This window comes from Massilia eburnea (assembly GCF_009720745.1).
Taxonomy (GTDB): Bacteria; Pseudomonadota; Gammaproteobacteria; order Burkholderiales; family Burkholderiaceae_D; genus Rugamonas; species Rugamonas eburnea.
Map to the genome: position 1 here is coordinate 336,952 of NZ_WNKX01000002.1, position 90,170 is coordinate 427,121.

Sequence of the window (90,170 nt, forward strand, 5' to 3'; positions counted from 1 at the left end):
CAGCCGCCTTCGCGGTACGCATTGGCCAGGCCGGCCTGCATCTCGCGGTTGATCGATGGGTAAACCAGGTTCAGGAACGGGTACAGCGCGCGGAACGTATCCCAGAAACCGGTACCGCCATACAGGTAGCCGGGCAGCACCTTGCCGTTGTAAGGGCTCCAGTGCACCGGCTGGCCGGCGGCATCGACTTCATACAGCTTGTTCGGGAACTGCACCATGCGATACAGGCTGGAATAGAAGGTGCGCATCTGGTCGATGGTGCCCCCCTCCACTTCCACCTTCGACAAGGCGTTGTTCCAGGCGGCTTTGGCGCGGGCGCGGGTGGTGTCGAAATCGTCCTGCGCCAGTTCGCGCTGCAGGTTCAATTCGGCCTGCTCGGCGCTGATGAAGGACGAGGCGACCTTCATGTGCACCTGCTCGCCGCGCTTGGTCTTGAAGCCGACGATGGCGCCGCTATGCTGGCTTTCCATTTCCAATGCGCCCTCAACCAGCTCCTTGTCGCGCCATACATCGGTGGAGGTGAATGCCTTGTCGAATACCATGACGAAGTAAAGGCGGAAATTGGATGGCAGCGGACCGCGCGCATAGCGCGTGCTGTAGCCGACCACCTTGCGCTGCCCGGGAATGATCTTGACGTACGAGCCTTTGTCGAAGGCATCGACCACCACGTAGCTCTTGTCCGATTCCGGGAAGGTGAAGCGGAATTGCGCGGCGCGCTCGGTCGGCGTCAGTTCGGCCGTAACGTCGGAATCGGCCAGGTAGACGCTGTAGTAATACGGCTTCGAGGTCTCGGCCTTGTGCGAGAACCAGCTGGCGCGCTCGTCTTCCGTGAAGCGTTTGCCGCCGGTCACCGGCATGACGGAGAACTGGCCGTAGTCGTTCATCCATGGCGAAGGCTGGTGCGTTTGCTTCAAGCCGCGCATCTTGTCGGCGTCGTACTGGTAAGCCCAGCCATTGCCCATTTTGCCGGTCTGCGGCGTCCACAGGTTCATGCCCCAGGGGACGGTGACCGCCGGGTAGGTATTCCCGTTCGACATTTCCGGCTTGCTGGCCGTGCCCATGAGCGGGTTGACCCATTCCACCGGGTCGCTTACCTTGCCAACGAATTGTGCTGTGGCCGGGGCCGACGCGCTGGCGAAGGCGAATCCAAAGGCAAATGCGAGAGTCTTCATTGCTGGTATCCAGTCTGGCTGTATGGGCGGGCGCTGATTTCACGGCCCCATTCCTTGTTTGGTGCGGCCTGCATGCGGAACGTCAGTTCACCGCCGGCCATGATGTCTTCGTGGCGCAGGAAGCTGTGCGCCAGCGGCTTGCCGTTCAGCGTGACGCTGCCGACGTAGGCGTTGGCGGCGCTCAGGCCTTCTGCCCTGATCGTGAAGCGCTTGCCGTTCGGAAGGTTCAGCACGGCCTTGTCGACGAAGGGGCGGCCAATCACATACTCGTTGCTGCCCGGCGCCACCGGGTAGAAGCCCAGCGCGGTGAAGGTCAGCCAGGCCGACATCTGGCCCAGGTCGTCGTTGCCGGACAGGCCGTCAGGCTTGTTATGGTATTGGCTCGGAACGATCTGCGCCAGGCGCGCCTGCGTCTTCCACGGCGCGCCTGCATAGTTGTACAGGTAGGCCACGTGGTGCGAAGGCTCGTTGCCGTGGGCGTAATGGCCGATCAGGCCGGAGATGTCTTCCATATGCGCGTAGACGTTTTCGTCGACCTTGGCGTCGAACACCTGGTCGATCTTCGACTGCAGGCCGGCGTCGCCGCCCAGCATGCCGACCAGGCCCGCGTTATCGTGCGGCATGTACCAGGAATACTGCCAGGCGCTGCCCTCGGTGTAGTCGCTGCCGAAGTTGGACTGCACCGGATTGAATGGCTCGCGGAATTCGCCAGTCGATTTGCGCGCGCGGACGAAGCCGGTCTTGATGTCGAACACATTGCGGTAATTCTGCGCCCGCTTGTAGAAGCGTGCGGCGATGTCCTTCTTGCCCATCTTCTCCGCCATGCGCGCGATGGTCCAGTCGTCGAAGGCATATTCCACGGTCTTGGAGGCGGCTTCCGGCTCGAGGTCGATCGGCACGTAGCCGAGCTTCATGTAGTGCTCAAGGCCGCCGTAGGGGCCGTATTCCGCACTGGCGACCATGGCGGCCAGCGCCTCGTCTGGGTTGATGCCTTTGATGCCCTTCATGTAGGCGTCGGCGATGACCGGCACCGCGTGGTAGCCGATCATGCACCAGGTCTCCAGGCCGTGGAATGCCCATACCGGCAGGATGCCGTGAGGGCTATGCTGGCGCGAGGCGACAAGGGAATTCACGAAATCGGCGTTGCGCTGCTCCGGCTGCACCAGCGTCAGCAGAGGATGCAGGGCGCGGTAGGTGTCCCACAGCGAATACGTCGAGTGGTAGCGGAAGCCCTTGGCCTGATGCACCTGGTTGTCCGGGCCGCGGTATTGGCCGTCGCGGTCCATGAACAGGCTTGGCGCCAGCATGGCGTGGTACAGGCTCGTATAAACCATGGTGCGCATATCGGCCGGCGCATCGATCGCGACGGCGGAAAGCGCCTCATTCCATGCGGCGCCGGCGCGCTGGCGCTCGGCGTCGAAATCCCAGCCCGGCATTTCTTCCAGGTTGGCGAGCGCGCCGTCTTCGCTGACGGCGGACAGCGCAACCTTCACCAGCAAGGTGCCGTCGTCCGGCGTGCCGAAGTCCAAGGCTGCCACCAGGGCCTTGCCTTCCACCTGGGCCTTGTCGGCCGCCGACTTGCCCGGGCCGGCGAAGCCCTTGTACTCAACGCCCTCTTCGCGGTTGAGCAGCGCGCGGCCCGCCATCGGGCGCGAGAACTTCATCGCGAAGTAGACCTGGCGGCCGGGCGCCCAGCCGCGCGTGATGCGCATGCCGGTGATGGTGCTGTTGTCGCGCACGCGCAGCGAGGACCACAGGTTCTTGCCGGCGTAATCGTAGATACTCTGGCGCAGGTCGAGAATGACCTTGGCGCCGGCCCCTTTGGCATAGCGATAGCGGTGCAGGCCAACGCGTTCGCTGGCGGTCAGTTCAACGTCGACGTCGTGGTCTTGCAGGCGCACCGCGTAGTAGCCCGGCTCCGCGCGTTCATCCTCATGGCGGAAGCGGGAACGGTAGCCGCTGAAGGGCCGCTCGGGGTAGCCTGGCTCCAGCTTGGTGTCGCCGGAATACGGCATCAGCAGGATATCGCCCAGGTCGGAGTGGCCGGCGCCGGAGAAGTGCGTATGGGAGAAGCCGAGGATGGAATTGTCCTCGTAGCGGTAGCCGGCCGCCCATGGGTAGCTTTGGCGGAAATGGCGCACCTGGGTGTCCGGACTCAGTTGCACCATGCCGAAGGGACGCGTGGCCCCGGGGAAAGTATGGCCATCGCCGCCGGTGCCGATAAACACGTTGACGGCGGCGGCCGGGGTGCCGGGTGCGGCGGCCTGCGCGGCGCCGCCGGCGGCGGCCAGCAGCGCGGCGGTGCACAGCGCCACGAAAGGTCGAATAGCCATGCTGTCTCCTTTTATAGTGCTGCTTTTATAGCGCTACTGCATTTTCCCCCGCAATCAAAAATCGCTAAACCACCCCAAATTTAGGCCTGTTTAGTAAACAACAGCGCTGCGGTACACCGGATACAGGTTCTGGCGCTCATCCCAGCTGCCGTGGCGGCGGGCAAAGAAGTCCAGGCGCGCGCGCGGGTTCTTGGCGAAGGCAGGGTCGCTTTCCAGCCTGGCCTTGAAGGCGGCGGCCAGCGCAGGATCGGCGGCCAGCATCTCTCGCGCCGCTTCTTCGGCCACGTACTCCTCCATGTATTCCTTGCGCTCGGTGTAGTTGTTGAAGAAGCCCCAGGCTGCCAGCGAGTCTGCGCCGGCCGGCTCCAGCATCGTCATCACCAGGCGCGATTTCGCCTGGGCGATCGGCACGAACAGCGCGCCCTTGCCTACGTCGCGCTGCTCCGGCTTCCAGGCGCCCTTCCAGCTGGCCAGCTGGTGGCCTTCGAACGAAGCGCCGGAGAGCTTTGCTTCATCGGCGCGGAAGGTCTCGACCGCCACCTTGCCCGGCGCCGTTTTGAGAACGGCGTAGCTGATGCCATGCACCTTCAATTTGGGCTCGACCAGCGCGGCTTGCGCGGCGGGGATCAGGTAACCGCCTGCCGGCGCAACCGCCACCATGTCCGGCACCACTTCGTCGCGCAGCGGAACGGTCCACTTCTGCGGCTTGCTCTCGTCATATTTGGTCCACATGCCGCCCGACACGTCGGACGGGGTGCGGGTGTATTCATAGCCCGGGAAATCGATCATGGTGCTGCGCTCGGTAGTCTTGTAGCTGAGCGCCATGTTCTCCAGTTTTGCCGCGCGCACGTCGGCTTCCGCAGCAGCCTTGGCCCAGGCCGCGCCGTGCAGCGCGAATTGGTCCATCAGCGAAACAATGGTGTTGCGGGTGACCTTCACGCGGTGCGGGTAGTCGCGCCAGGAATGCGTCTCCACCAGCATGGCGAAGCGGTTGCGCAGCGGGAAGTAGCCAGTCGAGAAGCGCGGCGTGGACATGCTGTCGACAAACCCGGAGTCCGGCTGGTCGGTCTTGTCGAAGGAGATGTAGAAGTGGCGCGGGTCGGAGCCCTGCTTGCGCAGGTCGGCCATGACGTTTTCGCGCAGCTCTTTACCGATCGGCAGCAACTCCGGATCGCCGCCGTGCACCGGCTCGACCTGGATCGAGACATCCGGCTGGAACTTGGCGCCATCGGTTACGTGCAGGTCGATGTAGGCCAGTGGATCCCACTCGTTGACCAGCTTGAGCATGGCCTGCATTTCCGGCGCATCGGCCTTCACGTAATCGCGATTGAGGTTGTAATTCTGCGCCGTCACGCGCCAGCCCATCTCCACCGGACCGCGCTGGTTGGGGCGATTGTTCTTGCTGAAGCGCTCGTGGCCGTCGACGTTGAACACGGGGACGAACAGCACCACCTGTTTGTCCAGGGCGCCGGCGGCGGCCTTGCCGTCGAGCGCTTCATGCAGCGCCCAGAAACCGGCGTCCTTGCCGTCGATTTCACCGGCATGGATACCGCCCTGGACCAGCAGCACCGGCAGCTTGCGCTGTTTTGCCGCTGCGGCGCTCAGCGCGCCGGTACGGGAGACTGCCAGCGCCAGCATTGGGCGGCCTTCCGGCGTTTCACCGAAAGTAAAACAGCGCACGGCTTTCGGATAAGCCTTTTGGTAAGCCGTGCACAGGCGCTGCACTTCCTCATAGCGGCCGGTGGCCTGGTAGCCGGAGCGTTCGGCGACGGTACTCAGGTCTGGTGCGGCTTGGGCCAGCGGGAAGGCGGCAAGAAGGGAAAGCAGCAGTGCATTGCGCAGCATTGGTGAACTCCGGCAAAAAATGAAGATGCCGGGAATGCTAACGCAAATTGTTCAGCTCTGGAACATAAGAAAAAAGGCCGGGGACTTGCCCCGGCCTTGCTTATCAGGCTGCGTGTGTCGCGACAGCCGGTTTGTTGAATTCAGCCAGCAACGATGCTTCCTTCTGCTTGGCCGCCTTCAGGTGGCGCTCCTTCACGTGGCCGTAACCGCGGATGTCTTCAGGGATGCGCGCGATCGCCGCGGCGGTTGCCACATTATCGGCAGTCAGCTTGCCCAGCAGGCCTTCCACGGTCTTGCGGTATTCGCCGATCAGGGCGCGTTCCATCTTGCGCTCTGCGGTGTAGCCGAAGACGTCGAGGGCGGTGCCGCGCAGGCCTTTGAACTTGGCCAGCACGCCGAAGGCCTTCATCATCCATGGACCGAATTCCTGCTTGACCAGGTGGCCTTCCTTGTCCTTCTTCGCCAGCAGCGGAGGGGCCAGGTGGAATTTCACCTTGTAGTCGCCTTCGAACATGTTTTCGATCTTGGCGCGGAAGGCCGGGTCGCTGTGCAGGCGTGCCACTTCGTACTCGTCCTTGTAGGCCATCAGCTTGTAGAAGTAGCGGGCCACGGCTTCGGTCAGCTTCTTGCCGCCGACTTTTTCCTCCGCTGCCTGTACTTGCGCCACGAAGTCGCTGTACTGCTTGGCGTACGCGGCGTTCTGGTAGGCGGTCAGCAGTTCCACGCGCTTGGCGATGATCTCTTCCAGGGTCTGGGTACGCTTGAATTCGATCACGGTTGCCGGGGTGGCCAGCTTGGTCACGGCTGCGGTGTCATGCGCGCAGTAGCGGCCCCAGTTGAAGGCTGCCTTGTTGAACGGGACGGACACGCCATTCAGCTCGATCGCCTTCATCAGCGAGGCTTCCGACAGCGGCACGTGCCCTTTCTGGAAGGAGTAGCCCAGCATGAACATATTGGTCGCAATCGAATCGCCCATCAGCGCGGTCGCGATCTTGCCGGCGTCGACGAAGTCCACATTGGTTTCGCCGCATGCGCGCTTGATCTCGGCCTGCGAAGAGGTGCCCGGGAACTGCCAGTCAGGGTTCTTCACGAAAGCAGCGGTGGTCGCGCCGGTTGAATTGATGGCTGCGTAAGTGCGGCCTTCGCCCATGCGCGACAGCGCGTCTTTCGATGCGGTCACGATCTGGTCGCAGCCGATCACCAGGTCGGCGCTGCCGGTACCGACGCGGGTCGAGTGCAGGTCGGCCTGCTTGTCGGCCAGGCGTACGTGCGACATCACAGGGCCGCCTTTCTGGGCCAGGCCGGACATGTCCAGCACGATGGCGCCCTTGCCTTCCACGTGGGCAGCCACGGCCAGGATCTGGCCGACGGTCACCACGCCGGTGCCGCCGATACCGGTGATCAGGATGCCGTACGGGTTGGCGGTCGACGGCAGTGCAGGTGCTGGCAGGGCTGGCACTTCACCGCCGCCGGCTGCTGCCGCTTTCTTCGGCTTTTTCAGGCCGCCGCCTTCCACCGTCACGAAGGATGGGCAGAAGCCGTTCACGCAGGAGAAGTCCTTGTTGCAGCTGGACTGGTTGATCTGGCGCTTGCGGCCCAGCTCAGTTTCCAGCGGCTCCACGGACAGGCAGTTGGACTGCACGGAGCAGTCGCCGCAGCCTTCGCAGACCGCTTCGTTGATCACGGCGCGCTTGGCCGGGTCAGGGTATTCGCCTTTCTTGCGGCGGCGACGCTTCTCGGACGCGCAAGTCTGGTCGTAGATCATGGCCGACACGCCCGGCTTGTCGCGCAGCTCGCGCTGCACGTCCATCAGCTCGGAGCGGTGGCGCACGGTGACGCCCGGCGCCCAGTTGTAGTCGTCCGGATATTTTTCAGGATCGTCGGTCACCACGATGATCGGCGTCACGCCTTCCGCAGCGATCTGGCGCGAAATCATGCCTGGATCGAGCGGACCGTCCACGTTCTGGCCGCCGGTCATTGCCACGGCGTCGTTGTACAGGATCTTGTAGGTGATGTTCACCTTCGCCGCCACGGCAGCGCGGATCGCCAGGATGCCCGAGTGGAAGTAAGTACCGTCGCCCAGGTTGGTGAAGACGTGCTTTTCGTTGGTGAACGGCGCCTGGCCGACCCAGGTCACGCCTTCCGCCCCCATATGGGTGAAGGTGGACGTTTCGCGGTCCATCCACAGCACCATGTAATGGCAGCCGATACCTGCCATGGCGCGCGAACCTTCCGGCACCTTGGTCGAGGAGTTGTGCGGGCAGCCGGAGCAGAAGTAAGGAATGCGGTCGGTTTCCGGGTTGGCTTTGGCCGGCAGGTTTTTCAGCGCGGCTTCTTTGGCTTCCAGGAAGGCGATACGCTCTTTCACGCGGGCTGCGACCGGATGGTCTTTGCAATAGTGCTCGATACGCGAAGCGATGGCGCGTGCGATCTGGGCTGGGTTCAGCTCATAGGTCGCAGGCAGCAGCCAGTCGCCGTGGCCGGTCTTGCCCTTGTTGCTCCATTCGCCGGTGTCGTCGAACTTGCCGACCACGCGTGGACGTTCGCCGTCCGGCAGGTTGTACAGTTCTTCCTTCAGCGCGTATTCCAGGATCTGGCGCTTCTCTTCCACCACCAGGATTTCGTCCAGGCCCTTGGCGAATTCGTGCACGCCGTCCGCTTCCAGCGGCCAGGTCATGCCGATCTTGTACAGGCGGATGCCGATATCGGCAGCGGCTTGCTCGTCGATGCCCAGGTCGGCCAGCGCCTGGCGGGTGTCCAGGTAGGACTTGCCGGCGGTGATGATGCCGATCTTCGGCTTCGGCGCATCCCAGATGATCTTGTTCAGCTTATTGGCGCGGCAGTAGGCCAGCGCGGCGTACCACTTGTAGCTGTTCATGCGGACTTCCATGTCCAGCACGGTGTCCGGCCAGCGGATATTCAGGCCGCCCGGCGGCAGCTCGAAGTCTTCCGGCATCTGGATCTGAACGCGGTCAGGGTCGAAATCAACCACGGCGCCCGACTCGATGATGTCGGTCACGCATTTCATCGACACCCACAAGCCGGTGTAGCGGCTCATGGCCCATGCATGCAGGCCGTAGTCGATGTATTCCTGCACCGACGATGGGTACAGCACCGGAATGCCGCAGGCGTTCAGGATGTGGTCCGATTGGTGGGCGGTGGAGGACGATTTTGCAGCGTGGTCGTCACCGGCCAGCACCAGCACGCCGCCGTGCTTGGAGGAGCCGGCGTTGTTGGCGTGCTTGAACACGTCGCCGCAGCGGTCAACGCCCGGGCCTTTGCCGTACCACATGGAGAACACGCCGTCGTACTTGGCGTCTTCGAACAGGTTGGTCTGCTGGGTGCCCCAGACGGCGGTCGCCGCCAGGTCTTCGTTCATGCCAGGGTGGAACTTGACGTGGTGCGCGTCGAGGTGCTTCTTGGCCTTCATCGCGGTCTGGTCGACCGAGGTGACCGGGGAACCGCGGTAGCCGGTGATGTAGCCGGCGGTGTTCAGGCCGGCTTTCAGGTCGCGCTCACGCTGCAGCATGGGCAGGCGGATCAGGGCTTGCGTGCCCGTCATGAAGGCGCGGCCGCGCTCCAGCGTCCACTTGTCGTCGAGGGTGATGTCGTGCGCGGGCGATAGCTCGCCGCTCTTGACCGGTGCGTTCATCTGGTGTGTCTCCAAAAACTTCTCAAAAATTTAGAACGGCGCCCTGTCTTATGTGCGGGGCTGCCGGAATTCTTTTAAACCCGGTAAACCTGGGTCAGACCCAAGGGTCTGACCCTGTCTGCGCGGCTTGCAGTGGATGGGTCTGACCCTTGGGTCTGACCCGGCCTTACCGGGTTTAAGCGGCGGTCTTGCTAGGATCGTCCAGCACGCCGCGTCGAATCTGGTCCAGCTCAATCGACTCGAACAATGCGCGGAAATTGCCTTCGCCGAAGCCCTGGTCGCCCTTGCGCTGGATGATCTCGAAGAAGATCGGCCCAATCACGTTCTGGGTGAAGATCTGCAGCAGCAGTTCGCGCTCGGTTTCGTTCGAATGACCGTCGATCAGGATGCGCAGGCGGCGCAGTTCCTCAACGTTCTCGCCATGGCCAGGCAGGCGGCGGTTCACCAGCTCGTAGTAGGTCTCGATCGTGTCCTGGAACACGATGCCCTGGTCACGCAGGCCCTGCACCGAGTTGTAAATCTGGTCGGTACCCAGCGCGATGTGCTGGATGCCCTCGCCGTGATATTCGTTCAGGTACTCGGCGATCTGCGACTTGTCGTCCGACGATTCATTGATCGGAATGCGGATCTTGCCGCAAGGCGAAGTCATGGCCTTCGACTTCAGGCCGGTCAGCTTGCCTTCGATGTCGAAATAGCGCACTTCGCGGAAGTTGAACAGGCGCTCATAGAAGTCCGCCCATTCCTTCATGCGGCCGCGGTGCACGTTGTGCGTCAGGTGGTCGATATAGGTCAGGCCATTGCCGACCGGGTTGGCTTCGGCGCCTTCAATGGCCACGAAGTCGGCGTCGTAAATGGAGATGTCGCCGATCGCGCCGGTCGGCTTGCCGTCCGGCGAATTCTTGCCGCGCCAGCGGTCGACGAGGTACAGCAGGGAGTCGCCCACGCCCTTGATGGCAGGGATATTCAGCTCCATCGGACCGGTTTTGTTGTCAAAACCCCACGCACCCAGTTCCAGCGCGCGCTTGTACGCAAATGCCGCATCGTCGACGCGGATCGCGATGGCGCACACGGATGGGCCGTGCTGACGGGCGAAGCGCTGGGCGAACGAATCCTGTTCGGCGTTGATGATGAAGTTGATATCGCCCTGGCGGTACAGGGTCACGTCCTTGTGGCGGTGACGGGCGATCGCGGTGAAGCCCATGTTTTCAAACAGCTTACCCAGGGCTTTTGGATCGGGTGCCGCGAACTCGACGAACTCGAATCCGTCGGTGCGCATTGGGTTTTCCCAGGGGGTGAATTTCATGGTGCGTCTCCCATTTGAATTTGCGCACAGTATAGTCTTCAGCGAGCGACATTTAATTGCAAAGATTTCCCAATGGCGATCAAATTGAGCAATAATATTGCCAGAACCAAGACCATATGAGGAATTTATGACTAAGATTGCGCTGGATAAAACGGATCGCAAGATTTTGTCCATTTTGCAAACCGATGGACGCCTGTCCAACCAGGATGTCGCAGAGCAAGTCAACCTCTCTCCCTCCCCTTGCCTGCGCCGCATCAAGCGCCTGGAAGAGGAAGGCGTGATCCGCCAATACGTGGCGCTATTGGATCCCGACAAGATCGGCCTCGGCCTGCTGGCCTACGTCAACGTGCGCCTGGAGAAACACAGCGACGCCGCCGCCCATAGCAACGCGCGCGCCTTGGGCGTCAACCCGACCGGCACTTCGCCGCGCGCCGATTTCGCGGTCGCCGTCGAGCAATGGCCGGAAGTGGTGGCCTGCTACGCCATGACCGGCGAAATGGATTACCTGCTGCGCGTACACGTGGAAGACATGGACCACTTCTCGCGGTTCATGATGGCCACCCTGCTGCGCCATCCGGCCGTGCTGGATGTGAAATCGTCCTTCGCCCTGCAGCGGATCAAGGACACCACTGCCCTGCCGCTGGTGTAATCATGAGCCGCCGGTTCTTTCTGTTGTTCGCCGCTAGTTTCGCAGTCGCCGCCGCTCCCGCAGGGGCCCAGGAGTTCACCCCCTATCTCCAGGCCAGCAAGACCCTGATGGCCATGCGCGAGCTGCCGCGCTTGAAGGACCCGATCGGGCCGGCCCTGCTGGATATCCTCGGAGACAACCAGACCTTCCTGGACAAACGGCCTTTCACTGCGGACGACATGTCGCCCTTGATGGAGGTCTGCGGAGTCGCCAACAAGATCAGCGTCTCGTACATGCTGCATGGCCTGGACAAGGGCCTGGCCGGCGTCGACAAAAACGATATGCAAGCGGCGGCGCGCGCAATGCAGGCCGTGGCCATGCGCAATGTATTTGAATACCAGGACGAACTGGCGATCCTGATGCCATTCACGCTGCGCTGCCAGGCAAGAATGGCTCCGCTGATGGAAGATTTCCTGCGTAAGCTGCCGCCCGAAGAGTTGACCGACATCCGCAAGGGCGGCGTACATCAGATCCAGAATGGTGCCTTCGGAAGTTACTCCGGCTATCTCACGATGATCACCGGCAGCGGCATCAAGGACGCCAACCTGCGGCGGATGTCCGGCACCATGGCCGAAGTAGCGCCGGCTTACGCGTCCATCATGCAGTTGGCGCAACGCCGCCAGCTGCACGAGCTGGCGGCCGCGACGAAAGCAAAGGCGCCGGCAGCGCTGGCCGGCGACCTGGAGAAAGTTATCCAGGCCATGGCCAGCGATAGCTGCAATGCCTTATGCTCCGTGCAATGAATCATTCGTGCTGGTGCTGCCGCACCAGTGACTGTTCCAGCCGCTGGTAGTCCGCCGTAGCGCGGACTTTGGCGATCGCATTCCACATCGCTTCGAAACGCCTGGGCTCCTTGTCGTAGGACTTGCGGTTCACCATCAGGTGAAAGTCGAAATTGGCAAACGGCTCCCTGGCCAGCACTACACGGCCCTTGTAGCGCGGATCTGCTTTCAAGAGGTTCTCTGCGTCGCGCCCCATGAGCACGGCCACGTCGGCGCTGCCGGCAGCCAGAAGGCGCAGTCCTTCTTCCGCCGACTTGGGCGTGTCGATCACTTTCTGGCCCATCGCCTGCAACATATCCACGATGTAGTAGCCGCGCTGCGCCACCACCAGCTTGCGGGGATTGACCAGGGTTTTGCCATCCCAGCTGGCGCCGCTGTCCACGCGCAGGTAGATGTCCACATGGTCATGGTACATGGCGCGCTCGGGGTCTTGCGTGCCATCCGCCTTGCGCGGCGGTACGCTGTACACGCGGCGGCGCGGATTGTCGGACGGGCCGACCATCGCATCCATGATGCCGTTGCGCGTCTCTTCTTCGCAGCGCCGCCATGGGCGGGGGATGAAGTCGACCTGCTCGCCGGCCAGCGTAGCCGCACGCTTGATCAACTCGATGTTCAGGCCCGTACCGTCCGGCATGGTCCACGGCGCCTGCGGAATATCTTCGAAACAGAGCTTCAAAGGCCTGCCCCACGCCGGCGCCTGGAGCGCGGCGATGGCCACAACGAATACGATGCTGCGCAGGGCGAACGGCATGAAAAGCCTCCTTTTGTTCGCCTGATTCTACGCCAACCTGAAACGCAGGTTCAGTCGTCCGACTTTACGCCGGGAATCTTGTCGAGGAGTTTGCTGGCTGCGCGCACATTGGCTTTCAGCGCGTAATCGAGGGAAGCGAGTTGTTCTTCCATCGCTTCCTGCAGCACGCTGACCGGATCGGCCGGGCCGAGCTTGAGGTAGGCATCGGCTTCGCCGTAATCCCTGTGGATTTCCATGCCGGCTTTTTTGGCGATGTGGATCATCGTGGCGTTCGACGACAGGCAGTGCATGTACAGGGTGTCGACGTCATTGTTGCGGCAGGCGATATTGGCGCGCTCGAACAGCTTGGAGCCGATACCAAGGCCGCGCGCCGATTTGGAAACCGATACGCCGAATTCCGCCACCTGGTCTTTTTCGGTGACCTTGTGCTTGTCGGCGTCGCGGTCGGCGAATGCAAGGTGGCCAACCGCAACCAGCTTGAACACGCGGTTGTACACGCCGAAGACCAGGTCGCGGTCGAAATCGATGCTGCTGACGTAGCGCGTGATCTGCTCGTCGTTGACCGGGCTGCCGAAGCGCAGGAGGCGGTCGCGCGGCTCCAGCGTCAGGAAATGTTTGAGCATACGGCGGCGGTCGCGTTCACGCAACTCCTTGACCGGCACGGTCGGCCGGTCTTTGCCGCCGAACAGGCCGCGCAGGGGATTGCGGAAGAAGTTAAGGCCTGTCAATTGTCCACCTCCTAAGCGCCGGTCACCTCATGCACCGCATGCACGCGGGCCGCCCGCACCAGCTCCGGAATCATCTGCGGCTGGCCGGACGAGCGCTGGGCGATCTCGCCGGCGTTCACTCCACGCGCGGCATCAAGCGCCTTGGCCAGCCGCTCGCGCTGCGGCGCCGAAGCACGGCCGGCGCATTCAGCTGCGGCGACCATCTGCGCGAAACGCGCGGGCTTGCGGAAGCCGTCGCAACGCTCGAACAGGCTCACCAGGGCGGCGGCATCGAGCTCCAGCGCCTTGTCCACGCTGGCGCGGTCGCGCGCAGTCATCACAGCCAGGTCTCGGCATTCGGTGGGCACCTTCAGGCGCTTGCTGGCCTGCTCGACCTGCGGCACATCCAGCGCCAGCGTCAATGCTGCGAATCGCACCGGCAGCTCGCTGTCCTGCACGGCGGAGCGGTCGACCACCGGCTCCACGGCGAGGCCGTCGCCAATTTCTGGGATGATGTGCGACAGCGCGCCGCATTCGCGCAGCACCTGCAGCATGCGCGAAGGCTTCTGTTCCATCAGGCCGCGCGCAATTTCCTGCCATACGCGCTCGGGCACCAGCGCATCGACCTCGCCCTCTTCCACCATGCGCTGCATCAGCGCATTGGTTTCCGGCGCAACGCGGAAATCAGGGAAGCGCGAGGCAAAGCGCGCCAGGCGCAGGATGCGAACCGGGTCTTCGGCGAATGCATCGGAAACGTGGCGGAAGATACGGTCCTTGATGTCCTGCTGGCCGTGGTAAGGATCAACCAGCGTGCCATCGTCGCCGCGTGCGATGGCGTTGATGGTCAGGTCGCGCCGCACCAGGTCTTCTTCCAGCGTGACGTTGCTGGAAGTGTGGAACACAAAGCCTTTGTAGCCGGGCGCCGTTTTGCGCTCGGTGCGCGCCAGGGCATACTCTTCCTGCGTTCGCGGGTGCAGGAAGACGGGAAAGTCCTTCCCCACCGGACGGTATCCCGCCTTCACCATGTCTTCCGGCGTCGCGCCTACCACCACATGGTCGTGGTCCTTGACGGGCAGCCCAAGCAATGCATCGCGTACCGCGCCGCCGACCACGTATGTCTTCATTGCCATCAGTCTTTCGGCATCTCCGCGTCATGCAGTGGCGCGGTTTCGGTTTCCGCCAGTGCGCCGGCGATCCAGGCGTCGACCGCCGGGTGGCTGCGCACGCGCTCGCAGTAGGCGGCCAGCGCCGGGGGCAGCACGACGCCGTACGTCTTGAAGCGGCATACGACCGGCGCAAAGAAGGCGTCGGCAATCGAGAACTCGCCGAACAGGAATTCGTTGTGGCCAAAGCGGCTCAGGCATTCTTCCCACATTTCGCTGATGCGGCCGATGTCCGCCTGGGTGGCAGGGGTGCGGCCCTTGCCCGGATAGCTGCCCTTGATGTTCATCGACATGGTGCTGCGCAGGCTGCCGAAGGAGCTGTGCATCTCGGCGCACACCGAACGCGCCAGCGCGCGCGCGGCAACGTCGCGCGGCCACATCGGCTTGTCGGGGAATTGTTCGGCCAGGTATTCGCAGATCGCCAGGCTGTCCCAGATCGCCAGTTCGCCTGCCAGCAGGACCGGCACGCGCCCGCTCGCGCTGTACTTGGCGATATTGTTCGAGGTGTCGGGCTGGTCGAGCAGCACGCGCACTTCAGTGAACGGGATATTGAAAGCTTTCATCGCCACCCACGGGCGCATCGACCACGAGGAATAGTTCTTGTTGCCGATAATGAGGGTCAGGCCGGGTTCGCGCGCGGCGGCCAGGGTTTCGGCAAGTTTCGGGTCGAGTTCAGTGGTCTGCATTTTTCTCCTCTGGTTTGCTTAGCGGCCGCCGTAAGCGGCTTCCTGTTGTTCCTGTTCGGTGTGGCCCTTCGGCGTCACGGTGCCGCCAAGGCGCGCCTTCAGCGATTGCGGCCGGCCTTCGAACAGCGCGGCGTAATAGGTGGCGTTCACCATCACGTTTTTCACGTAGCCGCGCGTTTCAAAGTAGGGAATCGTCTCGATGAAAATGGTGCTGTCCATCGGCTTGGTCAGCTGCGTACGCCAGGAGCGCAGGCGGCCCGGCCCGGCGTTATAGGCGGCCGTCGCCAGCACCTGTGAGCCGTCCATGCTGCCCAACACCATGTTCAGGTAATTCGCGCCCAGCAGGATATTGGTCTTCACGTCCGACAGCATGCCCTGCACGAAGTCGGTCAGGCCGATCTTGCGCGCCACCCAGCGGCCGGTCGACGGCATCACCTGCATCAGGCCGGAAGCGCCGACTGCCGATTGCGCATCCATCACGAAGCGCGACTCCTGGCGGATCAGGCCATACACCCAGGCGCGGTCCAGGCCCAGGGTGCTGGTAGTCGGCTGCATGATGTCGTCATGCGGCACAGGGTAGCGGTGCGTGTAGTCGGCCTGCACGCGGGTTTTCTCGGAGGTGTACACCATGCGGTCCAGAACATGCTTCGAGCGTGCGAATTCGGCGGCGGCGATCAGCTGGCGCTCGTTCAGGCTGCGGGTTTCCCAGTTCCATTCGCGCGTTCCTTCAAAGCGCAGGCGCATGTCGAAGAACTTGAGTGCGCGCTGCAGGCCCGGGTTGGCGGCGATGGCGGCCATTTCAGCCGGTGTCGGCGCCGCGCCCGGCGGCGGGATGGTCACCAGCGTGCCCAGCTCCTCGCTGGCCAGGATGCCGTAGTAGCTCGACTGGTCGGCGATGCTGCGGTAGGCCGCCAGGACTTCCGGCGTGTTGCTGCCCGCCTCCGCCGCCATGGCGCGTGCGCTCCAGTAGATCCAGGTCGGGTCCTTGCGCAACTGCGCAGGCATGGCGGCGATATTGGCCTTGACCGCCTTCCAGTCGCGCTCACGCAGGGCGATGCGGGTCTTCCATTGAATCTGCTCGAGCGACAGCGGCGCGCCTGCCGCCTTGGCCCAGTAGCCTGCCGTGTCGGGCGAGAACGAGTAGGACGACACCAGCGCCAGGTTGGCCCAGCCGATGGCGCGTTCCTGCGGCGTCAGCTTGGGTGAATTTTTTTCAAGCGCCAGCTTGGCCAGGGCCATGCTGGTGCGGGCGCCGCGGCCCACGGCCACCAGGAAGATTTCGTGGTCGGCGCGCGTGGAGCCGGCGCCCTTGGCCAGCGCCAGCGTCGGCAGGTCCACTGCCTGGCCCATCTTCTTATCCGAACCGTTCAGCAGCAGCACCGTGCGTTTGGCAGGGCCGGTGGCATTGGTCTCACCGGCCAGGCGCACCTGCGTCCACAGATCTTCGTCCGTGAACTGGCCGGCCTGCGCCAGCGAAGCGATCAGGGAGCCGCAAGCTTCGCCGTAATATGGCGGATAAACGAGCAGCGCGCGCGCGTCAGCGGCGACATTCTGGCCTTTCGACAGGCGCGACAGCAGGTTGTAGCATTTGACCTGGGTGTCATCCTGCAGCACGAACAGTGGGAATTGCTCGTCGAAGGTCGCCCAGTCGCGCTTGCGGCCCAGGTCCAGCAGCCAGTCGTTGCGCATGCGGTCGGCGATGGCGCTTCCTTCGTATTTTTTCAGGAAGGCTCGCACCTCAGGGGGCGAGACGTCCTTGAACCGCGCCTTCAGGCGGTAATAATCAACATAGGAAGGAATCGAGTAATCGCCCAGCTGGGCGGCGTAGAACTCCGCCTTGGCGGCATCGTCGCGCCGAACAGCATCGCGCAAGAGAAGGAAGGCGTCATCTTCCTTGCGGTTGTCGCTTGCGTTATCCTGCGCCAAAGCCAGTGGCGAGGCGGCGCATGCTGCGACCATCAGTGCGCCGGCTATCCATTTCGAGGTGGAAATCAATGTACGACTCTCAAGGTAATTCACGATATGACCAGCCCAACTAGGATACCACGCAACCCCGACGGCCAGCCAGCGCCGGGCAAGGCGGAACTGCGCAAGATCATGCTGGCTGCACGCCGCGCGCTGGCGCCGGAAACGCGTGCGCAGTGGGACCAGGAAATTGGTGCGAAAGTGGTCCAGTGGTGGCGCGAATCCGGCGTGGGGTCGGTGGGTGTGTATTGGCCCTTGCGTGATGAGCCGAACTTGCATGCCTGTTATGCGGAGCTGGCGGAGTTGGGGGTGCGCTTGCTGCTGCCGGTGGTGCTGGAGAAGCATGCGCCGCTGGCTTTCAGCGAGTGGACGATCGGGGAGCCGATGGTGAAGGATTCGATGGGGGTGGCGGTGCCGGCCATGCTGCGCATTGTGGAGGAGTATCCGCCGGCTTTGCTGATTCCGTGCCTGGGGTATAACCCGCAGGGGTACCGGCTGGGGTATGGGGGAGGATTCTATGACCGTACGCTGGCGCGCGAGCCGCGGCCGGCGACGGTGGGGGTGGCGTATCGCTGCCTGGTGGCGGAGTTCGGGTCGGATGAGCATGATGTGGCGCTGGACCGCATCATCACCGAAGACTGAACCCGGTAAACCTGGGTCAGACCCAAGGGTCTGACCCTGTCTGAGCTACGGCCAGCGGCTTCGGCACGCGCGGGTCTGACCCTTGGGTCTGACCCAGATTTGCCGGGTTTAGGTCAAACGGTTCCACAACGCCGTGGTCGCAACGGACTGGTTCATGGAATAGAAGTGCAGGCCCGGTGCGCCGCCGGCCAGCAAGCGCTCGCACAGCTCCGACACGACATCCAGCCCGAAAGCCTTGATCGAGGCGCTGTCATCGCCAAACGACGCCAGCTTCAACCGCACCCAGCGCGGAATCTCCGCCCCGCACATATCCGAGAAGCGCATCAGCTGCGTGTAGTTCGTGATCGGCATGATGCCCGCCACGATAGGCACATTCACGCCCGCCTTCTGCGCCGCGTCGACGAAATGGAAATACGCATCGGCGTTGTAGAAGTACTGCGTGATCGCGGCATTCGCGCCGGCATTCACCTTGCGAACGAACGCCTGCATATCGTCCTGCGGCGAACGCGCCTGCGGGTGCACCTCAGGATACGCCGCCACTTCGATATGGAACCAGTCGCCCGTTTCCGCGCGCACGAATTCCACCAGCTCGTTCGCATAGCGGAACTCGCCCGACATGCCGTAGCCGGATGGCAGGTCGCCGCGCAGCGCCACCAGGCGCTTGATGCCATGCGATTTGTACTGCTGCAGGATGGCGCGGATCGATTCGCGCGTGCCGCCGATACAGGACAAGTGCGGCGCGGCTTGCTCGCCGGCCGCCATGATCTCGAGCACGGTATCCAGGGTGCCCTGCTGGGTCGAACCGCCGGCGCCGAAGGTCACGGAAAAATATTTGGGGTGCAGCTCGGACAGTTTGGCGCGCACGGCGCGCAGCTTTTCCGCCCCTTCCGGCGTTTTCGGCGGGAAGAACTCAATACTGAAATTATGGTTTGCCATCATTGTCTTTCAACAGGAGGGTAGACAAGGCCCAGGAAATCACGCTGTACAGCAGTGCGCCGAGGATGGCAGAGCCAAAGCTGTCGACGTGGAAGCCGTCCACCACTTTCGCCACCAGCCAGAACATGAAGCCGTTGATGACGAAGATGAACAGGCCGAGCGACAGCACGGTAACGGGCAATGTCAGCAACAGCAGCACAGGGCGCACGAGGGTGTTGACCAGGCCAAGCAGGAGGGCAGCAACCAAAGCGGCGCCAATGCTTGTGACATTGACGGAATGCATCAGGTAAGGCACCGCGAAGAGCGCGGCGGCATTGATTATCCAGGTGAGGACCAAACGCATGATATTTGCTCGATTCATTAACCCGGTAAATCTGGGTCAGACCCGAGGGTCCGACCCATCCATTACCGGTGCCGCAGACTTGGGTCTGACCCTTGGGTCTGACCCAGGTTTACCGGGTTTTAGTAACGGTAGTGCTCTGGCTTGTAAGGGCCTTCAACTTTCACGTTGATGTACGCCGCCTGCTCTTCGGTCAGGGTCGTCAGCTGCGCATTCAGCTTCTTCAGCTGCAGGCGGGCGACTTTCTCGTCCAGGTGCTTCGGCAGGGTGTACACGCCGACCGGGTAGGCCTTGGTGTTGGCGAACAGTTCGATCTGGGCGATGGTCTGGTTGGCGAACGAGGACGACATCACGTACGAAGGGTGGCCGGTGCCGCAGCCCAGGTTCACCAGGCGGCCTTCAGCCAGCAGGATGATGCGCTTACCGTCCGGGAAGATCACGTGATCCACCTGCGGCTTGATGTTCTCCCACTGGTACTTCTTCAGGGAAGCGACATCGATCTCGTTGTCGAAGTGGCCGATGTTGCAGACGATCGCCTGGTCCTTCATCTTCAGCATGTGCTGTTCGGTGAGGATGTGGTAGTTGCCGGTGCAGGTCACGAAGATGTCGCCGTGTTCGGCGGCGTAATCCATGGTCACCACGCGGTAGCCTTCCATTGCGGCTTGCAGGGCGCAGATCGGGTCGATCTCGGTCACCCAGACTTGCGCCGACAGGGCGCGCATCGCTTGCGCCGAACCCTTGCCCACGTCGCCGTAGCCGGCGATGACGGCGATCTTGCCGGCCACCATCACGTCGGTCGCGCGCTTGATGCCGTCCACCAGGGATTCGCGGCAGCCGTACAGGTTGTCGAACTTGGACTTGGTGACGGAGTCGTTCACGTTGATGGCCGGGAAGGCCAGCTTGCCTTCCTTGTGCATCTGGTACAGGCGGTGCACGCCGGTGGTGGTCTCTTCGGTCACGCCCAGGATGTGCGGCAGGCGCTTGGAATACCAGGTCGCGTCCTTGGCCAGGTGGGCCTTGATGGAGTTGAACAGGCAGATCTCTTCTTCCGAGCCTGGGTTGTTCAGGACCGAGATGTCTTTTTCAGCGCGGGCGCCCAGGTGCAGCAGCAGGGTTGCATCGCCGCCGTCGTCCAGGATCATGTTGGAGTACACGCCTTCGCCTGGCCATTCGAAGATGCGGTGGGTGTAGTCCCAGTAGTCGGCCAGGGTTTCGCCTTTGACAGCGAACACCGGGGTGCCGACCGATGCGATGGCGGCGGCGGCGTGATCTTGGGTCGAGTAGATATTGCAGGAGGCCCAGCGTACTTGCGCGCCCAGTGCTTCCAGGGTGCGGATCAGCACTGCGGTCTGGATGGTCATGTGCAGCGAGCCGGTGATGCGCGCGCCTTTCAGCGGCTGGGCGGCGGCGAATTCTTCGCGGATTGCCATCAGGCCTGGCATTTCCGTTTCGGCGATCTTGATCTCTTTTTCGCCCCATGCGGCCAGGCCGATGTCAGCGATGATGTAGTCTTGGGAATCTTTGAGTACGGCGTTCATCACGCCCTCCTTTCAGTGTGTTGAAAAAAGTAACGTGAGCGCGGTGTTGATGTTCCGAGCCTGGCCAGGCTTGCTGGTCGCAGCGCTCCTCGGAGGGGGTAGATTGTATCACTGTGCCGGCTACAACCGGCAAATCTGCAGTGGGGGACGGGGGCTGGACCTAGGGCCAGTCCCCGCCACGGGCCGGGTGTCTGACCCTGCGGGTCAGACACCGCTTTACCGGTTTAGAGGCCCGCAGCAGCGCGCAGGATCGCCGCCTTGTCGGTACGCTCCCAGCTGAATTCCGGCTCTTCGCGGCCAAAGTGGCCATACGCGGCGGTCTTCTGGTAGATCGGGCGCAGCAGGTCCAGCATCTGCACGATGCCTTTCGGGCGCAGGTCGAAGTGTTCCTGCACCAGCTGTGCGATCTTCTCGTCGGAGATCACGCCGGTACCTTCGGTGTACACGGTGATATTGATCGGGCGTGCCACGCCGATCGCGTACGACACCTGCACCTGGCACTGGCGCGCCAGGCCGGCGGCCACCACGTTCTTGGCCACGTAACGGGCAGCGTAGGCAGCCGAACGGTCAACTTTCGAAGGATCCTTGCCGGAGAACGCGCCGCCGCCGTGCGGGGCTGCGCCGCCGTAGGTGTCGACGATGATCTTGCGGCCGGTCAGGCCGCAATCGCCCTGCGGGCCGCCGATGACGAAACGGCCGGTCGGGTTGACCAGGAACTTGGTGTCCTTGATCCACTCGGTCGGCAGCACCGGGCGGATGATCTCTTCGATCACCGCTTCTTCGATCTGCTTGTGGCTCAGTTCAGGCGCGTGCTGGGTCGACAGCACCACGGTATCCACGGACACCGGGCGGCCATCGACGTAGCGCAGGGTGACCTGCGATTTCGCGTCAGGACGCAGCCATGGCAGGCGGCCGTCCTTGCGCAGCTGCGACTGGCGCTCGACCAGGCGGTGCGAGTAATAAATCGGCGCCGGCATCAGTTCCGGGGTTTCGTCGCAGGCGTAGCCGAACATCAGGCCCTGGTCGCCGGCGCCCTGGTCCAGGTCGATGCCCGCACCTTCGTCGACGCCCTGGGCGATGTCAGGCGATTGCTTATCGTAAGCAACCAGCACGGCGCAGCCCTTGTAGTCGATACCGTATTCGGTGTTGTCGTAGCCGATACGCTTGATCGTATCGCGGGCGACTTGAATATAATCCACGTTGGCGTGGGTGGTGATTTCACCAGCCAGCACGACCAGGCCGGTGTTGCACAGGGTTTCTGCGGCAACGCGGGCACGTGGGTCTTGCGTCAGAATGGCATCCAGAATCGCATCGGAAATCTGGTCGGCTACCTTGTCCGGGTGGCCTTCAGAGACGGATTCAGAAGTGAAAAGGAAATCGTTGGACATCGCAAGCTCCTGTTTTGGCTCAAATAATAACATTGTCGCAAAACCAATAAAGCTTGCGACGCTTTAGCGAAGTTTGTATCCCGCCTCGCAAGTTGTCTGTTAACTCAGCGGCTACTGCAACGTGGTATTTTACGCTTCTTAAAAAATTTTTGTGCAGAGCAACGTATAAAATGCTCTTATAAACTTATACATGCTGTTAAGAATATTCCGCTTTTTTTCCGTTTTCCCCCTGCCAGTACTGCACGCCATCGGCGTGGGACTTGGCTGGCTGGTCTACCTGCTTTCCCCTTCCTACCGCCGCCGCATGCGCAGCAACATGGCCCAGGCCGGGTTTTCGTCCCATTTGGGCAGTGCCGTGGGCGAAGCCGGCAAGGCCATGTTTGAACTGCCCTTCATCTGGTGCGCCGACCCGCAGCGCGTGAGCAGGAGCGCCACTGTGGAAAACTGGGACCTGGTCCAGCAATACCTGGATGCCGGCAAAGGCATCGTCTTCCTGACCCCGCACCTGGGCTGTTTTGAGATCACCGCCCAGGAAATCGCCCACCGCACCGAGCTGATGGTGATGTACCGTCCGCCGCGCAAGGAGGCGCTGAAACCGCTGGTCGAGGGCGCCCGCGCGCGCAAGAACCTGCTGCTGGCGCCCGCCAATATGGGCGGCGTGCGCATGCTCGCCAAGTTCCTGAAAAAAGGCCAGCCGATCGGCCTGCTGCCCGACCAGGTGCCGCAGGAAGGCGAAGGCGTCTGGGCCGATTTCTTCGGCCGCAGCGCCTACACCATGACCTTGCCGGCCAAGATGGCCCAGCTGGGCGACGCCGTGGTCCTGATCGTCTACGCCGAGCGCCTGCCGGGCGGCAAGGGCTTCGTGGTGCGTTTCGTGCCGTTCGAACGTTCGCTGGAAGGCGATGCCGCCGCCCAGGCGCGCGCCATCAACGCCGAAATGGAGAAGCTGATTGCGCGCTGCCCGGCCCAGTACTACTGGAGCTATAACCGCTACAAGACGCCCCCCGGCGTTGCCGGTCCAGCCGCGCAGGAGGCAGCATGAGGCTCCTGATCGGTTTGATGTGGCTGCTGCACTGGCTGCCGCTGCCGGTGCTTGGCCGCATCGGCAAGGGCATGGGCAGCCTGCTGTTCATCATCATGGGTCCACGCCGTGAGATCACGCTGACCAACCTGCGCCTGACGATGCCGCAGCTGACGGAAGAACAGCGCCGCGACATCGCGCGCCAGCACTTCCAGGGCTATTCGCGCAGCGTACTGGAACGCTCGGTCCTGTGGTGGGCGCCGGAGTCGCGCCTGAAGAAGCTGATCACCATCGAAACCAGCGCCGGCATGCCGCCTGGCGAGATTCCGGTCGAGCTGATGACGGAGAAGCCGACCATCCTGCTGTGCCCGCACTTCGTCTGCCTGGACGTGGCGGGCGCCGCCATCGCCATGGAAGCGTCGGCATCGTCGATGTACGTCGCGCAATCGAACAAGGTCTTCGATGAGGTGCTGCGTGCGGGCCGAGCGCGCTTCAAGCCGGTCAAGCTGTTCTCGCGCAAGGATGGCATCAAGCCGATCTTCCGCGCGCTGAAAGAAAAGCTGCCCTATTTCATGCTGCCGGACATGGATTTCGGCGACAAGGAAGCCGAATTCGTGCCTTTCTTCGGCATTCCCGCCGCAACGCTGACCGCCACTGCGCGCATCGCCGCGGCAACCGGCGGGCAAGTGATGCCGGTCATTGCAACCTTCCTGCCAAATTACGCCGGCTACCGTGTGAAGTTCTATCCGGTGTGGGAGAATTACCCAGGCCCCGACATGATTGCGGCAACGCGCCGGATGAATGAATTTATTGAAGAACGCGTCAAAGAAGCGCCTGCCGAATACTTCTGGACCCACAAGCGCTTCAAGACCCGCCCGGAAGGCGAACCTTCCTTCTACTCGAACAAACGATGAAACTCAAATTCACCAAGATGCACGGCGCCGGCAATGACTTCGTGGTCATCGACGCCATCAACCAGAAGATCGACTTCACGCCGGCCCAGTGGCAGAAGCTGGGCGACCGCCGCTTCGGCGTAGGCGCGGACCAGATCCTGGTGGTGGAAAAGTCGGATGTGCCGGGCTGCGATTTCCGCTACCGCATCTTCAACAACGATGGCGGCGAAGTGGAGCAGTGCGGCAACGGCTCACGCGCATTCGTCAAGTTCGTCGTTGAAAAAGGCCTGACTTCGGCCCGCAAGATTACGGTGGAAACCATGGCCGGCATCATTGCGCCGAGCCTGGAAGCCGATGGCAGCATCACCGTCGACATGGGTGCGCCGGTGCTGGATCCTGCGCAAGTGCCCTTCGTTGCCGAAGGCCTGCAGGGCCAGCCGGAAGGCCGTGAAACCCTGTGGCCGCTGATGCTTGAACTGGGCGGCCAGCGCGAGTCGGTGCAGGTGTCGGTGGTGTCGATGGGTAATCCGCACGCGGTGCAGGTGGTGGCTGACGTGGATGCCGCGCCGGTGGAACTGGTGGGGCCGCTGATCGAGCATCATGTACGCTTCCCCAAGCGCGTGAATGCGGGGTTCATGCAGCTGGTAAATCGCCAGCACGTGAAGCTGCGCGTGTTCGAACGCGGCGCCGGCGAGACGCTCGCTTGCGGAACGGGCGCCTGCGCGGCCGTGGTGGCGGGGATTCGCCGCGGCCTGCTGGATTCGCCGGTACGCGTGGATGCGCGCGGCGGGCAGCTGTCCATTGCCTGGGCGGGTGAAGGGCAGCCGGTGTATCTGACTGGACCGGCAGTGACGGTGTTCGAAGGCGAAATCAACATCTAAACCGGTACCTAGGCACCAGCTTGCAGCGGCCGCGTATCGGGTGTCTGGCCCCGTGGGTCAGACGGGACGGCCATCCGGTCGGGCTACCGGTTTCGGGTTTTCAGGCAGCCACCATCATATCCGCCCCAAACCAGCTCTTCAGCCGGTACAAGCGCTGCCGGTAATTCCCCTCCATATCCGTCCCCACCTGCTCGAACACCCGCACGATGCGGTCCAGCTTTTGCCGCTCCGCCGCCGTCCGCACCAGCACCAGCCTGCGCTTGCTGCGCCCATAAGTGGCGCGGATATCCACCACCAGGCAATGTCCCTGGTCAGCCGCCTTCACATCGAGCAGCAAAGCCTCCGCCCGCGTCAGCCGGAACATGGCCGCCAGCTCAATCCGCGCCGCCAGCAAAGGCTGGCTGCTCAGCAAATCCCGCGTCAATAGCGGCAGCAAGGGATCGGCCCAGCCAAACGGCGGCGGCGGCGAGGCAATCCGGTCCAGCGCCTGCTGCGCCTCGGCGCTGCCCTGCGCTGCCGCCTTCTGCAGCCAATACACCGCCCGCACGTCATTGTCCTCGGCGCCGCGGCGCGCCCGCCAGGCATGGATGCCGCATTCGAGCTGCGCTCCGCTATGCCCCATGTCCGCCGCGCGTTCCAGGCAAGCTTGCGCCTCGCTCGCACTGCGCTGGGAAAACTCGGGACGGATATAAATGCGCGACATGGCAAACCAGGCATCGGCCAGCCCCTGTTCGCCAGCTTGGGCCAGCCAGCGCAGCGCGCGCTTGAAGTTGACGGCGCCACGGCTCGATTCCACCCGGTCGCCCTCGCTGTTCATGCGCGCCAGGTCCAGGCCCAGCGCCAGCTGTGCATCACGGTCGCCGCCTTGGGCCGCAAGGGTTCGCAGGTGCAAAAGTTCGTCCTGGTCATCCTGCCCGGCCGCCAGTGCGCGCCAGGCATCCGGCGCAGCGCTCGGTCCGGCCACTGAAGGCGCTATCGGCATTGCAGGAACGGGGGCGACCGCTGTCGCGGCGCTGACGGCCGACCGCGGTACGGGAGCAGCCTCCCGCAACTGGGCCAGAACCTGCGCCGCACCGGGCACCTTGTTCTGGGCGGCTCGCTCGTACCATGGCAAGACCAGGGTGCGCGCTCCTTGCGCCACTTCAAATGGGATATGGGCGCCGATCAGTTGCCAGGCTTCATCCACGCCCTGGGCGGCGGCGCGGCAAAGCCAGTGCAATGCAGTCGGCACATTTTGTGGCAGGCTGGCCCCGCCAAACAGGTAGAGTTTGCCCAATGCCAACTGGGCTGCGGCGTCTCCTGACCGCGCTCCCCTGATAATCACCAGCTCTTCTCGATTCGCCATCGATCCGTCCGGGTCCAAGGAATTAGCAGCTCGTCCAGTTTAGCCGCGCCGCCAGGCAATGGCGCGCGACCTCCGGACTTTTTGATTTATGACAAATGTGACAGCCCGACCTTTCGGCTTCCTTACAGGTCTTTCACTATCTGAGCAGGCTTGCAAGCGTTTCAAAAATACAACAGGGCGGGCCGATTTAGGCGGTTTTAGCACCTTTCTGTGCGGATAAATGACCAAGTCTGGCGAATAGGGCGCTATATGCACTTATCGTATAACCATCGCGGTACCCCGGTTCGACTTATAACAAAGGATGACACATGAAGAAATCGATATTGGCCCTGGCCTTGATGGGCGCGTTCAGCACTGCTGCCTTTGCGCAATCCTCCGTGGTCATTTACGGCACCCTGGATGCAGGCATTACCAAGACCACCAATTCGGCGAACACCGCGCTGTCTGAAGGCAAGCGCGACAACAACAAGCTGGGCTTCCGCGGCGTGGAAGACCTTGGCAGCGGCCTGAAGGCCCTGTTCCAGCTCGAGATCCGCTTTGAGCCGGACACCGGCGTCATTGAAGGCGGCAACCGCCCCCTGTTCCAGGGCCAGAGCCGGGTCGGCCTGCAAGGCGACTTCGGTACCGTGCGCCTGGGCCGCGCCCTGACTGCGCTGCAGGAAACCTCGACCCTGTTCGAACCATGGTCCGGCATGCCGAACCAGGCGGGCTTCCAGACCGACATCATGGTGGCCGGCTACCGCGCGGCACTGCCAGGCAGCGGCTCCGATCCGCTGGGCGTGGCCGGCAACTCCGGCAACCGGTTCGCCAATGGACTCTGGTACAACACCCCTGTATATAACGGCTTCCAGCTGAACCTGAACATCGCCAGCAAGGAAAACAACGGCTTCACGACCGCGCTCGTCGGCCGCGGCACCCCTGCCGCGCCGCAGTACCCGGTCGGCTCGCTGGCCGGCGCCTACCCGTATTCGGTCAGCGCAACTTATTCGGCCCCGGGCACCTTGCCGCAATACTCCTTCTACGTCGGTACCGAACGCAATGCGACCGAAGTGAAATGGCATTCTGTCGGCGCCTATTACCGCCCGATCCCTGCCCTGAAGCTGATGGCCAGCTATGGCAAGCAGGACCTGGGCCACATTGCGGCGACCAACGACACCATCACCGCCTGGATGCTGGGTGCGAACTACACCTATGGCCCGGGCATGTTCCGCTTCGGCTACGGCCAGAAGAACCCGGACGGCCAGGTGAAGACCAAGCAGATCTCGGTGGGCTACGACTACAACCTGTCGCCACGCACCTACCTGTACCTGGACCTGTCGCAGAAGAAGATCCCGCTGGCGACCTCGCCGGCAACCAGCGACGTGAACCAGAACCACTACGCGCTGGGCATTCACCACAACTTCTGATGTTTTATGCTGCTGGAGCGGGCTGCAGCCCGCCCCAGCAGCAGTTCTCATCGGTTAAAATGTCCTCGCCTGCAACATTCGATGTGACATCAACAATGACCGACACCCTGGATTCCGCAATCGTCGCGCAGTACCTGGCCGACAATCCCCACTTCTTCGAAGAACATGCCAACCTGCTTGGCGACGTTCGGCTGTCCAGCCCCCTGACCGGCCGCGCCGTCTCGCTGCAGGAGCGCCAGATGGAAGTCATGCGCGACAAATACAAGGCGCTGGAACTGCGCATGGCCGACCTGACCCGCCACGCCGAAGCCAATGCCGCCATCGCCAACCGCTTCCACAGCTGGAACCAGGCCATCCTGCAGACGCGAGAAGACGCCGCCGTACCGCACGCCGTGGTGCAAGGCCTGATCGACAGCTTCCACGTACCGGCCGCCACCCTGCGCCTGTTCCATGTGGCGCCCGAGTTCGCCGGCGAATGGTTCGCCAGCGGCGTATCGGAAGATGCGCGCCTGTTCGCCAACAGCCTGATGGCCCCTTACTGCGGCAGCAACAACGATTTTGAAGCGGTGCGCTGGCTGGACGATGCCGAGCACATCAAGTCCGCCGTGATCCTGCCGCTGCGCAAGCCGGGCGCCAAGGGCGCCGCCTTCGGCCTGCTGATCATGGGCTCGCCCGATCCTGAACGCTTTACTTCCCTGATGGCGACCGACTTCCTGGTCCACATCGGCGAAACCGCCAGCGTCGCGCTGGCTCCCCTGCTGGCTTAACACCATGACGGGCGGCGGCAAGCTGGAACAGGCCGACGCCTACCTGGCCCACCTGGCCACGCAGCGCAAGCTGTCCGCGCACACGGTCGCCGCTTACGGCCGCGACCTGCGCGAACTGGCCACCCTGTCGGACGGCAAAGCCTGGGACGCCCTCACCCACTTCGACATCCGCCGCTACGCGGCCCAGCTGCATAGCCGGGGCCAGGACGCACGCAGCATTGCGCGCAAGCTGTCCGGCTGGCGCGGCTTCTTTGCCTGGCTGGGCCGGCACGGCACCTTGCCCGCCAACCCGGTGGAAGGGGTGCGCGCACCCAAGCGTGCCAAGACCCTGCCCAAGGCCCTTTCGGTTGACGACGCGGTGCAGCTGGTGGCGCCGAACACGCCCAGTGCGGGTGATGGCGAACCGGCCCGCCTGTGCAACCGCGCCATGTTCGAACTGCTGTATTCGAGCGGCCTGCGCGTCTCCGAGCTGGCGGGCCTGGACCGCGAATTCCGCAAGGCCGGCGATGGCCAGCCCGCCTCGCTGGGCTGGCTGGAACTGGACAACGCGGAAGTGGTGGTCACCGGCAAAGGCAACAAGATGCGCCGCGTGCCTGTCGGCAGCGCCGCCCTCGATGCGCTGAACGCCTGGCTGGCGGTCCGCCCTGCCCCGTCCGATGGCAGCAATGCCCTCTTCGTCAACGAGCGCGGCAAGCGCGTCAGTACGCGCGTTGTGCAACTGCGGCTGAAGGCGCACGGCATCCAGTCGGGCACCCCGGTGCCGGTGCACCCGCACATGCTGCGCCACTCGTTCGCCTCGCACGTGCTGCAATCTTCGGGCGACCTGCGCGCCGTGCAGGAGATGCTGGGCCACGCCAGCATTACCTCGACCCAGGTCTACACGGCCCTTGATTTCCAGCACCTTGCGCTGGTCTATGACAAGGCCCACCCAAGGGCTAAAATAAAATAGCCGGGAACTTGATCCCGCTCAAGTTTGCCCATTTGCCAGCATTTCGGGAATTCCGGCATAATCGACCGATTCCAAACGCAGCGCATACGCGAGTAATACCATGGCAATGATCCCTACTACCATTTTGACCGGCTTCCTCGGCGCCGGCAAAACCACGCTGCTGAACCGCATTCTGCGTGAAGAACACGGCATGAAGATTGCCGTGATCGAAAACGAATTCGGCCAGGAAAATATCGACAACGAAATCCTGGTGCAGGAATCGCGCGAGCAAATTGTGGAAATGAATAACGGCTGCATCTGCTGCACCGTGCGCGGCGACCTGATCGTCGGCCTGAGCGACCTGGCCAAGCGCCGCGCCGCCGGCGAAATCGCGTTCGACCGCGTGGTGATTGAAACCACCGGCCTCGCCAATCCCGGCCCGGTAGCGCAGACCTTTTTCATCGACGAAGAAGTGGGCGCCAACTACCTGCTCGACGCCGTGGTCACGGTGGTCGATGCGCGCCATGCCATGCAGCAGCTGGACGAGCATGAAGAAGCGCAGCGCCAGGTGGGCTTTGCCGACAAGATCCTGCTGTCCAAGACCGACCTGGTGGATGCCGCCGCGGTCGACGCCCTGACCGCCCGCCTGAAGCGCATCAATCCGCGCGCGCCGATCAGCCGCTCCGATTTCGGCAAGGCCCCGCTGACCGAGGTGCTCGACCTGCGCGGCTTCAACCTGAATGAAAAGCTGGAAATCGACCCCGACTTCCTGGCCGAAGACGAACACGACCATGATCACGAACATTGCGGGCATGACCATGAACACGGCCATGTGCACGACGAGCACTGCGGCCATGACCATAGTCACGACCACCATCACGCCCATCACACCGACGATATCGCGGCTTTCGTATTCAAGAGCGAACGCCCGTTTGATCCGGCCAAACTGGACGAGTTCCTGGGCGGTCTCGTTGATGTGTACGGTCCTCGCATGTTGCGTTACAAAGGCGTATTGTTGATGCAGGGCGCAGAAAGGAAAGTTGTATTCCAGGGCGTGCACCAACTGATGGGTAGCGACCTGGGTGCAAAATGGGGCGAAAACGAGACACGGGCAAGCAAAATGGTGTTTATTGGCAAAAATCTCCCAAAAGACATCTTTATTACTGGCCTTGAACAATGTTTGGTATAAACTAAGGCGTTTTTTTTGACGCCACCCAAGCAGAAATTTGAAAACTCTGTCGTATCGAAGGTAAGCGAAGTCATGACAAAAGCAAATAAATCGACCCCCGCCGCAGAAGTCCTGCTCACCGAAGAAGAAATTCTGAAGATGAGCGACAAGGACTATATGAACCCGGCCCAGATGGCGTTTTTCAAGAATAAACTGCAAAACCTTGAAAAAGAATTGTTGAAGAACGCTGGCGAAACCACCGAACACCTGCGCGAAACCGTGCTGGTGCCGGATCCCGCTGACCGCGCCACCATCGAGGAAGAACACGCACTGGAACTGCGTACCCGTGACCGTGAGCGCAAGCTGCTGAAAAAAGTCCAGCAGTCGATCGCCGCCATCGACAATAACGACTATGGTTATTGCGAAGAAACCGGCGAACCGATCGGCATTCCACGCCTGATCGCACGTCCAACGGCTACCCTGTCGCTGGAAGCACAACAGCGCCGCGAGCTGAAACAGAAGCTGTACGGCGACTGATTTGCCACAAATCAAGAAAAAGGCACGCTAAGGCGTGCTTTTTTCTTGCCTACTTTCCTACGGTACGCCCTTATAATTTTCCATTGGGCTACACTAGTGATCCTATGGGACTGTTCCGCATTTTTAGAAAAGGCAAGGTTGACGAAAACGTTATCGAGGACGATGACGTCGATGCTGCACGCCTGGCCGCGAACAGCGAACTGGAGCGTCAGCGTGCGCAACAGTCTGACCTGCAACGCGAAATCGCACGCGCCACCGCCATGAAGATCGACGCCATCGAGGCGGCGATGGCGGCTGACATCTTTAACGAACCGGAACCAGCCTGGGCCCGCAAACCGCGCGCCCTGCAGCCGGCAACCCCTGCCGCCGCCAGCGACGAGGCGACCCTGCCGATGCTGGACCAGTACACCACCGAGCTGCTGGGCGATGAAGACATGCCGCTCGAAGCGGCGGCCGCCGAAAGCGCGCCGATCGTCGAAGAGATCGCCATCCTGTATGCCAACGGCCAGGCGGAAGTCGCCGAGCAGATGCTGCTGGGCAGCCTGCCCGATGCCACGCAAGACCGCACCGTCTGGTGGATGCTGTTCGACCTGTACCAGGTATTGAACAAGCAGGAGTCTTTCGAGAATATTTCGATCGACTACGCCAGCCAGTATGAAACCTCGCCGCCATCCTGGGTTCCGCCCGCTGCGGCGGCCAGCGCGGCCCCGGTGGCCAAGGGCGGCTATGCCGGCGTAGCCCCAACCCTGGGCCTGGCCGGCACGCTGAACGCATCGGTTGCACCCCAGCTGGAGCGGCTCGATGAGATGGACAAGAAGCAGCCGCTGCGCCTGGACTTCTCGCGTGTGAACGGCGTCGAACCGGAAGGCTGCGCCCTGCTGCTGGCGGCCCTGAAAAAGGTGCAGGCAGGCGAGCGCGACCTGATCGTCGTTGGCGCCGCCGAACTGGCCGAACAGGTCCGCGCCATCCTCACCATTGGCAACCGCGATGTCGGCGAAGCGCCCTGGCTGCTCTATCTCGAGCTGCTGCGCCTGCTGAACCGCGAAAAGGATTTCGAAGAATCGTCGATGGATTACTGCGTCACCTTCGAGGTATCGCCGCCGCCATTCGTGGCGCCGAAGAAGGTGGCCAACGCCCCGCGCCAGTCCACGGCCGCCACTTCCGACCGCTTCATGCTGCCGGCAGTGATCGAGGGCGATATCACGACCCTGCTGGGCTCAATCGACCAGTATGCAAGCCAGGCGCAAGCCCTGGTATTCGACTGCAGCCGCCTGGCGCGCATGGAGTTCGGCGCCGCCAGCGCGCTGCAATCCAAGGTGCTGGAATTGTCGGCTGGCGACCGCCGCATCGAATTCCGCGATGTCAATCATCTCGTGGCAGCGCTGATGCGATTGCTGGGGTATGCTGATATGGCGCGGTTGTTCCCGCATAAATATTAAGAACCGGTACCCCAGTGTCAGACCCGCAGAGTCTGACACTCGACACGCGACGGTCGCGGATCGGGTGCCTGACCCTACGGGTCAGGCACCGGTTTACCGGTTTGGAAAGCTTGCAAACAACCAACCCGCCCCCATGTAACACGTTAATCCCAACCCAAAGGCATTAACATGGAACAATTTCACGGCACCACCATCCTGTGCGTGCGTCGCGGCAACGATGTCGCGATCGGCGGCGATGGCCAGGTCACCCTCGGCAACATCGTCATGAAAGGCACCGCCCGCAAGGTGCGCAAGCTGTACCAGAACAAAGTGCTGTGCGGCTTCGCCGGCGGCACCGCCGACGCCTTCACCCTGCTCGACCGCTTCGAAGCCAAGCTGGAAAAACACCAGGGCAACCTGCTGCGCGCCTCGGTCGAAATGGCCAAGGACTGGCGCACCGACCGCGTGCTGCGCCGCCTGGAAGCGATGTTGCTGGTAGCCGATAAAGATTCCACCTTGGTAATCACCGGCAATGGCGACGTGCTGGAACCGGAAGGCGGCATCGGCGCCATCGGCTCCGGTGGCAGCTATGCTCAGTCGGCAGCAAAAGCCCTGATCGAGAACACCGACCTGTCGCCGGTCGACGTCATCAAGAAGTCGCTGACCATCGCCGGCGAGCTGTGCATCTACACCAACCTGAACCACATCATCGAAACCCTGGACCAAGCATGAACATGACCCCTCAAGAAATCGTCGGCGAACTCGACAAGCACGTGGTCGGCCAGGGCAAAGCCAAGAAAGCCGTCGCCATCGCACTGCGCAACCGCTGGCGCCGCCAGCAGGTGGAAGAGCCGCTGCGCCATGAGATCACGCCGAAGAACATCCTGATGATCGGCCCGACCGGTGTCGGCAAGACCGAGATCGCGCGCCGCCTGGCCAAGCTGGCCGATGCGCCCTTCATCAAGGTGGAAGCAACGAAATTCACGGAAGTCGGCTACGTCGGCCGCGACGTGGACACCATCATCCGCGACCTGATCGACATCGGCGTGAAACAGACCCGCCAGTCGGAAATGGCCAAGGTACGCGCCCGCGCCGAAGATGCGGCGGAAGACCGCGTGCTCGACATCCTGCTGCCGCCGCCGCGCGATTTCGGCTTTGCCACGGGCGGCAGCGAGCCGCGCGCCGACGACACCACGCGCCAGACGTTCCGCAAGCGCCTGCGCCAGGGCGAACTCGATGACAAGGAAATCGAGATCGAACTGGCCGAGCAAAGCCCGACCATGGAAATCATGGCGCCGCCGGGCATGGAAGAAATGACGGAACAGATCAAGTCCATGTTCTCGGGCATGGGCAGCGGCCGCAAAAAGGCGCGCAAGGTCAAGATCAAGGAAGCCATGAAATTCCTGCTCGACGAGGAAGCGGCCAAGCTGGTCAACGAAGACGAGATGAAGAAGAAGGCGCTCGCCAACGTGGAGCAGAACGGCATCGTGTTCCTGGACGAAGTGGACAAGATCGCTTCGCGCTCGGAAGTGGGCGGCGCCGACGTCTCGCGCGCCGGCGTGCAGCGCGACCTGCTGCCGCTGGTGGAGGGCACGACCGTCAACACCAAGTACGGCATGGTGCGCACCGACCATATCCTGTTCATTGCCTCGGGCGCCTTCCACCTGGCCAAGCCTTCAGACCTGATCCCTGAGCTGCAGGGCCGCTTCCCGATCCGCGTGGAACTGGAATCGCTGTCGATTGCGGACTTCGAACGTATCCTGACCAGCACCGACGCCTGCCTGACCAAGCAGTACGAGGCCTTGCTGGCGACCGAAGGCGTGCGCCTGGAGTTCGCGCCGGACGGCATCAACCGCCTGGCGGAGATTGCCTTCCAGGTCAACGAGCGTACCGAGAATATCGGCGCGCGCCGCCTGTACACGGTGATGGAAAAACTGCTGGAAGAAATCTCCTTCACAGCCACCGAAACCGGCGACAAGACTGTTACCATTGACGCTGGATATGTCAACCAGCGCCTCGATGCGCTGGCCGTCAACGAAGATTTGTCGCGCTACGTACTGTAAGCAAGGTCATGGCTAACAAGCAGCTGGCAACCCGGCAGAAGATGCGGATTCGCGTCGAACCGTCGCAAAACTTTGGCAAGCCCCGCAATCCGATTGCGGCGCTGGCCAAGGCGCGCGCGGCCGGTCCACACGACAAGAACCGTACCACTGCCGAGCGCCAGTCTGCCAAAAAGCTGATCGACAGAAAACTCAGCGGCTCCGATGACGAATAGTCCGGCCGCCACGCTGCGCGTCGGCGACTGGAGCGTCAACCGCCTGACGGGCGAGCTGGCGCGCGACGGCGCTTGCCTGCGCCTTGAGGAACGCACCCTGCGGCTGCTGACCTTCATGGCCGACCATGCCGGCGAAGTGCTGTCCGCCGACGACCTGCTGACCCATGCCTGGCCTGGTGTCGTGGTCTCTCCCGATTCGCTGTACCAGGCCATCACCCTGCTGCGCCGCCAGCTGGGCGACGATGCGCGCAACCCGAGCTATATTGCCACCGTACCGCGCCGCGGCTACCGCCTTGTGGCGCAAGTCACGCAAGGCGCTGGACTTGCGGAACCCGCCGCGTCGCCCGCCCATGCATCCGAGCCTGCCGCCGGCGGCGTGCCGAATCCCGCGCCCGCGGACTTGCCGCCGCAAGCCCGCCCTCCATTACATGGCCGCCGCGTTGCCATCGTCGCCGGCTTTGCCGCCTTGCTCGCGGCCGGCTTGGTTGCGCTGCCGATCGCGCGCACCAGCAGCACACGCTCCGTGGCCGTGCTGCCCTTCCTCGACCTGACGGACGAGATGAACGAGGAACCGTTCGCCGACGGCATCAGCGAAGAACTGATCGGCAAGTTAAGCAAGCAGCCAGGGCTCTCGGTCGCACCGCCCGGCGCTTCCTATTATTACAAGAACAAGCACGATGCCGCAGCCGAGGCAGCACGCGTACTCAAGGTGGCCTACGTGCTCGATGGCAGCATCCGCCGCTCGGGCGGCGCCTTGCGCATCTCCGCCCGCCTGACCCGCGCCGCCGACGGCTTTGTGGTCTGGTCCGACAGCTACGACCGCACGCCCGGCGACAAGCTCGCCATCCAGGACGAAGTCGCCGGCATCGTCAGCCGCGCCGCGGTGGCAAAGATTCAGTGAGCGCCGCTGTTCATCTGCATCTCCTTCACCGCATCGGTATCGGCCCCCACTGCCGCCTCCAGCTGGATCTGCACCGCAATCTCATCGCCCACCAGGTCCATATAGGCATCCAGGCCAAAGTCTGAACGCTTGATCATGCTGCTGGCGGTAATGCCGACCGATTGCTTGTCGCTGACCCGGTTCATGCCCACCTTGTTGACCTTCATTTGCAGGGCCACCGGCCGCGTTACCCCGGCGACGGTCAAATCGCCGTAGAGCACACCGCTCATGCCGTCCTTGCGTTCAATGCGGGTGCTGCGGAAACGGATTTCCGGCTGCTTGAATAGCGCCATCCAGGACTCGTCGCCTCGGATCTGCTCATTCCAGAGGCCGTCGCCCATATCCAGCATACGCGTCGGCAGGCTGACCATCACGGAAGACTTCGACCAGTCCTCGTGATCGAAGACAAAACTTCCCGGTGCAATCTTGAGCGTGCCCGACACCGGGATAAATCCCTGGTGCTCCAGGTTGAAACTCACTTTCGACAGCTTGCTGACGATGGTGTACGTGACCGGCGCGGCTTGCGCGGCAGTAGCGGCGAAGAATGCGGCGCACAGGGCGGCATGGCGGAACATAAGGACTCCCTTCAAATGGTTGGAGCCCACTTTGTACCGCCCTGCCAGCCCTAAAGTCCTGAAAGCGGCCTGAAAAGTTCTGAATTGCGCTGAATTACCAGACCGGTCCAAGGAAGAGATACAGCGTTTCCTCGCCATGGCGCGTGGCGCCGGCGCCCAGGAACAGCGGACCGAAACGCGTTTCCACCGACAGGAAGGCGCTGCCGGCCTGCTTGAAGGCGCGCCCGCTCGCAGTCGCATCGCGGTCGAAACCGCCACCCGTTTCAAGCGAGAAGCCAGCCCGCATGGTGCCGCCGAAGGCGCTCGGCAGCGCGGCGATGCGCCGCGCCAGCACCAGCCGGCCCAACACAATGGTCGGCCCCTGGATGGAATCGGTCGGTGTTCCTGACAAGCGCAGGAAGCCGCCCAGCGTGACCGGCGAAGCGCCTGTCTGCGCCTTGGCCCACTCCACCGAGACATGGCCGGCCCAGTCGTTCCACAGGAAGGCTTGCAGCGCCGTGGCGCTCCAGTTGGCCGCCGTGCCGACACTCTTGCCGCTGCCCGGCGTCTGTTCGCGGCCGATCGTGATCAGCGTGCCGCGCGTCGGGAAAGCCAGCGAATCGAGCGTATCGACGCGGAAGCGGGCGAATGTCTTCGTGTCGTACACGCGGTCCACCGCGGCCGCCGGGTCCTGCGGGATCAATGGCCGCACCGAATAGGCCTGGCGCGACACGCCAACCGAGAGCTCGCCCCAGTTGCCGAACTGGCGTCCCAGCGCAAAGGAGGCCGCACGGGTACTGTATGACACGCGCGCCGTGCGCCGCTCCCTTTCGAAAATATCGCCGGCGATCCGACCGATCTGCGCCGACGGCATGACGAACCACTGCGATCCCGGTCCAAGCGGTTGCCACCACTGCACGCCAAGCCCGCGCTCATTGCCCAGCCGGCCCTCGGTGCGCAGCTCGCCGCCCCAGTCGTTCAGCGCCGAGCGCACGTGCATTACCTTGATCGCGAAGTTGTTCGAATCGCGGAAGTCGCTGGCCAGCTCCAGGCCGACACGCATGCGGCTGCGCGCCCATTCGGCCTCGGTGGCGCGGATGGTCACGGTGCGTTCGCCTTCCACGTCGTCGATATCGGTTTCCACGCGCGCCATGTCGCCGCGGCCGTACAGCGCCACGGCAGCCTGGCGCACTTGCTCGCGCGTGGTCGGCTGCCCCGGCTCCAGGCCGGACTGTTTGACCAGCACTTCCGGATTCACGTCGCGCACGCCCTGGATCTGCACCTTGGCCAGCTTGACCGGGCGGTCGGTGTCGACCGGCGTGGCCAGCCGCAGGCTTTCCAGGGCGATGTAGTCCTTTTCCGGCACGGCCAGCGCGGCCAGGCGCGGCGCCAGCTCGCGCGCTGCCGCTGCGCCTGCGGCGATGGCTTTTTCATGCGTCGAGAAATCGAGGAAACTGACGCCATCCAGGTTGGGCGCGACCAGGATATCGTCCCTGTGCAATTCGCTGAGCGAGCGCTGCACGTTCTGTTCGGTCAGGATCTGCAGCATCTGGTTGGCCACGCCTAGGGCGCTGTGCAGCTCCTTTTCCGGCGCCAGCGGCGTGCCGACATTGACGGCGATGACGATATCCGCGCCCATGGAGCGCGCCATGTCGACCGGCAGGTTGCGTACCAGGCCGCCGTCCACCACCAGGCGGTCCTTGATGCGCACCGGCGCGAACACGCCCGGCACGGCAAGCGAGGCGCGGATGGTCTGGAACAGGGGCGTGTTGTCGAGGACGACCAGTTCGCCGGTCAACAAGTCGGAGGCGACGGAGCGGAATGGCAGCGGCAACTGGCTGACGGGCAGGTCGCGCGTGCCGCGCGGCAGCAGGCGTTGCAGGGCCATTTCGAGGGCTGCGTTGCTGGCGGCCGCGGGCGGGCCTTGCACGCCCTGGCGGGTGATGCCGAATTCGATGCGGGATGGGATCTGGATGTCTTCGTCACGGCGGCGGAAGTGCAGCTGGTCGCGCGCGGGGCGGTCGGCGACCACGCTGTCCCAGTCGGTGGTCGCGGCCATGGTTTCCAGGTCTTTCACCGAGGCGCCGGCGGCCCAGGCGCCGCCGATCACGCTGCCCATCGAGGTGCCGACGACGATGTCGACGGGGATGTGCATTTCCTGCAGGGTGCGCAGGACGCCGATGTGGGCGAAGCCTCTGGCGCCGCCGCCGCTTAATACCAGGGCTACTTTGGGCCTGGCTAGAACCGGTAAACCAGTGTCAGACCCAAGGGGGCTGACACTTGCCTGCGGCGGCCGCGTCACTTGGGTCTGACCCTTGGGTCTGACCCAGCTTTGCTGGGTTTCATCAGCGCAGGCAAACCCCGCGCAAAGCAACGCGAGGACCAGCCCAAGCCACTTCATCGCGTTGGCGGCGTCCCGCCCATCACGGCCGGCTGCGCCGGCGCCATCTGCACCGGCGGCGGGGTCATTGGCGTCACAGGCTGCGGCAGCGGTACGGCAGGCGGCTCCTGCGGCCCGCCCGGTCCCGGCACCGGTCCCGCCATGCCGCCCGACGAACTCACGCCCTGGTCGCTCGGCAAATCAAGGCGCTTCTGCATGCCGCCTTCCATCAGGATCACAAAGCGCGGCTGCACGTCCTTCACCGTGGTGCCCGGGCCCACTTCCGAACCGACCGGATACGCCTTGGCCGGCTGGTTATCCGCCGAAATGATCGCCACGCTGCCATGGCCGCGCGTATCGGCCACCACGCCCTTCAGCTGGTAGTTGCTGGCCACCGCCACCGCCGTATTCCCGCCAAACAGCCCGCGCGCCGCATCCATGTTCGCTTCCGGCTGCTGCGCCACCGGCACCGCCGCGAGCGGACGCTGCTTCGGCTTGAACAGCTGCATGCCCCAGTAGGCCAGCGAGGCAGACAGCACCGCGACGGCGGCCACACTGCAGATCAAAGGCAAACGTTTCAATTCAATTCTCCAGGTTCAGTGCACCAGCTGGTTGATTTCGATGATCGGCATCAGCACGGCCAGCACGATCAAGAGCACCACCACGCCCATTGCCAGGATCAGCATCGGTTCCAGCAGGCCGGCGATGGTCAGCGTGCGGCGCTCGAGGTCCGATTCCTGCGCGCTCGCCGCGCGGTCCAGCATGGCGGGCAGCTCGCCGGTGATTTCGCCGGCGCGGATCATGTGGATCAGCATCGGCGGGAAGTATTTTTGCGCCGACAGCGAGCGGGCCAGGCTGGCGCCTTCGCGTACCGAGTCGCTGGCTTGCTCCACCAGCTGGCGCATGGCCACATTGGACAGCGTGTCGCGGCTGGTCTCCAGCGCGCGCAGGATCGGCACGCCGGAACCGGTGGTGATGGCCAGCGTGCTGGCAAAGCGCGATGTATTCAGGCTGCGTTCAAACCGCCCGTACAGCGGCGCCGTCAACAGCCAGGTGTGCCAGCGCAGTTTGATTTGCGGGTTCTGCAGCATCTTGCGCACCAGGGCCCCCGCCGCGATCAAGATGCCCAGCACCACAAAGCCGTAACTGCGCACAAAGTCCGAAATCGCCAGCATGATCACCGTCAGCAGCGGCAGCTTCTGCTTGGTGTTGGCGAACACGGAAACGATCTGCGGCACTACGTAGGTGAGCAGGAAGATCACGATCAGGAAGGCCACCACGGTCACGATGGCCGGGTAGGTAAAGGCCAGCTTGACCTTCTGCACCAGCGCATTGCGGCGTTCAATGTAGTCGGCAAGGCGCGACAGCACGCGCGACAGCTGGCCGATCTGCTCGCCGGAAGCGACCAGTGCGCGGTAGATTTCCTGGAAGTCGCGCGGATGGCGCGACAGTGCATCCGACATCGACGAACCGCCCATCACTTCCGAGCGGATCGAGGCCACCAGGTCGCGCACGTAAGGACGCTCGGCCTGCTCCAGCAACGCGGTAAAAGCTTGCTCCAGCGGCAGGCCCGCTTCCAGCAGGCTGGCCAGCTGGCGCGTGAACAATGCCAGTTCGGTGGTGGACAGCTTTTCGCCGAAGCCGCGGCGCGCCGTGGCGCCGCTGGCGTCGACCTGGGCCGAGATGGCGTCGACCTTGATCGGCACCAGGCCCTGCGAGCGCAGGTCGGAGCGCGCGGAGCGGGCACTGTCGGCGTTGACCACGCCTTTCTTGCTGGCGCCTGTCGCATCGACGGCTTCATAACGGAAGGCCGGCATCGCTTAGTCCTTCGTCACGCGCAGCAATTCGGCCGGCGTGGTGACGCCCTGCTGCAACCAACGCTCGCCGTCTTCGCGCATGGTGGTCATGCCCTGCTGCTGGGCGGTGACGCGGATCTCGGCTTCCGAGGTGCGGTCGTGGATCTGGGCGCGGATATGTTCGTCCGTCTGCAGCAGCTCGTAAATGCCGACGCGGCCCTGGTAGCCGGTGTGGCCGCAGTTGTCGCAGCCCACGGCTTTCCACTGCGTGCCATCGAAGCTCTTGCAGACCGGGCACAGCTTGCGCACCAGGCGCTGGGCCAATACGCCGAGCAATGACGACGACAGCAGGAATGGTTCGATACCCATGTCCAGCAAACGGGTCACGGCGGCGGCGGCGTCGTTGGTGTGCAGGGTCGCCAGCACCAGGTGGCCGGTCAGCGATGCCTGCACCGCGATCTGCGCCGTTTCCAGGTCGCGGATCTCGCCGATCATGATGACGTCCGGGTCCTGGCGCAGGATGGCGCGCAGGGCCTTGGCAAAGGTCATGTCGATGCGGGCATTGACCTGGGTCTGGCCTACGCCTTGCAGGTCGTATTCGACCGGATCTTCCACCGTCATGATGTTGGTGGAAGTGTTGTTCAGCATGGACAGCGCGGCGTACAGCGTGGTCGTCTTGCCCGAGCCGGTCGGTCCGGTGACGAGCACGATGCCGTGCGGCTGGTTGATCAGGCTATTGAACTGCCCCATCATCTTTTCGCTCATGCCCAGGTGGGACAGGTCGAGGCGGCCCGCTTCCTTGTCCAGCAGACGAAGCACGGCGCGTTCGCCGTGGCCGGTCGGCAGTGTCGAGACGCGCACGTCCACCGGCTTGCCGCCCACGCGCAGGGTGATGCGGCCATCCTGCGGCAGGCGCTTCTCGGCGATGTCCAGCTGCGCCATGATCTTGATACGCGAAATCAGCGAACCGTGGATCGCCTTGCGCGGACGCACCACGTCGCGCAGCGCGCCGTCGACGCGGAAGCGCACCACGGAAGTCTGTTCGAACGGTTCGATGTGGATGTCCGATGCGCCGTCGCGCAGGGCTTGCGTCAGCAGCGCGTTGATCATGCGGATCACGGGCGCGTCGTCGGACGATTCCAGCAAGTCCTCGATAGCCGGCACGTCCTGCAGCAGCTTGGTCAGGTCCAGGTCGGAATCGAATTCTTCCGCCACCTGCGACGCGTCGCCGGAGGCGCTGGCGTATGCGCTGGCAATCGCCGCTTCGAGGTCGGCGCGCGACATGTGCTTGAGGTTGATGCGGCCGAAGCGGCGCGACACTTCCGCGATGGCGGAGGCGGGCGTAGCGGCCGACATCATCACGTCGACCGCGTGCTCGGCTTCGGCGCTGGGCTGGGCCAGCACCAGGAAGTCGCGCGCGAAGGCGTAGGGCAGGAGGTTCGTCATTGCTGCTGCTGTTTCTGTTCAGGCACGGTTGGAGCTGCAGGTGGTACCGGGCGTGCCAATTGGCCGCTGCCGGTTGGCTGGCCATTCTGCAGCACCGGCAGCATCGGCGCTCCCAGGTTCTGCACGGTGATGCTCGGCTCCGGCGCGGCCGCTTCCTGGGTCGCGCGCATGTAGTCGTAGCGGTCGGCGGTCAGGCTCATGCCCTGCTCGCGGTTGCGCACCACTACTGGGCGCAGGAACACCATCAGGTTGGTTTTCTTGCGGTTGCGCTTCTGGTATTTGAACAGGTTGCCGATCAGCGGGATATCGCCCAGACCCGGCACTTTTTCCACGCCGTCGCTGGAGTCGTCCTGGATCAGGCCACCCAGCACCAGGATCTGGCCGTCGTCGGCGATGATATTGGTTTCGATGGTGCGGTTCTTCAGGATCAGGCCATTCGTGTTTTGCGCCACCGAAGTGTCGATGCTCGAGCTCTCGTTGTAGATGGCCAGCTTGATGGTGCCGCCTTCGGAAATCTGCGGGCGCACTTTCAGCGTAATGCCGATGTCCTTGCGGTCGACGGTAGTGAACGGATTGCTGCTGGAACCGGAGGTGGTGGTAAAGGAGCCGGTCACGATCGGCACGTTCTGGCCGACCTTGATGGTCGCCACTTCGTTATCCAGCGTCAGCATGTTCGGCGTCGACAGGATATTGCTGTCGTCGTCCGCACCCAGCGCATGCGCCACGGCGCCCAGGCCCAGTTTGCCGTTCGCCAGCTGCTTGAAGATACCCAGGGTCAGGCCCGAGCCCGGCGCTTCGGCACCGGTCACGCCGTTGGCGAAGCCTTCCAGGTTGACCAGGCTATTGGCGCCGCCCACATTGTTGTAGGTGGTGGCGCCGCCGACACGGTAGGTGCGGCCGCTGCCTTGCAGGCCCGCCCATTGCACGCCGAACTCGGACAGCTTGGCGGCATTGACTTCGACGATCATCGATTCGATGTAGACCTGTGCACGGCGCACGTCCAGCTGGTCGATCACGGCGCGCAGGTTGCGGTAGACGGCTTCCGGCGCGGTGATGATCAAGGTGTTGGTGGTGGCGTCGGCCTGGATAAATCCACCCTGAGTGCTGAATGGACTGGACTGCGAGCCGCTGCGGCTGCCGCTTTGCAGGGCAGGATTCGTCGGGCCGTTCTGGCCGGTGCCCGATTGCGACGACTGGCCCATGCCAGTCTGGCTGGCCGGGTTGTTTCCGATGCCGCCAGCCTGGGAAGAAAGGCTGCCACTGCCTGACTGGCTGTTCGAGCTGCTGCCGCCGTCGCCCGACACCACGGAGCGCAGGGTTTCGGCCAGCTTGGTCGCCTCGGCGTTCTTCAGGTAGACCACATGCACATTGCCTGCCTGCTGGGTCGGCTGGTCCAGTTTCGCGATCAGGGACTTGGCCAGGTTGGCGCGCGCTGCCGACGGCGCACGCACCACCAGCGAGTTGGTGCGCGGGTCCGGCACCAGGTTCACGCGGCCGGAATCGCCGCCGGCGCCCGGTTCCATCAGCTTGTTGATCATGGCCGCCAGGTCGCTGGCGATGGCGTAGCGCACCGGCACCACGTCCATGTCGGCCGACGACGGGGCGTCGAGCGAAGCGATGATCTTGGCCAGGCGCTTCAGGTTGTCCGAATAATCGGTGATGACCAGGGTGTTGTTGCCCGGGTTGGCGTTGATGGTGTTGTTCGGCGTGATCAGCGGGCGCAGCACGGTGACCAGGTTGGCCGAGTTTTCATGGTTCAGGTGGAAGATCTGGGTCACCACCTGGTCGCCCTGCGGGTTTTTCTGGCCGCCGATCACGGTCGGCGAAGCCTGCAGCTTGGCTTCCGCTTCCGGCACCACCTTGGCGTAGCCGTCGCCGCTGACGATAGCATAGCCTTGCAGGCGCAGCGCGGAGGCCAGCAACTGGAAGGCTTGCGATTTGCTGATCGATTTTTCCGACACCAGGGTCAGCGTGCCCTTGACGCGCGGGTCGATCAGGAAGGTGATGTTGGTGTAGTGGCCGACGGCCTTGATCACCGATTCGATGTCGGCGCCGACGAAATTCAGCGCGGCTTCGTCATTGGGCTGGGCCCAGGCCGTGACCGGCGCGGCGGCGGGCGCCAGCGCGCAGCACAGCAGCGCCGCGGCGCTCAGGCGGCGCAGTGCCGGGAAGGAGGATGGGCTTGCAGTGTGTTTTTTCATTATCGGAACTCTAGTGCAATGACGTTTTTACCGCTATTCGGCTTCGGCTGGCCCAGCATGCTTAAAAGGGTGCCCAGCTGGTCTTCAAATCCTGCTGCTGCTTGCGCCTGGCCGGAAAACTGCAACCGGCCATGCTCGAACTTTCCTGCGCCGCTTAACAGCAGCGGTCCGCGCTGCGAATTCAGCGCCAGCGCGGCTTGCTGGCCCTTCCAGTCGAACGCCAGCTGGTAGCTGCCCAAAGGCTTCACCGGCGACATGCGCGACGACATCTCCTGCAATTCCAGCGTGGTGCGGCCATGCAGCGAGACCGCCTGCCCTTCGCGCACCAGCTGCAGCGAAGACCAGGACAGTTTCACACGGCCGCTGGGCGCCAGTGTATTCAGCGGCGCACCCAGACCTGCCAGCCCCTCGGCCGGCAGCATCAGGGCCGCCGGGCTGACATCCCAGCTGCTCAAGCCGCCGCGCAGCGTGACCGGCTGCGTCAGCGCATCCGGGTTCTCCAGCTGCATGTTCACGCTGCCGAACAGGATCAGCGGCGACAGGCGCCAGCTGAAACGTCCCGGCAGCAGCGGCGTCACCGCGCCATCCTTGCTGGCGGCGCCGCCGATGAAGGCGGAACCGCGCCACAGCGTACCCTGCGCATCACCCAGGGTCAAACGTCCGCCGCTCTGGCTTTCGACAATCTGTCCCATCCAGCTGGCCGGCAGGCAGACCAGCACGGTCACGCCCGCGCTGAGCACAATCGCCAGCAACCACAAACCGAAGCGCTTCATTGACCTGCGGACTCCTGGCGCAGCGTCAGGTTGGCATCCACCTGTCCCGCCGGGCCTTGCTGCGTCACGCTGCCTTCCTGCACCGTCACCCGCTGTTCGCGGCGCATCGCATCCAGCCAGGTCACCAGGCCGGCAAACGGCACGCCCTTGAATTCCACTTTAATGTAATCGCCCGTGACCGCCAGGTTTTGCGTGGTCAGGCCCATGGACTGCAGCCGCGCCGCCACACCATCCTTGGACAGGGGCTGCGGCTGCACCGCCGGCTGCGCGGCCAGCTGGGCCGCTTCCCCCGCCAGCGCCTGCATTTCCGCCAGTTGCTGGTTCATCTGCGGCAGCTCTTTTTCCAGCTTGCCGCGGCCGGTGAGCGCCGGGTCGATCAGCACGCCCCAGACCAGGCCGAGGGCCAGCACGGCGCCGCCGATGGAGAGCATGCGCTGTTCCTGCTCGGTGCGTACGCTCCACCAGGCCGCAGCATTGGCGCGGTAAGCGTTGATGGTGTCGTTCAGGCCAGCCATTATTTGCCCCCCGCTTTCACCATCCACACACCCGGGCCAGTCTCGCTGGCGCTCAGCTTGCGCTGCGCCAGCGCGGACTGCACCTGCGCCAGCGCGTTGGCGTCCACGCTATTCGGCTTGAACTTGATGGTCATGCTGCGTTCCTTGTACTCGATGCCGGCCAACGCTTCGCGGTTCGGCAGCACGGACAGCGCCTCGCCCACGGCGGCGCTCATATTGGTGAATTCATTGCTCGCGCCACCGCCGCCGGCGGCAGCACGGGCGCGGGCGATGTTCTGCCGCATCTGGTCGGCTGGGTCGCCGATCATCGGCTGGTTCGGATAGGCGGAACGGAACACCTGCGTCATGTTCTGGCGCACGGCGTCCGCTTCGCGCTTGAGGCGCAGCCATTCCCAGTTCATGCCGACGATGTTGACCAGCACGGCCGCGACGGCGATGCGCAGCGGCCATTTCCAGCGCTGCCATGCACGCGCCGAGGCGCCCGTCACTGCGCCCAGGCCGGCGGCCAGGTCGAACGACACCGCTTTCGCGGCGGCGACGCGGTGCGCCCAGTGATCTTCTTCCAGCGTGATGCCGGGCACGTGGCTGGCCGCGGCGGCGTATTCGGCATGCTGGGCCGGCGCAACGTACAGCGTGACCGGCGCCTCGCCCGCCAGTGCACGCAAAGTGTGCAGTGCGGATTCGGGCGCGTTCGGCAGGGTCAGGCCCAGACCTTCATACGGTGCGCTGCGCAAGGTCAGTTCAAGGCCGGCGTCATCCAGGCCCAGGGCGGCGGAAACGCTGCCCGGCGCCAGCGGCAGGCACAGTTGCACCGGCAGCGCCGACACCCCATGCGCGCCTTGCGCCACCAGGGCCTTGACCAGCACTTCCAGCCAGGCGCGGTTGGCCACAGCCACCACGCGCTCGTCGCTGTCGCCGCTGGCGGGAGCGAGGGCCAGCGCACAGTCGGCCGGGTCGCCCAGCACTTGTTCTTCCACCAGGTTGGGCAGGGCCGCCTTCAGCTTGGCGCCCGACAGCGGCGGCACTTTGACTTTCAGCAGCGAGACATCGGCGGCCGCCAGCAGCAGCACCACGCGGCGCGCGGACGACACCAGTTCACCCAGGTTGCCCAGCGCACCGGCGCCCTGCTGCATCACATTGCCGCCATCGCCCACCAGCGCAAACTGGCAGCTGGACGGCACGCCGTTGTCGGCGGCTGCGGCGCGGGCCGGATACCGAATGTAGAGTGTTGTCAAAGCTTGCCTTCCCTATTCCTTAAAATTCCCGTATCCACACTACTTTCGACCCTGCCGCCTCGCGCTGGATCAGCGACCAGGATGTCAGCTGCGCGCGGTCCAGGCGCACCCGGCTCCACACCAGGAAATAATCGCTGCGCACGGCCAGGTCGCTATCCTGCAGCAAGGGCTGCTTGCCCGACAGGAAGGCCTTGAAGTTGGCCACGTCCGTGAACGGCGAGCGCTTGCGCGAAACGACCAGGTTCTGCCCTTCCGACACCGAGCCGTTGATCAGCGCCCCCAGTACTTCCGCCGACGCCGTGTTGACGTTGAGCGGCGTCTGTTTCGGCAGGACGATCACAAACTCCCGCAGCCTTTCGATGGCTTTCTGGTCGAAGCCCGCCACCGACAGCAAATCCTCCACCCGCAATATCTTCATCGGCTGGCCGCCGCCCGGCGGCACTGGCTCGACATCCGGCGACGGCTGCACGCCTTGCTGCACCATCCCGGCGCCTTCACCGCGCACCACCTGCACCGCGACGGCCTTGGCCAGCGACTGGTCAAGTTGCAAGATTTGCAGCAGGCGTGCGAAGACGGCCAATTGCCGCTTGTTGATGCCGCCGCCCGCAGCCGTACTGGCCAGATTCGCAAGATTGTAGCGCGATTGCGCATCGAAATTCTGCCCGGAAAGGGTGGCATCGTACTTTTCGCCCTCGATCCGCTCGTGTTTTACCAGGTCGTCCAGCCGGGTATCGGCCAGCGGTGTGGCCCAGGTGTCGTCGGCGCGCGTCTGGGTGGGGTTGTTGCGCATCTCTTCGCGCAGGAAAAACCTTGAAAAATCAAGGCCGGCGCGCAGCATCCAGCGCGTCTGGAAATGCAGGCGCTGGTTTTCAATCGAGCGCACCTGCACCTGCTGCTGCCAGAACAGGCTGGCCACGATCGTCACGGCCAGGGTGGTGAGCAGTAGTGCCGTAACAACAGCTACCCCGCGCTGGCGGACAGGAAGGCCCCGTTTCATACGGCCCCCAACAGGAATACCTTGGTCAGCGGCGTAGGCTGGCCCTGGATTTGCAGCGAAACTTCCAGCCCGGTCGACCCTTCGGCGCGCTGGACCTGGCCTGGCGGCGTGACGGTGCCGGGCGGATTGCCTCCGGTGCCCGGGTTCGGCGTGCCTTTGCCCTGGCAGGCGCGCGGGTCGGGATCGGCGCAGGCCGGGGCGCCGCCATCCTGCGGCACGGCAATCGAGGTCGAAGAATTCTGCGGCTGCTTCCAGCCGCCGCCCTCCCACACCCGCACCTGCATGCTGTCGACGCCGGAATACAAGCCCACAGTCGCTTGCGCGCCGGCCTGGCCGATGGCCGCCTGCCATAAGGAATCGAGCTGCCCCAGGTCGCGCGTGAGCGACGACTCGCTGCGCGACAGTACGCCGTCGCGAATGACATAGCTAATCACCTGCAATTGCGATGGGGCGTTTTCTGGCAATACGGTACGAATGAAAATCAGGCGGTTGTTATCGGCCATGATGTTCTGGTGCTCGCGCAGCAGCGGCTTGTCGGCGATCTGCTCCAGGTCACTTTGCAGCTGGGCGAACGTGAGCTGCAGGCCGCGTGTCTGCTCCATGGCCTGGGTCAACTGCTCGCGCGAACGCACGATGGTGTCCAGGCCGCGCCAGCCCATGACGGCGACAATGGCCATCACCGTGATCGCCACCAGCAGTTCGATGAGAGTAAAGCCGCGCGTGTTCTTCATTCCTGCAGCACCATTTGCGACAGCGTGGCGATGCGCCGTTCGGGCGCGCTGGCTTCATACACGGTGACGTCGACTTCACGCAGGCGCGGATTCTGCGTCGGGATCACTTCTTCCTCGCAGATCAGGTGCAGGTCCGCTTGCGGGCATTCGAAGCTGGTCTTGCCGGTGGCCGGCCAGCTCTTGGCGAGGCGAATCTGCACCAGCCTGTTTTCGGCCGACCATGTGGCCATCATATTGGTGCGCAGGCTGTCGCTGTTCTGGGTCAGGCTGCCCATGGCGCGCAAGGCTGCGCCGAGCGCCGTGCCGACAATCAGCAGCGCCACCAGCACTTCCAGCAAGGTAAAGCCTCGTTGCCGCATTCTTCAATCCACTGTGAAATGGCCGACGCCGTCGGCGCGGATGGTGGCGCGCAAATCACCGCTGGCCAGGGTCAGCGTGAAAGGGCGGTCGACCGGCTCGCGGCCGAAGACAATGCGCATATTGCCGGGCACATTGGTCGGCGGGTCGAGCAGCAAGGTCACCGGCGCCAGGTCAAAGGGGCGTTCGCGCAGCATATCGTCCTGCAACAGCGGATCCCAGGTCTTTTCATTGCGCACCAGGAAGCGGTAGCTGTCCGTGCCCGCTTCGAAGGCGACCGGACGGTTGCGCACGATGGCTTCATCGCGCGCCAGCTGCAGCAGGAGCGCAATACGCTGCGCTTCCTTCTGCATGGCCTTGGCCTGGCTGGGCGCAACGCTCATCACGGTCAGGCCGAGCGTAATGCCGATGATGACCAGCACCACCAGCAGCTCGATCAGCGTAAAGCCGTGCTGGCGGGCCTTAGATTTCCCAGGAGCCGATATCAGCATCATCGCCGGTGCCGCCTGGCTGGCCGTCGGCGCCATACGAGAACACATCGACTTCACCTTTTATGCCAGGGGACAGGAACTGGTAGTTATTGCCCCATGGGTCCTTCGGCATTTTTTCCAGGTATGGCGCCTTCCAGCCATTGGCCGCAGGGCCGGCGGTCGGTTTGACCATCAAGGCCTGCAGGCCCTGTTCCGTGGTCGGATAGCGCTGGTTGTCCAGCTTGTACATCTTCAGCGCCTGCATGATGGTGGAGATTTCAACCTTTGCCGCAGCGGTTTTGGACTCGCCAACGCGGTTGATCACCTTAGGCAGCACCAGTGCAGCCAGCACGCCCATGATCACCACCACCACCATGATCTCGATCAGCGTAAAACCGCGCGCGCGGCGTTTGCTTGATATTTGCATAAGATTCACTAAAAATTAAACTGCTGCGAGTATAAGTGATTCAATCGTGCTTGCGTCCAATTGTGCCGATATGGCGCAACACTCCGTCGTTGGAGCCGGCAATGTTCGACGGCACGGCTTCCAGCGGCTTCACCGCCGGGGTCTCGGAAACGAAAGGCTTGATGCCCAGCGCTTCGTCCACTTCTTTAGGATAGACGATCTGGCCGCGGGTGATCACGGCGGAGACCTTGCGCACGTCTTCAATATTCCTGGTCGGGTCGCCGTCCACCAGCACCAGGTCGGCCAGCTTGCCGGTTTCGATGCTGCCGCGTTCCGCGCTGGTGCGGGTGTAGCGCGCGCCGTTGCGGGTGGCGACCTGCAGCGCCTCGGCCGGGGTCAGGCCGGCTTTCACCAGCAGCGCCAGTTCCGAATGCAGGGTGAAGCCGGCCAGGTCGTCGGTGCCCGCCACTATAGGCACGCCGGCCTTATACATGATGCCGACGAACTGCACCATCTTGTTGAAGGATTTGTCGTAGCGCGCCTGGGTGGCGGCATCCGGGATCTTCATGGTGCCGACGTGGAAGCCGCGCGCCACGTCGGGCGGCATATTGCCTTCCACCGCTGCCCATGGCTCGTTGACGTCGCCGTCCTTCTGTTTCAGGAAAGCGAAAGCGGACAGGGTCGGGTCGATCGCGATCTGCTTCTTCTTCAGCGTGGCAAGGAAGTCTTTCACTTCTTTCGAATTGAAGTCCAGGCCTGCCACTTTTTCAGCCGGCAGGTAGAAGCGTTCCAGGCTGCGCGTCTCTACCCCCGGCTTGAACAGGAAATTCAGCATCACCTGGTTGATGTGCTGGATTTCGTCGTAGCCGGCGTCCAGCGCCTGCTGGGCGCGCAGGCCGGCCGGGATGTGGCCGGACACGCGCATGCCGCGCAGGTGGGCGTATGCCACGGTGTCCTTCAGGATCTCTTTCGGGAAGGAGTTATAGATCTTCAGCTGCGGGTAGCCATGCTCGGCGTACCAGTCGATGGCACGCTTGGACTGATCCAGCGTCTTGACCACGAAGCCGCCGTTGGAAGAGTAAGGGCTTTCGCCTTCCAGGAAGCCGGCCGGCACGATTTGCGGCGCCAGCAGCTTGCCATCCGCCGTTTCATCGATCATCAGCTGCAGCTGCGCATTGTCGTTGCCCATGTCGCGCAACGAGGTCACGCCGGCGGCCACGTGCAGGGCGCCTTCCCAGCGCGTGATATGGCCGTGCATGTCGAACAGGCCCGGCAGCACGATACGGCCGCCGGCATCGATTTCATTGGCGGCGCCGCGCACCTCGGTCCCGGCCGGCACGATGGCGCTGATGCGGCCGCGCAGCAGGTAGATGTCGGACGCTGCGCCGACGGTGGCCTTGTTGCTGTCGAAGATGCGGGCATTCTTCACCACGGTCAAGCCGGGCAGCGGATGCTGCAGCTTCGCCGCCAAATCGTTCAGCAGCTTGGCTTCGGCGGTTTTCTGGCGTTCGGCCAGCAGCTTGCCGTTATCCTGCCAGCCTTCAACCGCAAAAACGAAAGTGCCCGGCGCCACCGCCGCGAACAGCGAAGGATTGGCGCCCTTGGTGATCCACAGGAATTTCGGGCTCAGGCCAAGGCCGGTCTGCGCCACCAGCTGCACCTGCTGGGTCTGGCCATTCGGGCCGCTGACCTGCACTTCGTCGAGCACCATCTGCTTCAGTGTGCCGTTCGGCAGCAGCGCAATGCTGGCCGACGGCGTCTTCGCCAGGGCGCCGATGGCGCGCGAATCGGCTTCGAAACTGCCGTTCAGCGGCACGTACACGGCCGCGCCGCTGACATCCTTGGCGCCCGCCTCGCTGGTGGACTGCCACTGTGCCTTGCCGCCTTTGCGTTCGAAGTGCTCATCCACCACCGCGCCGAAAGTCGAATTGCCTTTGACGTGGTATTCGGACATGGTGCCGTCGGCGGCCAGGCGGAATTCCTCCGTCAGTTCGGGGCCGCGGCCATTGTCCTTGTAAATGTAGCGAACCTTGGTCAGCCCGTCATCGTGGTTTTCCACCACCTGCTCGCCCATCTGCTTGCCGTTGTTCTCGGAAATGAACACGTAGCGGGTGGTTTGCGTGACCGCTGCCTGTGCGAACGCACTAGCGACAGCCAGCGCCATGACGGCTGAAACTCGCTTCATTGATAGGTCTCCTCAGTTTTTTAGGGATGTTGTGCGCCGCAGACCGGGCATGCCTCGTTGCGGCCGATGCTGATGCTATTCCATTCCATGCGCAAGCCGTCCAGCAGCAGCAAGCGGCCGGACAGCGATTCGCCGATGCCCATCACCAGCTTGAGCGCTTCGGCGGCCTGCATGGCGCCGACCACGCCCACCAGCGGCGCGAACACGCCCATGGTGGAGCAGGCCACGTCCTCGAAAGGCTGGTCTTGCGGGAACAGGCAGGAGTAGCATGGCCCTTCGGTGCGGGTATCGAAGACGCTCACCTGGCCGTCAAAGCGGATCACGGCGCCGGAGACCAGCGGCACGCGATGCGCCACACAGGCGCGGTTGACGGCATGGCGGGTCTTGAAGTTGTCGGTGCAGTCGAGCACCACGTCGTGCTGCGCCACCAGCGCCGCCAGGCGCGCATCGTCCACCCGTTCCACCAGCGCCGTCACATGGCATTCCGGGTTGATGGCATTCAGGGTTGCGCGCGCCGATTCCGCCTTGGGCTGGCCGACACGCTCCGTGGTGTGGGCAATCTGGCGCTGCAGGTTGGTGAGGTCGACGCTGTCATGGTCGACGATGGTGAGCTGGCCGATGCCGGCCGACGCCAGGTAGAGCGAAGCCGGCGAACCCAGGCCGCCGGCGCCGATCACCAATGCCCTGCCGTTCAATATCGCTTGCTGCCCCTCGATGCCGATTTCATCGAGCAGGATATGGCGTGAATATCGCAGCAGCTGCTGGTCGTTCATTGCGCGGCGGCGAGTTCAGGCTTGGCCGTTTTCACCGGCAGTCCTTTGAAATGGCGCAGCGCCTGTTCCAGCTGGAAATCGTCCTTGCCGCCGAAATCGAAAGGCTTCTGCTTTTTCGCAGCGGACAGCAGGCGCTGTTCCTCTTCCAGCTCGTCGCGGCGGATGTGGCCTTGCTGCTCCTGCTCCCCTTCGGCGTTGGCCAGGTGCTTCTGCAGGTCGGATTCCCGCAAGCGCAGGCTGTTGATGGCGTCGCCTTCTTCCGTTTCGTCGACCGCCACGTCAGGCACGATGCCCTTGGCCTGGATGGCGCGTCCTTTCGGCGTGAAATAGCGCGCAGTGGTCAGCTTGACAGCCGAATCAGCGGTAATCTGGCGCAGCGTCTGCACCGAGCCTTTGCCGAACGTCTGCGAACCCATGATGATGGCGCGCTTGTAGTCCTGCAGCGCGCCGGCCACGATTTCGGAGGCCGAGGCGGAGCCGCCATTGACCAGCACCACCATCGGCACCGTCTTGAACACCGCCGGCAGCTTGGCCAGCGGGTCGCTGCCGCTGCGGCTGGAGTAGTTGTCGGACGTCGCGTGCAAGGACTGCTTGGAATCGGCCAGCTGGCCGTCGGTGGACACCACCAGCGCATCCTTCGGCAGGAAGGCCGCCGACACGCCGACCGCGCCCTGCACCACGCCGCCCGGGTCATTGCGCAAATCCAGCACCAGGCCCTTGATGTTCGGATCCTTGGCGTAGATGGCGTTCAGCTTTTTCGCCATGTCTTCCACCGTCGGTTCCTGGAATTGCGAGATGCGCAGCCAGGCATAGCCCGGTTCCACCATCTTCACCTTCACGCTCTGCTGGCGGATCTCTTCGCGCACGATGGGAATCAGCAGCGGCTTGTCTTCATTCTTGCGCGAGATGGTCAGCACCACCTTGGTGCGGGGCTCGCCGCGCATTTTCTTGATCGCCTCATCCAGCGACAGGCCTTTCAGCGGCTGGCCATCGAGGCGGGTAATCAGGTCGCCCGGCTTGATGCCGGCGCGCCAGGCCGGCGAATCCTCGATCGGCGCCACTACCTTGATATAGCCGTCTTCCGTGCCCACCTCGATGCCGATGCCAACGAACTTGCCGTTGATCGACTCGCGCATTTCCTTGAATGCGGCCTTATCGAGATAGGTGGAGTGCGGATCGAGGGAAGACACCATGCCTGCGATGGCGTCCTGCAGCAGCTTCTTGTCGTCGACCTGTTCGACGTAGTCGGATTTGATCAGGCTGAAGACTTCGGTCAGGGTGCGCAGTTCTTCCAGCGGCAATGGCGAACCTGGCCTCTGCGCAAGGGCTGAAAACTGCATCGAGACGGCGATACCCGCCGCCATACCAAGGCCAACCAGGCCCAGACTCTTCGTTTTGTTGCCCATTGATTGCTTTCCGCCGCTAGAACTTGACCCACCCGGCCGGATCTATCGGCTTGCCCTGGTGGCGCATTTCAAAGTATAAACCCGATTCTTCGTAACCGCCGGTATTTCCGACGGTGGCGATCACTTCGCCCGCTTTCACCACGTCGCCGGCCCGTTTCAGCAGCGACTCGTTGTAGCCGTAGCCGCTCCAGTACTGGCCGCCGTGGTCGATGATAATGAAATTGCCATAACCGCGCAGCCAGCTTGCATGCACCACGCGGCCCGCCGCCACGGCGCGCACTTCGGCGCCGGCATTGGCTTTGACTACCATCCCTTTCCAGGCCACGCCATCGGCGTTCTTGCTGCCGAAACGTTTTTCCACCTTGCCGGAGACCGGCATCGGCAGATCGCCTTTCAGGCGGGCAAAGACGCCGTCCGGCACCACGGGCGCCAGCGCCACCTCGGATGGACGCGGCGATTTCTCGTCGCGCTGCTCGGCAGCTTCCTGCCGCGAGGCCACTTTCGGTTCTTCTTCGACCGGCAGCGGCTTCGGCGCCGGCTTGCCGGCTTTTTTTGCTTCCTGCGCCAGGCGCTCGCGTTCAGCCTGCGCCTTGGCGCGGGCCAGGGCGCGCGCTTCCGCCTCAGCCTTGGCCTTGGCGGCGCGTTCGGCGGCCAGCTTTTCCTGGCGGGCTTTTTCGGCGGCGGCAATGCGCGCCTGTTCTTCGATCAGCTTGTTCAGCTTGTCGACCAGGTTGTCCAGGCGCTGGGCGTCCTGCTCCATGCGGCCGGCCTCCTTGCGCTGGCTGGCCAGCTTCTTGGACAAGGTGGCCAGGGTCGCGGCGCGGCGGCCCTTTTCCTGTTCGAGTTTGGCTTTCTGCTGCTTTTCCTCTTCCGCGATTTCGTCCAGCTCCTGCTTGGACTCTTGCGCCTCGGCCTGGTTTTCTTCGACTTTTTTCAGGTTGGCGCGCAGCGAATCGAGCAATTTGGCCTGCGACTGCGAGACGTAGGCCATCAGCTGCAGTTCGCGGTTGATGCGGTTCGGGTTGTCGCCCGACAGCAGCAGCTTGATGCGGTCTTCATTGCCGGCCAAGTACTGCTCGCGCAGCAGCTTGGCCAGCTGTTGCTTCTGTGCCGCCACGGTGGCGGACAGGCGCAGCTGTTCGGCGGCCAGTTCGGCCACCCGGCTATTGATCTGGGTTTGCTCCGCCGCCAGATCGCGAAGGGTGCGGTTGGCGTCGGAAATGGCGGCCTCCGACTCGGCCAGCGTATCGGCCGCGTCGTCCTTGGCGCTCTCGGTCTTGCCGATTTCCGTTTTCAGTTCGGCCAGCTTGCGCGCCAGCGCCGCCCGCTCCGTCTCGGCCGCGGCTTTTTGCTTGCTGCGCTCGGTCGGCTTCGGTGCGGCGTAGGAGCCGTGGGCTGCGCCCAGCGCCAGCACGATTGCCAGCGCCAGGCCGCGTACGGCGCGGCGAGTCGGATGAACCGCCACGGGGCTTACTTGGCCTTGCCCTGGTTGGCCACGGCAGCCTGGGCGGCGGCGATGGCGGCTGGGTCACCCAGGTAGTAATGCTTGATTGGCTTCAGGTCGGCATCCAGTTCGTACACCAGCGGCTGGCCGTTCGGGATGTTCAGGCCGACGATTTCCGCGTCGCTGATACCATCTAGCATCTTGATCAGGGCGCGCAGGCTGTTGCCGTGGGCCGAAATCAGGATCTGCTTGCCGGCCTTGATGGCTGGAGCGATTTCTTCGTTCCAGGCTGGCATCACGCGCGCCACGGTGTCTTTCAGGCATTCGGTGAGCGGGATGGCTTCCTTCGGCAGGCCGGCGTAGCGCGGGTCGTTGAAGGAGGTGCGGGCGTCGCCGGCTTCCAGCGCTGGCGGCGGAATATCGTAGCTGCGGCGCCATACCAGCACCTGCGCATCGCCGAACTTGGCTGCGGTTTCGCCCTTGTCCAGGCCTTGCAGGGCGCCGTAGTGACGCTCGTTCAGGCGCCAGTCATGCTTGATCGGCACGTACATCTCGTCCATTTCATCCAGGGTCAGCCACAGGGTGCGAATGGCGCGCTTGAGCACGGAGGTATAGCACAGGTCGAAGGAGAAGCCGGCATCTTTCAGGATTTTGCCAGCGGATTTGGCTTCGTTGACGCCTTTTTCGGTCAGGTCCACGTCGGTCCAGCCGGTGAAGCGATTTTCCAGGTTCCAGGTGGACTCGCCATGGCGCATGAATACGATTTTATACATAGAGCTATAAGAATAGAGTTGGAAATGGGTGAAAATCGCCGCCGAAGCCACGAACAAGCATCTATTTTATAATGCTGGGATTGAGTTCAACCATTGGAATCCCGTGAAATTCTTCATCGACAATATTTTTCTGATCGCCATCGTCCTTTTGTCCGGCGGCGCCCTGCTCTTCCCTGCCCTGACCCAGCGCGGTAAAAAAGCCTCGCCGGCCGAGGTCACCCTGCTGATCAACCGCAGCAAAGCCACCGTGCTCGATGTGCGCGCCAAGGACAAGGCCGAAGGCCGTATCATCGACTCCAAGCACATCCCACTGGCCGAACTGGGCAACCGCATGGCCGAACTGAACAAGTTCAAGGACAAGACCCTGGTGGTGGTATGCGATAAAGGGATCAGCGCCTTCAGCGCCGCCCGCATGCTGGAAAAGTCCGGTTTCTCCGACGTTGTCGTGATGGAAGGCGGGATCGATGCCTGGAAGGCACAAAACTTGCCGCTGACAAAGTAAAGGAGAGGCCATGACTGCCAACGTTACCATGTACAGCACCCTGGTGTGCCCGTATTGCGTGCGCGCCGAACGTTTGCTGGAGAGCAAGGGTGTCACCGCCATCAACAAGATCCGCGTCGACCTCGACCCGGCCCAGCGCCAGCTGATGATGGAAAAGACCGGCCGCCGCACCGTGCCGCAGATCTATATCGGCGACACCCACGTGGGCGGTTTTGACGATTTGTACGCTTTGGACCAGGCGGGCGGCCTCGACCCCTTGTTAAAAGGTTAAACGCCCCCAAATACAACGGAGTGGCGGGCAAAACGTTGGAAGATAATTCAGTTTTGCTACAATTGCCGTCGCGTTTGAATGGGCTTACCCCCCGTGGCCTGGACAAGCATTAACTATATAACTGATACGAAAGCGTTCCATGTCTGAAGAAAACCTGCAACCTGTGTTCCAAATTCAACGCGTCTACCTGAAAGACATGTCGCTGGAACAGCCGAACTCCCCATCGATCTTCCTGGAACAGGAAGCCCCTTCGATCGAAGTGGCGCTGGACGTGAACGCTGAGCCGCTGTCCGAAGGCATCTTCGAGTCCACCGTGACCGTGACCGTGACCGCCAAGGTCAAAGACAAGGTCGCTTTCCTGGTCGAAGGCAAGCAAGCCGGCATCTTCGAAGCCCGCAACATTCCAGCTGAGCAGCTGGACCCACTGCTGGGCATCGGCTGCCCGAACATTGTGTACCCGTACCTGCGTTCGAACATCGCCGACATGATCACGCGCGCCGGCTTCCCTCCGATCCACCTGGCCGAAATCAATTTCGAAGTGTTCTACCAGCAGCGCCTGGCAGCTATCGCCCAGCAGCAAGCCGCCGGCGCCAGCGCCGTCGAAGGCTCGGCAACTGTGCAGTAATACTTCTGCGATACTATTGGGGGACCACGGTTCCCCGGCATGCAAAGGCCCCCGCGGGCCTTTGCGCATTTTTGAGGCCTTTTTGCATGAATTTACGCCGCTTTGTCGCCATTGCCACCGCGCTGCTGGCTTGCGCCAGCGCCCAGGCTATCGACTTCCGGACGGTCGGCGCCAATCCTGCCATCCTGTATGGCGGGCCATCGACCAGGGCTGCCAAGCAGTACATCGTGCCGTCCGGCGCCCCGCTGGAAATCGTCCTGACCTATGGCGAATGGGTCAAGGTACGCGATATGAGCGGCGACCTGGCCTGGACCGAGGCCAAGGGCCTGAGCGCCAAGCAGCGCAATGTGATCGTGCGCAGCGCCAACACCAAGGTACGCGGTGCAGCGGACGACACCGCGCCGGTGGTCTTCATCGCCGACAAGGGGGTGCTGCTGGAACTGGCCGAGCCTGCCAATAATGGCTGGACCAAGGTGAAGCACCGCGATGGCCTGGTGGGCTACGTGCACAGCAACGACATCTGGGGCTACTGATGACCAACCGTAAGATCAGCGTCCTGGGCGCCGGCGCCTGGGGCACGGCTGTCGCCATCGCCGTCGCGGCCCGCCATGACGTGGTGCTGTGGGGCCGCAATGCCGAAGCCATGGCCGAAATGGCCACGGCACGCGACAACACCGATTACCTGCCAGGCTATCCATTCCCGCCAGCGCTGAAAGTCACCGCCGATTTCGATGCCGCGGTGGCCCACGCCGGCCAGGATGGCTTGCTGATCGCGGCCTGCCCGGTGGCCGGCCTGCGTCCGCTGCTGCATGCGCTGAAAGGCAAGGCCATCCCGAACATCGTCTGGCTGTGCAAGGGCTTTGAATACGACACCGGCATGCTGCCGCACCAGATCGTGCGCGAAGTGCTGGGCGATGCGGTGCCGGCCGGCGCCTTGTCCGGCCCCTCGTTTGCGCAGGAAGTAGCGAAGGGCCTGCCATGCGCGCTGACCATCGCCTCGTCCAATGCCGCCCTGTGCGAACTGGTGGTAAGCGCCGTCCACGGCGGCACCATGCGCGTCTACTCCAGCGACGACATCGTCGGTGTGGAAGTGGGCGGCGCGGTGAAGAACGTGCTGGCCATCGCCACCGGCGTGGCCGACGGCATGGGCCTGGGCCTGAATGCACGCGCCGCGCTGATCACGCGTGGCCTGGCCGAGATCACCCGTCTCGGCACCGCGCTGGGCGGACAGGTGGAAACCTTCATGGGACTGACCGGCATGGGCGACCTGATCCTCACCTGCACCGGCGACCTGTCGCGCAACCGGCGCGTGGGCCTGGGCCTGGCGCAAGGCAAATCGCTGGAAACCGTGGTCAATGAACTGGGCCATGTAGCCGAAGGTGTGCCTTGCGCGAAAGCCGTGCGCGAACTGGCGCGCCGTCTTGGCGTTGAGATGCCGATCACCAATGCAGTGGCCAGCGTGCTGTTCGACGGCCTGCAGCCGGCCGACCTGGTGCAGGGCTTGATGGCGCGCGATCCGCGCGCCGAGCAACCGACTATCAAGTAGCCGCAGCGGCAGCCTCCGCCTATAATCGCCCCATGTCTTTCGGCAAGAGGCGATTATGAGCAGCTTCGCAGTGGCGACAGCCAGCCTGGCTATCGATTCCGTAGTGTCCGAAAAGTGGCAGCAGGTCCTGGACTTGATCGCCAGCCTGGTGCGCGTGCCTGCCGCCCTGATCATGCGCGTCGAGCCGCCGCATATCAAAGTCTTCCTGTCCAGCCATTCGGCCGGCAACCCCTACGAAGTGCACGAAGAAGCGCCGCTGAACACTGGCCTGTACTGCGAGACCGTGATGGCGCAGCGCAAGCAACTATTGGTACCCAATGCGCTCAGCGATCCCAACTGGAATCAGAATCCCGACATCAAGCTCGGCATGATTTCCTATCTGGGACTGCCCCTGGTCTGGCCGGATACCCACGTCTTCGGCACCATCTGCGTGCTCGACCGCAAGGAAAACGCTTATTGCGAGCTGCATATGCGCCTGCTCGAACAATTCCGCGGCATCGTCGAGCGCGACCTGAGCCAGATCTTCCAGCGCGCACAGCGCGCCCATGACGACCAGCAGCTGCGTGCCGAAGAAGCCGAACGGGTGCGCGCCGAGTTTGCCGTCCTGCGCGCCGGCGAGCAGCGCGCGCTGCAGCAGCTGCAGCAGTTGAACAATCATCTTGAAGAGCGCGTCGCCGAACGCACCGCCGAGCTGCAAAAGGCGATCGGGCAAATCGTGGCGGCGGAAAAAATGGCCACGGTCGGCCGCCTCGTCAGCGGCATCGCGCACGAACTGAACACGCCACTCGGCAATATCATGCTGGGCGCCAACTCGCTCTCCGACCGCCTGGCCGCGATCGGCCAGCAAGCCGACGAGCGCCGTTTGACGCAGGGAGGACTGCAGCAATTTCTGGACGACAGCCGCCGGGCCTGCGAAGTCATCGAGCGCAATGGCAGCCGGGCGGGCGAACTGATCGCCAGTTTCAAACAGGTGGCGGTCGACCAGGACCGCCAGGAACGGCGCAGTTTCCAGCTGGACCAGGCCGTCGCCAACCTGGTGCGCGCCCTGGGGCCAACCCTGCGGCGCGGCGCCTTGCAGCTGGAGGTGGACATTCCGGGCGGCTTGCAGCTGGATAGCTATCCCGGCCATGTCGAGCAGATCCTGGCCAAGCTGGTCGACAATTCCATTACGCACGCCTTTAACGGACGCGCAGGCCGGCGCGCGCGCATCAGCGCCACGCGGCACGGCGCAGATGTCGAGCTGGTGTACGAAGACAATGGCTGCGGCATTGACCCGGCCATCCAGCCGCGCGTGTTCGATCCCTTCTTTACCACGCGTATCGGCGAAGGGGCCCAGGGACTGGGGCTGGCCGTGGTGCAAAATGCAGTACAGGCCATGCTGAAAGGCAGCGTGACCCTGCAAAGCAAACCGGGCGAAGGCGTGCGCTTTACCTTCGTGCTGCCGCTCAATCCGCCAGCAAAATAGTCAGCAACAGGAGTGAATCGGCGTTTGCCCGCAAGGAGTGGGGCGCGCCGCCCTCCAGGTAGAGCAGTTCGCCCGCGCGCAGGAGCGCGGTGCGGCCGTGGGCGTCGAACGCCACTTCCCCTTCCAGGCATTGCAGCGTGATCTGGCCGCGCACCGCGTGTTCCGCCAAGGCGCGGCCCGCGGGCACGGTCATGCGGATCAACTCCATCTGCTGCGTCTTGGCCAGCGCAATGGAAGAAAACTGCGACAAGCTTTCACCGGCCTCGCGGCCGATCCGGACCACCTGGCCCGATGTTGCATGTGGTAGCGCCATATGCCCTCCCTGGATTGAGCCAATGATAGCAGCAGGCGCCCCGGCGCTTTATTTCTGTTCGCCGCCGATGAAGCGGTAGATGCCGGCGCCCACGGCGGCGCCCAGCAGCGGCGCCACCCAGAACAGCCACAGCTGCGCAACAGCCCAGCCGCCCACGTACAGCGCCACGCCGGTGCTGCGCGCCGGGTTGACCGAGGTATTGGTGACGGGGATCGAAATCAGGTGGATCAGGGTCAGGCACAGGCCGATGGCGATCGGCGCAAAGCCGGCCGGCGCGCGCTTGTCGGTAGCGCCCAGGATCACGACCAGGAAGAAGGCCGTCATCACGACTTCAGTCACCAGGGCGGCGACCAGGCCGTAGCCGCCCGGCGAATGCTCGCCGTAGCCGTTGGAAGCGAAACCGGCCGCCACATCAAAGCCTGCCTTGCTGCTGGCGATCAGGTACAGCACGGCGCCCGCAGCCAGGCCGCCCAGCACTTGCGCCACGACGTAGCCCGGCAAATCCTTGGCCGGGAAGCGGCCGCCCAGGCACAGGCCCAGCGATACGGCCGGGTTCAAGTGGCAGCCGGAAATGTGGCCGATGGCGTAGGCCATGGTCAGCACCGTCAGGCCGAAGGCCAGCGCCACCCCGTGCAAGCCAATCCCCACGCCGGGGAATGCCGCAGCCAGGACCGCGCTGCCGCAGCCGCCCAGCACCAGCCAGAAAGTACCAAAGAATTCCGCACCCAGTTTTTGCATCTCTGCCTCCATTGACAGTTGGTAATTGTGCAAACAGACTAACGATAAATAGCGGAAATGACAACAGTGCCGCACAGAATTTCACTTGTGTTACCAAAGTAATTGCAATAAAGTAAATCCATGAGCAAGAATTCTTTTGAGGAGATGAACTGTCCCATCGCCCAGACCCTGGAACAGGTCGGCGAGTGGTGGACCTTCGTCATCCTGCGCAATGCGTTTTGCGGCATGAGCCGCTTCCAGGATTTCCAGCGCCACCTGGGCATCAGCACCAGCATCCTGGCGCGGCGCCTCGAAAAGCTGGTGGAGAACGGCATCCTGCTGCGCACGCCAAGTACAGACGACGCCCGCGTCGTCCATTACCACCTGACGGCCAAGGGCCGCGCGCTCTCGCCCATCCTGGCGGCGATGACGCAGTGGGGCGAGCAATGGGCGCCCAGCCCGCAGGGCCCGCGCCTGACCATGGTGGAGAAAGCCAGCGGCCTGCCGGTAGCCGGCGTCGGCATCCTCGCCGCCGATGGGCGCGAACTGCAAGCAGACGACATCACCACGGTGGCCGGCCCCGGCGCCGACGACAAGACGCGCGACTTGCTGCGCATGAGAGAGGAGACTGCATGACCGTTGAAAAAGTCTGGCTGAAGTCCTATCCCGAAGGCATTCCCGCCACCATCGATCCCGACCAGTATGCTTCGCTGCCGCACCTGCTGGAGGAATCGTTCTCCCGCTTCGCCGAGCGCAAGGCTTACGCCTGCATGGGCAGCAGCATGAGCTACCGCGAATGGGACCGCCATTCGCGCAACCTGGCGGCATGGCTGCAGCAACGCGGCCTGGCCAAAGGCGCCCGGGTCGCAGTGATGATGCCGAATGTGCTGCAGTATCCGGTCGCCGTGGCGGCCGTGCTGCGCGCCGGCTTCACCGTGGTCAACGTCAACCCGCTGTACACCGCGCGCGAACTGGAACACCAGCTGGCCGATTCCGGCGCAGAGGCAATCTTCATCCTGGAAAACTTCGCCAGCACGCTGGAGAAGGTGCTGCCGCGCACACAGGTCAAACACATCGTGGCCGCCAGCATGGGCGACCTCCTGGGCGTTGCCAAGGGGCCGCTGGTCAACTTTGCAGTGCGCAAGGTAAAGAAGCTGGTACCCGCATTCAGCCTGCCGGGCGCAGTGCCGTTCAAGGATGCCTTGCGCAGCGGCGCCGGGCATGCATTGCACAAGCCCGAACAGGGCCACGACGACATCGCCTTCTTGCAGTACACGGGCGGCACCACCGGCCTCTCAAAAGGCGCCGCCCTGACCCACCGCAACGTGATCGCCAATATGCTGCAGAACGATGCATGGGCCGGCCCGGCGCTGTTCAAGGCCGGCGCCGGCCAGCAGGTCGTGACCGTGTGCGCGCTGCCGCTGTACCACATCCTCGCGCTCAATGCCTGCATGCTGATGGGCGCACGCTGGGGCGCCATGAACCTGCTGATTCCGAACCCGCGCGACATGGCGGGCTTCGCGCGCGAACTGGCGAAGTACCGCGTCAACTTCTTCCCCGGCGTGAATACCCTGTTCAACGCTTTGCTGAACCAGCCGGAGCTGGCCAAGGTCGATTTCTCCGGCCTGCGCATTACCCTGGGCGGGGGCATGGCGGTGCAGCAGGTGGTCAGCGAACGCTGGCTGCGGCTGACCGGCAGCCCTATCCTGGAGGGCTACGGGCTGTCCGAGACCTCGCCCACGGCCACGCTCTGCCGCCCCGACCAGCAAGGCTTCAGTGGCACCATCGGCCTGCCCGTGCCCTCCACCGAAGTGGCGATCCTGGACGACGACGGCAAGCCACTGCCCTTTGGCCAGCCCGGCGAAATCGCGATCCGCGGTCCGCAGGTCATGTCCGGCTACTGGCGGCGCCCGAGCGAAACGGCCAGCGTGATGACGGCGTCCGGCTTCTTCAAATCGGGCGACATCGGGATCATGGATGCACAAGGCTATGTGCGCATTGTCGATCGCAAGAAGGACATGATCCTGGTCTCCGGCTTCAACGTCTATCCGACCGAAGTGGAGTGCGTGGTGGCCGCCCATCCTGCGGTCCTTGAATGCGCCTGCATTGGCGTGCCGGATGCTTCTTCCGGCGAAGCGGTCAAACTGTTCGTCGTGCGCCGCGAACCATCTCTCACCAGCGAACAGCTGATGGACTATTGCAGGCAGCAGCTGACCGCCTACAAAAAGCCGAAGTTCATCGAATTCCGCGACGCCCTGCCGAAATCCAATGTCGGCAAAATCCTGCGCCGCGAACTGCGGGACGAACCAGATCAAGAAAAAGCTGCGGCATAGCGTTCCGTATGGGTTGCACTTATGGATATTCAATCGTGTCGGCGCCTATAATGGATGCGCGTACCGGCACGCTTTTGCCGTCCTCGGAGAATTGCATGAAACACCTGATCGTCGCTACCATGGCCCTCGCACTGAGCGTGCCTGCTTTCGCCAGCACCACCACCCACAAGACCACCCACCACAAGGCGCATGCGACCACCAAGCATCACGCCGCCAAGAAAACCTCGCACCACAAGACCACCAAAGCCACCAGCCACAAGGCCGCATGATCTTCGTCTGGGGCAGGAAGCCGGTTTATACCCACGCCGGCTATGTCGCAGACTACTGCCCCGTGTGCCGGGCGGCCCGCGCGTTCACCGTGCAACGCATCGGCATGGCCTGGCATGTGTATTACGTCACCGTCTCCAAAGGCGAGCTGGCGGGATACCAGCGAACGTGCTGCGATTGCGGCATGGTGCTGCCCATGGAAGTCGGCCATTACAGCCACCTGAGTCCGGAACAGCTGCCGCTGGTGCAGCTGGAACAAGCCACCAATCCCCATCTGTCGATTCGACACGCCGATGCGCTGGCCGCTGCCGCGCGCTTGCGTGAAGCGCCATTGATGCTGGACGAATCCGAACGCCGGCGCCAGATCGACGCCGCGCTGCGCCTGCAGGCCGACGCGCTCGAAGTCTACGACGCAACGGTTCGCCTTGACCGCGAAGTGTGGTGGTCCATTGCCGGCGCGTTCGCGTTCTGCGCCGTGGTGCTCGCCGCGCTGAAACAGCAAGCGCCGGAAAACCTGGACAATGGTTTCATCATCGCCTTCTTCCTCGGCCTCGGCGCCGTGGGCTGGCAATTGAGCCAGATGGGTGAGCGCTTCCTGCGGCGCGAGATCCTGCCCAAGCTGGCGCGTTCGCTGGCTCCCCTGCAACCGCGTCCGGCGGAAATCGACGAAGCGTTTGAGCGCCTGCGCGAGCAAGGCCGCAAGCTGGCGCAGCGCATCGACAGCGCGCGCGTGCAGCAAGCCATCGCCGACCTGCGCAACTAATCCCCTTTCGTTTCTCCCCTTAGCGAATTCTGTTGCGTTTGCTTTCGTAAACGCGTAGTTTACCTTTCGCTTTATCAATAATATGAAAGGATATGGAGATGAAACGAAGAATTTCACTGATGTTTCTTGCGTTTTCCGCAGCTTTCGCCTTGGCCGGCCAGCCCGCCGGTTTTGATGCCCCGGCCAAGAAAGCGCCGCTGGCCAGTACCGGCTCGGTCGTCGCCCTGGCCGGCAACGGCTTCGTCACCAGCGCCGGCGCCGGCGCCACGGAAGTCATCAACAGCAATGGTCTGGCCAACTGGACCAGCGCCAGCACCGTGACCAGCGTCTGGTTCCGTATGTCCGCCGCCGGCAGCGCGACGCTGTCGCTGGATGCCGGCCTGTCGGGCAGCAAATCGAGCAAGATCCGCGTCACCGCCAATGGCACGCCGTTCGAAGTGAACCTGAGCAAAGGCGCCACGCAGACTTATGCCGTCGGCACCATCAACGTGCCGGCCGCCGGCTATGTGCGCGTAGACCTGCAGGGCATCAGCAAATCGGGCAGCTATTTTGGCAATGTGGCAGCGGTGCGCGTCGATACCAGCGTCGCCCTGAATTACGCCAACGATGCCGCCAACTACTACTGGTCGCGCCGCGGACCGTCTGTCCACCTGGGCTACACCGTGCCCGCCAACACCGAATATTTCTACAATGAAGTGACGGTGCCGGCGGGTGAGGACAAGATCGGCTCCTACTTCATGTCGAACGGCTTCAACGGCGGCTACTTCGGCATCCAGGTCAATTCCGCCAGCGAGCGCCGCGTGCTGTTCTCGGTGTGGGACGCCGACAACGGCGCCAAGACCACGCTGGTGCGCAAAGGCCCTAACGTGACCGACAACAGCTTTGGCGGCGAAGGCACGGGCGGCCAGTCCTACCTGCTGTACAACTGGGTCGCCGGCAATACCTACCGCTTCATCACGCGCATCCTGCCCGACGGCGCCGGCGGCACCGACTACTCCGCCTGGTTCTACGCACCGGAAACCGGCGTCTGGCAATTCATCGCCACCTGGAAGCGCCCGGCCACCACGACCTACCACGCCGGCGTCTACTCCTTCCTGGAGAATTTCATCGACACCAACGGCTACCTCGGCCGCAGCGCCCAGTACGGCAGCCAGTGGGCGCGCAATACCAGCGGCGCCTGGTCCGAAGTCGTCACCGCCCGCTTCACCGGCGACGCCACGGCTGCCAACGCCCAGCGCATGGATTACGCCGGCGGCTTGCAGAACAACGTCTTCTACCTGCGCAATGGCGGCTTCTTCAGCCCGAACGTAGCGATCAACCAGACCTTCACCCGTCCCGCCACCGGACAGGCGCCAGCAGTAGACGTCAGCACCCTGCCGTAAACATTTTTGTATCCCTGTGTATCTGGCGCGATGCCAGATACACAACTCATTCAAACAGCCCACGCCACCGACACAAGCGATACACACTGCCCCCTTAATCTGATCACACCTAACCAAGGAGATCAGATGATGAAAACCACCTACGCAGGCATTGCAGCAACCCTGGCCATCGCCCTCTGCGCATCCGCCGCGCACGCCGCCGAACCAAAGAAGGAAATGGAAAAGTGCTACGGCGTCGCCAAAGCCGGCCAGAACGATTGCGCCGCCGGCCCCGGCACTTCGTGCGCCGCCACCTCCAAAGTCGATTACCAGGGTGACGCCTGGATGCTGGTCGAAAAAGGCACCTGCACCACCATCAAGACCCCCAAGGGCTACGGCTCGCTGAAGGCGAAACAATGAAACGCGCCGTCGTAACAGCCGTCGCGCTGGCCGCCTGCCTGTCCGGCGCCGCCCACGCGGCAGCGCCGGTCGCGAAAAACATCGTGATCGTTCCTGGCGCCTTCATCGACGCATCGAGCTGGCGCGTGGTGCACGACACGCTGAAGCTGAAAGGCTTCAACGTCACCGTAGCCCAGTTGCCCCACACCTCGCTTGACGACGATATCGCCATCGCACGCAAGACCATCTTCCAGCAATTCGGCAATGTGGTTGTTGTCGGCAACGGCATCGGTGGCACCGTCATGTCCAACGTAGCGACGGGCGACAAGGTGAAAGCGCTGGTGTATGTCGCAGGCCTGATGCCGGAAGTCGGCGAAACCTCGCGGCAATTGCTGGCGTCAATGCCCAGCGCCGGCGAAGGCGTGCGCACCGACTGGGCCGGTTTCCAGTTCTACGATCCGGCACGCTTCCAGGCCGACTTGGCTGCCGACCTGACGCCTAACCGCGTCGGCTTCATGGCCGACTCGCAAGTTTCGGTCAGCAATGTGCTGATGGGAACCCCGAGCTGGTTCGCCATGTGGCACCAGAAGCCGAGCTTCGGCATCGTCGCCACGCAGGACCGCCTGGTCAACCCCGAACTGCAGCGCTGGATGTACAAGCGCGCCGGCGCCAAGGTAACTGAAATCGCAGCAAGCCATGCAGTGCATGTATCGCAACCGGAAGCGGTTGCGAAAGTGATCGAGGAAGCCGCGTTGAGCGTCCTCTAATTTTTCTAACCTCAAGGAGAACACCATGTCCGTCACCAACAAATCGCGCGCCAGCCTGGCCGGCGCCGCCGCCCTGATCGCCCTGGCAACTGCCGCACTGTCCACGCCATCCTTCGCCGCCGAAAAGGTGAAGGAAGAACCGGGCCGCTGCTACGGCATCAACACCTGCAAAGGCACCAGCCTGTGCGCCACCGCCAAGAACGACTGCAAAGGCCTGAACGAATGCAAGGGCCAGGGCGTATTGGTAAAAACGCCGACCGAGTGCAAGGCACTGGGCGGCACGCTGACCGAAGCCAAATAAGCACGGAGACACATCATGCAAGCCCATCGCTTTGGCCTCGGCCTGCGCCGTGAGCACTACCGCGATTTCCTCGAAGGCGATGTCGACGTGGATTTCGTGGAAGTGATCTCGGAGAACTTCATGGTCGCCGGCGGCCAGCCGCGCGATATCCTGCGCCGCGTCCGCGAGCGCCATCCGGTGGTGCTGCATGGTGTGTCGATGTCGCTCGGTTCGGCCGATGGTTTGCGGCCGGACTATCTGGCCCGCCTGTGCGCCCTGGTGGAGGAGATCGATCCGATGTTCGTGTCCGACCACCTGAGCTGGTCGCGCATCGGCAACTTCAACTCGCATGACCTGCTGCCGCTGCCTTACACACAGGAGGCGCTCAACATCATTTGCAACAACATCGACCAGGCGCAGGAAGCGCTGGGTCGTACCATGCTGGTCGAGAATCCCTCCAGCTACCTGACGTATTCCGAATCGACCATGACGGAATGGGAATTCATCTCCGCCATGGCCAAGCGCACCGGCTGCGGCCTGCTGCTGGACGTGAACAATGTCTTTGTCAGCGCCAGCAACCACGGGTTCGATCCGCTCGACTTCCTGCGCGGCATACCGATGAACCGCGTCTGCCAGATTCACCTTGCCGGCCACAGCCAGGGCGACGGCCTGCTGATCGACACGCACGACAGCGCCGTCAACGACGCGGTCTGGTCGCTGTATGCGCAAACCATTTCCCGCTGCGGCCCGGTGGCCACCATGATCGAGCGCGATGGCGACATTCCCCCGCTCGCAGAACTGCTGGCGGAGCTCAATCTCGCGCGCAACCTGGCCGCCCATAAGGAGGCAGCATGAACCTCGCTGACATCCAGGGCGGCTTTCACGCCATGCTTGCCACATCCGCTTCCGGTGCCGGTGTGCCGGATGGTCCGGGCCGCGCGGTCTACCTGAATAACTACCGCGCGCAGCTGGTCGGCTGCCTCGAAGAGAGCTACCCGCTGCTGCGCGCCTTCATCGGTGACGAGGCGTTCCTGCGTGCGGCGGCCTCGCACATCAGCCGCCGCCGGCCGCACGCGTGGACGATCGACGCCTACGCCGACGATTTCTGCGACACGCTGGAGGCAATTTTCCCCGACAACCCCGACCTGCACGAGCTGGCATGGATTGAACATGCGCTCGGCCTGGCTTTCGTCGGCCCCGACTTCGCACCTGTCGCCGCAGAAGCGCTCGCCGCCATCGATTGGGACAATGCAAGCCTGCAGCTGACGCCCACGCTGCACCTGCGCCCCGCCACCACCAACGCAGCCGATCTCTGGTTCGCCCTGCGTGACGGTGGGTCGCCGGAGAGCGAAATGCTGGCCGCCGCCGGCGGCCTGCTGGTATGGCGGCGTGGTTTCATCTCCTGCCTGCGCGCCCTGGACTCGACCGAATACGCCGCGCTGGCGCAGCTTCAGCACGACGGCAGCTTTGTCGGCCTGTGCGCCCTCCTGGTGGAACGCCTCGGCGAAGAGCAAGGCATCATCAGCGCAGGCGCCATGCTGGCCGACTGGCTGGGAAGTGAACTCATTACAGGAGTTGATCATGAATGAAACCCGCCGCCTGTTCCTGCTGTCCGCACTGACTGGACTGGCAGGCACTGCAAGCCTCGCCTTCGCACCGGCGCTTGCCGGCGCCGCACTACCGCTTCACAGCGCAACCGACGCCTTGCGCGCTGTCGCGGCTTCGCAATCCGCCCGCAGCTACCATGCCGCTGGCCCCGAGGAAGGTCGCCCCATCGTACTGGCGCGGAGTCATAGCCAGGATATCGAACGCTACGCCAACGCAGCATCCCTGCTCGCCGCCCAAGGCTACCACGTGCTGGTACCGGCGCTGCGCGATGCTGATCCCGCCGAACTTGGCAAGGACCTGATCGCGTTCATCGACAGCGTGCACATTCCGGAGGCAGTCTTCGTCGGGATAGGCCAGAGCGGTCAAGCCGTGCGTGCCGCCGCCGACCTGCGACGCAGCCGCGTCGTCGGCCTCCTCCAAGTAGAAGACAGCGCAACACCACAACAAATCGCCGACGCCGCAGCCACACTGGTCCGCCAGGGCAAATGGCGTACATGACATCCAGGAGAAAATTATGAATGCCCACATCACCCGTACCATGGCGCGCCTGCTGCCCGACTCGGTGCAACTGCTCGCCGCCCGCCTCGCCGTCGCCGCGATCTTCTTCCTCTCCGGCCGCACCAAGGTCGAAGGCTGGTTCACGCTGAAGAATTCAACGGTCGACCTGTTCCGCTACGAATACATGCTGCCCCTGGTCCCGCCCGAGGTAGCAGCCCCGCTGGCCACTTTCGCCGAACACGCCCTGCCGCTGCTGCTGGTCGCCGGCCTGTTCACCCGCTTCGCCGCCCTCGGCCTGCTCGGCATGACAGCCGTCATCGAAATCTTCGTCTACCCGCAAGCCTGGCCTACCCACCTGAGCTGGGCCGCCCTGCTGCTTCCCCTGCTGGCACAGGGCGCCGGAAACTACTCGCTCGACCATCTGCTGAAGCAGCGCACATCATGACAACCGAAGAAGCCAAAGCCATTCTCTCGCGCTGGTGCGGCGACTATGCGAAAAAAGAAAAAGCCCAGCCGGTGAGGGCTGGGCTTTCAACATACTGGTGCCGGCTGCAGGACTCGAACCCGCCACCTGATGATTACAAATCAACTGCTCTACCTGATGAGCTAAGCCGGCTGTAAAACTGTCGCCGCGATTATACGCTATTTAATGCGCGTGAGGGTCGGGCGGCCACCTTTCTTTGGTGGTTCGCCGCCATCGTCCGGGCCATTGTCGTCGTCGGCGCGCGGTGCTGGTGCGGTCGGGACGGAGGACAGGGTCGGTACGGATGCAATTTCTTCCACTGGCGCGGGCGCTTTCGGTTCGGGCGCCTGGCCCAGCAGCGGTTCGAACGCCATGCCCTGGCCATTTTCGTTGGCGTAGATCGCCATCACATTATTCACCGGCACATAGATTTCGCGCGACACGCCGCCGAAACGGGCGTGGAAATGAATGGCGTCGTTATCCATCTTCAGGCCGGAGGTGGCGCCGAAGCTGATATTCAGGACGATTTCGCCCTTCTTGACGTATTCCATCGGTACCTGGGTCGCTGCGTCGACCTTGACTGCCAGGTAGGGGGTATAGCCGCAATCGGTGCACCATTCGTAGATGGCGCGCAGCATGTAGGGCTTGGTGGAGATTTCTGCCATGTTCAAACTTTAGGTTGCGGCGCGCGCATTGCAAGCGCGCGCCGCAGGGGCCGCAATTAGCGGCGCATTACTTTCTCGGACGGAGTCAGCGCTTCGATGTAGGCAGGGCGCGAGAAGATACGCTCGGCGTACTTCATCAGCGGCGCTGCGGTCTTCGACAGCTCAATGCCGTAATGGTCCAGGCGCCACAGCAGTGGGGCCACGGCCACGTCCAGCATCGAGAACTCGTCGCCCAGCATGTACTTGTTCTTCAGGAACAGCGGAGCCAGGGTGGTCAGGCGGTCGCGGATTTCGGCGCGGGCCTTGTCGTGGCTCTTGTCGTTCGTCTTGTTGCGCTCGCTTTCCAGCGTGTGCACGTGAACGAACAGCTCTTTCTCGAAGTTGAACAGCATCAGGCGGGCGCGGGCGCGCATCAGCGGGTCGGCCGGCATCAGCTGCGGGTGCGGGAAGCGCTCGTCGATGTACTCATTGATGATGTTCGATTCGTACAGGATCAATTCGCGCTCGACCAGGATTGGTACCTGGCCATACGGGTTCATGGTCGAAATGTCTTCCGGCTTGTTGAACAGGTCAACGTCACGCACTTCAAAGTCCATGCCCTTTTCGAACAGGACCAGGCGGCAGCGCTGGGAGAATGGGCAGGTAGTGCCCGAATAGAGAACCATCATTTTCCTAGTTCCTTAGAAACAAAGGGGGCGAGACCGCGAACGGTTCACCCCAGTTGGGCCGCCCGACGAATCTGGCGGCGCAAACACGCGCCGGATAAGCCGGCGCACGCTGATTATTTAACTTCTTTCCAGTACGACGCGTTCAGGCGCCATGCCAGGGTGGCGAAGATGGACATGAAGATCAGTACCCACACGCCCAACTGCTTGCGCTTCTGTGCTGCCGGCTCGGCCATCCACTCCATGTAGCCAACGATGTCGGCGACAGCGGTGTCGTATTCCAGCTTGGTCATGGTGCCCTTCGAGACTTGCTCGAAGCCGGCGAACTTGTGCACCTTCTTGCCGTGTTCATGTGGATCTTCCACTTCTTCGAACTTGGCGGCCTGCACGCCCTGCAGCTCCCACAGCACGTGTGGCATGGCCGCGTTCGGCAGCACCATGTTGTTGAAGCCGGTTGGGCGGTTTTCGTCCTTGTAGAAGGTGCGCAGGTAAGTGTAGATGTAATCGCTGCCGGTGTTCGACGGCGTTGCCTTGGCGCGCGTGATCACGGACAGGTCAGGCGGCACGGTGCCGAACCAGACCTTGGCGTCCTTGGCCGGCATGGCCGTGGTCATCATTTCGCCCACTTTTTCGCCGGTGAACAGCAGGTTGTTCTTGATCTGCTCTTCAGTCAGGCCCAGGTCGCGCAGGCGGTTGTAACGCATGGCCGACGCATTGTGGCAGTTCAGGCAGTAGTTCACGAACAGCTTGGCGCCGTTTTGCAGGGCAGCCATGTTGTGCGAGCGGTCCGGAGCCTTGTCCAGCGGGTAGCCGCCTTCGTTAGCGAAGGCCAGCGCCGGTACCAGGGCCAGCAGGGCCAGCAGTTTCTTGGAAAAGATCATTTATTAGTCCTTTGCTTAGCGTTCTGGTCGTCCGATTAGTGCGCGTGGAATACAACGCGGTCCGGCACCTTCTTGAACGTACCCATTGCGCTCCACCATGGCATCAGCAGGAAGAAGCTGAAGTAGTACAGGGTGGCAATCTGGGCGATGATGGTGCCGACTGGGCTTGGCGGCTGGGTCCCCAGGTAACCCAGGGTTACGAAGGCAATGGCCAGGCCGGCGTACACATACTTGTGCCAGTCAGGACGGTAACGGATCGACTTCACCGGCGAGTGGTCCAGCCATGGCAGGAAGGCCAGGATCACCACGGAACCGCCGAAGAACACCACGCCCCAGAACTTCGCATCCAGCATGCCCGGCATCATGCCGGCAACCATCAGCAGCGCGATCACGCTGACGATGATCTTGACCATGCCAGACAGCTTGGACTTCAGCCACAGGAAGGCGGTGTAGCCAACGATACCGGCCATCAGCACCCACAGGAAGTCCGAGGTGGTGGCGCGCAGCACCGAGTAGAAGGCGGTGAAGTACCAGGTTGGCGCAATGTGCGGCGGGGTCTTCATCGAATCGCCCGGCAGGAAGTTGTTGTATTCCAGGAAGTAGCCGCCCATCTCAGGCGCGAAGAACACAACGGCCGAGAAGATGGTCAGGAACACGGACACGCCGAACAGGTCGTGCACGGTGTAGTACGGGTGCGATGGGATCGAATCGACCGGGTGGCCGTCGGCGCCCAGGTTTTCTTTCACTTCGATGCCGTCCGGGTTGGACGAGCCGACTTCGTGCAGTGCGATCAGGTGGGCAGCCACCAGGCCCAGCAGGACCAGGGGGATAGCGATCACGTGGAAGGCGAAGAAGCGGTTCAGGGTCGCGTCGGACACGACGTAGTCGCCGCGGATCCACAGCGACAGGTCAGGGCCGATCAGCGGAATCGCGCCGAACAGGTTGACAATCACCTGGGCGCCCCAGTACGACATCTGGCCCCATGGCAGCAGGTAACCGAAGAAGGCCTCGGCCATCAGGCACAGGAAGATGGCGAAACCGAACAGCCAGATCAGTTCACGTGGCTTGCGGTAGGAACCGTACATCAAACCGCGGGTCATGTGCAGGTACACGATGATGAAGAAGGCCGATGCGCCGGTCGAGTGCATATAACGCACCAGCCAGCCCCATGGCACTTCGCGCATGATGTATTCCACCGATGCGAAAGCAACCGGTACGCCGCTCAGGTTGAGCGTACCGTCCGGCTTGTAGTGCATGGTCAGGAAGATACCGGTCACGATCTGCAGCACCAGCACCAGCATGGCCAGCGAGCCGAAGATGTACCAGAAGTTGAAGTTTTTCGGAGCGTAGTACTTGCCCCACTGGTCGTTCCACAGTTTGGTCAGCGGGAAGCGGTCATCGACCCAGCCCAGTGCCTTCTGCGCGGCCGGAGCATCGGCCGGGAATTTGGTTTCCTTGAATGCGGCCATGGATTATGCCTCGCCTTTCTCGTCTTTACCGATGACCAGCTTGGTGTCGCCCAGGTACATATGGCGTGGCACTTGCAGGTTGTCAGGAGCAGGTTTGTTCTTGAACACGCGGCCTGCCAGGTCGAAGGTCGAACCGTGGCATGGGCACAGGAAGCCGCCGCCCCAGTTGTCTGGCAGGGATGGCTGAGCGCCAGGGGTGAATTTTTGCGATGGGGAGCAGCCCAGGTGCGAGCAGATGCCCACAGCGACCAGGATTTCCGGCTTGATCGAACGATTGCGGTTGCGGGCATATTCCGGAGTCAGGTCGTCGGGGGTACGCTCGGACTTCGGGTCGGCCAGTTCAGCTTCGTCTTTTGCCAGCGATTCCACCATTTCAGGGGTACGCTTCAGGATCCAGACTGGCTTGCCGCGCCATTCAACGGTTTTCAGTTCGCCGGGCTGCAGCGAGGAGATATCCACTTCCACTGGCGCACCGGCCGCTTTCGCGCGCTCGGAAGGCTGGAAAGTGCTTACCAGGGCGCCCGTAGCACCCAAACCAACCACGCCACCCGCCGCACACGTTGCGACGAGCAGTCCGCGCCGGCTGGAATCGACCTGCTTTTCGATACTCATACTTACCCCAATCAGTAAAAATCTGAAATCTTTATTAAGCGCTAACAAAGCTTCTAGCAACCTTAAATTATAGAGGAGTGCCAAGGCGATTTGAAGCAAAACCTTGCAATTAGCTAATCCATCCCAATGTTGCGCCCCTTGCGTGTTCGATGAATTTGCAGCAAAGTTGATACAAATCCATAAACTTCCTGGGAGAATCTGCTATGGGAATGATGCAAGAATTTAAAGAATTTGCCATGAAGGGCAATGTGATCGACCTGGCGGTCGGTGTCATCATCGGCGCAGCTTTCGGCAAAATCGTCGATTCCCTGGTAGCCGACGTCATCATGCCGCCAATCGGCATGCTGCTGGGCGGCCTGGATTTCGCTAATTATTACGTTCCGCTCAATGGCCAGGCGCACAACCTGGCCCTGGCCGAGGCCAAGAAGCTGGGCGCGGTCATCGCCTACGGCAACTTCTTTACCATCCTGCTGAATTTCGTCATCCTGGCCTTCGTCATCTTCCAGATGGTACGCCTGGTGGCCAAGCTGCGCCGCGCCGAAGCCCCGGCCGCACCGGCAGAACCTGCTCCACCTTCAGAAGATATCGTGTTGCTGCGCGAAATTCGCGATTCTTTGCGAAAATAGGGGTTAAACCCACTTTGTAGCAATAGCGCCATGCGAAAACTCTGGTTATTGTTTGCACAAACGGTGACCATCGCATTGGCACTGTACTTTGTTTATACGGCCGTGCAGCGGCCGGCGCCCCCTGCTGGCGCCCCCGCTGCCGTCGCGGCCAGCCGCAGCAACGTGCCGGCCGATGCCGGCTCTCCCTCCCCCGGCTCCTACCGCAATGCCGCCAGCCGCGCCATGCCGGCCGTGGTGAATATCCTTACTTCCAAGGCCGTGCGCAAGCGCCATCCGCTGTCGCGCGACCCGTTCTTCAAGCGCTTCTTCGGCGACCGCGACGAGGAAGACGACCAGAACAGCCTGGGTTCGGGCGTGATCGTCAGCCCGCAGGGCTATATCCTGACCAATTACCACGTGGTGGAAGGCGCCGACGAAATCCAGGTGGTACTGCCCGATGGCCGCAAGGGCGCCGGCAAACTGGTGGGCTCCGACCCCGAAACCGACCTGGCCGTGGTGCGCATCGAGATGGACAAGCTGCCGGTGGTGGCGATGGGCCAGGTCGAGCAGGCCAAGGTGGGCGACGTGGTGCTGGCCATCGGCAATCCGTTCGGCGTCGGCCAGACGGTCACCATGGGCATTATTTCCGCCCTGGGCCGCAACAACCTGCACATCAACCACTTCGAAAACTTCATCCAGACCGATGCCGCCATCAATTTCGGCAACTCGGGCGGCGCCCTGATCGACACCCAGGGCAACCTGCTGGGGATTAATTCGGCAATCTATTCCCAGACCGGCGGTTCGGTCGGCATCGGCTTTGCGATCCCGGTCAGCACCGCGCGTTCGGTACTGGAGGCCATCATCAAGGACGGCCATGTGGTGCGCGGCTGGATCGGCGTGGAATCGCAGGAAATCACGCCGGAAATGGCGCACAGCTTCGGCCTGGACCGCGACACCGGCGCCATCATCGCCGGCGTGGTGCGCAACGGCCCGGCCGACAAGGCCGGCATGAAGCCCGGCGACATCCTGCTGTCGGTGGACGGCAAGCCGGTCAAGGACACCAATGAAATGCTGAACCTGATCGCCCAGCTCTCGCCGGGCGGCGAGTCAACCCTGCGCATCCTGCGCAAGAGCCGCGAAAGCGAACTCCATCTCACCGTGGGCAAACGCCCCCCAGTCAAGAAATAATATGCACCTGCGCGACCTTACCCGCTACCTGACGGAACTGTCCGAGAACAACAACCGCCCCTGGTTCGTCATGAACAAGCCGCGCTACGACATCCTGCGCGAAGAGTTCCTGGAGCTGGTGACCCAGGTGATCGCGGAGCTGGGCAAGTTCGACGCCCAGGTCAAGTTCTGCAACCCGAAGAAGGCCATGTTCCGCATCAACCGCGACGTGCGCTTTGCCCACGACAAGAGCCCCTACAAGACCCACTTCTCGGCGGCCATCGCGCCGAACGATATGCGCCGCCCCAGCATGGCGGGCGGTCCGACCTGGTACTTCCAGATCAGCCCCGACGGCATCCTGGGCATCGGCGCCGGCGAATACATTCCGCCGCCGCACCGCCTGAAAGCCCTGCGCAACCACATGGTCAATGACGCAGCGGGCTTCAAGAAAGCCTTGAACAACAAGGCGCTGAAGGCGCGCTACGGCTCGATCACGGAGGAGCACAAGCTGCAGCGCCCGCCAAAAGGCTTCGATCCGGAACATGAGCATATTGAATTCATCAAGCTGAAAAGCTTTTTCGTCTACCAGGAGGTGAAGCTGCCGCTGAACAAGCCGGAAGAACTGCTGCCGATGATTGCTGGCGCCTTCAAGGATGCCTGGCCGCTGGTGCAGTGGATGCGCACGGCTCCGGTCGAGGGCGAAGAGGACGCCGCGTGAGCACCCACCGCATCGCCGTCATCGCCGGCGACGGCATCGGCAAGGAAGTGATGCCGGAAGGCTTGCGCGCCCTGCAGGCCGCGGCGGCCCGCTTCGGCCTGCCGCTGGAATTCACCGCGTTCGAGTGGGCCAACTGCGATTATTACTTGCAGCACGGCCAGATGATGCCGGCCGACTGGTTCGACCAGCTGAAAGGCTTCAACGCGATCTACTTCGGCGCCGTCGGCTGGCCGGATGCGGTGCCCGACCATATTTCGCTGTGGGGCTCCCTGCTCAAGTTCCGCCGCGAATTCGACCAGTATGTGAACCTGCGCCCGGTGCGCCTGATGCCGGGCGTGCCCTGCCCGCTGGCGAACAAGAAACCCGGCGATATCGATTTCTATGTGGTGCGCGAAAACACCGAGGGCGAATATTCCGCCGTCGGCGGCCGCCTGTTCGAAAACACCGAGCGCGAAACCGTGCTGCAGGAAGCGGTGTTCACCCGCAAGGGCGTGGACCGCATCCTGCAGTTCGCCTTCGAGCTGGCGCAGTCGCGCCCGAAAAAGCACCTGACCTCCGCCACCAAGTCGAACGGCATCGCGATCAGCATGCCTTACTGGGATGAACGCGTGAAGGCGATGTCGGCCAACTACCCCGACGTGCGCTGGGACCAGTACCACGTCGACATCCTGGCGGCGCGCTTCGTGCTGAGCCCCGAGCGCTTCGACGTGGTGGTGGCGTCCAACCTGTTCGGCGACATCCTGAGCGACCTTGGTCCGGCGTGCGCCGGCACCATCGGCATCGCGCCTTCGGCCAACCTGAACCCGGAACGCACCCTGCCCTCCCTGTTCGAGCCGGTGCACGGCTCGGCGCCGGATATCTACGGCAAGAACATCGCCAACCCGGTGGCCATGATCTGGTCCGGCGCCATGATGCTGGACTTCCTTGGCAACGGCGACGAACGCTACGCACAGGGCCACGATGCCATCATGCGCGCCATCGAGACCGTGCTGGTGCAAGGTCCGCGCACGCCCGACATGGGCGGCACGGCATCCACCACCGAGATGGGCACGGCCATCGCGGCCCTGGTTTAAGCGCCCAGCAGGGATTTCACGGCCGGCAGGTGGCGCTCGCTGACCGGCACCCGGTCGCCGCAGCGCAGAACCAGCTGGCTGCCCCCTTCGGCATCGCGTTCCAGTGCGGCGACCTCGCTCACCCGCACCAGGGCACGGCGGTGCACGCGCAGGAAGCAGGCCGGGTCCAGGTGCTGCTCCAGCCGCGCCAGCGGAACACGGTGCAGCACACGCCGCTGCGCCAGGCGCAGTTCGACGTAATTGCCCGCCGCCTCGATCCACAGCACCTCATCCACCTGCACGCACTCGATGCGGCCGACCGAACGCACGTTAAGCTGCTGCAGGTGGGCCGGCTCCGGCGCGGCAAAGGCGCGCATGGCGCGGGCATAGGCGGCGCGCTGGCGTTGTTCCAGCATGGCGGCTGCGCGCGCCAGCGCCTGCGCCAGGCGCTGGTCGTCGAAGGGCTTGAGCAGGTAGTCCAGCGCGTGCACTTCGAATGCTTCGATCGCATGCTCGTTGTAGGCAGTGGCGAAAATCACCAGCGGCGGCTCTTCCCGCTGCGCCAGCTCGCGCGCCAATGCCAGTCCAGTTTCCTGCGGCATCTGGATATCAAGGAACACCACGTCCACCTCCAGCGCCGCCAGCGCTGCGCGGGCCGCGGCGGCACTGGCGCATTCCCCCGCCACTTCCCAGCCGGCGTGCGCCGCCAGCCCGTAGCGCAGGTTGATGCGGCCGGGTTCTTCGTCGTCGACGATCAGGGCGCGGATCTTCATGCGGCAAAGTACATCGGCATATGGATGTCGGCGACAAAGCGGCCATCGGCCCGTCCGGTGCGCAATTCGGCGCCGGCGCCGCAGGCCATGCGCAGGCGGGCCTCGATATTGCGCAAGCCCATGCCCAGGCCGGGATTGGGCGGCACCTGGTGCACCGAATTGCTGATGTGGATGTGCAGCATGCCGCCCTGCGCGGCGAAACGCAGCTGGATATCGCCGGCGCCATCGTGGCAATCGAGGTCGTGGCGCAGGGCGTTTTCCACCAGCGGCTGCAGCAGCAATGGCGGGCAATCGGCGGCCAGCACGGCGCCGCTGTCGCCTTCAATCGTCACCCGCAACCGTTCGCCGTAGCGCATGGATTGCAGCGCCAGGTAGTCGCGCACGAATTGCAGCTCCTCTGCCAGCGTCACCCAATCGCGCGAGCTGGCCGCCTGGGCGTAGCGCAGCAGGCCGCTCAAGCGGCTGATGGCGCTCAGGGTGGCGCCCTTGTCGTCCATCCGCACCAGGGCGCTGACCGCATTCAGCGCATTGAACAGGAAATGCGGTTCGAGCTGGCCGCGCAGGGACGCCAGGCGCTGCTGCTCCAGCTCCAGCCGCAGCGACAGGTTGTCCGTTTCGCGGGCCCGCTGCAGCTGCCAGATACGTATGCCGCTGATGGTCACGAAGGTGAAAGTGGTCCAGGTCCACTCGACGAAGAGGCCGGACAGGTTCATTTTCTGAAGCTGCGCGACAAACAGGTATTCGAGCGGCAGGAACAATACCATCACCAGCAGGTAGGTCCGCCCCACTTTGCGCGGCGTGGCCAGCGCCTGCGGCCAGCGTTGCAGTACCGCCCACAGCACGGCGCTGAAGACCACCATCAGTCCATGCATGCTGGTCCAGTTGGCGAACAGCTCGGTAAAAGACGGGTTGGCGCCCCGCTGCAGCAGCGCGCCATAGGAAGCCAGGGCGCCCGAGGCGCAAATGGCGCTCCAGGCCAGCAGGCTGGCGCCGAGGATACGTAGGAAATGCAAGGTTCTCATGGCTGGAGAGTATATCGCCCCCTTGCCAGGGCGGCGATGGCCCCTGTCACACGGGCTTCCCGCTTCGTCACACCGCCTTTATTGCATTTCAAGTCGCCATTTCTGCATTTCGTCGCACACCGGTAGTGCTGGACACCGCACATATCTATAGTTCAATCAACGAAACGCGAAATGAACTTAACCCAACCGAACGGAGAGCAAAATGAACATCGCCAAAAACATGGAATACATCTTCCTCGCAGTCGTAGCCGTCGTCAGCGCCACCGGCTTTGCAACCGCAGCCACCCCGCTGAAACACAGCGCACCAGCCGCCGTTGTCGCCAAGGCCGAAGCCAAGGGCATGCCAGTGGTGACCGTCACCGCCAAGCGCCTGACCGCTGCTGAAAAAGCTGCACTGTAATCCGAAGCAAACCGAACTCACGGAGCCAAGACATGAAAAAGATTTTCACCGCCACGATGATGACCGCAGTAATGCTCGCCGCCGGCGGCGCAGCGCACGCGGACGAAACCATCACCGAAGCGCGCACTGTCGACGGCCGTACCGTGAAAGTAGTACTCGATGGCGTGGTAGACCTGAAGCTGAAGCAAGGCGCACCGGCACTGGTGCTCTCCGGCGACAAGCGCTACCTGGAAAAGATTACGGTGACGCAGAGCGGCGATACGATCCGCATCGGCACCGAGAAGCTGAACGGCTTCCACATCGGCAGCTACAACCTGAAGGCGGAACTGACGCTGCCGCAATTGCGCGAACTGGTTTCCGCCGGCGTCGGTTCGGCGGAAGTGAAGGGCTTTGACGGCGACGAAGTTCGCCTCGCCCTGGACGGCGCGGGCGCCGTGAACGTGTCCTCGCACTTCAAGAAGGTCGATGTGCGCCTGTCCGGCGTCGGCCACATGAATGTCAGCGACACCAGGGCCGACGTGGTGGACCTGAATCTGAAAGGCGCTGGCGAGATTTCCATCTCCGGCCAGAGCAAGCAACTGTTCGCAAAGCTGGGCGGCATCGGCAGCCTGGATGCGAAGCAGCTGCAAAGCGATAGCGTGGACGCCGACATGACCGGCCTTGGCAGCGCCACCTTCAACGCAAAGACTTCCGCCAACCTGCGCCTCTCCGGCATGGGTTCGGCAACGGTGTACGGCAAGCCGGCCAACCGCCAGTCGACGGCGCGCGGCCTGGGCAGCGTCTCCTGGAACTGATTTCCCACCAACTCGTGAGTTGTTTCACGGTGCTTGCCGCCTGCTAACCGCGGGCGGCTTTTTTATTTCCGCGTCCCGCCCCAGCACGATGCGCAACTGCGGTTCGCCGCTGCCGCGCACTTCCACCCGCGTCTCCTGCACGTTGAAGGGAATCGTGTTGGTCAGGCGTACTACCTGCATGCCCTGCGCCCTCAGGCGCTGCGCCACGGCGGCGGCCATGCCGCGGATGCCGTTGCCGTTGCTGACCTCAAGCCGTGGCAGCGCACTTGCCGCTGCGGTCGCCGGCGCCATCGCCGGCGCCGCCCGTTCCGGCGCAACCGGCTGCCGGGCCCCCGCACGCTCCACGCGTGCCACCTCGACCATCCCAGCATGCACCTGCCGCACCTCGACCTGCGCCATCCCGGCCGGCCACAAGTCGCCGCCCTGTGCCGCGCGCGACGGACTGCCCGTCAAGCCGCCTGGCGTGCCGCTGCCGGCAACGTCGGAGGCCGGGCCGGCTTCACCGCGCCCGCCCGCCGCCTCCCGCAGGGTGCGCGCATGGCGCATAGCCTCCACCGCACGGCCCGTCTCACCCATTGCCTCCATCAGTGCCGCCAGCCTTTCCCATGCGACCGCACTGGATGGCTCCAGCAGGCAGGCGCGTTCCAGCGCGGCCTGCGCCTGCTCCAGCTGGCCGCCGAGGTAATAGGCGTAGCCAAGGTCGCCAAGCGAGGCCGCGCTGGGGGCGCGCTGCACGCCTTCCTCCAGCAATGCAATGGCTTCCGCATAGCGCCCCTCGCCGGCCAGCGCGGACGGCGCCGGCCGGACGGCGCTTACCGCCGGCGCGGAGGGAGCCGGTGGCAACACAGGCATGCTGCACGCCGCCAGCATCCCGGCACAGGCAGCGATCATGGTCTTGCGCATATCAGCCTCCTATCGCCCGGCATGCACGGCGGGCAGCAGCACAGTCTTCATCTGGATCGACGCTGGCCCCAGCAACACGATCATCAGCGCCGGAAAGATGCAGAAGATCAGCGGGAACAGCAATTTGAGCGCCACCTTGGCTGCAGCCTCCTGCGCGACGACTGCGCGCTTGCGCCGCAAATTGTCCGCATGCACACGCAAGGATTCCCCCATGCTGGTGCCGAAGCGCTCGGCCTGCACCAGCATCGCCACCAGCGCGTCGACATCCTCCACGCCGGTGCGCAGGGCAAAGTTGCGCAAGGCCCGCTCCTTGCTGAATCCGGCCCGCATTTCCATCAGCACCAGTTGCAGCTCTTGCGCCAGCGCCAGGCTCTTGATGTGGATCTCGCCCGCCACTTTGGCCAGGGCGCGTTCCATGCTCAGGCCGGCCTCGACGCAAATGGTCAGCAAATCGAGCGCGTCAGGCAGGCTTTCGAAGATGTCGCGCTGGCGTTGTTCCGCGCGGCGGGCCAGGGCGCCATTCGGCAGGTAGTAGCCAATGGCTGCGCTGGCGCACAGCAAGAGCAGCAAGTTGCTGCTGCGCCCCGCAGCCAGCAAAGCCACCAGCGCAGGCATGCCCAATGCCAGCAGCGTCTTGGCCGCGAAATACAGTTTGGGCGCTGCAGCCTGGCGCCAGCCCGCATTCATGAAACGCGTCCGCAGCGCCGACTGCTCCCAGCCCTCTTCCGGCAGCGAGAGGCGGCTGAACGGCTCCGCCACCCGCGCCACCTTCTCGATCCACTCGCCCTGGCCCGGCGCAGGCGCCGCATCGGCACTGCCGGACATGGACTTCAGGCGCTCGCGCAGCGGCCCGCTGGACAGGGCCTGCATCGCCCACCATGCCAGTCCCGCCACGACGGCGAACACCAGCAACAGGAACAGGATGTCCGTGGCCTTCATACCCGGATCCTGACAATCTTGCGCATCCACAGCATGCCGGCCACCACGGCGCAGCCGGCATACCACAGCAGGCGCTGGCCGCTGGGGTCGTGCCACAGCACACTGCTGTATTGGGGATTGGTCAGCTGCATGGCCGCCATCAGGCCAAGCGGCATCAGCGTCAGCACCCAGGCCGACAGGCGCCCCTCCGCCGACGACACCCGCACCTGCGCCAGCAGCTGCAGCCTGGCGCGCGTCATGCGCGACACGTTATCCAGCAGCTCGGCCAGGTTGCCGCCCGATTCGCGCTGGATCAGCACCGCGATCACCAGGTAGCGCAAGTCGGTCAGCGGCACGCGCTCCGCCAGTTGATGCAGGGCGTCCTGCATGGTGACGCCGAAATTGACTTCTTCGTAGGTGGCGCGGAATTCGCCGCCCAGCGGATCGGCCACCTCGTCGCCCGCCATCTGCATCACGTTGGCGAATGAGTGGCCGGCGCGCAGGGCGCGCGCCAGGAAGTCGGCCATTTCCGGCAACTGGTTCTCGATGCGGCGCACCCGTGCGGCGCGCGCGCGCAGCAGCACGGCGCACGGTGCGGCGAGGCACAGCGCCGCCGTGATGACGGCGGGCAGCGCCGGCAAATGCAGCAGCACCGGCAGCAGCAGCGCCGCCAGCGCTGCCGCGCCCTGCAAAAGGAGGAAGCGTCCAACCTGCCAGCGCAAGCCCGATTGCAGCAGCAGGCGGTCCAGCATCGCCGCCTGCGGCAGGCGCCGCAGCAGCGCGTCCAGGCCGGCCGCGCCGGCATAGCGGCGCTCCTTGAGGATGCTGATGCCGCCCCCGGCGCCATCGGTACGGCCCGACATCAGACGCAGCCGGCGCGCCACGCGGCGCGCGCCGTTGCCATGGCTGTTGCTCCACCACAGCCAGGCGCCTTCGCACAGGCAGATCACGGCGGCGAACAGCAAGACGGAAAAGCCGGTCCAGGCGAAGTCCATGGCGCCTCCTTTTATTCGTACACCCTGCCGGGATCGAACAGGCTGTCCGGCACCGGCACGCCGAACATGCGCAGCCGGTCGGCAAAGCGCGGCCGCACGCCGGTGGCGTAGTAGTGGCCCTGCACCCTGCCCTGCGCGTCCACCCCGGTCTGTTCGAAGTGGAAGATCTCGTGCATGGCCACGGTGTCGCCCTCCATGCCCGTCACTTCCTGCAGGCTGACCAGCTTGCGCGCACCGTCGGTCAGGCGCGACAGCTGCATCACCACCGTGATGGCGGAGCAGATCTGCTGGCGCGCCGTGCGCGGCGTCAGGTTGGCGCCGGCCATGCCGACCATGCTTTCCAGCCGCGCCAGCGCGTCGCGCGGCGAGTTGGCGTGGATGGTGGCAAACGAACCTTCGTGGCCGGTGTTCATGGCCTGCAGCATGTCGATCGCCTCCGCGCCGCGCACCTCGCCCAGGATGATGCGGTCGGGCCGCATGCGCAGCGCGTTGCGCACCAGGGCGCGCTGCGTCACCTCGCCCTTGCCTTCGACATTCGGCAGGCGCGTTTCGAGGCGCACGATGTGCGGCTGGCGCAGCTGCAATTCCGCTGCGTCCTCGATGGTGACGATGCGCTCCGCGGCGGGGATGAAGCCGGACAGCACATTGAGCAGCGTGGTCTTGCCACTGCCCGTGCCGCCGGAGATCAGCACGTTCAGGCGCGCCTGGCCCAAAGCTTTCAGCACTTCCGCCATGGGCGGCGTCATGCTCTTGAACTCGAGCAGCTTCTCCATCGACAGCGGCTGCGCCGAAAAGCGGCGGATCGACAGGATCGGGCCGTCCACCGCCAGCGGCGGGATGATGGCGTTGACGCGCGAGCCGTCCGGCAGGCGCGCGTCCACCATCGGGCTCGATTCGTCGACGCGGCGGCCCACGCGCGAGACGATCTTTTCGATGATCTTCATCAGGTGCGTGTTGTCGTGGAAGGTGATGCCGGTCAGTTCCAGCCGGCCGGTGCGCTCGACGTAGACCTGGGCATGGGTATTGACCAGGATGTCCGACACGCCGGGATCGGCCAGCAGGGGTTCCAGCGGACCAAAACCCAGCATCTCGTTCTGGATGTCCAGCACCAGTTTATGGCGCTCGCCCTGGTTCAGCACAATGCGTTCATCGTCCACGATGCGCGCCACCAGCAGCGCCAGTTCGTGCTTGAACTGTTCGGGCGTCAGGCGCTTCAGCCGTTCCAGGTCGATGCGCTCCAGGATCATCTGGTGCATGGACTTTTTCAGCTCCTGGTAGGCGCCGTCGGCCATGGCCGGGGCGCTGGGCGCCGGCTGCGCATCCTCGCCCAGGGCCAGGCGTTCTCGCAAACTCATGGCAAGCTCCTCTCAATGTTCCGCCTCGGCGCGGCCGAACAGGCGGTCGAACAAACCCTTGCTCTCGGGCAGGCGGCGCTCGGTCACCGCTTCCACCAGCTCCGCCAGGCTGCGCGCCACCGGGCTATGGCGCGCCAGCTGCAGCAGGGGGATGCCCTGGTTGACCGAGTCGGTGGCGGACAGGTAATCGTTGGGCACCGTGTGCAGTACTTCGGCGCCCAGCGCCTGTTCCAGGTCGGCCAGGCGCAGCTTGCCGCCCTTCTCGTAGCGGTTGACGATCAGGCGCGTGCGCCCGGCCGGGTAGCCCAGGGAGCGGAAGATGTCGAGCAGGCGGCGGCCGTCGCGGATGTCGGGCAGGGCCAGTTGCAGCACCGGGTAGATGGCGTCGGCCTGGTCCAGCGCGCGCAGCGACAGGGCGTCGATCTGGCGTCCCACGTCCAGCAGCACGTAGTCGTAATGCTGGCGCGCCACGCGCAGGATGGCGTCGATGTGGTCCGGCTTCATCTGCATCGCCATGGTCGGGTCGTCGGCCGCGCCCAGCACGCCGTAGCCGGGCGCCACGTGCACCAGGCAGGACTCGAGGAAAGCGGCATCCAGGCGGCCGATCTGGCTGCAGATATCGGACAGGGTCATGGCCGGCTTCTGGTCCGACACGTAGAGCGTGGCGTCGCCGAACTGGCCGTGCAGGTCCAGCAGCAGCACCTTGCGCCCGGCCAGCGCCGCCAGCGCATAGCCGAAATTGGTGGCCAGGAAGGTGGCCCCGCTGCCGCCCTTGCAGGACATGAAGGCCAGCGCCTTGCCCTCGCGCACGGCCGTCACGCCGCGCTCGATCTCGATGCGGTCCAGCGCCTCGTGCAGGGCGCGGTGCACCAGCGGCAGCGGCAGCACTTCGCGCATGCCGACACGCATGGCCCGGATCAGCAGTTCATGCTGCGGCGCCCGCGTCAGCAGGATGAAGGAAGCGTCCGGATAATGGCGCGCCAGGGATTCCAGCAATTGCGCCTGGGGCGGCTCCACTTCGCTGGCATCGAACAGCACCAGCTCCGGCGGCGCCGGCAGCACGCGCTCGACCGCATCGCGCAAGTCGCGCCGGCCGGCCGACAGCTGCAAGGCCGGCAGGCGCGCCGAGCCCTGTGCCGCCAGCTCCGCCTGCAACCGCTCGTCATTGCTGATCAACAGCGCTTTCATGGAACCTCCTTTGCACGATGATTCAGGGGCAGGGCAACTGGCCCGGTCCATAGCCAAGCGATTCAGCCGGCACCAGGGCGCCGGCGGGCGGCATCTGCTCCGGCACCGGCACCATGGGCAGCAGCGGCTGGTAAGCCAGGCGCGGACAGTCGGCGCCGCTGCCGCACAGGCGCACGCGCACGAAGCTGATGCAGCTGGAACTATGCTGGTCGCGTGCGCAGTTGATGCGGTTGGCCACCGGGCAGGCCGGCAGCAGGGGCAGCGGCGCCAGGTTGCCGCCGGCGTCTTGCCACAGGTATTCGATGCGCAGGTTGGCGCTGCCCACGTTCGCCGCCAACGGCAGCGGGCTGTCGTCGCTGCGGAACAAGGCGGCCTGGCGCAGCGACTGCAAGGCGGCGGCGTCGGTGAAATCGGCGATCGCCGCAGCGCGCGCGGCGCGGCGCGCCACTTCAGGCAGCGCGTTCCAGACAAATAGCAGGCGGCCGTACTCGATCGTGGCGAACAGGAAGGGGATCAGCAGCAGGCACACCAGGCCGAATTCAACACTGGCCAGGCCGCGCTGGCGGCACGCCTTAGTTATCACGGTTGACCTCCGCGTAGGACGAGACCTGGGTCGGGTAGTCGTTGGGGTACAGCGTGTCGTGGAACAGGACCACTACCTGCACCCCGGCCTTGGCTGGCGTCGTGGCCGGCGGCAGGCTGGCGCATGGCCCTGGATCGCACAGGAAATCCACCTGCAGGCCGCTCACATCGACACTGGCGGCGGCCAGCGTTTCGTCCACCAGGTTTCTTGCCGCCGCCAGCGCTATGCCGCGCTGTGCCGCGTCGTGCAGGATCTCCAGCGGCACTGCAGCCAGGTAGCGGGCCGCTGCGCTGGCAGCACGGTCGACGGCAGCGCAGTCGAGCGCCAGCCGCCCGCAATGGACAAAGGCCACCAGCAGCGAGGTGGTGGCGAACATCACCAGGGCCGCTTCGATGGCGGCGATGCCCCGGCAGCGCAGGCGCTTCATTGCACAAGCTCCACGTCGGTCGCCAGCGCGGCCAGCTCTTTCGCGCTGAGGATGCCGGCAAATTCGCCCGGCACTTCGCTGGCCGAGGCCTGGGCCGTCAGCAGGAAGCGCGCCACCGCCAGCACGGTGCCGTCAACTGCGCTGCCGGCGGCAATGGGGCAGGACAGCAGCGGTACGTAGAGCAGGCGCCGGTCCTTGCGGCTCGGAGTGCCGGCGCTGGGCTGGGTGATCAGGCCCTGGTACGGCGGCGAGCTGCTCGACCAGACCGTTGCCGTCATGCTGAAGCCTGGACTGGAGGGGTACAGGACGCCCCACTTGCTGAACGCGAAATTGCCGTTGCTGGACTGGCGCGCCGGTCCATATGCCCACAGCGTGCCGTACTGCGCCGGCGGCACGGCCGGCAGCGGCGCTGCGTTGTCGGCGATCGTCATCAAGGGCTTGCCTGCGGCCGGCGTGCTGGAAGCGGCAGAAGCTTGCGGCGGATTGCTGCTCATCCAGCTGGCCTGGCTGCCGCGGAATTCGCGCACATTGGTGTCGGCCGGCGCCGCGTAGCGGTCGCAGGCATCGCTGCCGCCATACACGCCAAAGCGGGAATTGAGCTGGCGCCACAGGCCGAACGCACTATTGCGGCGCAGGTGCAGCCGTCCCGCCAGGGAGGCATAAGCCAGTTTGCCGATACACATGAACGGCGCAACCTGGCTGTCGTCGGTGCTGGCGGCCGCCGCAGGGGCGCCTGGCGCGCTGACCGGGTCGACCAGGAAATATTCACCGCTATCCGCGCCTGCCGCCGGATTGAGCGCCAGCAGGTTGTAGCCGACGCCGAAACGGAAGCCGTACTGCACCTGTTCCAGCGCCGAACTGCCGTTGTCGCGCGTTGCGGCCGGCGTGCTGCTCGGCGCGCAGATGGCGAAAGGCAGCACACGCAAGCCGTTCGGGCCGGCGACTGCGCGCGCGCCGACGGTGGTGGCATCGCGCACGCCCAGCAGGTTGCCGAAGATGGCCGGCAGGCTGGTGTAGTCTGCGCCCAGCGCCGCCATGTCGGCGCGCACGTAGCGCAGCCCGGCCGGCGCCGCCGCTGCGCTGGCGTAGTCCAGCCAGGGACCGGCCGCATCGCCGGCAAAGGAGAGCGCGCCGGTGTTCAGCGCCACATTGCCAACGCCGCGCACCTGACGGCTGCTGGCCGTTTGCTGCGCCTTGCTGAAGGCTGCGGCGATGCCCCCCGCCGTGCCATCGAGCTGCTGCGCAGCGCCCAGCGCCACGCCGTCGGCGACCTGCTGCAACTGGGCCTGGCGCTGGAAAGCCAGCGCCAGTTCCAGCGCCAGCCCGCACAGGCCGACAGCGACCGGCAGTGTGAACGCCGCCATGATGGCGACCGAGCCGCGTTGGCGCCGGCGCTTCATTTCTTTTCTCCCGCACTCTCCGGCGCCGGCTCGCTGAAGGACTTGCGGTAGCGCGCCTGCGCCGCTGCCGCAGCCGTGCCATCGAGTCCGGCGCCCTCGCCTTCCGGCTTGACCAGGTGGGCGGTGATCACGAACAGCAGTTCGCTGCGCTCGTTCTGGAAGTCGGTGCTGCGGAACAGCGCGCCCAGCACCGGGAGATCGCTGAGGAAGGGCACGCCTTTCATGCTGTTGACCGTGCTGTGGCGGATCAGGCCCCCGATGGCGAAGCTCTGGCCATCCTGCAGCTGCACCGTGGTGCTGGCGCGGCGCGTGGTAACCAGGGGGAAGATGGCGCGTCCGTTGAAAGCGCCGGTGCTGACGCCGATGCCGTCGCGCGACAGCTCCGACACTTCCGGCGCGACCTTGAGGTTGATGCGGCCGCCGGCCAGCACGGTTGGCGTGAACTTGAGGCCGACGCCGAATTCCTTTTCCTCCAGCGTGATGCGGTTGTTGTCCTGCGCCACCGGCACCATGACCTTGCCGCCAGCCAGGAAGCTGCCCTCCTGCCCGCTCATCGCCATCACGGTGGGCTCGGCCAGGATACGCACCTGGCCATCCTGCTTCTCGGCGTCCAGGCGCAGGAAGCTGCCATTGCTCTTGTTCAGCGACATGCCGCCGCCCAGGGTGCCGCTCAGGAAGTCCGCCAGCAGCATGGCGCTCCAGCTGCCGCTGGCGTGGCGCAGCGACAGGCCGGCCTCCAGCCTGTCAAGCAGGGTCTTGGACACTTCCGCCACTTTCACTTCCAGCTTGACCTGCTGCGGAGCGCTGACCGCCAGCAGGTTGACCAGGCGCGCGCCCGGCGGCGCCGGCTGCGGCGGCGCGCCGTCCTTGCGCTCCAGCGGCTGCGGTGCGCGGCGCAGGAAAGCCTGCGCCAGGTCCAGCACCTGGGCCAGGGTGGCGCCGTCGCTGACGCTGCCGCTCAGGGCGATGGCGTCGGCGGCGGCCGTGACCTTGATGCCGTGTTCCTGCGGCAGCAGCTCGTCCAGGCTGGCGCGCAGCGGCGACACGTCCAGCCCGACGGCTACCTCCACCACGCTGCAGGCGCCGCTCCTGCCTTGCACGATCAGGTTGGTGCTGCCGATTTCGGCGCCCACCAGGTAGAGCGTATCGGGCGCCACCAGGGTTGCCTGCAGCACGTGCGGGTTGCCGATGCTGCGCCCGTTCACTGCGTCGGGCAAGCGCATCAGGGTGGATTTGCCCAGTTCCAGCGCCAGTTTGCCCGGCACGGCGGGCGCGCCCGTGCAGCGCAAGTTCTCGCTATGGGCGGCGGGGACGGCCAGGGCCAGGAGGGCCAGCGCGGCTGGCAGGCAGATGGATGCGGGTCGCATGGCGCCTCCTCACAGGCATTCCTTGCTGCTGCGGTTGCCGTCGATGACGCCGATGCAGTAGCGCGCCGGCTCGGCCGACGTCGCTGCGCGCGCCAGCCGTGGGGCCGCCGCCGGCGCTGGC

92 protein-coding genes, 1 tRNA gene and 1 riboswitch (1 of these 94 running past the window's edge) are annotated in these 90,170 nt (G+C 63.9%); of the genes, 40 read left to right on the forward strand and 53 right to left on the reverse strand.

Annotation, left to right across the window (positions count from 1 at the left end; all coding sequences use genetic code 11):
- The 5 genes from GM658_RS04060 to hppD all read right to left on the reverse strand — a co-directional run.
- Positions 1-1,172, reverse strand: partial view of a GH92 family glycosyl hydrolase gene (locus GM658_RS04060; RefSeq protein WP_155452710.1) — the 5' portion only. 1,150 nt of this gene lie to the left of the window's left edge; only the first 1,172 of its 2,322 coding nucleotides appear in the window; its start codon is at positions 1,170-1,172; the stop codon falls past the left edge of the window.
- Complete coding sequence (locus GM658_RS04065) at positions 1,169-3,505, reverse strand: GH92 family glycosyl hydrolase (protein WP_155452711.1); 2,337 nt, start codon at positions 3,503-3,505, stop codon at positions 1,169-1,171. Before GM658_RS04065 ends, GM658_RS04060 begins: the two co-directional genes overlap by 4 nt.
- 90 nt (positions 3,506-3,595) lie before the next feature.
- Positions 3,596-5,350 (reverse strand): M14 family metallopeptidase, encoded by a 1,755-nt coding sequence (locus tag GM658_RS04070; RefSeq protein ID WP_155452712.1) that lies wholly within the window; start codon positions 5,348-5,350, stop codon positions 3,596-3,598.
- Between the two features lie 103 nt (positions 5,351-5,453).
- Positions 5,454-9,002, reverse strand: a complete 3,549-nt coding sequence (locus GM658_RS04075) for an indolepyruvate ferredoxin oxidoreductase family protein (RefSeq protein ID WP_155452713.1) — start codon at positions 9,000-9,002, stop codon at positions 5,454-5,456.
- A 175-nt stretch (positions 9,003-9,177) separates the two neighbouring features.
- On the reverse strand, positions 9,178-10,305 hold the full coding sequence (gene hppD / locus GM658_RS04080; protein WP_155452714.1) for a 4-hydroxyphenylpyruvate dioxygenase: 1,128 nt from the start codon (positions 10,303-10,305) through the stop codon (positions 9,178-9,180).
- Between the two features lie 127 nt (positions 10,306-10,432).
- On the opposite strand from hppD, the gene GM658_RS04085 reads away from it, so the two are divergent.
- Positions 10,433-10,954 carry an Lrp/AsnC family transcriptional regulator gene (locus tag GM658_RS04085; RefSeq protein ID WP_028103119.1) on the forward strand — a complete coding sequence of 174 codons (522 nt, stop codon included), beginning with the start codon at positions 10,433-10,435 and terminating at the stop codon, positions 10,952-10,954.
- Positions 10,955-10,956: 2 nt separating this feature from the next.
- A complete protein-coding gene (locus GM658_RS04090) occupies positions 10,957-11,736 on the forward strand; it encodes a hypothetical protein (protein ID WP_155452716.1) in 780 nt (259 codons plus the stop codon).
- Between the two features lies 1 nt (position 11,737).
- On the opposite strand, the gene GM658_RS04095 is transcribed toward GM658_RS04090, so the two are convergent.
- Genes GM658_RS04095 through GM658_RS04115 form a run of 5 tightly spaced genes read right to left on the reverse strand, consistent with a single transcriptional unit; the run spans position 11,738 to position 17,041 of the window.
- Positions 11,738-12,526 (reverse strand): substrate-binding periplasmic protein, encoded by a 789-nt coding sequence (locus GM658_RS04095; protein WP_155452717.1) that lies wholly within the window; start codon positions 12,524-12,526, stop codon positions 11,738-11,740.
- Positions 12,527-12,576: 50 nt separating this feature from the next.
- A complete protein-coding gene (locus GM658_RS04100) occupies positions 12,577-13,254 on the reverse strand; it encodes a GNAT family N-acetyltransferase (protein WP_155452719.1) in 678 nt (225 codons plus the stop codon).
- 11 nt (positions 13,255-13,265) lie between these two features.
- On the reverse strand, positions 13,266-14,357 hold the full coding sequence (locus GM658_RS04105; RefSeq protein WP_155452815.1) for a tRNA nucleotidyltransferase/poly(A) polymerase-related protein: 1,092 nt from the start codon (positions 14,355-14,357) through the stop codon (positions 13,266-13,268).
- Positions 14,358-14,362: 5 nt separating this feature from the next.
- Positions 14,363-15,082, reverse strand: a complete 720-nt coding sequence (locus tag GM658_RS04110; RefSeq protein WP_155452720.1) for a glutathione S-transferase family protein — start codon at positions 15,080-15,082, stop codon at positions 14,363-14,365.
- Positions 15,083-15,100: 18 nt separating this feature from the next.
- Positions 15,101-17,041 carry a lytic transglycosylase domain-containing protein gene (locus GM658_RS04115; RefSeq protein ID WP_229416742.1) on the reverse strand — a complete coding sequence of 647 codons (1,941 nt, stop codon included), beginning with the start codon at positions 17,039-17,041 and terminating at the stop codon, positions 15,101-15,103.
- A gap of 63 nt (positions 17,042-17,104) precedes the next feature.
- On the opposite strand from GM658_RS04115, the gene GM658_RS04120 reads away from it, so the two are divergent.
- Positions 17,105-17,689 carry a 5-formyltetrahydrofolate cyclo-ligase gene (locus tag GM658_RS04120; RefSeq protein WP_155452723.1) on the forward strand — a complete coding sequence of 195 codons (585 nt, stop codon included), beginning with the start codon at positions 17,105-17,107 and terminating at the stop codon, positions 17,687-17,689.
- Positions 17,690-17,797: 108 nt separating this feature from the next.
- Here the strand turns inward: GM658_RS04120 and metF are convergent, their stop codons facing one another.
- The 4 genes from metF to metK form a co-directional block, all read right to left on the reverse strand.
- Positions 17,798-18,625, reverse strand: coding sequence for a methylenetetrahydrofolate reductase [NAD(P)H] (metF, locus tag GM658_RS04125; protein ID WP_155452816.1), 828 nt, complete (start codon positions 18,623-18,625; stop codon positions 17,798-17,800).
- Positions 18,612-18,968 (reverse strand): phage holin family protein, encoded by a 357-nt coding sequence (locus GM658_RS04130; RefSeq protein WP_155452724.1) that lies wholly within the window; start codon positions 18,966-18,968, stop codon positions 18,612-18,614. Before GM658_RS04130 ends, metF begins: the two co-directional genes overlap by 14 nt.
- 119 nt (positions 18,969-19,087) lie before the next feature.
- The gene (gene ahcY, locus GM658_RS04135; RefSeq protein ID WP_155452726.1) at positions 19,088-20,503 is read right to left on the reverse strand and encodes an adenosylhomocysteinase; all 1,416 of its coding nucleotides are present in this window, start codon (positions 20,501-20,503) and stop codon (positions 19,088-19,090) included.
- A 29-nt stretch (positions 20,504-20,532) separates the two neighbouring features.
- Positions 20,533-20,600, reverse strand: a riboswitch (S-adenosyl-L-homocysteine riboswitch).
- 127 nt (positions 20,601-20,727) lie between these two features.
- Positions 20,728-21,891: a methionine adenosyltransferase gene (gene metK, locus GM658_RS04140; RefSeq protein ID WP_155452727.1), complete on the reverse strand. Its 1,164-nt coding sequence runs from the start codon at positions 21,889-21,891 to the stop codon at positions 20,728-20,730.
- A gap of 190 nt (positions 21,892-22,081) precedes the next feature.
- Here metK and GM658_RS04145 point away from each other — a divergent pair, with 190 nt between their 5' ends.
- Genes GM658_RS04145 through dapF form a run of 3 tightly spaced genes read left to right on the forward strand, consistent with a single transcriptional unit; the run spans position 22,082 to position 24,686 of the window.
- Complete coding sequence (locus GM658_RS04145) at positions 22,082-22,933, forward strand: lysophospholipid acyltransferase family protein (protein WP_155452729.1); 852 nt, start codon at positions 22,082-22,084, stop codon at positions 22,931-22,933.
- Positions 22,930-23,826 (forward strand): LpxL/LpxP family acyltransferase, encoded by an 897-nt coding sequence (locus tag GM658_RS04150; protein WP_155452730.1) that lies wholly within the window; start codon positions 22,930-22,932, stop codon positions 23,824-23,826. The genes GM658_RS04145 and GM658_RS04150 overlap by 4 nt, the downstream gene beginning before the upstream one ends.
- Positions 23,823-24,686 carry a diaminopimelate epimerase gene (gene dapF / locus GM658_RS04155; protein ID WP_155452731.1) on the forward strand — a complete coding sequence of 288 codons (864 nt, stop codon included), beginning with the start codon at positions 23,823-23,825 and terminating at the stop codon, positions 24,684-24,686. Before GM658_RS04150 ends, dapF begins: the two co-directional genes overlap by 4 nt.
- A gap of 100 nt (positions 24,687-24,786) precedes the next feature.
- Here dapF and GM658_RS04160 read toward each other — a convergent pair whose 3' ends face one another.
- Complete coding sequence (locus tag GM658_RS04160; protein WP_155452732.1) at positions 24,787-26,031, reverse strand: SEL1-like repeat protein; 1,245 nt, start codon at positions 26,029-26,031, stop codon at positions 24,787-24,789.
- A 308-nt stretch (positions 26,032-26,339) separates the two neighbouring features.
- On the opposite strand from GM658_RS04160, the gene GM658_RS04165 reads away from it, so the two are divergent.
- The 10 genes from GM658_RS04165 (at position 26,340) to GM658_RS04210 (ending at position 35,431) form a co-directional block, all read left to right on the forward strand.
- Positions 26,340-27,437 (forward strand): porin, encoded by a 1,098-nt coding sequence (locus GM658_RS04165; RefSeq protein ID WP_155452733.1) that lies wholly within the window; start codon positions 26,340-26,342, stop codon positions 27,435-27,437.
- Between the two features lie 95 nt (positions 27,438-27,532).
- Complete coding sequence (locus GM658_RS04170) at positions 27,533-28,204, forward strand: DUF484 family protein (protein ID WP_155452734.1); 672 nt, start codon at positions 27,533-27,535, stop codon at positions 28,202-28,204.
- Positions 28,205-28,208: 4 nt separating this feature from the next.
- A complete protein-coding gene (locus tag GM658_RS04175; protein WP_155452735.1) occupies positions 28,209-29,153 on the forward strand; it encodes a tyrosine recombinase XerC in 945 nt (314 codons plus the stop codon).
- A 100-nt stretch (positions 29,154-29,253) separates the two neighbouring features.
- Entirely contained in the window at positions 29,254-30,321 is a 1,068-nt protein-coding gene (locus GM658_RS04180) for a CobW family GTP-binding protein (protein WP_155452736.1), read from the forward strand.
- A 72-nt stretch (positions 30,322-30,393) separates the two neighbouring features.
- Complete coding sequence (gene dksA / locus GM658_RS04185; RefSeq protein ID WP_057265949.1) at positions 30,394-30,837, forward strand: RNA polymerase-binding protein DksA; 444 nt, start codon at positions 30,394-30,396, stop codon at positions 30,835-30,837.
- Between the two features lie 104 nt (positions 30,838-30,941).
- Positions 30,942-32,276, forward strand: coding sequence for an STAS domain-containing protein (locus tag GM658_RS04190; protein WP_155452737.1), 1,335 nt, complete (start codon positions 30,942-30,944; stop codon positions 32,274-32,276).
- A gap of 168 nt (positions 32,277-32,444) precedes the next feature.
- Positions 32,445-32,987 carry an ATP-dependent protease subunit HslV gene (gene hslV / locus GM658_RS04195; RefSeq protein WP_155452738.1) on the forward strand — a complete coding sequence of 181 codons (543 nt, stop codon included), beginning with the start codon at positions 32,445-32,447 and terminating at the stop codon, positions 32,985-32,987.
- A complete protein-coding gene (gene hslU, locus GM658_RS04200) occupies positions 32,984-34,318 on the forward strand; it encodes an ATP-dependent protease ATPase subunit HslU (protein WP_155452739.1) in 1,335 nt (444 codons plus the stop codon). Before hslV ends, hslU begins: the two co-directional genes overlap by 4 nt.
- 8 nt (positions 34,319-34,326) lie before the next feature.
- Positions 34,327-34,530 (forward strand): hypothetical protein, encoded by a 204-nt coding sequence (locus tag GM658_RS04205; protein WP_155452740.1) that lies wholly within the window; start codon positions 34,327-34,329, stop codon positions 34,528-34,530.
- Positions 34,520-35,431 carry a winged helix-turn-helix domain-containing protein gene (locus GM658_RS04210; RefSeq protein WP_155452741.1) on the forward strand — a complete coding sequence of 304 codons (912 nt, stop codon included), beginning with the start codon at positions 34,520-34,522 and terminating at the stop codon, positions 35,429-35,431. Before GM658_RS04205 ends, GM658_RS04210 begins: the two co-directional genes overlap by 11 nt.
- On the opposite strand, the gene GM658_RS04215 is transcribed toward GM658_RS04210, so the two are convergent.
- The 19 genes from GM658_RS04215 to gpmA form a co-directional block, all read right to left on the reverse strand.
- Complete coding sequence (locus GM658_RS04215; RefSeq protein ID WP_170298655.1) at positions 35,425-36,045, reverse strand: YceI family protein; 621 nt, start codon at positions 36,043-36,045, stop codon at positions 35,425-35,427. The two genes, GM658_RS04210 and GM658_RS04215, sit on opposite strands and share 7 nt — an antisense overlap.
- Positions 36,046-36,139: 94 nt before the next feature.
- Positions 36,140-38,425 carry a patatin-like phospholipase family protein gene (locus tag GM658_RS04220; RefSeq protein ID WP_155452743.1) on the reverse strand — a complete coding sequence of 762 codons (2,286 nt, stop codon included), beginning with the start codon at positions 38,423-38,425 and terminating at the stop codon, positions 36,140-36,142.
- Complete coding sequence (locus GM658_RS04225) at positions 38,422-38,985, reverse strand: type II secretion system protein N (RefSeq protein WP_155452744.1); 564 nt, start codon at positions 38,983-38,985, stop codon at positions 38,422-38,424. Before GM658_RS04225 ends, GM658_RS04220 begins: the two co-directional genes overlap by 4 nt.
- 15 nt (positions 38,986-39,000) lie before the next feature.
- Positions 39,001-40,221 (reverse strand): type II secretion system inner membrane protein GspF, encoded by a 1,221-nt coding sequence (gene gspF, locus GM658_RS04230; protein ID WP_155452745.1) that lies wholly within the window; start codon positions 40,219-40,221, stop codon positions 39,001-39,003.
- 3 nt (positions 40,222-40,224) lie between these two features.
- Positions 40,225-41,646 carry a type II secretion system ATPase GspE gene (gene gspE / locus GM658_RS04235; protein ID WP_155452746.1) on the reverse strand — a complete coding sequence of 474 codons (1,422 nt, stop codon included), beginning with the start codon at positions 41,644-41,646 and terminating at the stop codon, positions 40,225-40,227.
- Positions 41,643-43,847 carry a type II secretion system secretin GspD gene (gene gspD, locus GM658_RS04240; RefSeq protein WP_155452747.1) on the reverse strand — a complete coding sequence of 735 codons (2,205 nt, stop codon included), beginning with the start codon at positions 43,845-43,847 and terminating at the stop codon, positions 41,643-41,645. Before gspD ends, gspE begins: the two co-directional genes overlap by 4 nt.
- Entirely contained in the window at positions 43,847-44,620 is a 774-nt protein-coding gene (locus GM658_RS04245; protein ID WP_155452748.1) for a type II secretion system protein N, read from the reverse strand. The genes gspD and GM658_RS04245 overlap by 1 nt, the downstream gene beginning before the upstream one ends.
- Complete coding sequence (locus GM658_RS04250; RefSeq protein WP_155452749.1) at positions 44,617-45,135, reverse strand: type II secretion system protein M; 519 nt, start codon at positions 45,133-45,135, stop codon at positions 44,617-44,619. The genes GM658_RS04245 and GM658_RS04250 overlap by 4 nt, the downstream gene beginning before the upstream one ends.
- Positions 45,135-46,370, reverse strand: coding sequence for a type II secretion system protein GspL (gspL, locus tag GM658_RS04255; RefSeq protein ID WP_155452750.1), 1,236 nt, complete (start codon positions 46,368-46,370; stop codon positions 45,135-45,137). Before gspL ends, GM658_RS04250 begins: the two co-directional genes overlap by 1 nt.
- Positions 46,371-46,389: 19 nt before the next feature.
- Positions 46,390-47,367, reverse strand: a complete 978-nt coding sequence (gspK, locus tag GM658_RS04260) for a type II secretion system minor pseudopilin GspK (protein WP_155452751.1) — start codon at positions 47,365-47,367, stop codon at positions 46,390-46,392.
- Positions 47,364-48,098: a PulJ/GspJ family protein gene (locus GM658_RS04265; RefSeq protein WP_155452752.1), complete on the reverse strand. Its 735-nt coding sequence runs from the start codon at positions 48,096-48,098 to the stop codon at positions 47,364-47,366. The genes gspK and GM658_RS04265 overlap by 4 nt, the downstream gene beginning before the upstream one ends.
- Positions 48,095-48,457, reverse strand: a complete 363-nt coding sequence (gene gspI, locus GM658_RS04270) for a type II secretion system minor pseudopilin GspI (RefSeq protein ID WP_155452753.1) — start codon at positions 48,455-48,457, stop codon at positions 48,095-48,097. Before gspI ends, GM658_RS04265 begins: the two co-directional genes overlap by 4 nt.
- A 3-nt stretch (positions 48,458-48,460) precedes the next feature.
- Positions 48,461-48,946, reverse strand: coding sequence for a GspH/FimT family pseudopilin (locus GM658_RS04275; protein ID WP_155452817.1), 486 nt, complete (start codon positions 48,944-48,946; stop codon positions 48,461-48,463).
- Positions 48,918-49,352: a type II secretion system major pseudopilin GspG gene (gspG, locus tag GM658_RS04280; protein WP_155452754.1), complete on the reverse strand. Its 435-nt coding sequence runs from the start codon at positions 49,350-49,352 to the stop codon at positions 48,918-48,920. Before gspG ends, GM658_RS04275 begins: the two co-directional genes overlap by 29 nt.
- 40 nt (positions 49,353-49,392) lie before the next feature.
- Positions 49,393-51,516, reverse strand: a complete 2,124-nt coding sequence (locus GM658_RS04285; protein ID WP_155452755.1) for an amidohydrolase family protein — start codon at positions 51,514-51,516, stop codon at positions 49,393-49,395.
- Positions 51,517-51,536: 20 nt separating this feature from the next.
- Positions 51,537-52,289, reverse strand: coding sequence for a HesA/MoeB/ThiF family protein (locus GM658_RS04290; RefSeq protein WP_155452756.1), 753 nt, complete (start codon positions 52,287-52,289; stop codon positions 51,537-51,539).
- On the reverse strand, positions 52,286-53,695 hold the full coding sequence (locus GM658_RS04295) for a S41 family peptidase (RefSeq protein WP_155452757.1): 1,410 nt from the start codon (positions 53,693-53,695) through the stop codon (positions 52,286-52,288). The genes GM658_RS04290 and GM658_RS04295 overlap by 4 nt, the downstream gene beginning before the upstream one ends.
- A gap of 16 nt (positions 53,696-53,711) precedes the next feature.
- Entirely contained in the window at positions 53,712-55,160 is a 1,449-nt protein-coding gene (locus GM658_RS04300; RefSeq protein ID WP_371865029.1) for a murein hydrolase activator EnvC family protein, read from the reverse strand.
- A 5-nt stretch (positions 55,161-55,165) separates the two neighbouring features.
- Entirely contained in the window at positions 55,166-55,912 is a 747-nt protein-coding gene (gpmA, locus tag GM658_RS04305; RefSeq protein ID WP_155452758.1) for a 2,3-diphosphoglycerate-dependent phosphoglycerate mutase, read from the reverse strand.
- A gap of 103 nt (positions 55,913-56,015) precedes the next feature.
- Here gpmA and GM658_RS04310 point away from each other — a divergent pair, with 103 nt between their 5' ends.
- The 6 genes from GM658_RS04310 (at position 56,016) to GM658_RS04335 (ending at position 60,321) form a co-directional block, all read left to right on the forward strand.
- Positions 56,016-56,414, forward strand: coding sequence for a rhodanese-like domain-containing protein (locus GM658_RS04310; protein WP_170298656.1), 399 nt, complete (start codon positions 56,016-56,018; stop codon positions 56,412-56,414).
- 10 nt (positions 56,415-56,424) lie between these two features.
- The gene (grxC, locus tag GM658_RS04315; protein WP_057265991.1) at positions 56,425-56,685 is read left to right on the forward strand and encodes a glutaredoxin 3; all 261 of its coding nucleotides are present in this window, start codon (positions 56,425-56,427) and stop codon (positions 56,683-56,685) included.
- 139 nt (positions 56,686-56,824) lie between these two features.
- Positions 56,825-57,310, forward strand: coding sequence for a protein-export chaperone SecB (gene secB, locus GM658_RS04320; protein ID WP_155452759.1), 486 nt, complete (start codon positions 56,825-56,827; stop codon positions 57,308-57,310).
- Between the two features lie 86 nt (positions 57,311-57,396).
- Complete coding sequence (locus GM658_RS04325) at positions 57,397-57,843, forward strand: SH3 domain-containing protein (RefSeq protein ID WP_155452760.1); 447 nt, start codon at positions 57,397-57,399, stop codon at positions 57,841-57,843.
- On the forward strand, positions 57,843-58,856 hold the full coding sequence (locus tag GM658_RS04330) for an NAD(P)H-dependent glycerol-3-phosphate dehydrogenase (protein ID WP_155452761.1): 1,014 nt from the start codon (positions 57,843-57,845) through the stop codon (positions 58,854-58,856). The genes GM658_RS04325 and GM658_RS04330 overlap by 1 nt, the downstream gene beginning before the upstream one ends.
- 55 nt (positions 58,857-58,911) lie before the next feature.
- On the forward strand, positions 58,912-60,321 hold the full coding sequence (locus tag GM658_RS04335; RefSeq protein WP_155452762.1) for a sensor histidine kinase: 1,410 nt from the start codon (positions 58,912-58,914) through the stop codon (positions 60,319-60,321).
- Here GM658_RS04335 and GM658_RS04340 read toward each other — a convergent pair.
- Positions 60,302-60,634, reverse strand: coding sequence for a cupin domain-containing protein (locus GM658_RS04340; RefSeq protein ID WP_155452763.1), 333 nt, complete (start codon positions 60,632-60,634; stop codon positions 60,302-60,304). The two genes, GM658_RS04335 and GM658_RS04340, sit on opposite strands and share 20 nt — an antisense overlap.
- A 48-nt stretch (positions 60,635-60,682) precedes the next feature.
- The gene (gene aqpZ, locus GM658_RS04345) at positions 60,683-61,372 is read right to left on the reverse strand and encodes an aquaporin Z (protein ID WP_155452764.1); all 690 of its coding nucleotides are present in this window, start codon (positions 61,370-61,372) and stop codon (positions 60,683-60,685) included.
- Positions 61,373-61,492: 120 nt separating this feature from the next.
- Here aqpZ and GM658_RS04350 point away from each other — a divergent pair, with 120 nt between their 5' ends.
- The 12 genes from GM658_RS04350 to GM658_RS04405 all read left to right on the forward strand — a co-directional run bounded on the left by GM658_RS04350 (position 61,493) and on the right by GM658_RS04405 (position 70,072).
- The gene (locus GM658_RS04350) at positions 61,493-61,987 is read left to right on the forward strand and encodes a winged helix-turn-helix transcriptional regulator (protein WP_155452765.1); all 495 of its coding nucleotides are present in this window, start codon (positions 61,493-61,495) and stop codon (positions 61,985-61,987) included.
- Positions 61,984-63,684 (forward strand): long-chain-fatty-acid--CoA ligase, encoded by a 1,701-nt coding sequence (locus tag GM658_RS04355; RefSeq protein ID WP_155452766.1) that lies wholly within the window; start codon positions 61,984-61,986, stop codon positions 63,682-63,684. Before GM658_RS04350 ends, GM658_RS04355 begins: the two co-directional genes overlap by 4 nt.
- Before the next feature lie 95 nt (positions 63,685-63,779).
- Positions 63,780-63,953, forward strand: a complete 174-nt coding sequence (locus GM658_RS04360; protein ID WP_155452767.1) for a hypothetical protein — start codon at positions 63,780-63,782, stop codon at positions 63,951-63,953.
- Positions 63,950-64,714 (forward strand): hypothetical protein, encoded by a 765-nt coding sequence (locus GM658_RS04365; protein ID WP_155452768.1) that lies wholly within the window; start codon positions 63,950-63,952, stop codon positions 64,712-64,714. Before GM658_RS04360 ends, GM658_RS04365 begins: the two co-directional genes overlap by 4 nt.
- A gap of 98 nt (positions 64,715-64,812) precedes the next feature.
- Positions 64,813-66,096 carry a DUF3472 domain-containing protein gene (locus tag GM658_RS04370; protein WP_229416743.1) on the forward strand — a complete coding sequence of 428 codons (1,284 nt, stop codon included), beginning with the start codon at positions 64,813-64,815 and terminating at the stop codon, positions 66,094-66,096.
- 129 nt (positions 66,097-66,225) lie between these two features.
- The gene (locus GM658_RS04375) at positions 66,226-66,495 is read left to right on the forward strand and encodes a BufA1 family periplasmic bufferin-type metallophore (protein ID WP_155452821.1); all 270 of its coding nucleotides are present in this window, start codon (positions 66,226-66,228) and stop codon (positions 66,493-66,495) included.
- Entirely contained in the window at positions 66,492-67,241 is a 750-nt protein-coding gene (locus GM658_RS04380; protein ID WP_155452769.1) for an alpha/beta fold hydrolase, read from the forward strand. The genes GM658_RS04375 and GM658_RS04380 overlap by 4 nt, the downstream gene beginning before the upstream one ends.
- A 25-nt stretch (positions 67,242-67,266) precedes the next feature.
- Complete coding sequence (gene bufA2, locus GM658_RS04385; protein WP_155452770.1) at positions 67,267-67,542, forward strand: BufA2 family periplasmic bufferin-type metallophore; 276 nt, start codon at positions 67,267-67,269, stop codon at positions 67,540-67,542.
- Positions 67,543-67,557: 15 nt separating this feature from the next.
- Entirely contained in the window at positions 67,558-68,376 is an 819-nt protein-coding gene (gene bufB, locus GM658_RS04390) for an MNIO family bufferin maturase (RefSeq protein ID WP_155452771.1), read from the forward strand.
- Positions 68,373-69,110, forward strand: coding sequence for an HvfC/BufC N-terminal domain-containing protein (locus GM658_RS04395; protein ID WP_155452772.1), 738 nt, complete (start codon positions 68,373-68,375; stop codon positions 69,108-69,110). The genes bufB and GM658_RS04395 overlap by 4 nt, the downstream gene beginning before the upstream one ends.
- A complete protein-coding gene (locus GM658_RS04400; protein WP_155452773.1) occupies positions 69,103-69,627 on the forward strand; it encodes an alpha/beta fold hydrolase in 525 nt (174 codons plus the stop codon). The genes GM658_RS04395 and GM658_RS04400 overlap by 8 nt, the downstream gene beginning before the upstream one ends.
- A 16-nt stretch (positions 69,628-69,643) precedes the next feature.
- On the forward strand, positions 69,644-70,072 hold the full coding sequence (locus GM658_RS04405; protein ID WP_155452774.1) for a DoxX family protein: 429 nt from the start codon (positions 69,644-69,646) through the stop codon (positions 70,070-70,072).
- Between the two features lie 95 nt (positions 70,073-70,167).
- On the opposite strand, the gene GM658_RS04410 is transcribed toward GM658_RS04405, so the two are convergent.
- The 6 genes from GM658_RS04410 to petA all read right to left on the reverse strand — a co-directional run bounded on the left by GM658_RS04410 (position 70,168) and on the right by petA (position 74,382).
- Positions 70,168-70,243: transfer RNA gene (locus tag GM658_RS04410), tRNA-Thr, on the reverse strand.
- Between the two features lie 26 nt (positions 70,244-70,269).
- Entirely contained in the window at positions 70,270-70,755 is a 486-nt protein-coding gene (locus GM658_RS04415) for a ClpXP protease specificity-enhancing factor (RefSeq protein ID WP_155452775.1), read from the reverse strand.
- 56 nt (positions 70,756-70,811) lie between these two features.
- A complete protein-coding gene (locus GM658_RS04420; RefSeq protein ID WP_090436157.1) occupies positions 70,812-71,423 on the reverse strand; it encodes a glutathione S-transferase N-terminal domain-containing protein in 612 nt (203 codons plus the stop codon).
- Between the two features lie 113 nt (positions 71,424-71,536).
- Positions 71,537-72,301: a cytochrome c1 gene (locus GM658_RS04425; RefSeq protein ID WP_155452776.1), complete on the reverse strand. Its 765-nt coding sequence runs from the start codon at positions 72,299-72,301 to the stop codon at positions 71,537-71,539.
- A 35-nt stretch (positions 72,302-72,336) separates the two neighbouring features.
- On the reverse strand, positions 72,337-73,770 hold the full coding sequence (locus tag GM658_RS04430; protein ID WP_155452777.1) for a cytochrome b: 1,434 nt from the start codon (positions 73,768-73,770) through the stop codon (positions 72,337-72,339).
- Between the two features lie 3 nt (positions 73,771-73,773).
- Positions 73,774-74,382 carry a ubiquinol-cytochrome c reductase iron-sulfur subunit gene (petA, locus tag GM658_RS04435; protein WP_155452778.1) on the reverse strand — a complete coding sequence of 203 codons (609 nt, stop codon included), beginning with the start codon at positions 74,380-74,382 and terminating at the stop codon, positions 73,774-73,776.
- Positions 74,383-74,585: 203 nt separating this feature from the next.
- On the opposite strand from petA, the gene mscL reads away from it, so the two are divergent.
- Genes mscL through GM658_RS04455 form a run of 4 tightly spaced genes read left to right on the forward strand, consistent with a single transcriptional unit; the run spans position 74,586 to position 77,945 of the window.
- Complete coding sequence (gene mscL, locus GM658_RS04440; protein WP_155452779.1) at positions 74,586-75,008, forward strand: large conductance mechanosensitive channel protein MscL; 423 nt, start codon at positions 74,586-74,588, stop codon at positions 75,006-75,008.
- 30 nt (positions 75,009-75,038) lie between these two features.
- The gene (locus GM658_RS04445; RefSeq protein ID WP_155452780.1) at positions 75,039-76,175 is read left to right on the forward strand and encodes a Do family serine endopeptidase; all 1,137 of its coding nucleotides are present in this window, start codon (positions 75,039-75,041) and stop codon (positions 76,173-76,175) included.
- A gap of 1 nt (position 76,176) precedes the next feature.
- Positions 76,177-76,872, forward strand: a complete 696-nt coding sequence (locus GM658_RS04450) for a DUF2461 domain-containing protein (protein WP_155452781.1) — start codon at positions 76,177-76,179, stop codon at positions 76,870-76,872.
- Positions 76,869-77,945 (forward strand): tartrate dehydrogenase, encoded by a 1,077-nt coding sequence (locus GM658_RS04455; protein ID WP_170298657.1) that lies wholly within the window; start codon positions 76,869-76,871, stop codon positions 77,943-77,945. Before GM658_RS04450 ends, GM658_RS04455 begins: the two co-directional genes overlap by 4 nt.
- On the opposite strand, the gene GM658_RS04460 is transcribed toward GM658_RS04455, so the two are convergent.
- The gene (locus tag GM658_RS04460) at positions 77,942-78,697 is read right to left on the reverse strand and encodes a LytR/AlgR family response regulator transcription factor (RefSeq protein WP_155452783.1); all 756 of its coding nucleotides are present in this window, start codon (positions 78,695-78,697) and stop codon (positions 77,942-77,944) included. The two genes, GM658_RS04455 and GM658_RS04460, sit on opposite strands and share 4 nt — an antisense overlap.
- On the reverse strand, positions 78,694-79,719 hold the full coding sequence (locus GM658_RS04465) for a sensor histidine kinase (protein ID WP_155452784.1): 1,026 nt from the start codon (positions 79,717-79,719) through the stop codon (positions 78,694-78,696). Before GM658_RS04465 ends, GM658_RS04460 begins: the two co-directional genes overlap by 4 nt.
- A gap of 202 nt (positions 79,720-79,921) precedes the next feature.
- Between GM658_RS04465 and GM658_RS04470 the strand changes: the two genes are divergently transcribed.
- Entirely contained in the window at positions 79,922-80,119 is a 198-nt protein-coding gene (locus GM658_RS04470; RefSeq protein WP_155452785.1) for a hypothetical protein, read from the forward strand.
- Between the two features lie 32 nt (positions 80,120-80,151).
- Positions 80,152-80,913, forward strand: a complete 762-nt coding sequence (locus GM658_RS04475; RefSeq protein ID WP_155452786.1) for a GIN domain-containing protein — start codon at positions 80,152-80,154, stop codon at positions 80,911-80,913.
- A 24-nt stretch (positions 80,914-80,937) separates the two neighbouring features.
- Here GM658_RS04475 and GM658_RS04480 read toward each other — a convergent pair whose 3' ends face one another.
- Genes GM658_RS04480 through GM658_RS04520 form a run of 9 tightly spaced genes read right to left on the reverse strand, consistent with a single transcriptional unit; the run spans position 80,938 to position 90,049 of the window.
- The gene (locus tag GM658_RS04480; protein WP_155452787.1) at positions 80,938-81,816 is read right to left on the reverse strand and encodes a LytR C-terminal domain-containing protein; all 879 of its coding nucleotides are present in this window, start codon (positions 81,814-81,816) and stop codon (positions 80,938-80,940) included.
- A gap of 9 nt (positions 81,817-81,825) precedes the next feature.
- On the reverse strand, positions 81,826-82,755 hold the full coding sequence (locus GM658_RS04485) for a type II secretion system F family protein (protein WP_155452788.1): 930 nt from the start codon (positions 82,753-82,755) through the stop codon (positions 81,826-81,828).
- Positions 82,752-83,729, reverse strand: coding sequence for a type II secretion system F family protein (locus GM658_RS04490; protein WP_155452789.1), 978 nt, complete (start codon positions 83,727-83,729; stop codon positions 82,752-82,754). The genes GM658_RS04485 and GM658_RS04490 overlap by 4 nt, the downstream gene beginning before the upstream one ends.
- Before the next feature lie 11 nt (positions 83,730-83,740).
- On the reverse strand, positions 83,741-85,084 hold the full coding sequence (locus GM658_RS04495) for a TadA family conjugal transfer-associated ATPase (RefSeq protein WP_155452790.1): 1,344 nt from the start codon (positions 85,082-85,084) through the stop codon (positions 83,741-83,743).
- Positions 85,085-85,096: 12 nt separating this feature from the next.
- The gene (locus GM658_RS04500) at positions 85,097-86,272 is read right to left on the reverse strand and encodes a CpaE/TadZ family protein (RefSeq protein ID WP_155452791.1); all 1,176 of its coding nucleotides are present in this window, start codon (positions 86,270-86,272) and stop codon (positions 85,097-85,099) included.
- A gap of 22 nt (positions 86,273-86,294) precedes the next feature.
- Positions 86,295-86,855, reverse strand: coding sequence for a TadE/TadG family type IV pilus assembly protein (locus GM658_RS04505; protein WP_155452792.1), 561 nt, complete (start codon positions 86,853-86,855; stop codon positions 86,295-86,297).
- Positions 86,845-87,282, reverse strand: coding sequence for a hypothetical protein (locus tag GM658_RS04510; RefSeq protein WP_155452793.1), 438 nt, complete (start codon positions 87,280-87,282; stop codon positions 86,845-86,847). Before GM658_RS04510 ends, GM658_RS04505 begins: the two co-directional genes overlap by 11 nt.
- Positions 87,279-88,682, reverse strand: a complete 1,404-nt coding sequence (locus tag GM658_RS04515) for a pilus assembly protein TadG-related protein (RefSeq protein WP_155452794.1) — start codon at positions 88,680-88,682, stop codon at positions 87,279-87,281. The genes GM658_RS04510 and GM658_RS04515 overlap by 4 nt, the downstream gene beginning before the upstream one ends.
- Positions 88,679-90,049 (reverse strand): type II and III secretion system protein family protein, encoded by a 1,371-nt coding sequence (locus tag GM658_RS04520; RefSeq protein WP_155452795.1) that lies wholly within the window; start codon positions 90,047-90,049, stop codon positions 88,679-88,681. The genes GM658_RS04515 and GM658_RS04520 overlap by 4 nt, the downstream gene beginning before the upstream one ends.
- Positions 90,050-90,170 lie beyond the last annotated feature (121 nt).

Excerpts from the sequence above, each read along its gene's own strand:
- GM658_RS04065 (WP_155452711.1), bottom strand. The coding sequence starts at position 3,505 with ATGGCTATTCGACCTTTCGTGGCGCTGTGCACCGCCGCGCTGCTGGCC.
- GM658_RS04070 (WP_155452712.1), bottom strand. The coding sequence starts at position 5,350 with ATGCTGCGCAATGCACTGCTGCTTTCCCTTCTTGCCGCCTTCCCGCTG.
- GM658_RS04075 (WP_155452713.1), bottom strand. The coding sequence starts at position 9,002 with ATGAACGCACCGGTCAAGAGCGGCGAGCTATCGCCCGCGCACGACATC.
- hppD (WP_155452714.1), bottom strand. The coding sequence starts at position 10,305 with ATGAAATTCACCCCCTGGGAAAACCCAATGCGCACCGACGGATTCGAG.
- GM658_RS04085 (WP_028103119.1), top strand. The coding sequence starts at position 10,433 with ATGACTAAGATTGCGCTGGATAAAACGGATCGCAAGATTTTGTCCATT.
- GM658_RS04090 (WP_155452716.1), top strand. The coding sequence starts at position 10,957 with ATGAGCCGCCGGTTCTTTCTGTTGTTCGCCGCTAGTTTCGCAGTCGCC.
- GM658_RS04095 (WP_155452717.1), bottom strand. The coding sequence starts at position 12,526 with ATGCCGTTCGCCCTGCGCAGCATCGTATTCGTTGTGGCCATCGCCGCG.
- GM658_RS04105 (WP_155452815.1), bottom strand. The coding sequence starts at position 14,357 with ATGAAGACATACGTGGTCGGCGGCGCGGTACGCGATGCATTGCTTGGG.
- GM658_RS04110 (WP_155452720.1), bottom strand. The coding sequence starts at position 15,082 with ATGCAGACCACTGAACTCGACCCGAAACTTGCCGAAACCCTGGCCGCC.
- GM658_RS04115 (WP_229416742.1), bottom strand. The coding sequence starts at position 17,041 with ATGGTCGCAGCATGCGCCGCCTCGCCACTGGCTTTGGCGCAGGATAAC.
- GM658_RS04120 (WP_155452723.1), top strand. The coding sequence starts at position 17,105 with ATGACCAGCCCAACTAGGATACCACGCAACCCCGACGGCCAGCCAGCG.
- metF (WP_155452816.1), bottom strand. The coding sequence starts at position 18,625 with ATGGCAAACCATAATTTCAGTATTGAGTTCTTCCCGCCGAAAACGCCG.
- GM658_RS04130 (WP_155452724.1), bottom strand. The coding sequence starts at position 18,968 with ATGCGTTTGGTCCTCACCTGGATAATCAATGCCGCCGCGCTCTTCGCG.
- ahcY (WP_155452726.1), bottom strand. The coding sequence starts at position 20,503 with ATGAACGCCGTACTCAAAGATTCCCAAGACTACATCATCGCTGACATC.
- metK (WP_155452727.1), bottom strand. The coding sequence starts at position 21,891 with ATGTCCAACGATTTCCTTTTCACTTCTGAATCCGTCTCTGAAGGCCAC.
- GM658_RS04145 (WP_155452729.1), top strand. The coding sequence starts at position 22,082 with ATGCTGTTAAGAATATTCCGCTTTTTTTCCGTTTTCCCCCTGCCAGTA.
- GM658_RS04150 (WP_155452730.1), top strand. The coding sequence starts at position 22,930 with ATGAGGCTCCTGATCGGTTTGATGTGGCTGCTGCACTGGCTGCCGCTG.
- dapF (WP_155452731.1), top strand. The coding sequence starts at position 23,823 with ATGAAACTCAAATTCACCAAGATGCACGGCGCCGGCAATGACTTCGTG.
- GM658_RS04160 (WP_155452732.1), bottom strand. The coding sequence starts at position 26,031 with ATGGCGAATCGAGAAGAGCTGGTGATTATCAGGGGAGCGCGGTCAGGA.
- GM658_RS04165 (WP_155452733.1), top strand. The coding sequence starts at position 26,340 with ATGAAGAAATCGATATTGGCCCTGGCCTTGATGGGCGCGTTCAGCACT.
- GM658_RS04170 (WP_155452734.1), top strand. The coding sequence starts at position 27,533 with ATGACCGACACCCTGGATTCCGCAATCGTCGCGCAGTACCTGGCCGAC.
- GM658_RS04175 (WP_155452735.1), top strand. The coding sequence starts at position 28,209 with ATGACGGGCGGCGGCAAGCTGGAACAGGCCGACGCCTACCTGGCCCAC.
- GM658_RS04180 (WP_155452736.1), top strand. The coding sequence starts at position 29,254 with ATGGCAATGATCCCTACTACCATTTTGACCGGCTTCCTCGGCGCCGGC.
- dksA (WP_057265949.1), top strand. The coding sequence starts at position 30,394 with ATGACAAAAGCAAATAAATCGACCCCCGCCGCAGAAGTCCTGCTCACC.
- GM658_RS04190 (WP_155452737.1), top strand. The coding sequence starts at position 30,942 with ATGGGACTGTTCCGCATTTTTAGAAAAGGCAAGGTTGACGAAAACGTT.
- hslV (WP_155452738.1), top strand. The coding sequence starts at position 32,445 with ATGGAACAATTTCACGGCACCACCATCCTGTGCGTGCGTCGCGGCAAC.
- hslU (WP_155452739.1), top strand. The coding sequence starts at position 32,984 with ATGAACATGACCCCTCAAGAAATCGTCGGCGAACTCGACAAGCACGTG.
- GM658_RS04205 (WP_155452740.1), top strand. The coding sequence starts at position 34,327 with ATGGCTAACAAGCAGCTGGCAACCCGGCAGAAGATGCGGATTCGCGTC.
- GM658_RS04210 (WP_155452741.1), top strand. The coding sequence starts at position 34,520 with ATGACGAATAGTCCGGCCGCCACGCTGCGCGTCGGCGACTGGAGCGTC.
- GM658_RS04215 (WP_170298655.1), bottom strand. The coding sequence starts at position 36,045 with ATGTTCCGCCATGCCGCCCTGTGCGCCGCATTCTTCGCCGCTACTGCC.
- GM658_RS04220 (WP_155452743.1), bottom strand. The coding sequence starts at position 38,425 with ATGAAGTGGCTTGGGCTGGTCCTCGCGTTGCTTTGCGCGGGGTTTGCC.
- gspF (WP_155452745.1), bottom strand. The coding sequence starts at position 40,221 with ATGCCGGCCTTCCGTTATGAAGCCGTCGATGCGACAGGCGCCAGCAAG.
- gspE (WP_155452746.1), bottom strand. The coding sequence starts at position 41,646 with ATGACGAACCTCCTGCCCTACGCCTTCGCGCGCGACTTCCTGGTGCTG.
- gspD (WP_155452747.1), bottom strand. The coding sequence starts at position 43,847 with ATGAAAAAACACACTGCAAGCCCATCCTCCTTCCCGGCACTGCGCCGC.
- GM658_RS04245 (WP_155452748.1), bottom strand. The coding sequence starts at position 44,620 with ATGAAGCGCTTCGGTTTGTGGTTGCTGGCGATTGTGCTCAGCGCGGGC.
- GM658_RS04250 (WP_155452749.1), bottom strand. The coding sequence starts at position 45,135 with ATGGCTGGCCTGAACGACACCATCAACGCTTACCGCGCCAATGCTGCG.
- gspK (WP_155452751.1), bottom strand. The coding sequence starts at position 47,367 with ATGAAACGGGGCCTTCCTGTCCGCCAGCGCGGGGTAGCTGTTGTTACG.
- GM658_RS04265 (WP_155452752.1), bottom strand. The coding sequence starts at position 48,098 with ATGAAGAACACGCGCGGCTTTACTCTCATCGAACTGCTGGTGGCGATC.
- gspI (WP_155452753.1), bottom strand. The coding sequence starts at position 48,457 with ATGCGGCAACGAGGCTTTACCTTGCTGGAAGTGCTGGTGGCGCTGCTG.
- GM658_RS04275 (WP_155452817.1), bottom strand. The coding sequence starts at position 48,946 with ATGCTGATATCGGCTCCTGGGAAATCTAAGGCCCGCCAGCACGGCTTT.
- gspG (WP_155452754.1), bottom strand. The coding sequence starts at position 49,352 with ATGCAAATATCAAGCAAACGCCGCGCGCGCGGTTTTACGCTGATCGAG.
- GM658_RS04285 (WP_155452755.1), bottom strand. The coding sequence starts at position 51,516 with ATGAAGCGAGTTTCAGCCGTCATGGCGCTGGCTGTCGCTAGTGCGTTC.
- GM658_RS04290 (WP_155452756.1), bottom strand. The coding sequence starts at position 52,289 with ATGAACGACCAGCAGCTGCTGCGATATTCACGCCATATCCTGCTCGAT.
- GM658_RS04295 (WP_155452757.1), bottom strand. The coding sequence starts at position 53,695 with ATGGGCAACAAAACGAAGAGTCTGGGCCTGGTTGGCCTTGGTATGGCG.
- gpmA (WP_155452758.1), bottom strand. The coding sequence starts at position 55,912 with ATGTATAAAATCGTATTCATGCGCCATGGCGAGTCCACCTGGAACCTG.
- grxC (WP_057265991.1), top strand. The coding sequence starts at position 56,425 with ATGACTGCCAACGTTACCATGTACAGCACCCTGGTGTGCCCGTATTGC.
- secB (WP_155452759.1), top strand. The coding sequence starts at position 56,825 with ATGTCTGAAGAAAACCTGCAACCTGTGTTCCAAATTCAACGCGTCTAC.
- GM658_RS04325 (WP_155452760.1), top strand. The coding sequence starts at position 57,397 with ATGAATTTACGCCGCTTTGTCGCCATTGCCACCGCGCTGCTGGCTTGC.
- GM658_RS04330 (WP_155452761.1), top strand. The coding sequence starts at position 57,843 with ATGACCAACCGTAAGATCAGCGTCCTGGGCGCCGGCGCCTGGGGCACG.
- GM658_RS04335 (WP_155452762.1), top strand. The coding sequence starts at position 58,912 with ATGAGCAGCTTCGCAGTGGCGACAGCCAGCCTGGCTATCGATTCCGTA.
- GM658_RS04340 (WP_155452763.1), bottom strand. The coding sequence starts at position 60,634 with ATGGCGCTACCACATGCAACATCGGGCCAGGTGGTCCGGATCGGCCGC.
- aqpZ (WP_155452764.1), bottom strand. The coding sequence starts at position 61,372 with ATGCAAAAACTGGGTGCGGAATTCTTTGGTACTTTCTGGCTGGTGCTG.
- GM658_RS04350 (WP_155452765.1), top strand. The coding sequence starts at position 61,493 with ATGAGCAAGAATTCTTTTGAGGAGATGAACTGTCCCATCGCCCAGACC.
- GM658_RS04355 (WP_155452766.1), top strand. The coding sequence starts at position 61,984 with ATGACCGTTGAAAAAGTCTGGCTGAAGTCCTATCCCGAAGGCATTCCC.
- GM658_RS04360 (WP_155452767.1), top strand. The coding sequence starts at position 63,780 with ATGAAACACCTGATCGTCGCTACCATGGCCCTCGCACTGAGCGTGCCT.
- GM658_RS04365 (WP_155452768.1), top strand. The coding sequence starts at position 63,950 with ATGATCTTCGTCTGGGGCAGGAAGCCGGTTTATACCCACGCCGGCTAT.
- GM658_RS04370 (WP_229416743.1), top strand. The coding sequence starts at position 64,813 with ATGAAACGAAGAATTTCACTGATGTTTCTTGCGTTTTCCGCAGCTTTC.
- GM658_RS04375 (WP_155452821.1), top strand. The coding sequence starts at position 66,226 with ATGAAAACCACCTACGCAGGCATTGCAGCAACCCTGGCCATCGCCCTC.
- GM658_RS04380 (WP_155452769.1), top strand. The coding sequence starts at position 66,492 with ATGAAACGCGCCGTCGTAACAGCCGTCGCGCTGGCCGCCTGCCTGTCC.
- bufA2 (WP_155452770.1), top strand. The coding sequence starts at position 67,267 with ATGTCCGTCACCAACAAATCGCGCGCCAGCCTGGCCGGCGCCGCCGCC.
- bufB (WP_155452771.1), top strand. The coding sequence starts at position 67,558 with ATGCAAGCCCATCGCTTTGGCCTCGGCCTGCGCCGTGAGCACTACCGC.
- GM658_RS04395 (WP_155452772.1), top strand. The coding sequence starts at position 68,373 with ATGAACCTCGCTGACATCCAGGGCGGCTTTCACGCCATGCTTGCCACA.
- GM658_RS04400 (WP_155452773.1), top strand. The coding sequence starts at position 69,103 with ATGAATGAAACCCGCCGCCTGTTCCTGCTGTCCGCACTGACTGGACTG.
- GM658_RS04405 (WP_155452774.1), top strand. The coding sequence starts at position 69,644 with ATGAATGCCCACATCACCCGTACCATGGCGCGCCTGCTGCCCGACTCG.
- GM658_RS04415 (WP_155452775.1), bottom strand. The coding sequence starts at position 70,755 with ATGGCAGAAATCTCCACCAAGCCCTACATGCTGCGCGCCATCTACGAA.
- GM658_RS04420 (WP_090436157.1), bottom strand. The coding sequence starts at position 71,423 with ATGATGGTTCTCTATTCGGGCACTACCTGCCCATTCTCCCAGCGCTGC.
- GM658_RS04425 (WP_155452776.1), bottom strand. The coding sequence starts at position 72,301 with ATGATCTTTTCCAAGAAACTGCTGGCCCTGCTGGCCCTGGTACCGGCG.
- GM658_RS04430 (WP_155452777.1), bottom strand. The coding sequence starts at position 73,770 with ATGGCCGCATTCAAGGAAACCAAATTCCCGGCCGATGCTCCGGCCGCG.
- petA (WP_155452778.1), bottom strand. The coding sequence starts at position 74,382 with ATGAGTATCGAAAAGCAGGTCGATTCCAGCCGGCGCGGACTGCTCGTC.
- mscL (WP_155452779.1), top strand. The coding sequence starts at position 74,586 with ATGGGAATGATGCAAGAATTTAAAGAATTTGCCATGAAGGGCAATGTG.
- GM658_RS04445 (WP_155452780.1), top strand. The coding sequence starts at position 75,039 with ATGCGAAAACTCTGGTTATTGTTTGCACAAACGGTGACCATCGCATTG.
- GM658_RS04450 (WP_155452781.1), top strand. The coding sequence starts at position 76,177 with ATGCACCTGCGCGACCTTACCCGCTACCTGACGGAACTGTCCGAGAAC.
- GM658_RS04460 (WP_155452783.1), bottom strand. The coding sequence starts at position 78,697 with ATGAAGATCCGCGCCCTGATCGTCGACGACGAAGAACCCGGCCGCATC.
- GM658_RS04465 (WP_155452784.1), bottom strand. The coding sequence starts at position 79,719 with ATGAGAACCTTGCATTTCCTACGTATCCTCGGCGCCAGCCTGCTGGCC.
- GM658_RS04470 (WP_155452785.1), top strand. The coding sequence starts at position 79,922 with ATGAACATCGCCAAAAACATGGAATACATCTTCCTCGCAGTCGTAGCC.
- GM658_RS04475 (WP_155452786.1), top strand. The coding sequence starts at position 80,152 with ATGAAAAAGATTTTCACCGCCACGATGATGACCGCAGTAATGCTCGCC.
- GM658_RS04480 (WP_155452787.1), bottom strand. The coding sequence starts at position 81,816 with ATGCGCAAGACCATGATCGCTGCCTGTGCCGGGATGCTGGCGGCGTGC.
- GM658_RS04485 (WP_155452788.1), bottom strand. The coding sequence starts at position 82,755 with ATGAAGGCCACGGACATCCTGTTCCTGTTGCTGGTGTTCGCCGTCGTG.
- GM658_RS04490 (WP_155452789.1), bottom strand. The coding sequence starts at position 83,729 with ATGGACTTCGCCTGGACCGGCTTTTCCGTCTTGCTGTTCGCCGCCGTG.
- GM658_RS04495 (WP_155452790.1), bottom strand. The coding sequence starts at position 85,084 with ATGAGTTTGCGAGAACGCCTGGCCCTGGGCGAGGATGCGCAGCCGGCG.
- GM658_RS04500 (WP_155452791.1), bottom strand. The coding sequence starts at position 86,272 with ATGAAAGCGCTGTTGATCAGCAATGACGAGCGGTTGCAGGCGGAGCTG.
- GM658_RS04510 (WP_155452793.1), bottom strand. The coding sequence starts at position 87,282 with ATGAAGCGCCTGCGCTGCCGGGGCATCGCCGCCATCGAAGCGGCCCTG.
- GM658_RS04515 (WP_155452794.1), bottom strand. The coding sequence starts at position 88,682 with ATGAAGCGCCGGCGCCAACGCGGCTCGGTCGCCATCATGGCGGCGTTC.
- GM658_RS04520 (WP_155452795.1), bottom strand. The coding sequence starts at position 90,049 with ATGCGACCCGCATCCATCTGCCTGCCAGCCGCGCTGGCCCTCCTGGCC.